The 111,392-nt window shown below is 73.9% G+C and carries 112 protein-coding genes, 1 pseudogene and 1 riboswitch (1 of these 114 running past the window's edge); of the genes and pseudogenes, 70 read left to right on the top strand and 43 right to left on the bottom strand.

All coding sequences use genetic code 11. The features are described from left to right. Together ACJTNH_RS07190 and ACJTNH_RS07185 are read left to right on the top strand one after the other, a co-directional pair. Positions 1 to 473, top strand: partial view of a hypothetical protein gene (locus ACJTNH_RS07190; RefSeq protein ID WP_458174053.1) — the 3' portion only. It extends 40 nt beyond the left edge of the window; the window shows 473 of its 513 coding nt (coding positions 41-513); its start codon lies beyond the left edge, outside the window; the stop codon is at positions 471 to 473. After that, the gene (locus ACJTNH_RS07185) at positions 470 to 1,045 is read left to right on the top strand and encodes a hypothetical protein (RefSeq protein ID WP_458174051.1); all 576 of its coding nucleotides are present in this window, start codon (positions 470 to 472) and stop codon (positions 1,043 to 1,045) included. Before ACJTNH_RS07190 ends, ACJTNH_RS07185 begins: the two co-directional genes overlap by 4 nt. Before the next feature lie 523 nt (positions 1,046 to 1,568). Here ACJTNH_RS07185 and ACJTNH_RS07180 read toward each other — a convergent pair. Both ACJTNH_RS07180 and ACJTNH_RS07175 read right to left on the bottom strand, forming a co-directional pair. Then, a protein-coding gene (locus ACJTNH_RS07180; RefSeq protein ID WP_458174184.1) for an IS3 family transposase occupies positions 1,569 to 2,749 on the bottom strand; the annotation gives its coding sequence in 2 pieces (ribosomal slippage) (positions 1,569 to 2,474 and positions 2,477 to 2,749; 1,179 coding nt in all). 667 nt (positions 2,750 to 3,416) lie between these two features. Beyond that, positions 3,417 to 4,586, bottom strand: a complete 1,170-nt coding sequence (locus ACJTNH_RS07175; protein ID WP_458174049.1) for a hypothetical protein — start codon at positions 4,584 to 4,586, stop codon at positions 3,417 to 3,419. Positions 4,587 to 5,041: 455 nt separating this feature from the next. Between ACJTNH_RS07175 and ACJTNH_RS07170 the strand changes: the two genes are divergently transcribed. Then, a complete protein-coding gene (locus ACJTNH_RS07170) occupies positions 5,042 to 8,881 on the top strand; it encodes a hypothetical protein (protein WP_458174047.1) in 3,840 nt (1,279 codons plus the stop codon). Between the two features lie 335 nt (positions 8,882 to 9,216). Here the strand turns inward: ACJTNH_RS07170 and ACJTNH_RS07165 are convergent, their stop codons facing one another. The 3 genes from ACJTNH_RS07165 to ACJTNH_RS07155 all read right to left on the bottom strand — a co-directional run bounded on the left by ACJTNH_RS07165 (position 9,217) and on the right by ACJTNH_RS07155 (position 12,241). Continuing rightward, positions 9,217 to 9,366, bottom strand: coding sequence for a Zn-dependent oxidoreductase (locus ACJTNH_RS07165; protein ID WP_458174045.1), 150 nt, complete (start codon positions 9,364 to 9,366; stop codon positions 9,217 to 9,219). A gap of 247 nt (positions 9,367 to 9,613) precedes the next feature. Further along, a complete protein-coding gene (locus ACJTNH_RS07160) occupies positions 9,614 to 9,853 on the bottom strand; it encodes a hypothetical protein (protein ID WP_458174043.1) in 240 nt (79 codons plus the stop codon). A 27-nt stretch (positions 9,854 to 9,880) separates the two neighbouring features. Then, complete coding sequence (locus ACJTNH_RS07155; protein WP_458174041.1) at positions 9,881 to 12,241, bottom strand: helix-turn-helix domain-containing protein; 2,361 nt, start codon at positions 12,239 to 12,241, stop codon at positions 9,881 to 9,883. A 69-nt stretch (positions 12,242 to 12,310) separates the two neighbouring features. Between ACJTNH_RS07155 and ACJTNH_RS07150 the strand changes: the two genes are divergently transcribed. The 6 genes from ACJTNH_RS07150 to ACJTNH_RS07125 all read left to right on the top strand — a co-directional run bounded on the left by ACJTNH_RS07150 (position 12,311) and on the right by ACJTNH_RS07125 (position 17,391). Beyond that, a complete protein-coding gene (locus tag ACJTNH_RS07150) occupies positions 12,311 to 13,276 on the top strand; it encodes an alpha/beta hydrolase (protein WP_458174039.1) in 966 nt (321 codons plus the stop codon). A gap of 1 nt (position 13,277) precedes the next feature. After that, the gene (locus tag ACJTNH_RS07145) at positions 13,278 to 13,967 is read left to right on the top strand and encodes a DUF4232 domain-containing protein (RefSeq protein WP_458174037.1); all 690 of its coding nucleotides are present in this window, start codon (positions 13,278 to 13,280) and stop codon (positions 13,965 to 13,967) included. Positions 13,968 to 14,067: 100 nt separating this feature from the next. Beyond that, positions 14,068 to 14,784, top strand: a complete 717-nt coding sequence (locus tag ACJTNH_RS07140; protein WP_458174035.1) for an alpha/beta fold hydrolase — start codon at positions 14,068 to 14,070, stop codon at positions 14,782 to 14,784. 98 nt (positions 14,785 to 14,882) lie between these two features. Continuing rightward, positions 14,883 to 15,200, top strand: coding sequence for a GNAT family N-acetyltransferase (locus tag ACJTNH_RS07135; RefSeq protein WP_458174033.1), 318 nt, complete (start codon positions 14,883 to 14,885; stop codon positions 15,198 to 15,200). 319 nt (positions 15,201 to 15,519) lie between these two features. Beyond that, a complete protein-coding gene (locus ACJTNH_RS07130; protein ID WP_458174031.1) occupies positions 15,520 to 16,374 on the top strand; it encodes a helix-turn-helix domain-containing protein in 855 nt (284 codons plus the stop codon). 66 nt (positions 16,375 to 16,440) lie between these two features. Further along, positions 16,441 to 17,391 (top strand): NADP-dependent oxidoreductase, encoded by a 951-nt coding sequence (locus ACJTNH_RS07125; protein ID WP_458174029.1) that lies wholly within the window; start codon positions 16,441 to 16,443, stop codon positions 17,389 to 17,391. Between the two features lie 79 nt (positions 17,392 to 17,470). Here the strand turns inward: ACJTNH_RS07125 and ACJTNH_RS07120 are convergent, their stop codons facing one another. Then, positions 17,471 to 18,334, bottom strand: a complete 864-nt coding sequence (locus ACJTNH_RS07120; protein WP_458174027.1) for a helix-turn-helix transcriptional regulator — start codon at positions 18,332 to 18,334, stop codon at positions 17,471 to 17,473. Between the two features lie 101 nt (positions 18,335 to 18,435). On the opposite strand from ACJTNH_RS07120, the gene ACJTNH_RS07115 reads away from it, so the two are divergent. Next, positions 18,436 to 19,200 (top strand): SDR family oxidoreductase, encoded by a 765-nt coding sequence (locus ACJTNH_RS07115; protein ID WP_458174025.1) that lies wholly within the window; start codon positions 18,436 to 18,438, stop codon positions 19,198 to 19,200. A 5-nt stretch (positions 19,201 to 19,205) separates the two neighbouring features. Here ACJTNH_RS07115 and ACJTNH_RS07110 read toward each other — a convergent pair whose 3' ends face one another. From ACJTNH_RS07110 to ACJTNH_RS07100, 3 genes are all read right to left on the bottom strand, one after another. Further along, entirely contained in the window at positions 19,206 to 19,604 is a 399-nt protein-coding gene (locus ACJTNH_RS07110) for an MmcQ/YjbR family DNA-binding protein (RefSeq protein WP_458174023.1), read from the bottom strand. An 83-nt stretch (positions 19,605 to 19,687) separates the two neighbouring features. After that, entirely contained in the window at positions 19,688 to 20,200 is a 513-nt protein-coding gene (gene msrA, locus ACJTNH_RS07105) for a peptide-methionine (S)-S-oxide reductase MsrA (protein ID WP_222195817.1), read from the bottom strand. A gap of 111 nt (positions 20,201 to 20,311) precedes the next feature. Further along, a complete protein-coding gene (locus ACJTNH_RS07100; RefSeq protein WP_458174021.1) occupies positions 20,312 to 20,491 on the bottom strand; it encodes a hypothetical protein in 180 nt (59 codons plus the stop codon). Positions 20,492 to 20,615: 124 nt separating this feature from the next. Here ACJTNH_RS07100 and ACJTNH_RS07095 point away from each other — a divergent pair, with 124 nt between their 5' ends. From ACJTNH_RS07095 to ACJTNH_RS07080, 4 genes and pseudogenes are all read left to right on the top strand, one after another. Next, complete coding sequence (locus ACJTNH_RS07095) at positions 20,616 to 21,254, top strand: HD domain-containing protein (RefSeq protein WP_458174019.1); 639 nt, start codon at positions 20,616 to 20,618, stop codon at positions 21,252 to 21,254. 248 nt (positions 21,255 to 21,502) lie between these two features. After that, a pseudogene (locus tag ACJTNH_RS07090) lies at positions 21,503 to 21,772 on the top strand (VanZ family protein); the annotation flags it as partial. Positions 21,773 to 22,022: 250 nt separating this feature from the next. After that, on the top strand, positions 22,023 to 23,171 hold the full coding sequence (locus ACJTNH_RS07085; protein WP_458174017.1) for a TRAFAC clade GTPase domain-containing protein: 1,149 nt from the start codon (positions 22,023 to 22,025) through the stop codon (positions 23,169 to 23,171). After that, positions 23,168 to 23,530, top strand: a complete 363-nt coding sequence (locus ACJTNH_RS07080; protein ID WP_458174015.1) for a hypothetical protein — start codon at positions 23,168 to 23,170, stop codon at positions 23,528 to 23,530. Before ACJTNH_RS07085 ends, ACJTNH_RS07080 begins: the two co-directional genes overlap by 4 nt. A 62-nt stretch (positions 23,531 to 23,592) precedes the next feature. Here the strand turns inward: ACJTNH_RS07080 and ACJTNH_RS07075 are convergent, their stop codons facing one another. After that, positions 23,593 to 24,219 carry a maleylpyruvate isomerase family mycothiol-dependent enzyme gene (locus ACJTNH_RS07075; RefSeq protein ID WP_458174013.1) on the bottom strand — a complete coding sequence of 209 codons (627 nt, stop codon included), beginning with the start codon at positions 24,217 to 24,219 and terminating at the stop codon, positions 23,593 to 23,595. A 122-nt stretch (positions 24,220 to 24,341) separates the two neighbouring features. Here ACJTNH_RS07075 and ACJTNH_RS07070 point away from each other — a divergent pair, with 122 nt between their 5' ends. The 9 genes from ACJTNH_RS07070 to ACJTNH_RS07030 all read left to right on the top strand — a co-directional run bounded on the left by ACJTNH_RS07070 (position 24,342) and on the right by ACJTNH_RS07030 (position 34,080). Further along, the gene (locus ACJTNH_RS07070; protein WP_458174011.1) at positions 24,342 to 25,040 is read left to right on the top strand and encodes a class I SAM-dependent methyltransferase; all 699 of its coding nucleotides are present in this window, start codon (positions 24,342 to 24,344) and stop codon (positions 25,038 to 25,040) included. Positions 25,041 to 25,163: 123 nt separating this feature from the next. Beyond that, the gene (locus ACJTNH_RS07065; protein WP_458174009.1) at positions 25,164 to 26,501 is read left to right on the top strand and encodes an aminotransferase class V-fold PLP-dependent enzyme; all 1,338 of its coding nucleotides are present in this window, start codon (positions 25,164 to 25,166) and stop codon (positions 26,499 to 26,501) included. Between the two features lie 50 nt (positions 26,502 to 26,551). Continuing rightward, complete coding sequence (locus ACJTNH_RS07060; RefSeq protein ID WP_458174007.1) at positions 26,552 to 26,821, top strand: hypothetical protein; 270 nt, start codon at positions 26,552 to 26,554, stop codon at positions 26,819 to 26,821. 217 nt (positions 26,822 to 27,038) lie between these two features. Further along, on the top strand, positions 27,039 to 27,557 hold the full coding sequence (locus tag ACJTNH_RS07055) for a VanZ family protein (RefSeq protein ID WP_458174005.1): 519 nt from the start codon (positions 27,039 to 27,041) through the stop codon (positions 27,555 to 27,557). Between the two features lie 316 nt (positions 27,558 to 27,873). Then, positions 27,874 to 28,866, top strand: a complete 993-nt coding sequence (locus tag ACJTNH_RS07050) for a hypothetical protein (RefSeq protein WP_458174003.1) — start codon at positions 27,874 to 27,876, stop codon at positions 28,864 to 28,866. 1 nt (position 28,867) lies between these two features. Further along, positions 28,868 to 30,451, top strand: coding sequence for a hypothetical protein (locus ACJTNH_RS07045; RefSeq protein WP_458174001.1), 1,584 nt, complete (start codon positions 28,868 to 28,870; stop codon positions 30,449 to 30,451). Next, positions 30,448 to 31,167 (top strand): ABC transporter ATP-binding protein, encoded by a 720-nt coding sequence (locus ACJTNH_RS07040; RefSeq protein ID WP_458173999.1) that lies wholly within the window; start codon positions 30,448 to 30,450, stop codon positions 31,165 to 31,167. Before ACJTNH_RS07045 ends, ACJTNH_RS07040 begins: the two co-directional genes overlap by 4 nt. Continuing rightward, positions 31,164 to 32,501 (top strand): ABC transporter permease, encoded by a 1,338-nt coding sequence (locus ACJTNH_RS07035; protein WP_458173997.1) that lies wholly within the window; start codon positions 31,164 to 31,166, stop codon positions 32,499 to 32,501. The genes ACJTNH_RS07040 and ACJTNH_RS07035 overlap by 4 nt, the downstream gene beginning before the upstream one ends. A gap of 175 nt (positions 32,502 to 32,676) precedes the next feature. After that, complete coding sequence (locus ACJTNH_RS07030; protein WP_458173995.1) at positions 32,677 to 34,080, top strand: threonine/serine ThrE exporter family protein; 1,404 nt, start codon at positions 32,677 to 32,679, stop codon at positions 34,078 to 34,080. 67 nt (positions 34,081 to 34,147) lie between these two features. Here ACJTNH_RS07030 and ACJTNH_RS07025 read toward each other — a convergent pair whose 3' ends face one another. Genes ACJTNH_RS07025 through ACJTNH_RS07015 form a run of 3 tightly spaced genes read right to left on the bottom strand, consistent with a single transcriptional unit; the run spans position 34,148 to position 37,427 of the window. Further along, positions 34,148 to 34,990, bottom strand: coding sequence for an SDR family NAD(P)-dependent oxidoreductase (locus tag ACJTNH_RS07025; RefSeq protein WP_458173993.1), 843 nt, complete (start codon positions 34,988 to 34,990; stop codon positions 34,148 to 34,150). Next, positions 34,987 to 35,922 (bottom strand): alpha/beta fold hydrolase, encoded by a 936-nt coding sequence (locus ACJTNH_RS07020; protein WP_458173991.1) that lies wholly within the window; start codon positions 35,920 to 35,922, stop codon positions 34,987 to 34,989. The genes ACJTNH_RS07025 and ACJTNH_RS07020 overlap by 4 nt, the downstream gene beginning before the upstream one ends. Further along, on the bottom strand, positions 35,919 to 37,427 hold the full coding sequence (locus tag ACJTNH_RS07015; RefSeq protein ID WP_458173989.1) for a flavin-containing monooxygenase: 1,509 nt from the start codon (positions 37,425 to 37,427) through the stop codon (positions 35,919 to 35,921). Before ACJTNH_RS07015 ends, ACJTNH_RS07020 begins: the two co-directional genes overlap by 4 nt. 82 nt (positions 37,428 to 37,509) lie before the next feature. Between ACJTNH_RS07015 and ACJTNH_RS07010 the strand changes: the two genes are divergently transcribed. From ACJTNH_RS07010 to ACJTNH_RS06990, 5 genes are all read left to right on the top strand, one after another. Then, entirely contained in the window at positions 37,510 to 38,754 is a 1,245-nt protein-coding gene (locus ACJTNH_RS07010; protein WP_458173987.1) for a PucR family transcriptional regulator, read from the top strand. 69 nt (positions 38,755 to 38,823) lie between these two features. Continuing rightward, on the top strand, positions 38,824 to 39,597 hold the full coding sequence (locus tag ACJTNH_RS07005) for an ABC transporter ATP-binding protein (protein WP_458173985.1): 774 nt from the start codon (positions 38,824 to 38,826) through the stop codon (positions 39,595 to 39,597). After that, positions 39,594 to 40,358 carry an ABC transporter permease gene (locus ACJTNH_RS07000; RefSeq protein ID WP_458173983.1) on the top strand — a complete coding sequence of 255 codons (765 nt, stop codon included), beginning with the start codon at positions 39,594 to 39,596 and terminating at the stop codon, positions 40,356 to 40,358. The genes ACJTNH_RS07005 and ACJTNH_RS07000 overlap by 4 nt, the downstream gene beginning before the upstream one ends. 29 nt (positions 40,359 to 40,387) lie before the next feature. Further along, positions 40,388 to 41,158: a MerR family transcriptional regulator gene (locus ACJTNH_RS06995; protein ID WP_458173981.1), complete on the top strand. Its 771-nt coding sequence runs from the start codon at positions 40,388 to 40,390 to the stop codon at positions 41,156 to 41,158. A gap of 118 nt (positions 41,159 to 41,276) precedes the next feature. Further along, on the top strand, positions 41,277 to 41,930 hold the full coding sequence (locus ACJTNH_RS06990; RefSeq protein WP_458173979.1) for a histidine phosphatase family protein: 654 nt from the start codon (positions 41,277 to 41,279) through the stop codon (positions 41,928 to 41,930). A 96-nt stretch (positions 41,931 to 42,026) separates the two neighbouring features. On the opposite strand, the gene ACJTNH_RS06985 is transcribed toward ACJTNH_RS06990, so the two are convergent. The 4 genes from ACJTNH_RS06985 to ACJTNH_RS06970 form a co-directional block, all read right to left on the bottom strand. Beyond that, entirely contained in the window at positions 42,027 to 42,455 is a 429-nt protein-coding gene (locus tag ACJTNH_RS06985; protein ID WP_458173978.1) for a MerR family transcriptional regulator, read from the bottom strand. Next, positions 42,455 to 43,930 carry a SulP family inorganic anion transporter gene (locus ACJTNH_RS06980; RefSeq protein ID WP_458173976.1) on the bottom strand — a complete coding sequence of 492 codons (1,476 nt, stop codon included), beginning with the start codon at positions 43,928 to 43,930 and terminating at the stop codon, positions 42,455 to 42,457. The genes ACJTNH_RS06985 and ACJTNH_RS06980 overlap by 1 nt, the downstream gene beginning before the upstream one ends. 191 nt (positions 43,931 to 44,121) lie before the next feature. After that, entirely contained in the window at positions 44,122 to 45,807 is a 1,686-nt protein-coding gene (locus ACJTNH_RS06975) for a ribonuclease J (RefSeq protein ID WP_458173974.1), read from the bottom strand. Between the two features lie 97 nt (positions 45,808 to 45,904). After that, positions 45,905 to 46,498 (bottom strand): hypothetical protein, encoded by a 594-nt coding sequence (locus ACJTNH_RS06970; RefSeq protein ID WP_458173972.1) that lies wholly within the window; start codon positions 46,496 to 46,498, stop codon positions 45,905 to 45,907. Positions 46,499 to 46,672: 174 nt separating this feature from the next. Between ACJTNH_RS06970 and ACJTNH_RS06965 the strand changes: the two genes are divergently transcribed. From ACJTNH_RS06965 to ACJTNH_RS06955, 3 genes are read left to right on the top strand one after another with little or no spacing between them, the layout of a single operon-like run. Further along, positions 46,673 to 47,806 (top strand): transglycosylase family protein, encoded by a 1,134-nt coding sequence (locus ACJTNH_RS06965; protein WP_458173970.1) that lies wholly within the window; start codon positions 46,673 to 46,675, stop codon positions 47,804 to 47,806. Further along, positions 47,779 to 48,282: a hypothetical protein gene (locus ACJTNH_RS06960; protein WP_458173968.1), complete on the top strand. Its 504-nt coding sequence runs from the start codon at positions 47,779 to 47,781 to the stop codon at positions 48,280 to 48,282. The genes ACJTNH_RS06965 and ACJTNH_RS06960 overlap by 28 nt, the downstream gene beginning before the upstream one ends. A gap of 23 nt (positions 48,283 to 48,305) precedes the next feature. Beyond that, complete coding sequence (locus ACJTNH_RS06955) at positions 48,306 to 49,523, top strand: 3-deoxy-7-phosphoheptulonate synthase (RefSeq protein ID WP_458173966.1); 1,218 nt, start codon at positions 48,306 to 48,308, stop codon at positions 49,521 to 49,523. A gap of 195 nt (positions 49,524 to 49,718) precedes the next feature. Here the strand turns inward: ACJTNH_RS06955 and ACJTNH_RS06950 are convergent, their stop codons facing one another. Then, on the bottom strand, positions 49,719 to 49,997 hold the full coding sequence (locus tag ACJTNH_RS06950) for a hypothetical protein (protein ID WP_458173964.1): 279 nt from the start codon (positions 49,995 to 49,997) through the stop codon (positions 49,719 to 49,721). Between the two features lie 258 nt (positions 49,998 to 50,255). Here ACJTNH_RS06950 and ACJTNH_RS06945 point away from each other — a divergent pair, with 258 nt between their 5' ends. From ACJTNH_RS06945 to ACJTNH_RS06935, 3 genes are all read left to right on the top strand, one after another. Then, positions 50,256 to 50,708, top strand: a complete 453-nt coding sequence (locus tag ACJTNH_RS06945; RefSeq protein ID WP_458173962.1) for a helix-turn-helix transcriptional regulator — start codon at positions 50,256 to 50,258, stop codon at positions 50,706 to 50,708. 5 nt (positions 50,709 to 50,713) lie between these two features. Continuing rightward, positions 50,714 to 51,124: a VOC family protein gene (locus tag ACJTNH_RS06940; RefSeq protein ID WP_458173960.1), complete on the top strand. Its 411-nt coding sequence runs from the start codon at positions 50,714 to 50,716 to the stop codon at positions 51,122 to 51,124. 101 nt (positions 51,125 to 51,225) lie between these two features. Beyond that, positions 51,226 to 53,637: an ATP-binding cassette domain-containing protein gene (locus tag ACJTNH_RS06935; RefSeq protein WP_458173958.1), complete on the top strand. Its 2,412-nt coding sequence runs from the start codon at positions 51,226 to 51,228 to the stop codon at positions 53,635 to 53,637. A gap of 154 nt (positions 53,638 to 53,791) precedes the next feature. Here ACJTNH_RS06935 and ACJTNH_RS06930 read toward each other — a convergent pair whose 3' ends face one another. Next, the gene (locus tag ACJTNH_RS06930) at positions 53,792 to 54,082 is read right to left on the bottom strand and encodes a hypothetical protein (RefSeq protein ID WP_458173956.1); all 291 of its coding nucleotides are present in this window, start codon (positions 54,080 to 54,082) and stop codon (positions 53,792 to 53,794) included. Positions 54,083 to 54,216: 134 nt separating this feature from the next. On the opposite strand from ACJTNH_RS06930, the gene fabG reads away from it, so the two are divergent. Genes fabG through ACJTNH_RS06915 form a run of 3 tightly spaced genes read left to right on the top strand, consistent with a single transcriptional unit; the run spans position 54,217 to position 56,880 of the window. Next, positions 54,217 to 54,921, top strand: coding sequence for a beta-ketoacyl-ACP reductase (gene fabG, locus ACJTNH_RS06925; protein WP_222195855.1), 705 nt, complete (start codon positions 54,217 to 54,219; stop codon positions 54,919 to 54,921). 1 nt (position 54,922) lies between these two features. After that, positions 54,923 to 55,690 (top strand): enoyl-ACP reductase FabI, encoded by a 768-nt coding sequence (gene fabI, locus ACJTNH_RS06920; RefSeq protein ID WP_458173954.1) that lies wholly within the window; start codon positions 54,923 to 54,925, stop codon positions 55,688 to 55,690. A gap of 5 nt (positions 55,691 to 55,695) precedes the next feature. Continuing rightward, entirely contained in the window at positions 55,696 to 56,880 is a 1,185-nt protein-coding gene (locus tag ACJTNH_RS06915) for a ferrochelatase (protein WP_458173952.1), read from the top strand. 50 nt (positions 56,881 to 56,930) lie between these two features. Here the strand turns inward: ACJTNH_RS06915 and ACJTNH_RS06910 are convergent, their stop codons facing one another. Next, entirely contained in the window at positions 56,931 to 57,671 is a 741-nt protein-coding gene (locus ACJTNH_RS06910; RefSeq protein ID WP_458173950.1) for a hypothetical protein, read from the bottom strand. A gap of 111 nt (positions 57,672 to 57,782) precedes the next feature. On the opposite strand from ACJTNH_RS06910, the gene ACJTNH_RS06905 reads away from it, so the two are divergent. Together ACJTNH_RS06905 and ACJTNH_RS06900 are read left to right on the top strand one after the other, a co-directional pair. Continuing rightward, positions 57,783 to 58,214 (top strand): NfeD family protein, encoded by a 432-nt coding sequence (locus ACJTNH_RS06905; RefSeq protein ID WP_458173949.1) that lies wholly within the window; start codon positions 57,783 to 57,785, stop codon positions 58,212 to 58,214. Between the two features lie 104 nt (positions 58,215 to 58,318). Next, positions 58,319 to 59,560, top strand: coding sequence for an SPFH domain-containing protein (locus ACJTNH_RS06900; protein ID WP_458173947.1), 1,242 nt, complete (start codon positions 58,319 to 58,321; stop codon positions 59,558 to 59,560). A 115-nt stretch (positions 59,561 to 59,675) separates the two neighbouring features. On the opposite strand, the gene ACJTNH_RS06895 is transcribed toward ACJTNH_RS06900, so the two are convergent. Next, on the bottom strand, positions 59,676 to 60,668 hold the full coding sequence (locus ACJTNH_RS06895; RefSeq protein ID WP_458173945.1) for a SigB/SigF/SigG family RNA polymerase sigma factor: 993 nt from the start codon (positions 60,666 to 60,668) through the stop codon (positions 59,676 to 59,678). Next, positions 60,665 to 61,162: an ATP-binding protein gene (locus tag ACJTNH_RS06890; RefSeq protein WP_458173943.1), complete on the bottom strand. Its 498-nt coding sequence runs from the start codon at positions 61,160 to 61,162 to the stop codon at positions 60,665 to 60,667. The genes ACJTNH_RS06895 and ACJTNH_RS06890 overlap by 4 nt, the downstream gene beginning before the upstream one ends. A gap of 289 nt (positions 61,163 to 61,451) precedes the next feature. Here ACJTNH_RS06890 and ACJTNH_RS06885 point away from each other — a divergent pair, with 289 nt between their 5' ends. Further along, a complete protein-coding gene (locus tag ACJTNH_RS06885) occupies positions 61,452 to 62,459 on the top strand; it encodes a DNA topoisomerase IB (protein WP_458173941.1) in 1,008 nt (335 codons plus the stop codon). 141 nt (positions 62,460 to 62,600) lie between these two features. Here ACJTNH_RS06885 and ACJTNH_RS06880 read toward each other — a convergent pair whose 3' ends face one another. Beyond that, positions 62,601 to 62,996 carry an STAS domain-containing protein gene (locus ACJTNH_RS06880; RefSeq protein WP_458173939.1) on the bottom strand — a complete coding sequence of 132 codons (396 nt, stop codon included), beginning with the start codon at positions 62,994 to 62,996 and terminating at the stop codon, positions 62,601 to 62,603. 236 nt (positions 62,997 to 63,232) lie between these two features. Beyond that, the gene (locus ACJTNH_RS06875; protein WP_458173937.1) at positions 63,233 to 63,754 is read right to left on the bottom strand and encodes a hypothetical protein; all 522 of its coding nucleotides are present in this window, start codon (positions 63,752 to 63,754) and stop codon (positions 63,233 to 63,235) included. Between the two features lie 178 nt (positions 63,755 to 63,932). Here ACJTNH_RS06875 and ACJTNH_RS06870 point away from each other — a divergent pair, with 178 nt between their 5' ends. From ACJTNH_RS06870 to ACJTNH_RS06825, 10 genes are all read left to right on the top strand, one after another. Beyond that, positions 63,933 to 64,520 (top strand): DUF1360 domain-containing protein, encoded by a 588-nt coding sequence (locus ACJTNH_RS06870; RefSeq protein ID WP_458173935.1) that lies wholly within the window; start codon positions 63,933 to 63,935, stop codon positions 64,518 to 64,520. A 196-nt stretch (positions 64,521 to 64,716) separates the two neighbouring features. Next, complete coding sequence (gene ku, locus ACJTNH_RS06865) at positions 64,717 to 65,706, top strand: non-homologous end joining protein Ku (protein ID WP_458173933.1); 990 nt, start codon at positions 64,717 to 64,719, stop codon at positions 65,704 to 65,706. A 6-nt stretch (positions 65,707 to 65,712) separates the two neighbouring features. Continuing rightward, the gene (gene ligD, locus ACJTNH_RS06860) at positions 65,713 to 67,197 is read left to right on the top strand and encodes a non-homologous end-joining DNA ligase (RefSeq protein WP_458173931.1); all 1,485 of its coding nucleotides are present in this window, start codon (positions 65,713 to 65,715) and stop codon (positions 67,195 to 67,197) included. A gap of 49 nt (positions 67,198 to 67,246) precedes the next feature. Further along, complete coding sequence (ligD, locus tag ACJTNH_RS06855) at positions 67,247 to 68,164, top strand: non-homologous end-joining DNA ligase (protein WP_458173930.1); 918 nt, start codon at positions 67,247 to 67,249, stop codon at positions 68,162 to 68,164. Positions 68,165 to 68,298: 134 nt separating this feature from the next. Further along, a complete protein-coding gene (locus ACJTNH_RS06850) occupies positions 68,299 to 68,934 on the top strand; it encodes a DUF6518 family protein (RefSeq protein WP_458173928.1) in 636 nt (211 codons plus the stop codon). A 42-nt stretch (positions 68,935 to 68,976) separates the two neighbouring features. Next, positions 68,977 to 69,852, top strand: a complete 876-nt coding sequence (gene purU, locus ACJTNH_RS06845) for a formyltetrahydrofolate deformylase (RefSeq protein ID WP_458173926.1) — start codon at positions 68,977 to 68,979, stop codon at positions 69,850 to 69,852. Between the two features lie 118 nt (positions 69,853 to 69,970). Then, positions 69,971 to 70,456, top strand: coding sequence for a Fur family transcriptional regulator (locus ACJTNH_RS06840; RefSeq protein ID WP_458173924.1), 486 nt, complete (start codon positions 69,971 to 69,973; stop codon positions 70,454 to 70,456). Further along, positions 70,453 to 72,117 (top strand): catalase, encoded by a 1,665-nt coding sequence (locus ACJTNH_RS06835; protein WP_458173922.1) that lies wholly within the window; start codon positions 70,453 to 70,455, stop codon positions 72,115 to 72,117. The genes ACJTNH_RS06840 and ACJTNH_RS06835 overlap by 4 nt, the downstream gene beginning before the upstream one ends. 182 nt (positions 72,118 to 72,299) lie before the next feature. Next, positions 72,300 to 72,689 carry a carboxymuconolactone decarboxylase family protein gene (locus ACJTNH_RS06830; protein WP_458173920.1) on the top strand — a complete coding sequence of 130 codons (390 nt, stop codon included), beginning with the start codon at positions 72,300 to 72,302 and terminating at the stop codon, positions 72,687 to 72,689. Further along, positions 72,596 to 72,910, top strand: coding sequence for a hypothetical protein (locus tag ACJTNH_RS06825; protein ID WP_458174188.1), 315 nt, complete (start codon positions 72,596 to 72,598; stop codon positions 72,908 to 72,910). Before ACJTNH_RS06830 ends, ACJTNH_RS06825 begins: the two co-directional genes overlap by 94 nt. Positions 72,911 to 72,929: 19 nt before the next feature. Here the strand turns inward: ACJTNH_RS06825 and ACJTNH_RS06820 are convergent, their stop codons facing one another. Together ACJTNH_RS06820 and ACJTNH_RS06815 are read right to left on the bottom strand one after the other, a co-directional pair. Then, a complete protein-coding gene (locus tag ACJTNH_RS06820) occupies positions 72,930 to 73,883 on the bottom strand; it encodes a proteasome assembly chaperone family protein (RefSeq protein WP_458173918.1) in 954 nt (317 codons plus the stop codon). Between the two features lie 91 nt (positions 73,884 to 73,974). Beyond that, positions 73,975 to 75,252 (bottom strand): AI-2E family transporter, encoded by a 1,278-nt coding sequence (locus ACJTNH_RS06815; protein ID WP_458173916.1) that lies wholly within the window; start codon positions 75,250 to 75,252, stop codon positions 73,975 to 73,977. Between the two features lie 116 nt (positions 75,253 to 75,368). Between ACJTNH_RS06815 and ACJTNH_RS06810 the strand changes: the two genes are divergently transcribed. Genes ACJTNH_RS06810 through ACJTNH_RS06800 form a run of 3 tightly spaced genes read left to right on the top strand, consistent with a single transcriptional unit; the run spans position 75,369 to position 77,015 of the window. Continuing rightward, a complete protein-coding gene (locus ACJTNH_RS06810) occupies positions 75,369 to 75,833 on the top strand; it encodes a PPOX class F420-dependent oxidoreductase (protein ID WP_458173914.1) in 465 nt (154 codons plus the stop codon). Positions 75,834 to 75,889: 56 nt separating this feature from the next. Continuing rightward, positions 75,890 to 76,474, top strand: a complete 585-nt coding sequence (locus ACJTNH_RS06805; protein ID WP_458173912.1) for a hypothetical protein — start codon at positions 75,890 to 75,892, stop codon at positions 76,472 to 76,474. Positions 76,475 to 76,493: 19 nt separating this feature from the next. Continuing rightward, positions 76,494 to 77,015, top strand: coding sequence for a hypothetical protein (locus ACJTNH_RS06800; RefSeq protein ID WP_458173910.1), 522 nt, complete (start codon positions 76,494 to 76,496; stop codon positions 77,013 to 77,015). A 69-nt stretch (positions 77,016 to 77,084) separates the two neighbouring features. On the opposite strand, the gene ACJTNH_RS06795 is transcribed toward ACJTNH_RS06800, so the two are convergent. Further along, on the bottom strand, positions 77,085 to 78,629 hold the full coding sequence (locus tag ACJTNH_RS06795) for a helix-turn-helix domain-containing protein (protein ID WP_458173908.1): 1,545 nt from the start codon (positions 78,627 to 78,629) through the stop codon (positions 77,085 to 77,087). Positions 78,630 to 78,704: 75 nt separating this feature from the next. Here ACJTNH_RS06795 and ACJTNH_RS06790 point away from each other — a divergent pair, with 75 nt between their 5' ends. The 4 genes from ACJTNH_RS06790 to ACJTNH_RS06775 all read left to right on the top strand — a co-directional run bounded on the left by ACJTNH_RS06790 (position 78,705) and on the right by ACJTNH_RS06775 (position 80,856). Continuing rightward, positions 78,705 to 78,920, top strand: a complete 216-nt coding sequence (locus ACJTNH_RS06790; RefSeq protein ID WP_458173906.1) for a hypothetical protein — start codon at positions 78,705 to 78,707, stop codon at positions 78,918 to 78,920. Positions 78,921 to 79,003: 83 nt separating this feature from the next. Further along, positions 79,004 to 79,585, top strand: a complete 582-nt coding sequence (locus tag ACJTNH_RS06785; RefSeq protein ID WP_458173904.1) for a hypothetical protein — start codon at positions 79,004 to 79,006, stop codon at positions 79,583 to 79,585. A 48-nt stretch (positions 79,586 to 79,633) separates the two neighbouring features. Further along, positions 79,634 to 80,386: a dienelactone hydrolase family protein gene (locus ACJTNH_RS06780; RefSeq protein WP_458173902.1), complete on the top strand. Its 753-nt coding sequence runs from the start codon at positions 79,634 to 79,636 to the stop codon at positions 80,384 to 80,386. 62 nt (positions 80,387 to 80,448) lie between these two features. Further along, positions 80,449 to 80,856 (top strand): ankyrin repeat domain-containing protein, encoded by a 408-nt coding sequence (locus ACJTNH_RS06775; protein WP_458173900.1) that lies wholly within the window; start codon positions 80,449 to 80,451, stop codon positions 80,854 to 80,856. Positions 80,857 to 80,899: 43 nt separating this feature from the next. Here the strand turns inward: ACJTNH_RS06775 and ACJTNH_RS06770 are convergent, their stop codons facing one another. After that, the gene (locus ACJTNH_RS06770) at positions 80,900 to 81,448 is read right to left on the bottom strand and encodes a MarR family winged helix-turn-helix transcriptional regulator (RefSeq protein WP_458173898.1); all 549 of its coding nucleotides are present in this window, start codon (positions 81,446 to 81,448) and stop codon (positions 80,900 to 80,902) included. Positions 81,449 to 81,538: 90 nt separating this feature from the next. On the opposite strand from ACJTNH_RS06770, the gene ACJTNH_RS06765 reads away from it, so the two are divergent. Continuing rightward, the gene (locus ACJTNH_RS06765; protein ID WP_458173896.1) at positions 81,539 to 84,658 is read left to right on the top strand and encodes an efflux RND transporter permease subunit; all 3,120 of its coding nucleotides are present in this window, start codon (positions 81,539 to 81,541) and stop codon (positions 84,656 to 84,658) included. A gap of 64 nt (positions 84,659 to 84,722) precedes the next feature. Here ACJTNH_RS06765 and ACJTNH_RS06760 read toward each other — a convergent pair whose 3' ends face one another. Further along, positions 84,723 to 86,156, bottom strand: coding sequence for an MFS transporter (locus ACJTNH_RS06760; protein WP_458173894.1), 1,434 nt, complete (start codon positions 86,154 to 86,156; stop codon positions 84,723 to 84,725). Positions 86,157 to 86,265: 109 nt separating this feature from the next. Between ACJTNH_RS06760 and ACJTNH_RS06755 the strand changes: the two genes are divergently transcribed. After that, on the top strand, positions 86,266 to 87,573 hold the full coding sequence (locus tag ACJTNH_RS06755; RefSeq protein ID WP_458173892.1) for an alpha-amylase family glycosyl hydrolase: 1,308 nt from the start codon (positions 86,266 to 86,268) through the stop codon (positions 87,571 to 87,573). 181 nt (positions 87,574 to 87,754) lie between these two features. After that, positions 87,755 to 89,104 (top strand): MFS transporter, encoded by a 1,350-nt coding sequence (locus ACJTNH_RS06750; protein WP_458173890.1) that lies wholly within the window; start codon positions 87,755 to 87,757, stop codon positions 89,102 to 89,104. A gap of 4 nt (positions 89,105 to 89,108) precedes the next feature. On the opposite strand, the gene ACJTNH_RS06745 is transcribed toward ACJTNH_RS06750, so the two are convergent. The 6 genes from ACJTNH_RS06745 to ACJTNH_RS06720 form a co-directional block, all read right to left on the bottom strand. Further along, the gene (locus tag ACJTNH_RS06745) at positions 89,109 to 90,440 is read right to left on the bottom strand and encodes a DUF2254 domain-containing protein (protein WP_458173888.1); all 1,332 of its coding nucleotides are present in this window, start codon (positions 90,438 to 90,440) and stop codon (positions 89,109 to 89,111) included. Further along, complete coding sequence (locus ACJTNH_RS06740; protein WP_458173886.1) at positions 90,437 to 91,114, bottom strand: hypothetical protein; 678 nt, start codon at positions 91,112 to 91,114, stop codon at positions 90,437 to 90,439. Before ACJTNH_RS06740 ends, ACJTNH_RS06745 begins: the two co-directional genes overlap by 4 nt. Before the next feature lie 131 nt (positions 91,115 to 91,245). Then, entirely contained in the window at positions 91,246 to 92,082 is an 837-nt protein-coding gene (locus ACJTNH_RS06735) for a 5-oxoprolinase subunit C family protein (RefSeq protein ID WP_458173884.1), read from the bottom strand. After that, positions 92,079 to 92,693 carry a 5-oxoprolinase subunit B family protein gene (locus tag ACJTNH_RS06730; protein WP_458173882.1) on the bottom strand — a complete coding sequence of 205 codons (615 nt, stop codon included), beginning with the start codon at positions 92,691 to 92,693 and terminating at the stop codon, positions 92,079 to 92,081. The genes ACJTNH_RS06735 and ACJTNH_RS06730 overlap by 4 nt, the downstream gene beginning before the upstream one ends. Next, entirely contained in the window at positions 92,693 to 93,454 is a 762-nt protein-coding gene (locus ACJTNH_RS06725) for a LamB/YcsF family protein (protein ID WP_458173880.1), read from the bottom strand. The genes ACJTNH_RS06730 and ACJTNH_RS06725 overlap by 1 nt, the downstream gene beginning before the upstream one ends. Positions 93,455 to 93,468: 14 nt before the next feature. Beyond that, positions 93,469 to 94,716, bottom strand: coding sequence for an NRAMP family divalent metal transporter (locus ACJTNH_RS06720; protein WP_458173868.1), 1,248 nt, complete (start codon positions 94,714 to 94,716; stop codon positions 93,469 to 93,471). A gap of 150 nt (positions 94,717 to 94,866) precedes the next feature. Here ACJTNH_RS06720 and ACJTNH_RS06715 point away from each other — a divergent pair, with 150 nt between their 5' ends. Next, positions 94,867 to 95,580: a GntR family transcriptional regulator gene (locus ACJTNH_RS06715; protein ID WP_458173866.1), complete on the top strand. Its 714-nt coding sequence runs from the start codon at positions 94,867 to 94,869 to the stop codon at positions 95,578 to 95,580. Positions 95,581 to 95,783: 203 nt separating this feature from the next. Next, the gene (locus ACJTNH_RS06710) at positions 95,784 to 96,398 is read left to right on the top strand and encodes a putative hydro-lyase (RefSeq protein ID WP_458173864.1); all 615 of its coding nucleotides are present in this window, start codon (positions 95,784 to 95,786) and stop codon (positions 96,396 to 96,398) included. A 5-nt stretch (positions 96,399 to 96,403) separates the two neighbouring features. On the opposite strand, the gene ACJTNH_RS06705 is transcribed toward ACJTNH_RS06710, so the two are convergent. Beyond that, positions 96,404 to 97,426, bottom strand: coding sequence for a hypothetical protein (locus ACJTNH_RS06705; protein WP_458173862.1), 1,023 nt, complete (start codon positions 97,424 to 97,426; stop codon positions 96,404 to 96,406). Next, positions 97,423 to 98,355, bottom strand: a complete 933-nt coding sequence (locus ACJTNH_RS06700) for a hypothetical protein (RefSeq protein ID WP_458173860.1) — start codon at positions 98,353 to 98,355, stop codon at positions 97,423 to 97,425. Before ACJTNH_RS06700 ends, ACJTNH_RS06705 begins: the two co-directional genes overlap by 4 nt. 83 nt (positions 98,356 to 98,438) lie before the next feature. Between ACJTNH_RS06700 and ACJTNH_RS06695 the strand changes: the two genes are divergently transcribed. Next, entirely contained in the window at positions 98,439 to 99,206 is a 768-nt protein-coding gene (locus ACJTNH_RS06695) for a putative protein N(5)-glutamine methyltransferase (protein WP_458173858.1), read from the top strand. Between the two features lie 51 nt (positions 99,207 to 99,257). On the opposite strand, the gene ACJTNH_RS06690 is transcribed toward ACJTNH_RS06695, so the two are convergent. Both ACJTNH_RS06690 and ACJTNH_RS06685 read right to left on the bottom strand, forming a co-directional pair. Beyond that, the gene (locus ACJTNH_RS06690) at positions 99,258 to 100,094 is read right to left on the bottom strand and encodes an HpcH/HpaI aldolase/citrate lyase family protein (protein ID WP_458173856.1); all 837 of its coding nucleotides are present in this window, start codon (positions 100,092 to 100,094) and stop codon (positions 99,258 to 99,260) included. Between the two features lie 114 nt (positions 100,095 to 100,208). Continuing rightward, positions 100,209 to 100,805, bottom strand: a complete 597-nt coding sequence (locus ACJTNH_RS06685; protein ID WP_458173854.1) for a hypothetical protein — start codon at positions 100,803 to 100,805, stop codon at positions 100,209 to 100,211. Positions 100,806 to 100,865: 60 nt separating this feature from the next. On the opposite strand from ACJTNH_RS06685, the gene ACJTNH_RS06680 reads away from it, so the two are divergent. The 3 genes from ACJTNH_RS06680 (at position 100,866) to ACJTNH_RS06670 (ending at position 104,583) form a co-directional block, all read left to right on the top strand. Continuing rightward, the gene (locus tag ACJTNH_RS06680) at positions 100,866 to 101,642 is read left to right on the top strand and encodes an SDR family oxidoreductase (protein ID WP_458173852.1); all 777 of its coding nucleotides are present in this window, start codon (positions 100,866 to 100,868) and stop codon (positions 101,640 to 101,642) included. 875 nt (positions 101,643 to 102,517) lie between these two features. Then, positions 102,518 to 104,050 (top strand): HNH endonuclease, encoded by a 1,533-nt coding sequence (locus tag ACJTNH_RS06675; protein WP_458173850.1) that lies wholly within the window; start codon positions 102,518 to 102,520, stop codon positions 104,048 to 104,050. A 239-nt stretch (positions 104,051 to 104,289) separates the two neighbouring features. After that, the gene (locus tag ACJTNH_RS06670; RefSeq protein ID WP_458173848.1) at positions 104,290 to 104,583 is read left to right on the top strand and encodes a hypothetical protein; all 294 of its coding nucleotides are present in this window, start codon (positions 104,290 to 104,292) and stop codon (positions 104,581 to 104,583) included. Between the two features lie 280 nt (positions 104,584 to 104,863). Here ACJTNH_RS06670 and ACJTNH_RS06665 read toward each other — a convergent pair whose 3' ends face one another. The 4 genes from ACJTNH_RS06665 to ACJTNH_RS06650 all read right to left on the bottom strand — a co-directional run bounded on the left by ACJTNH_RS06665 (position 104,864) and on the right by ACJTNH_RS06650 (position 108,164). Further along, complete coding sequence (locus ACJTNH_RS06665) at positions 104,864 to 106,600, bottom strand: pyruvate dehydrogenase (RefSeq protein WP_458173846.1); 1,737 nt, start codon at positions 106,598 to 106,600, stop codon at positions 104,864 to 104,866. Positions 106,601 to 106,671: 71 nt separating this feature from the next. Then, entirely contained in the window at positions 106,672 to 106,818 is a 147-nt protein-coding gene (locus ACJTNH_RS06660; protein ID WP_458173844.1) for a hypothetical protein, read from the bottom strand. 8 nt (positions 106,819 to 106,826) lie between these two features. Beyond that, positions 106,827 to 107,738, bottom strand: a complete 912-nt coding sequence (locus ACJTNH_RS06655; RefSeq protein ID WP_458173842.1) for a Dyp-type peroxidase — start codon at positions 107,736 to 107,738, stop codon at positions 106,827 to 106,829. A 33-nt stretch (positions 107,739 to 107,771) separates the two neighbouring features. Continuing rightward, positions 107,772 to 108,164 (bottom strand): cupin domain-containing protein, encoded by a 393-nt coding sequence (locus tag ACJTNH_RS06650; RefSeq protein WP_299951686.1) that lies wholly within the window; start codon positions 108,162 to 108,164, stop codon positions 107,772 to 107,774. Positions 108,165 to 108,350: 186 nt separating this feature from the next. On the opposite strand from ACJTNH_RS06650, the gene ACJTNH_RS06645 reads away from it, so the two are divergent. The 4 genes from ACJTNH_RS06645 to ACJTNH_RS06630 all read left to right on the top strand — a co-directional run bounded on the left by ACJTNH_RS06645 (position 108,351) and on the right by ACJTNH_RS06630 (position 111,353). Beyond that, on the top strand, positions 108,351 to 108,803 hold the full coding sequence (locus ACJTNH_RS06645; RefSeq protein WP_458173840.1) for a DUF5709 domain-containing protein: 453 nt from the start codon (positions 108,351 to 108,353) through the stop codon (positions 108,801 to 108,803). A gap of 112 nt (positions 108,804 to 108,915) precedes the next feature. Next, positions 108,916 to 109,458 (top strand): universal stress protein, encoded by a 543-nt coding sequence (locus ACJTNH_RS06640; protein WP_458173838.1) that lies wholly within the window; start codon positions 108,916 to 108,918, stop codon positions 109,456 to 109,458. A 4-nt stretch (positions 109,459 to 109,462) separates the two neighbouring features. Beyond that, positions 109,463 to 110,110 carry a class I SAM-dependent methyltransferase gene (locus ACJTNH_RS06635; protein ID WP_458173836.1) on the top strand — a complete coding sequence of 216 codons (648 nt, stop codon included), beginning with the start codon at positions 109,463 to 109,465 and terminating at the stop codon, positions 110,108 to 110,110. A 172-nt stretch (positions 110,111 to 110,282) separates the two neighbouring features. Further along, a riboswitch (cyclic di-AMP (ydaO/yuaA leader) is annotated at positions 110,283 to 110,431 on the top strand. 16 nt (positions 110,432 to 110,447) lie between these two features. Continuing rightward, positions 110,448 to 111,353, top strand: a complete 906-nt coding sequence (locus tag ACJTNH_RS06630) for an aggregation-promoting factor C-terminal-like domain-containing protein (protein WP_458173834.1) — start codon at positions 110,448 to 110,450, stop codon at positions 111,351 to 111,353. Positions 111,354 to 111,392 lie beyond the last annotated feature (39 nt).

The raw sequence follows: 111,392 nt of genomic DNA, 5'->3' as shown, positions 1-111,392 counted from the left end.
GGTCGGACATCGGCTGGTACGGCCTTCAGCCGTGGTGGCAGATGCTGATGGAGGCAGCTGCACGCCGGGAGCACGGTCGGGACCTACGCGTCCACCTTGAGGTCGACCTGCTCGTATACGGAGTGCCGATTGAGGTGCCCGGCCGGCTCGACCCCGTCCCGGTCAGCGTCTTCTTCTTCGCGCGTCCGCCGTACCCGTGCTGGGGACTGCCGCCGGAGGAGTACCCACGCGTCATCGCTGACCCCGACTCGACCTCGCCGCACCGGATGCCGGGCGACAACGCCCTCTGCCTGTACTACCCGCTCTCCCCGCCCGGCGAGCGGTGGCAGCCGAAGGACGGCCTGCTCGCACTCATCGACCTGACGCGCGACCACCTGTTTTTCGAGGACCACTGGTGGGCCACCGGCGGCAAGCGCGGCGGCCAGTGGTTGGGCGAAGAGCAGCCGCACGGCTTCCCCGGCGAAGCGGCATGAGCGCTCTGGCAGCCGCGGATTCCACGACCGAGCAGCAGGGCGGCTGGGACCGCCTGGTGGCCGCCCTCGACGGTGGCGACGTCGCCACGGTCCTCGCCGCAGCACTCGGCTTGCTCGGTGCCCTCACGGCCGCCATGGTCGCCGCGATCGTCGCGGTGAAGGCTTACAAGACCCAGCAGAAGGAGACCCGCCGACAGCAGCGGGCGACCTTCTACGCCGAGGCCGTGCGAGCGGTGGAGGACTACGCCGAGGCGCCCTACCGCATTCGCCGCCGGGACGGCTCCGCTGCCGCCCGGCGCGAGCTCACGCAGCACCTCAGCGACATCAAGTCCAGAATCAGCTTTTACACGGCGTTGTTGGCGATCCACAGCACCGACGTCGTTGCGGCCGCCTACGCCGCGTACGTGCAGGCTGCCCGTTCGGAGGCCGGACAGCAGATGACGGCGGCCTGGCGCGGCCGGCCGACAAAGCGGGACAAGGACGTGCCGGTGGGTTCAGCGCTGCCGAGGGAGCGTACGAACGCCGCCCGGCGGGCCCTGTTGGCGGTCATGAAGACCGACTTGGAGCGGTAGCCGGGGCCTCCCCGCGATTGCACTTCGCCGACAGGCGTCGATGCACCGCCGCGAAAGGATTCAGATGGCGAACTTCAATCTTGTCGGGAGCATGTTGGCCTCCACTATTCCACGCCCATGCGGACTCTGCGGTGATATCCGCAGGCTTTCTAGAGCACACGTACCGCCACAGATCGCAGGAAACGACACGAGGGTGGTGCGCGCGTCTGATGTAATCGTTGGAGGAGTCCGCCGCGGGGGCCGTTGGAGCGAAGGCGGCATGTGGGTTCGTGGCCTGTGTGAACGCTGCAATAATCTCGCTGGGATCGAATATGACCGAGCGTACGCGGACTTCGCGGGGCAGGTGGCTCGTCTCTCAAGCCCACTGGCTTTGCGGCTAGCGGTTATCCCTGGCTAGGCGCCTGGCGCACGTTTCGCGCCGGGTTTGGTTGCGCGATGCGTGCTATTCGGAATGTTCGCCGTCAATCCGCGCCTACGAGTATGGGACTGCTGCACGGATAGGTGACAGGTCAGGTCAGGCGGCCTAAGCGGCCATTGCGGGCTCGATCATCTCGCACTCGATGGGTGTGAGGTGGCCGAGGGCGGCTTGCCGCCGTCGGCGGTGGTAGGTCCGTTCGATCCAGGTGACGATGGCGATCCGCAGCTGCTGGCGGGTGGTCCAGCGCTGGCGGTCCAGGACGTTCTTCTGCAGCAGCGCAAAGAAGGACTCCATCGCCGCGTTGTCCCCGGCAGCACCCACCCGACCCATCGAGCCGACCAGCCCGTGGGTGCTGAGGGCGTGGACGAATTTGCGAGAACGGAACTGCGACCCCCTGTCCGAGTGCACGATGCAGCCGGCGACGTCGTGCCCGGCTGTCGCGCGCCTGGCGACCGCGGACTCCAGCGCTGCCACGGCCAGCCGCGACTGCATCCGGGCGTCCATGGCGTAGCCGACGATGCGGTTGGAGCGCACGTCCTTGATCGCGCAGAGGTAGAGCTTGCCCTCGGCGGTGGGGTGCTCGGTGATGTCGGTCAGCCACAGCCGGTTGGGCCGCTCGGCGGTGAAGACCCGCTGGACGCGGTCATCGTGCACCGGCGGCCCGGGCCTGCCGGCCTTGCCGCGGCGGGGCTTGCCGAACGCTGACCACCAGCTCATCGACGAGCACAGCGCCCAGGCGGTGCGCTCCGCCATCGGTTCCCCGGCGCTGGCGGCTTCGGTGGCCAGGTAGCGGTATCCGAACTCAGGGTCATCGCGGTGGGCGGCGTGCAGAGCGTTGGCCCGGTAGGCCGCCTCAAGCTCGGCGGTGGTGACCGGTGCGGCCAGCCACCGGTAATAGGGCTGGCGGGCGATCTTCAGGACCCGGCACGTCACCGCGACCGGTACCCGCACACGGGCGCCGGCAGCGGCCAGCTCTCGGACGAGCGGGTAGATCATTTTCCCGGAAGGTTCGCCTGCGACAGGTAGGCCGCCGCCCGGCGCAACACCTCGTTCTCCTGCTCCAGCAGCCGGATCCGCCGGCGGGCATCGCGCAGCTCGGTGTTCTCCGCCGCGGTCGTGCCGGGCTTGACGCCGTCCTCGACGTCGGCGGCCTTCAGCCAGTTCGTCAGACATGACTCGCTGATCCCGAAGTCCGCCGCGATCTGCTTCAGATGGGTGCCGGGCTCACGGCTGCGGGCGACGTTCACCACGTCGTCCCGGAACTCCTTGGGATAGGGCTTGGGCACGATCAACATCCTTCCAGCGGTGCCTGTCGGCACCACAGATCAGATGTCACCTGTCCGTGCAGCAGTCCCTATTGTTTCCCGAGCTGGCACACGATCTACTGCACGAAAGCGTCCGCGGTGCGGGCCCTGTGCGGTGGCCCGACCAGTTGGTGCTGCGAGTCGGCCGGACCCACCCCGGACTCCCGCGAGAAGGAGTGTTGTCTAGCAGAATCTGGTCAATGCGAGTGCTGAATGAGCGCGTGGTCCATTTCGCGTTCGGCGACATCGTGTTCCCGCCGTTGGTGTGGAGTCTGGTGCCCGCGCATGAGGATGGCGCGCGCGACGGACTAGGACCCCAGATCACCGGGCGCTTAGCTGATGCCAGCGCTTGGGTTCACTACGGCCCAGACCGGACGTCTGTTGACCTCCGATCTCTTACCCGGACGCTTCCATCGTTCGCGCATCCCATGCACACCAAGCAGGATGACTGGGTCGAGCTTCTGACTCGTGATGGGACGGACGCTGACGCCGTGGTGGTCTTCGGGCGTAGCGCCTAACGGTGTCGACGCGACTGACGCTGGCCATCGTGGCCGGACTAGGCACAGCGGCAGGGTCGGTTGTGTGTGGGGAGGGGGGCTGGGGACCTCGGCGTTGTCGTCCAGTGCGCGCGACGCCAGTAGACTCTGGCTTACTTGACACGTCCGCGCCGGCGCTCGTCCTTGAAGGCGCAGATTCGGAACGATGGAAATCGGACCGCTTGTGATTCGAGGCTTCGCGTGTCAGAGGGAAGGTTATCGGCGATCCCCGCGAAAGTTTCGGGAGCGAGCCGTTGCAGGTGTGAAAGGCCCTTGATGATGTCAGTCGCAATGGTGTTGTGAATGCTTGGATCGGAGTGGCCATCTAGAGTGGTCTGCAGGACGTTTATAGGCGCCCGTGCGCCGTCGTTCACAACCGCCTCTAGGTGGGCCCATAGTGGGTCGTAGCGTCGGTTGGCGCTGCCGAGTACGAGTAGGACACCGCCGGGAGTCAGAGACCGCGCGAGAGTATGAATCTCTGATGCGAACGCCTCGGTAATCTGCATGGTCGTGAGAAAGTTGCACATGACGATTAGATCGTAGGCGCCAGGAGGGTATGAACTGTCCCGCATGGCCCACTCCCGAGTTGTTTGGTCGCTGAGCCCCTCGTCGTAGAAGTCGGCCTCGGCGCGCCCCTGCCGCACGGCATGCTCAATGCCGTCTCTGTGTTCCTGATGGACAGAAAATCCATCCAGATCTTCGTAGGTCGTGCCGAAGGGTAGTGAGCGGAAGGTGTCAACTCGGGCAAGAAGGGCTTCGGGCAGGGCGTGAAGGTACGGACCCGACGCGGATCCGCGGTCCAGCGTGCTAGCGCGGTCCGGCGGTAAGGGGCGATATGGCTGATCCGTACTCTCGCACCATTGGGCGAGGTCAGAGTAATAGTCGCTGGTCGCGTAGATTGCTGGTGCTGGACCGGCGCCGACTTCTAGGACCGACATGCGGGTCTTACGGAGTGGCAAGTGTCCGTGAAGGAAGAGGGTGTCCAAGGCCCTCACGACGCGGGCGTAGCGATCCGGAAGATGCCACATTGCATATGCGACGGCTTGCTCAGGGCGATCGAACGGAAGCTCGTCGCAATGACCTAGGGTGGGAAGAAGTTCGCCGATGATTGCGGACGCGCTCTCGCTGTTATCCCCGAAACGAACACCGACGTCCTCGACTGCGGCGACTAGTTCGTCGAGCCGCTGCCGACGAGATGATTGAGCGCTCAGCGTCCAGTCGTGCCAGGCGATGGCTCGGTCGCGTTGCCAGGCGCCAGCCCGCAATGGCTTCTGGGTGACCACGCCTGCAGTCTTCCAGGCGCGAGCCGGTCAGCTTTGCTCACCCGCCCCTGCGGTCGAGCCTTCTAGTGTCGGCTGGGCGGCCAGGACGACTGCAGGCGCCTAATGCTGGTGTGCATCCGCAAAGTTGACCCCAGCGGAGCGTGTCTCGAACAGCTAGTCGCCGTCCCGGGGACGGGGTCGGCAGGTCGACGACGTCGAGGACCTCGGGGCCACCGAAGCGGGTGATCTGCACTGATCGTAGGACTGTCAGGCTAGGGGGAGGAGTCGGGTGCAGCGCCCATGTGTCGCCGAGCTGACGACTCGTCCACGTCTTCTGCGAGGGCGGCGAGCATCGCCGGGCTGATCGCTGGCGCTGAGCCTGATGAAGGCGACGAGGACTGCCCAGGGTTCCCGTTGACTCTAAGCGGCGTGGCAATGAGGGCGAATCTTGCAACCCAGAAACTACCGTCGGGCTTATGACGCACTGGCCACCCATCACCCGCGACGACTTGGGGCAGGCTGCGGGATCTGACGGCTTCGCCGGAGTACTGCCACAGCTGGTGCGTCGGCTGATCGCGGAGACCGCCGACGGCCTCACCGAGCTCGACATGCCAGGCGAGGGCGGTGTGGCAATGGGTGGCTTCGACGGGGTGGTCACGACCTCGGGGAGCACCGTGGAGCTCCCGGCTGGCACATCGGTATGGGAGCTGTCCGTTACCCAGGGCAGCGGCAAGAAGGTCACCATCGACTACCCGAAGCGATTGTCGGCCCCGCGCGACCTGCCAACTGCCGAGGTGACCTACGTGCAGCTGATTCTGGCGCCGTGGAAGAAGGCGGCCGCCTGGGCCTCGGAGCGAACTGCTGATGGTCGCTGGCGCGAGGTTCGCGCGCTGAACCTCGACGGGGTGCGCAGCTGGCTGGACCGGGCGCCAGCAACGGCTGTGTGGCTCGCTGAGCGGCTTGGGAAAGCTGTCCCCGGCGCCCGTCTCGCTGACGACTGGTTCGAGCGCACGTGGCTCCTCTCGACGCGAGTTTCACTAGATCGCGACGCCGTGCTTGCCGGCAGAGAGAGGGCTGCGACGGACCTGCTGGCTGTACTGGCCCGGGGGGCGTCCCCTGTGACCCTCGGCGGGGACATGGGTGCCGACGAGTTCAGGGCGGTCGTCGCTGCCACCATCGACAGCGCCGACGAGCCGACTCGGGCGTCGCTGAAGGCGAGGACGTTGTTCGTCGACGACGCGGCCGCCCTTGCAAGGCTGACCGCGCTGCCTCAGCCGCTCGTGCTCGTAGTGGTCGACGCCCGGCTCGCTGCTTCTGCACCGGCAAGTAATCCGCACCAGATCATCGCCTTGGCGCCGCCGGGAGGCGATGCCAACATCACGCTCGACCGTGTCGACGCGCAGGCCGTCGCCGGTCTGCTCAAGGCCGGTGGCGAGTCGCCCGAACGCGCCCATGAGCTGGGCGCGCTGGCGCGTCGCAGCTTGTCCGCCCTCCGCCGCCACCTCGCGGTTCACCCTTCCACCTTGCGACCGGTCTGGGCGGACGCCGCAGACGTCGTCGTGCGTCGTCTGGCCTTACTCGGGAGCTGGGACGGCTCCAATGAGGACGACCGCGCGCTGATCGAGCGTGTAACGGAACGTCGATGGATTGAGGTGCAGGACGCAGCGCTCGCTCTCGCTCGGAACACAGACATTCCGCTCCTGGGGCGCCTCGACGAGAGCTGGTACGTCGTCTCCCCGTCCGATGCGTCGCTGCTCCTGCAACCCGATGTAACCGGCGACGACCTCGCAGCGCTGGAAAAGGCGGCCATCGACGTCTTGACCGCGCCGGACCCGCTCTTCGGGCTGCGCGGCCCCGACGTATTGCGGGCGCAGATGGCTGGCCAGCGTCGTCCATTCTCCACAGCCGTCCAGCACGGAGTCGCTCGTTCCCTGGCGCTCCTCGGTTCCGCCGCGCCCTCTACTGCGTCCGGCACGACCGCAGGTGTGGACGTCGCTCGACGGACCGTTCGCAGAGTTTTGACAGCGGCCAACGCAGACCCCACCTACGCCGTTTGGACTGGCCTTTGTCACGTCCTTACCGAGCTCGCCGAGGCCGCACCCGAGGAGTTCCTCGATGCAATGCGTGCCGGGCTGCGCGGCGCAGACATGCTGCACGCAAGCATGTTCACCGACAGTCGCGACGAGGACCCGCTGAGCATTAGTGGGCCGTCGGCGCGGCACTCGGAGTTCCTGTGGGCTCTCGAAATCCTGGCTTGGTCGCCCACATACTTCGAAGAGGCGGTCGACATCCTCGCGACCCTTGCCGCCGTTGACCCAGGTGGGCGGTACTCGAACCGACCGGCCCGCAGCCTGGCGGACATCTTCAGCTGCTGGCATCCGATGACCGCCGCAGATGAGCAACAACGCGAGGCAACACTGCGCCAGCTGCTCCGGACCCACCCAAACGTCGCGCGGACGCTGTTAGCGACGTTGATCCCCGACGGTCGCGACGTCCAGTTCGGCCATGATGGACCTCGGTACCGTGACTGGAAACGTGAGCCGGTCCTCACCCATGCCGACGTCGACCGCAACGCTCGCACAGCGGGCGCGTTACTCCTGGAGAGCGTGGGCGAGGACCAGCAAGCGCTCCTTGCAGCCATCGCCAAGATCGACCACCTGGCACCCGAGCACCGCCGCGCGCTGTGCGACAGCCTCAGTCAACTCGGGCGGTCTCTTGTCGAGGACGCCGACCGCGCCGCCTTGTCGGAGGCCCTCCGGTCCGTTGCCGCCCACCATCGCGAGTACTCAGATGCAGATTGGGCGCTCCCGGCGGAGGAAATCGAGCCCATCGAGACTGCGGCGGCCGCACTCGCCCCGCGCGACGTCGTAAACCGCCACCTGTGGCTGTTCGCGAAGGACTGGGTCGACATCGGGGGCCCGTCGCGACGCGATGACCTCCAGGACTACGACCGTCGAGTTCGGGACATGCGCGCCGCGGCCATGGTGGAGATCGTCGCCGGCCGAGGCCTTGACGGCGTGAGCGCGCTGGCCGAGGCAACGCCGAGTGCCTACCTGGTCGGCGCTGGCCTCGCTCGTGCCGACGGCGTCGACGCCGATGGGGACATGCTCCGGTGGATCGACGACGAGCGGCCACGCTCGGAGGTTGGGTATGCGTACTTTGCGGAGCGTCTGCGCCTTAACGCACAGGCCGTCGAAGACCTTGTGGCTGCTGCCCCCAGCGCGGTCGCGAAGGCGGCGGTGTTGCGCGCGGCGGGCGACCCTGGCGCCGCCTGGGTGCGCCTTGCTGCGCTGGGCGAAGACGTTACGCGGCACTATTGGCAGCAGTTCGGCATCTATGGGCTGGGCGGCGACTTTCAACAGATCGCAGACGCCGTCCGGGGCCTGTTGAGCGTGGGCCGCGCCGCCGCAGCGTTGGGGCTGATCAGCCTCTACTCGGGGCGCGTCGACACCCTTGAGGTCGCCGAATTGGCGGCTGACGCCTGCGAGGCTCTGCTACGCCGGGATGACGCCGACCCTGAGCTACACGCGGTGTCCGTACACGGCTTCGAGACAGTCGTGTCGCTCCTCCATCGGCACAGGCACGAGCTCGACCGGCAACGACTGGTCAACATCGAGTGGCAACTGTTCCCCGCCCTTGGGTTCGAGGCGGACGCCCCCATGCTGTTCGAAGCTCTCGCCGACGAGCCAGCATTCTTTGTTGAGCTCGCGCAACTGGTTCTTCGACCCGACGCAGAAGCCGTTCCGAACGCGACAGCGGATAGCGACGCAGGCTCCGATGACGAAGAAGTCTTGCCACTCGAAGCCGCTCGCGCCACGCGGTTCGCGTTGAGGATGAGGGCATTCGAGGTCCTGCACGCCTGGCGACGCGTCCCCGGGGCAGGGGCCGAAGGGGTCATCGACGCCGAACGGCTGAACGCGTGGGTGGACGACGCGCGGCGGATGATGGCGGAGCGCGATCGTCGCATCGGCGGCGACCACGAGATCGGCAAGATCCTCGCGTACGCAGCACCTGACGCCGAGGGACTTGCCCCGCCGCGCGCCGTGCGAGATCTCCTGGAACGTGTCGCCAGTAACGAGCTCGACGACGGCTTCAGTCTGGGTACCTATGACCGTCGTGGGGTCACCAGCCGAGGGATGCTCGAGGGCGGCGACCAAGAGCGAAGCCTGGCTGCCACGTTCCGCGAGCAGGCGGCAATCGCGGGACCGTGGCCCCGGAGCCGGAGGTTGCTGCGCCGGCTCGCCGAGGACTACGAACGGGAGGCGACCAGCAATGACGAGACCGCGGAGCGCCGTCGCCGCGGACTCGACCGGTGATCGATCTTAAGGCGGCGACGCTCCGCGAACGCGGAGTGGGCACCTGACCAGGACAACGGTCGTGTTCAGGTCCGCTCGCTGTCGGCGGGAGTTCGTCGCCGGCTGGGCGCCTTACGGGCAGCGCGACGGGTGCGCTGGGAGGCCAACCTCCCCGGCTGGGACGGCGAGAAGGTTTCAGCACTGGTCGCGCTGCTCGAGCGGGTGAACCAGGTGGTTGCACGGCACGAGCAGGAGTTCGCCGCGCCCTGAGCGCGCCGGCCCGGTGTCGCAATCGGTCGAGGTCACGGACTCTGCTCAGCCAGTTGACCGGCGTACTGCTCAAGCTGATGTACGTGTCACGACAGCCAGTGGTGGGTGTCCGCAAAATTGACCCCGGCGGAGCTGATGTCGAAGAGCTGCTCGCCGTCCGCGGGGACCGGGTCGGGCAGGTCGACGACGTCGAGGACCTCGGGGCCGCCGAAACGGGTGATCTGCACTGATCGCATGGTGGGGAGGCTAGGGCAGCGACGCGCGACCTCGCGGCGGCGTTGGATCTGGACGAGATCCCCCGGCGGGAGAAGCGGCTCCAACTCACCGCTCACCGGCCGGGGCGACCGAGAGCCGATGGTGTGGATCGGGCCGGCTCCGGTTGGTGGGCGCCCGTCGACGGGCCAGAGAGCTCGGCTCGTCGCCCGGGTGCGAGAGCCGCTCCCGCTCGTGGCGGGTGCCGCGCGACGGTGGGTACCGGCTGGATCACCTCACCTCACCTCGCCGGCCCTCAGCTCGGCGGCCCCACCGGAACCACACCAGCGGCCCGATGCCGGTGATCGCGATGACCAGGGCCCACCGTCCCTTGGAGCCGTTGACCTGCGCGGCCGGGCGGGTGACCAGATCGGCGTAGGCGGTGGCGGCGAGCGAGAGCTGCACCGAGACGGCGACGAGCACTGCGGTCTGCTGACGGCTGCTCAGTTCCGCCCAGTGGCGAGCGTGCACGGCGACTCCTCGTGTCAGGTGGCGTGGTCAGCAGGTCCGCCAGTCCCTGGTGCCGTTGCGCTGGATCCGGCACCTCTCACCATCCGATGGAGCTGGCTGGTGGCTCAGTCCGGCGACGGCGTCCCTCATCCGCGCGGCACCGTCCAGGTCGCCGATCGCCTCGAAGTGCTGCTGGGCCCGCCCGAGGTGGTCGCGGGCGAGGTCGTGGTCTCCCTGCTCCAGGGCCACCTCGCCGAGGGCCTGGTGGGCCCGTGCCACCCCGAAGGGGACCTGCAGCTCCTCAGCGACCCTCAGCGCAGCGGTGTAGCCGGCCGCAGCGGCGGCCAGGTGGCCCGACGACCGGTTGATCGACGCACCGATGCGGCAGGCGAGCAGCCGCAGCACCAGCTGCACGTCGTGGGGCACCGCGTCGGTGGCCACGTCCAGGGCAGCGACCAGGCGGCCGATCTCGGCCGTGGCCTCCTCGAGCCTGCCGGTCTCCATCACCGCCGTCGCGGTGGCCAGTCGGGCCACCAGGAGGAGCTCCTCCTCCCCGGAGCCGTCGAGGAGCTGGAGGGCTCGGCGACCCAGGTCGACGGAGTCCTCACCGTGCACGGCGTCCGAGACCTGGATCAGCACCTCGGCCTCGAGTCCGGGGTCGCCACTGCCGGCGGCCAGCCGCATGGCCTCATCGACGAGGGTGCTGACCTCGGCGTGGAGACCATGCGCGTTCAGCGCGCTGGCGAGCTCGCCGCGGAAGACCGCGCGGAGGGCCACGTCGTCCAGCCGGTCCGCGGCCGCCACCGCCGCTCGCAGGAGCTCGGGCCACTCCGGCCACCACAGGTTCCCGCGGCTGGCGAACCAGCGCAGGCAGCGCGCGACGTCGGTGACCAGCCGGTCCTCACCGGCCTCGACCGCCGCCCGGAAGGCCTTCATCCAGTTGGCGAGCTCGACGGTGAGCCACCGTGCGGCCTCGTGGACGTCGGCGAAGTCCCGGTGAGGCGGTGCCGGGGCGACCTCCGGCTGCGGGTGCAACGTCTGTCCCGCTCGGCACGCGGAAGCCAGCAGCCACCGGTCGAGCCGCGCCGCGGTGTCGGCCCGGGCCGGGGCGTCCTCCTCGGCCTTCAGTCGGTGGGCCGCGAAGTCGGCCACCAGGTCGTGGAAGGCGACGCGTCCGCCCGGTCGGGAGGTGAGGAAGCTGAGCTCGACCAGCTCGTCGAGCGCGTCCTCCGCCTCGGGGACGGAGCTGTCGGTGAGCACGGCGGCGATGTCGGGTCCGGCGCCGCCCAGCCGGCACAGCGAGAGCCGCCGGAGCACCGCCCTGCCGTGCTCGTCGAGCTGCCGGTAGGACAGTGCGAGCGCCGCCTCGACCCGGAGGTCGCCGGCGACCAGCGTCGCCATCCGGCGGTCCTCGTCGGTCAGCCGCCGCACCATGTCCGCGAGGCTCCACGAGGGCCGGGTGAGCAGCCGGTTGGCGACGATGCGCAGGGCGAGCGGATGCCGGCCGCACAACCGTGCGACGTCCTCCAGCAGGCTCTCGGAGTCGGCCGGAGCGCCGGCCGTGACGAGCATCGACACCGCGTCGGGCAACGCCATCGGCTCGAGCGGTATGCGCGTGGCGTGTTCCAGCCCGGTCAGCACGCGGCGTGAGGTGATCAGCACGGTGCTCTCGCCCGGGCCGGTCAGGAGGGGACGTACCTGGGCCTCGGCACGCGCGTTGTCCAGGACGACGAGGACCGGGTGGTCGGCGAGCAGCCGGCGGTAGAGCAGGGACCGGTCGTCGAGTCCGACAGGGATCTCCCGCACCCCGAGACTGGCCAGGAGCCGGCCCAGCACGTGGTGGGGCTCGAGGGCGGCGTGGTCCGTCCCGTGCAGGTCGACGTGCCGCACCCCGCCTCGGTAGGCCCTCGCGAGCTCGTGGGCGGCATGGACCGTCACGGTCGACTTGCCCACCCCACCCGGACCGGAGACGACCACGAGACGCTGGCGCTTCGCCGGGTCCGCCAGCTCCGTCAACCGAGCCAGTTCGGCAGCGCGGCCGACGAAGTCGGGCACGTCCGCCGGCAGGTCGCAGGCGCCCGGCACGTCGGGGGTGGGGGGCAGGCGGGCGGCGCGCGCGGCGGCCAGGAGAGCATCGCGGTCGTCCCCGGCCAACCGCAGGCCGTCGGCCAGTGCGGTCACGGTGGCCTCGTGCGGTGCTCGGGCCCGGCCTCGTTCCAGGTCCCCGATCGTGCGCACGCTGACTCCCGAGGCGGCGGCCAGGGCCTCGATGGACCACCCGGCCGCTCGCCGGTGCCCGCGCAGCAGCGGACCGATGACGTTCCCGGCCGCCGGGCGGACGACAGGCAGCACCGGGATGGCCTGTGGTCCTGCCTGGTCCGGCCGCTGGTCCGGTGGTCGGCTGGACACGGGCGAACGGTAGCCCGCCGGACCTCCCCGGAGACACCACCCCCGCCCCCGACCAGCACAGGAGCTCCGATGACCGACGTCGTCCCCGTCCTCGAGACCGCCGCCCGGGAGTTCACCGAGGCGACCGCACGACCCCCGTTCCTGTTCCAGGTGCCGGTGGAGGAGGGGCGCGCGACGGTGGACTCCGTCCAGGACGGTGACGTTCCCGCCCCCGCCGTCGAGATCACCGACCTCACCATCCCCGGCGGCCCCACCGGGCAGGTGTCGATCCGGGTCTACCGGCCCGCCGGGAGCATCGGCGTGCTCCCCGTCCTCCTCTACACCCACGGCGCCGGCTGGGTGTTCGGCAACTCGCACACCCATGACCGGCTGGTCCGCGAGCTCACCGTGCAGGCCGACGTGGCCACCGTCTTCACCGAGTACAGCCTGGCGCCCGAGGCGCGGTACCCGGTCCAGATCGAGGAGGTCTACACGGCCCTGCAGTGGATCGGCGAGCACGGCGCCGAGCACGAGCTGGACCCCGGCCGGATCGCCGTGGCCGGTGACTCGGTCGGGGGCAACATGAGCGCTGCGGTCACGCTGATGGCCAAGCAGCGCGGTGGGCCCCGGCTGGCCGCGCAGCTGCTCTACTACCCGGTCACCGACGCCGCCTTCGACACCGGCTCCTACCACCAGTTCGCCGAGGGCTACTGGTTGCGCCGGGACGCCATGCAGTGGTTCTGGGACCAGTACACGACCGACCCGGCCCAGCGCGCGGAGATCACCGCGTCGCCCCTGCGAGCCTCCACCGAGCAGCTCCGCGGGCTCCCGCAGGCGATGGTCGTGGTCGCCGAGGCCGACGTGCTCCGCGACGAGGGCGAGGCCTACGCCGCGCACCTGCGCGCGGCCGGCGTGCCGGTGACCGCGGTCCGCTACGGCGGTGTGGTCCACGACTTCGTGATGGTCAACTCGATGCGCCACACGCACGGCGCCATCGCCGCCACGAAGCACGGTGCGGACTTCCTCCGCGCTGCCCTGCAGGACGGGGTGGCCTGAGATGGGCGAGCCCGTCGTCATGACGGGGCGCGCGCTGTCCTCCGCCACCCTCGCCCGAGCCGTGGGGGTCGCGGCCGCGGTCGTCGCGCTCGCCGGCTGCTCGTCCGGCGGCGCCGAGGACGCTCCCGGCGCAGCCGGTGCCAGCTCGCCGTCGTCCTCCGTCGGCGCCGCACCGAGCGCCTCCGATCCGGGGTCCGCGTCCTCCGCAGGTCAGGCCGGCTCCACCGGGACCCGTCCGGCCGGCTCGCCCAGCACCTCCGCGTCCGGCGGTGGCGTCGACCGCTGCCACACCAGTGAGCTCACCGGCCGGCTGGTGCCCGGAGACGCGGGCGCCGGGCAGCGGCACGCCACCCTGGTCCTCACCGACACCGGCGGCCGGACGTGCACCATCGAGGGCTTCGGCGGCCTGGGGCTCGTCGACGCCCAGGGCCGCGCGCTGCCGACCGAGCAGGTGCGGTCCGGGCCTGCCGGCGGCCCGGTCACGCTGGGCCCGGGCGGCACGGTCAGCGCCCAGCTGTCCTGGAGCGCGGTCCCCGGGGCCGGGGACGCCCAGAGCGGCGACTGCCAGCCCACCGCCGCGGCGCTGCAGGTCATCCCGCCGGGCGAGACCGACTCCCTGCGGGTCGACTGGACGGCCGGCCCGGTGTGCGAGGCCGGGACGATCCGGCAGACGGCCTACGTCGCCGGCTGACCCGTCGAGCCCGACGTCCTGACGACCATCCCGGGGCGGGTCCGCCACCGCCCCGGGCACCGCTCCACCTTCCCCCGCCCCACCCACCCGAGGAGCCTCCGTGTCCACCACTCCCACCGTCGTGCTCGTGCACGGCGCCTTCGCCGACGCCGCCAGCTTCGCCACCGTCGTCCCGCTGCTGCTGGACGCCGGTCTGCGCGTCGTCGTGCCCGCCGTCCCCAACCGCAGCCTGTCCGGCGACGCGGCCTACCTCGCCTCGATCGTCCGGCAGATCGACGGTCCGGTGCTCCTGGTCGGGCACTCCTACGGTGGCGCAGTGATCACCGTGGCCGGTGTCGAGGACAACGTCGTCGGCCTGGTCTACCTGGCCGGCTACGCGCTGGAGGAGGGCGAGAGCCTCGGCGAGCTGCAGGGCCGCTTCCCGGACTCCGACCTCGCGAAGGCGCTGGTCTACCGGCCCTTCCCGCAGCCGGGACAGGACGACGGCACCGACGTGTACGTCGACGTCGAGGCGTTCCCCGCCGTCTTCGCCGCCGGCGTCGACCCTGGCCTGGCCCGGGTGCTCGCGGTGTCGCAGCGGCCGCTCGCCGGGGCGGCGTTCGGCGAACCGGCGTCGGCGGCGGCGTGGCGGACCAAGCCGGCCTGGGGGCTGGTCGCCGCTGCCGACCACACCATCAACCCCGAGGTCGAGCGCTTCGGCTACTCCCGCGCCGGCATGACCGTGTCGGAGGTCGACTCGTCGCACCTGGTCATGCTCGCCCGGCCGGAGGTCGTCGCCGCACTGGTCCAGGACGCCGTGCGGGCCACCACCGCCTAGACCGACGTGGTCGGGGGCCGGGGCGCCGTGCAGGCCGGCGGCGCCCCGGCCACCGCCGCGCACCACGACCACCGTCTCGACCCGAGAGGACCTCCGCCGTGGACGTCCCGCAGGACAGCGTCCAGGTGACCGATGACCGGATGCGCTCGACGTTCGTCCTCCTCGTCGACGGCGAGGCGCGGGGCAGGGCCTTCTACCGGGCCGTCGGCCGGTTGGTGATCGTCACGTACACCGAGGTGCAGGCGAGCCATCGGGGCCGGGGGCTGGCCGGGCAGCTCGCCAGCAGCGTGCTCGAACAGGTGCGGACCAGCGGTCGGCGGGTCGTGCCGGTGTGCCCGTTCCTCGCCGGCCACATCCACCGGCATCCCGAGTACGCGGACCTGGTGACCGCCCGATCGGCACGGCCGAGGAGATGACCGCGCGACGCTGGTCTCCCCGGCTGATCTCCACGGCGAGCACCGTGGCGCGACCGGCGCGGTGGCCCGTCGGACCACCACTGGAACAGCTCGTCGCTCGGCACGCCCCAGCCGAGGTCGTCGCCGGTCGCGGCGGTGCAGCTGTCCAGGCTCACGTTCATGCCGGAGCTCAGTCGTTACATGGCGTCGTCTCCCGTGGGTCGGTGTCCGCCGTACAGACCGGCTCGGCGCGGAGAACTGATCGATCCGACCACACCGACGGGGGGTCGGGGCGCTGGTGGTCGGTGACGGGCACCGTCGGTCCAGGCAGACTCGCGCCGTGGAGCGTCAGGCCTTCGGCGCAGCAGTGCGTCACCTGCGGGAGAGCACGGACCCCGCGGCCCTCGGGCTGCCCGTGGGCGGGCGGCGGGTGACCGGCCTGCGACGGGAAGAGCTCGGCGAGCTCGCCGGGATGTCCGCGGACTACGTCCGCCGGCTGGAGCAGGGCCGGAGCCACCCCTCGGCCGGCGTGGTGAAGGCCCTCGCCCGGGCTCTGCGCGCCGGGCGGGCGGACTACGAGCGGCTCAGTGCGCTGGCCGGGTACGCGGCGGCGGACGGGCAGGTGCCGACCGACCTGGGGCCGGGCGCGAGGCGGCTGCTGGAGCGGTTCTCCGACACCCCGATGATCGTCACCGACGCGGCGATGAACGTCGTCGCGGTCAACAGCGGCTTCCTGGCCCTGGAGCACTGGGACCTCACCGGCGAGCGCTGGGACTGGAACGTGGCCTGGCGGATCTTCTGCAGCCCGTTCGGTGCCTTCCAGCAGTCCGACGCCGACGCCTCCGACCACGAGGCGATCCAGGTGGCCCAGCTGCGAGCCGCGTTGCTGCGGTACCCCGGCGATGCGTCCCTCGCCGAGATGGTCGACCAGATGCGCACCCGCAGCCGGCGCTTCGACACGCTGTGGCGGGCACCGCGACCGGTGGCGGCCTACGAGAGCAGCGCGACCTTCACCCAGTCCGACGGGGACTCCGTCACCCTCGTCGGCAACCTGATCGCCATCCCCGGTGACGACCTGGCGGCCGTGATGCTGACCGCGGCGCCGGGGTCGCGCGACGCGGCGCGGCTGGCGGAGCTGGTCGGCGCATCCGACGGCCGGGCGGTCGTGGAGGTGGGCCAAGCCGGCCCAGGCTGACCGCGCCGAGGGCTGCCACGGTGGGTGACGTCTCAACGAGTCACGATCACGAAGGCGGGTCCAGCCATGAAGGCAGTGCGTTTCCACGAGGTCGGCGGTCCCGAGGTGCTGCGCTACGAGGACGTCGACCAGCCCACCCCCGGCGCAGGTGAGGTGCGGGTCCGGGTGGCCGCCTCGGCGTTCAACGCCGCCGACGCCGGCATGCGGGGCGGTTTCCTGCCGATCCCGGTGCAGCTGCCGCACGTGCCCGGCTACGACGTCTCGGGCACGGTCGACGCGCTCGGGGACGGCGTCGGCGGCACGATCGGCGAGGGCGGTCTCCAGGTGGGGGACGCGGTGATCGGGTTCCTGCCGATGGAGCGGGACGGCGGAGCGGCCGAGTACGTGATCGCTCCGGCGGATGCGCTGGTCCCGGCCCCCACGAAGGTCCCGCTGCCCGACGCGGCCGGGTTGCCGTCGGTGGCGCTGACGGCCTGGCAGGCGCTGTTCGACCTCGGCGAGCTGACCGCCGGGCAGCGGGTGCTGGTCAACGGCGCCGGCGGCGTGGTCGGCAAGTACGCCGTCGCGCTGGCCAAGCGAGCCGGCGTGCACGTCGTGGCGACCGCCAGCCCACGCAGCGACGCCGCCGTCCGCGCGGCCGGAGCGGACGAGGTCATCGACCACACCACCACCGACGTGCTGAGCGCGGTCGAGGGGCAGGTCGACGTGCTGCTCAACCTCGCCCCGATCGACCCCGACCGGTTCGCCGCGCTGGTGGCCGTGGTGCGCGTCGGCGGCAAGGTGGTCAGCACCACCGCGTTCATGGCCACCCCCGGGGACGAGACCCGCGGCGTGAGCGCAGCGACGGTGTTCGTCCTGCCGAACCGCGAGCGCCTCACCGAGCTGGTGTCCCTGGTCGACAGCGGCGACCTGCAGGTCGAGGTCACCCGCCGCATCCCGCTGGCCGAGCTGCCCGCGCTGCACGCCGAGGCCGCCGCCGGTCGCATCGAGGGAAAGGTCGTCGTCGAGCCCGTCTGAACCCACCTGCCCGACCCGGCACGCGGCGTCGCCGGACGGCGTCCTGGGCGGGGGAGTGCGGCCGGTCGGGGCACCGGACTCAGGGCGACCCGGGCTGGTGCTCCGGCGCGAAGGCCTGCGTGCCGAGGACGGCGAGGAGCGCGAGCCGGCTCGCCGCCTCGGTGCCCGGCGGCGCGGTGAGCACCAGCAGCACCTGGGACTCGTCCTCGGTGAACAGCGCCTGGCAGTCCACCTCGATGGGACCGACCTCGGGGTGCACGAGCACCTTGTGGTCCTCGAACCGCCGGGCCACCTCGTGGGCCTCCCACAGCCGCGCGAACTCCGGGCTCGTGCGGGTGAGCACCCGGACCAGCTCACCGGCTCGGGAGGCGGCGCCCATCGACCCGTACGCGGCGCGCAGCGAGGCCACCTGGGCGCGGCTCTGCCGGTCGCGGCCGGCCTCCGGGTAGCGCACCCGTTCCTGCTCGGGGTGCACGAACCAGCGGTAGATGCCGCTGCGTTCCAGGCCGGTCAGGGAGCTGACGTCGCCGAACAGGGCGCGGGCCGGGTCGTTCTGCACCAGCGTCTCGCCCAGCGCCGACAGGATCAGGGCCGGGGTGTCGGTCAGCCGGTCGAGCACGCGCAGCAGCCCCGGGGCGATGTGGTCGCCGCCGCCGACCCGGTCGGGGGCGTCGTGCCCGGCGACCCGGTAGAGGTAGGCGCACTCGTCGGCGGTCAGCCGGAGCGCCCGGGCCAGCGAGGCGAGCATCTGCGTGCTCGGCTGCGGCCCGCGCCGCTGCTCCAGCCGCGTGTAGTAGTCGGTGGACATCGCGGCGAGCTGCGCGACCTCCTCCCGCCGCAGCCCGGCGGTGCGCCGGCGCTGTCCCGCGCTCAGCCCCACGTCGGCCGGCTGCAGGCCGCTGCGACGGCGGACGAGGAAGTCGGCCAGGTCGTCCCGGTTCACCGGCCCAGTGTCACCGCCCGGGGCCTGCCGCAGCCAGGGACCGGCGGTCCCCCGATCACCGCGCTCTGCCACCGGCCCCGCGTCCGGCGAACGCTGAGGGCATGGACATCGCAGGCAACACCGTCTTCATCCCCGGCGCGACGAGCGGCATCGGCCTGGCCCTGGCGCTGCGCCTGCACGAGGAGGGCAACACCGTCGTCGTCGGCGGGCGGCGCGCCGCGCTGCTGGCGCAGATCACCGCCGAGCACCCCGGTCTGCACGCCGTCCAGGTCGACACCACCGACCCGGTGAGCATCGAGCGCGCCGCCGCCCAGGTCATCGCCGAGCACCCGGAGCTCGACGTGCTGGTCACGATGGCCGGGATCATGCGCGTCGAGGACTGGACGACGCCCAGCGGCTTCCTGGCCTCGGCCGAGGACACGGTCACGACCAACCTGCTCGGCCCGATCCGGCTCATCGGCGCGTTCGTCGAGCACCTGCGCTCCCGGCCCGCCGCGACGATCATGACGGTCTCCTCCGGGCTGGCGTTCGCCCCGCTGCGGGCCACGCCCAGCTACAACGCCACGAAGGCCGCCATCCACATGCTGAGCGAGTCCCTGCGGCTCCAGCTGGCGGGCACCAGCGTCTCAGTGGTCGAGCTCGAGCCGCCGTCGGTGCGCACCGCGCTGCTGCCGGGGCAGGAGGAGAGCGAGTTCGCCATGCCGCTCGCCGACTTCGTCGACGAGGTCACCGAGCTCATCCGCACCCAGCCGGACGCGCGCGAGATCCAGGTGGAGAACGTGAAGTTCCTCCGGTACGGCGAGGCCCGCGGCGACTACGACCACGTCGTCGCGACCCTCAACCAGCTCGACCCGCACGGCGACTGACGTCGTCAGCGACGCCGGAAGGCGTCGGTCCGGGGCCGGACGGCGGAGGTCGCCGGACGACGTGCCCGGGGGAGCGCCGTGGCCACCAGGCGGTAGGAGTTCTCGACGAGGTCGCGGACCAGGTCCCCGTCGAGGTCGTCGCCGGCCCGGACGCTGAGCCAGTGCCGCTTGTTCATGTGGTACCCGGGCGACACGTGCCGGTCATCGGCCACCAGGTGCGCCCCCACCTCGGGCTCGCACTTCACGGTGACCAGCGCCCGGCCGGGCACCTGGGTGGTGAGCAGGAAGACCTTCCCGCCGACCTTGAACACGTCCCAGTCCGGGCCGAACGGGTGCTCCCAGGAGCTGGCGGCCAGCTGCAGGGCGGTCTGCTCCGCGAGGTCGAGCAGCGCCTCGTCGTCCACTGCACCTCCTGGTCGCGCAGGGCGGCCCCGGTCGGGCGTCCCGGCCTGGTGGTCCGGGACGCCCGATCGGTGACCTCAGGTCATCAGGCGGTCTGCGCCTCGCGGCGCGGCAGCACCCAGTCGGGCCGCACGTAGTGGCAGGTGTACCCGAAGGGGATCTTCTGCAGGTAGTCCTGGTGCTCCTCCTCGGCCTGCCAGAACGCCCCGGCCGGCTCCACCTCGGTGACGACCTTGCCCGGCCAGATGCCCGAGGCGTCGACGTCGGCGATGGTGTCGAGCGCGACGCGCTGCTGCTCGTCGCTGGTGTAGAAGATCGCCGAGCGGTAGCTGCGACCGATGTCGTTGCCCTGCCGGTCCTTCGTCGACGGGTCGTGGATCTGGAAGAAGAACTCCAGCAGCTCCCGGAACGAGATCACGTCGGGGTCGAAGACGATCTCGACCGCCTCGGCGTGGTCGCCGTGGTTGCGGTACGTGGCGTTCGGGGTGTCACCGCCCGAGTAGCCGACGCGGGTGGAGAGCACCCCGGGGCGCTTGCGCAGCAGGTCCTGCGCGCCCCAGAAGCAGCCGCCGGCGAGGATCGCGGTCTCAGTGGTCATGGGTGCCTGCCTCTCAGTCGAGTACGTCAGGGCAACACCGCGATCGGCGCCGGTGATTCCGCATCGGCCGGCGATGTCTCCCCCCGTTGGCCCGGGCAGCTGGTCCCGTGGTCACCACGGGATCAGCTGACCGGTGAGGACGGCGTGCGCCGTGCGGACCGCCACCAGGGCCCAGGCGCCGACGAGACCGACGAGGACGACGGCGGCGGCGGTGAACGACGTGTCGGAGGAGTGCGCCGCCAGGCCTGTCGTCCCGGTGACGATGGTCCGACCGGGCCGGTGGACGACCACCGGGTCAAGGAGGCAGGTGCGACCGCGCGGTCCGCGGTGGCGCGTCGCCCATGCAGCGGCGGCGGTCCCCCGCCCCGCGGCAGGATCGTCGACGACATCAGCCCAGCACAGGAGGACCACACCCGTGACCGAGACCATCGCCGGCGTCAGCATCCCCGACTCGCCCCTCGCGCAGGAGGCCACCCGGTTCATCCGGGAGACGTCGGGTGAGCTGCTGTTCCACCACTCCCGCCGGGTCTTCCTCTTCGGCAGCCTCAAGGGCCGGGCGAGGGGGCTCGAGCCCGACCCGGAGTTGCTGTACGTCGGCGCCATGTTCCACGACCTCGGCCTCGTCGCCGGGCACCGCAGCGCCGATCAGCGTTTCGAGGTCGACGGTGCCGACGCCGCCCGCGACTTCCTGCTCGCCCACGGGCGCAGCGCCGCCGACGCGCGCGCCGTGTGGCTGGCGATCGCGCTGCACACGACGCCCGGGGTGCCCGAGCACCTGGACCCGGAGATCGCTCTCGTCACCGCCGGCGTCGAGACCGACGTCCTCGGCCTCGAGCTGGACGTGATCACGCCCGAGCAGCGGGCCGAGGTGACGGCGGCCCACCCGCGGCCGGACTTCAAGCGACGGATCCTCGCCGCCTTCCGCGACGGGTTCGTGGACCGCCCCGACACCACGTTCGGCACGGTGAACGACGACGTCCTGGCGCACTTCGACCCGGCGTTCCGGCGCACCGACTTCACCCAGGTCATCCTCGGCTCGGACTGGCCGGAGTGACGTCGCTCGGCTCCGGGGGAGGCACCTCGAGGCCGGGGCCGTCGTGCTGACCGTCCTGGGGTCCTTCCTCGGGCAACTGGGTCGGGGGCCGTCCTCGCCCTCGTCGTGGTGGCCGTCCCGGTGCTCGTCGTCCACCACCGGCGGTTCGGGGTGGTCGACCGCGGACGGGTGACCGGTGTGTACCTCCTCGTCGTCTACGCCGTCTTCGTCATCGCGCTGCCCTCCTGCCGCTGCCGTCGCCCGACGACGTGGTCTGCGGCGGGCGCGACCTGCGCCCCTTCGCCTTCGTCGGTGCCGTACGCGACGACCTGGCCGACGGGTACCCGCTGCTGTCGAGCCCGGCGCTGTTCCAGGTGCTCTACAACGTCGCGATGTTCGTGCCCGGGGGCGTGCTGCTCCGGCGGTCGTTCCGCTGGCCGGTCCACCGCGTCCTCCTGGTGGCGGTGGTCGCCTCCGCCGCGATCGAGACGGTGCAGGGCACCGGGCTCCTGGACCTCTACGACTGCGCCTACCGCGTTCTCGACGTCGACGGCGTGCTGACCAACGTCGCCGGTGCCGTGCTCAGCGCGCTGCTGGCGCCGGCGGCCGTCCTCGTCCCGCGGCCGGGGCATGCGACACCGCACCCGGGTCGTGCCGGTCCGCTGCGGCGGGCGACGGCTGCCGCGGTCGACCTGCCGCTCACCGGCGTGCCACCTGAGCGCACATGTCCGAGCGGGAGGACCGACCTGGCCACCGTCGATCGACGCCGGCTGTCTCTACGCTCCGCTCATGGACGTGAGCAGAGCCCTGGAACAGCACATCGCGGTGTTCGGGGCAGCCGGCAGTGGCAAGACGGTCTTGGTCTCTTCGTTCTACGGAGCAACGCAAGAACCCCAGTACTTGAAGAACAGCCTCTTCCACGTCGTGGCCGACGACATCGGCCAGGGTGCGCGCCTCCACCGGAACTACCTGGGCATGAAGAACTCGGCGCGGTTGCCTGCGCCCACCCGCTTCGCCGGGACCTCGTACTCCTTCTCGATCAAGCTGCGAGACGGGGCCGACGCCAAGGCGACGAAGAGCAAGCCGTTCGACGCGCTGCGCCTCGTCTGGCACGACTACCCAGGGGAGTGGTTCGAGCAGGACGTGAGCGGGCCCGAGGAGGCACAGCGCCGGGTCGACACCTTCAGGTCCCTGCTGGGCTCCGACGTCGCGCTCCTCCTGGTGGACGCGCAGGAGCTGATCGACAACGTGGGCGAGGAGAAGCAGTACCTGCGGTCGTTGCTGGCCAACTTCCGCAACGGGCTGCTGTCGCTCAGGGACGATCTGCTGGAGGACGGCAAGCCCCTCGTCGAGTTCCCGCGCATCTGGGTGCTGGGGCTGTCGAAGTCCGACCTCCTGCCGGAGATGGACGTCTACGCCTTCCGTGACCTCCTCATCGAGCAGGCCGCCGACGACATCGACCAGTTGCGCGAGGTGCTCGCCGGGCTGGTGGAGGCGAAGGACGCGTTGTCCGTCGGCGAGGACTTCGTGCTGCTCTCGTCAGCGAAGTTCGGTGCGGACAGGATCGAGGTCAGCGAGCGCATCGGTGTCGACATGATCCTGCCCCTGGCCGCCATGCTGCCCTTCGAGCGCCACATCCGCTGGGCCAGGACCAAGGAGCTGCAGGGGAAGGTGGTCGAGGTCCTGCTGCGCGGCGCCGGGCCCCTGGCTGCTGCGCTGGTGGGGACCAAGAGCAAGTTCCTCGGCGTCGTGGGGCAGGTGCTGAACATCGTCGGACCCAGCCTCGCCGAAGCGGCCGGGCTGAGCGGCGACCAGCTGGAGGAGGCCAACGCGGAGGCACTGGCGAAGAAGGACCACCTGCGCGCCACGTTGACGCGCTTCGGGATGGACCTGGACAGGGGTGAAGCGGATCGGGTCCTGCTCAGGAGTCTGCGATGAGCCTCATCTGGGCCACACGTGGCCGGGTCTGGGGATTCCGGTTCCTCCGGAACGACGCGGCCGGGGACCCGCTGGCGTTCTACGACCCGGCCTTCTCGGGGCTCGAGGAGTCACCGGAGGTCTGCCGTCGGGTGGTTGCTGCCGGAGAGCTGCCAGAACTGGTGGGGATGCGGTTCCCGGACCCGGCCGGCCGGCGGGACCGGGCGGGCCGGGTGATCCCGCACGACTTCGTCGTCCTCGGTGCGCTGGCCGACGGGCTCGACTCGGTGGAGGCCGGTCGCCGGCGGATCTGGCCGCTCGTCGCCGATGAGTTCGAGCGGGTCTGGGAGATGCCCACGCCGCCCCCGGTCGGCGGGTGACGGCCGGACCGATACCGCGGCCGGCCTGCAGACGGCACCGGTACCGCGACTCCGGAGACGGGTCAGGCCAGTCGGTGTCGCAACGTGGGCAGTCCGTCACCGGTGAGGTGGTCGAGGGCGGGCGTGCGGCCGGTGATCGCCAGCAGCAGCGCGTCGGCGGGGCCGCACACGGCAGGGCCGCTGCCGTGTGCCCAGTCGATGTCGGTGGCCTCGAAGCGCGACCGGTCCAGCGTGCCCCTGCCGACGATGCCACCGACGGGGGCGGCGGTCAGGAAGATGAGCACCCTGCGCAGGCGCTCCTCGGGCACCGCGCGGTGCAGCCCCAGCGGCCAGCGGACGTCGAGGCCGTGCACCACGAGGTCGGTGAGCGGCGCCTCGGGGCCCATGCCCGGCGGGGTGAACCGCGAGTCGGCCTTGCGCCGCAGCACCTCGACGAGCTCGCCGACTGGTCGCCGGGCCTGGGCGCGGGTCAGCCGTGCGTTCGCCCGGTCGAAGCTGCCGCGGCTGGTCACCATGGCCAGCACGAACCCCGGCATGCCCACCTCCAGCGGCACGACGAGGTGCGCCACCACCTCGCGCACGCTCCACTCGCTGCACAGGCTCCGGGTCGCCAGTTGCTCGTCGGTCAGGTCCGACACCAGGTCTGCCAGCCTGCGGCGCTCGTCGGCGATCTCCGCGGAGGTCTCCACGAGCGGCACCCTGGCAGATCTGCGCGCGTGGTCGCCGTCTCCCATGGGCGCTTCGGGACCGTGTCCGCTGGACGGTCCCGGCTAGGTTGACCGCTCGACCAGTCACCGGAGGTAGAGCCCACGTGAAGGTCAACGACTACGACAGCTTCGGTGCGGCGTACTCGGCGGAGAACGACGTCAACCTGCTCAACGCCCACTACGAACGACCCGCGATGCTCGACCTCCTCGGTGACGTGCGCGGTCGCCGCGTCCTCGACGCGGGCTGCGGCTCCGGACCGCTCGCCGCGGAGCTGCGCGCCCGCGGCGCCGTCGTGACGGGTTTCGACTCGAGCGCGGTCATGGTCGACCTGGCCAGGGAGCGGCTCGGCGAGGACGCCGACGTCCAGGTCGCCGACCTGTCCGCGCCGCTGCCCTTCGCCGACGGCACCTTCGACGACGTGACCGCGTCCCTGGTCCTGCACTACCTGCGTGACTGGTCCGCGCCGCTGTCCGAGCTGCGGCGGGTGCTGCGGCCGGGTGGGCGGCTCGTGCTGTCGGTCAACCACCCGAGCCTCTACAAGATGCTGCACCCCGAGAGCGACTACTTCGCCCTCACCGAGTGGTCGGACGAGTACGACTTCGCGGGTCAGCACGCCGTGCTGACGTACTGGCACCGGCCGCTGCACGCCATGACCGACGCCTTCACCGGCGCCGGCTTCCAGCTCGCCCGCATCAGTGAGCCACCCTGGTCGCCGGACACCCCGGCCGAGCTGCTGCCCCCGCAGTTCGCGGGCCGCACGTCGTTCCTGAGCTTCGTCTTCTTCGAGCTGACCGCGACCTGAGCCGACCGCACGCCGAGGAGGGCGAGGGCAGGGGTGTCGTCGCCCGTCGTCGAGGGCCGGTGGTGAGAAGCTCCCGGGCGGCCACCAGCGACGGGGGCCGGTCACGACGGGAGATCGCAGGCGATGACGTCCTTGTTCGGCACGGGAGACCTCCTTCGGCGAGACGCCGTCATCGGCGCTGACCTGCACGTCCCCGTCGGCGGCGAACCGCGCCGCTACGTCGACCTCGACGCCGCGGCCACCACGTCGGCCTCGGCGGGCGTCGTCCGTGCCGTGCAGGAGTTCCTGCCCTGGTACTCCAGCGTCCACCGGGGCGCCGGCGCGAAGTCGCAGCACACCAGCGCCCGGTACGAGCAGGCCCGGGAGAGCCTCCTCCGCTTCGTCGGCGCCGATCCGGCGACGCACGTCGCCCTCTTCCCGAAGAACACCACCGAGGGTCTCAACCTGATCGCCTTCCGGCTGGGCCTGACCCGGGACGACGTCGTCGTCACCACCGCGGTCGAGCACCACGCGAACCTGCTGCCCTGGCGGCGGCACGCGCAGGTGCGGCTCGTCGACGTCGACCGGTCCGGCACCTACGACGTCGACGCCGTGGTCGCCGCCCTCGACCAGCGGCCCACGCCGCGGGTGCTCGCGCTGTCGGGGGCGTCCAACGTCACCGGCTGGATGCCCGACCTCGCCGCGATCGCCGCGGCTGCCCGTGCCCGGGGCGTGCTGGTGGTGGTCGACGGGGCGCAGCTGGTGCCGCACCGCCCGGTCGACGTGGCCGCGCTCGGCATCGACGTCCTCGTGTGGTCCGGGCACAAGATGTTCGCGCCCTTCGGCGCGGGCGGCGTGGTCGCCGACCGCCGGCTCCTCGCCGACGGCGAGCCGTTCCTCGTCGGGGGTGGGGCGGTGCGGGCGGTGTCGGACGACGACGTCGTCTGGGCCGACACCCCCGACCGGGACGACGCCGGCACGCCCAACGTCATCGGCGTCGTGGCCCTCGCCGCCGCGGCGGAGGAGCTGCTCGCCGCGGCGGAGCGGAACCGGCTCCACGAGGACCTGCTCGTCCAGGCCCTGGACGACGAGCTCGCCACCGTGCCCGGGCTGCGCCGACTGGGCCCGGTGTCCGGCGACCGGCTCCCCGTGGCCGCCTTCGTCATCGACGGGATGCCCCACCGCGAGGTCGCCGAGCGGCTGGCCCGGGAGCACGGCATCGGCGTGCGCAGCGGCTGCTTCTGCGCCCACCCCCACCTCAGCCGGCTGTTCGGTCTCTCCGAGGGCGAGGTGCAGCAGTTCCACGACGACGCCCGGGCCGACCGCACCGACCGGCTGCCCGGCGCGGTGCGGGTGAGCTGCAGCTCGGCCACCCCGCTGGCCGACGTCGCCACGCTGGGGGAGGCGCTGCGCACCCTCACCTCCCACGCCGGCCGGCGGCGTCCCGCGCACGCCGCTGTGACGGCTGGTCAGGGGCGCTGACCCGGAGGGGTGCAGCGGGCGACCATCGTCCGCGCAGCCTCCGCGATCGCGTGGTCGACCCCGTCCTGGTCGATCGACCAGGTGGCGTGGACCAGCCGGGGCCAGCAGGGCGCCTCGGCGATCACCAGTCGCCGACGATCGGCCGCCAGCTGCTGGCCCGCGGCCTGCTCGACGAGATGGACCTGCACGTCTTGCTCGGCAACGGGGTGCGGCTCTACGACGACCCGGGCGGCTCCCCGGTGCCGCTGCAGCTCCTCAACGGTGATCAGCTCGAGGAGGTCGACCTGCGCTACCGCCCGGTCGCCCGGAGCGCCGCCTGAGCCCGGCTCGGGGCACGTGGGGCCGGGTCGCCGCCACCTGAGGTGCCGGCGACCCGGTGCTCACCGGACGGACGCGTCCGCGTGGGACTCGGTGCGGGGATGTCGTGAGCGTGTGCGGAAACGCAGACGCCGCTGCGACACCGGGCCGGCTGCACTGGTGCCCGTCCGCGAGTTCCCGACGCCGCAGCGGCTCAGCCGAGCCGGGAGGAGTCCTCCCATGCCCATGCCCAGCACCGACCACCGGACGACCAGGGCGCAGCATGCCCAGCGACCGGCCCTGCTCGGGCCGGCCGCGTTCGCCGTGCTGCTGACGGTCGGCGTCGTGACGCTCGGGCCGGCCTGGCTCGTCGCCGACGCCCGGCGGGCGGTGACCGCCGCGGTCGAGGCGCTGGCTGCCCCGTGGCCGGGCGCGGTGCACCGCGCGCAGGTCGAGACCGTGGCGAACGTCCTGCTGTTCGTCCCGGTGGGCGCGCTGGCCGCGGCCGCCCTCCGACGGTGGGACCAGCTGCTGCCGATGACGCTCGGGGTCGGCGCGGCGGTGCTGGTCGAGCTGGCGCAGAGCACGGTGCCCGGCCGGGTGCCCGACCTGGTCGACGTGGCCGCCAACAGCGCCGGCACGGTCGTGGGGGTCGCGGTCACCACCGCGTGCCTCCGTCGGCGGGCGCGTCGGCGGCGTCTCGCCGTCGAGCGCGGTGGCGGGTGCCCCGCGCCGGTCACCGCCCCCACCGCCGGCTGATCCCGTGCCCTCCGACAGCGAACCGGCCAGCGTCGTCGCGGCCCGCCAGCTCGCCGCCGAGGCGCACGCGCGCCGCCTCGTGCCCGTTCGGCGCCGTCACTCCCGGCCGTCCCGCGCGGCGGCACGCCACGACGTCCGGGCACGCGACGACGGTGCGCCCGGCCCGACGCGGGCCGGCGGCGCCTGGCACCCGAGAGGAGGCCTGCCGGGTCATCCCGGGGTCGCATGACCCGCCGCGAGGAATCCGACTCGGGAATGGCGCGTATCACAGCCCGTGGCCGCTACGGTCTCCGCCAACAGCCCCCAGGGAGACCCCATGCGCACTCGCCGTACCTCGGCCGCTCTGTCCGCCGTCACCGCTCTGGCCCTGGTGCTGGCCGGGTGCGGGGGATCCGATGACCGTCCTGCGGCGGAGGAGCAGGACTCCCCGTTGTCGGAGTACTTCAACGCCGTCTACGGCGGTGACCTCTCGCCGGAGGAGCAGGAGCGGCAGTTCGCCGAGCAGCTGGCGGAGCGGGAGGAGCTCGTGGCCCAGTGCATGCAGGACGAGGGCTTCGAGTACACCCCCGACACCCAGTCGTCGTCGTACTCCGCCGGTGACGGGACCGAGTGGGAACCCGAGGACCGGGAGTGGGTCGGCCAGTACGGCTACGGCGCGGTGGAGTCCCCGATGAGCGACGAGGTGCCGTCGGAGGAGCAGGAGTACGTCGACCCCAACGGCGACTACGTGGCCACGCTGTCGGAGTCCGAGCAGACGGCCTTCTACGAGGCGCTGTACGGCCCGCAGCCCACGGAGGATGAGCTGAGCGAGGAGGCCTCCTACGAGTACGACTGGCAGACCGCCGGCTGCCAGGGGGCGGCGCAGCACGAGGTCGAGGGGCAGGACGTGTCCCAGTCGGAGGAGTTCAAGCCCCTCTTCGACGCGATCAACGCGCTGTACGAGGACATGGCGTCCTGGCCCGGCATGGCCGAGCTGGACGCCGAGTGGGCGACCTGCATGGACGCCGCCGGCCACGGCGGCTACGCGACGCAGGTCGACGCGCAGAACTCCGTCTACGAGGACCTGAACGAGATCTACGAGAGCATCGCGCCCACCGAGGACGGAGAGATGGGCGGAGAGCCCGACCAGGCCGCGCTCGACGCCCTCGGCGAGCGAGAGGTCGCGCTGGCCCTCGCGGACCTGGACTGCCGGGAGGAGACCGACTACCGCGACCGCGCCACCGACATCTCCCACGCCGCGGAGCAGCAGTTCGTCGACGACCACGAGAGCGAGCTGGAGGCCATGAAGGCCGCCGCCGAGCAGGACTGACGTGGTCGAGCGGGAGAGCACCAGTCAGTTCGACGTCCTGCAGGACGCCAGTGGGGACGACGGCCGGGACGACGCGGCTGCGGCCGGTGGACGCCGCCGGCCGCGCGTCGCCTGGCCGGCGTACCTGCAGCGCAACCGCCCCCTGTGGACCACTGCCGCGGTCGCGGTGGTGGCCCTGGTCGCCGGCCTGGTGGTGGGCCGGTTCGTGGTCGCGCCGGACCCGGCCGGCGCCCGGGCGCCGGAGCCCGGGCTGGTCACCGTGCCCGTCGCCTTCGGGGCGCTGAGCAACGACGTGACGATCCGGGGGGAGATCGGGTACGCCGACTCCGTCGAGGTCACCCTGGACACCTCGGCCATCTCCGGGCCCGCGGTGGTCACCGGGCAGGTGCCGGAGATCGGGTCGGAACTGGGACCGCTCGGGGTCGCCCTGGAGGTCGCCGGTCGGCCGGTGGTCGTGCTGCCCGGTGAGCTGCCGGCCTACCGCACCCTCCGCATCGGGGTGTCCGGGCCCGACGTCGTCCAGTTCAAGCAGGCCATGCGCGCGGTCGGCATCGACGCCGGTGACCCCGCGGACGACGTCTTCGACCAGGCCGCCGCCTCCGCCGTGACCAGGTTGTACGCCCAGGCCGGGTACCCGGCGCCGGCCCCCGAGGAGGGTGCCGCCGAGGGCGTGCGTGCGGCGCAGGACGCCGTCCGGGCAGCCGAGCAGGCGGTGTCCGCCGCCGAGGCGGAACTCGCCGGCGCCCGGGGTGGGCCCTCGGCGGTCGAGGTGCGGGAGGCCGACAACGCCGTCGCCAGCGCGCAGCGCGCGCTGGACGCCGCCCTGGCCACCACGCCGGACGACGTCGTGGTCGTCGGCGACCTGCGGGACGACCTCGCCCTGGCCCGGCTGCGGCGCCAGCAGCTCGACGTGGCCCCGGACACCGCCGCGCAGCGCGCCCAGCTGGGCGCCGCGCAGGAACAGCTGGCGCAGGCCCGCCGCGACGTCGGCGAGGCCCAGGAGGCCGTGCTGCCGGTGCTGCCCGCCGGGGAGGTGCTCTACCTGTCCCAGCTGCCCCGGCGGGTCGACGCCGTGGCGGCTGAGCGGGGATCGGTGCTCGACGGTGCGGCCATGACCGTCTCGGGCGCGACGCTGGCGCTGTCCGGGACGGTGGCGGCAGCGGACGCGAGACTGCTCAGCGCGGGGATGCCGGCCTCCTTCCAGCTGCCCGGCGGTGGGGAGCACCCCGCGACGATCACCGAGGTCACCCCCGGCGAGGGCGACGACGCCCGCTGGACGGTGGCGCTCGAACCCGCGCCGCTCACCCCGGAGGAGGTCACCGAGCTGCAGGGCACGAACGTGCGCGTGGGGATCCCGGTCGGTGCCACGGAGGGCGACGTCCTCTCGGTGCCGCTCGCGGCGCTGACCGCCGGACCGGGTGGGGAGTCCCGCGTCGAGGTGGTCGAGGGCGACCCGCGGGACGGTGACCGGGCCGAGACCCGCCTGGTGGTCGTCGAGACGGGGCTGGCCGCCGACGGCGCGGTCGAGGTGCGCCCCGTCGACGACGACCTGGCGGACGGCGACCTGGTCGTGGTCGGTCGATGACCGCACCGGCCACCGCACCGATCCCGGTCACCACCCCGGGTCCGGCTCCGGCCATCGAGCTCCGCGACGTCACCCGCTCCTTCCCCGGCCCGCCGGAGGTGCAGGCGCTCAAGGGCGTCAGCGTCTCCGTGGCCGAGGGCGAGTACGTGTCGATCATCGGGCCCAGCGGTTCGGGCAAGTCGACGATGCTGAACATCCTCGGCCTGCTCGACCGGCCCACGGTCGGTGAGTACCGCCTGGGCGGGGTGCTGACCGGGGCGCTGGGGGAGGACGAGCGGGCTGCCGTGCGCGCCCGGCAGCTCGGCTTCGTGTTCCAGGCCTTCCACCTGATGTCCCGGCGCAGCGTGCTGGAGAACGTGCTGCTGCCCATGCTCTACAACGGCACCCCGCGGGCCGAACGGGAGCCCCGGGCCCGGGAGGCCCTGCACCGGGTGGGACTGGACCACCGCATCGGCTTCCTGCCCGGGACCCTCTCCGGTGGTGAACGTCAGCGGGTCGCCGTGGCGCGCGCGGTGGCCTCCCGCCCGCGGGTGCTGCTGGCCGACGAGCCGACCGGCAACCTGGACCAGGCGACGTCGGCGGAGATCATGACGCTCTTCGAGGAGCTGCACGCCGACGGGCTGACCCTCGTGGTGATCACCCACGACGGGGCCGTCGCCCGGCGTGCCTCCCGGCGGATCCGGCTCGCCGACGGCCGCGTGAGCGAGGCGGGGTGACCGAGCAGGTCCCCGGTACCACCGGCACCGGGCGTCGGTCCTGGCTGCGGGTCCCGGCCCGGCTGCGCCGGGGGCCTCGGGCCAACGCGGTGCCGGGCGTCCCGCCGGTGCACCCGGCCGACCGGTTCCGCTTCGCCGACCTGCTCGGCGAGGCGACCGCCGACATCGGGTCCCGCCCCGGACGCCTGGTGACGACGATCGTCGGCACCGTCCTGGGCATCGCCGCGCTGATCGCCACCATCGGCCTGGCGCAGACCGCCGCCGGCCAGATCGCCCGGCAGTTCGACCGGGCCGCCGCCACCCAGCTCGTCGTCACCCCGACCACCGCCGACACCCGCGGCGGCACGACCGTCGCCGCGGGCACGCTGCCCTGGGACGCCGTCGCCCGCCTGGAGCGGCTGGCCGGGGTGGAGTCCGCGGCCCTGCTCGCGGAGGTCCCGCTGCCCGACGCGGTCATCGCGGCGGTGCCGGTGAACGACCCCTCGCAACCGCCCGCGGCGCCCCCACCGGTCTACGCGGCCTCGGCGGAGCTGCTGGACACCGTCGGCGGGCAGCTGTCCACCGGACGGTTCCTCGACGCCGGCCACGACACCCGCGCCGACCGGGTGGTCGTGCTCGGCTCCCGGGCGGCGGAACGGCTGGGCGTCCACCGGGTCGACACCCAGCCCTCGATCTTCATCGACGGCATCGCCTACGCCGTGCTGGGCATCGTCGACTCGACCGACGTCCGCGCCGAGCTGCTCAACGCGGTGCTCCTGCCCACCGGTACGGCGCGGGCGGACTTCGGGCTGCGGGCCCCCGGTGACGCGCAGGCCCGCATCGCGATCGGCGCCGGGCCGCAGCTGCGCACCCAGGCCGCGCTGGCCCTGGCCCCCGACGAACCGGACAGCCTCGAGGTCAACGCCCCCGACGGCCGCTCCGAGTTGGGGCGGGACGTGCAGGCCGACGTGAACGGCGTCTTCGTCATCCTCTCCGTCGTCGTCCTGCTGGCCGGCGGGGTCGGGATCACCAACGTCACGACGCTGTCGGTGATGGAGCGCGTCGGCGAGATCGGCCTCCGCCGCGCCATCGGTGCGACCCGGCGGCAGATCGCCGGCCAGTTCATCGCCGAGTCCGTGGTCATCGGCCTGCTGGGCGGCCTCATCGGCGCCACGCTCGGCGTCTTCGCGGTCATCGGGATCTCCGTCGTCCGGGACTGGACACCGGTCGTCGACCCCTGGATCGCGCTCGGCGGCGCCCTGCTGGGCGCCGTCCTCGGGCTGGTCGCCGGCGGGCTCCCCGCCCGGCGCGCGGCAGCGATCGAACCGGTGGACGCCCTCCGCGGAGGCACCTGAGGTCGGTCGCGGCCATGGCCGTCCCCCGGCTCGAGCAGTCGTTGCCCGAGTTCCTGTCCGGCGCCCGGTGACAGCCGCCGGCCGGGACCACGTGGACGCGACGTGTACCGAAGGCCACAGCGAGTCCACCGGCTGTCGGGCCCGGGCGCTGGACGCCGCTGCCTAGCCTGGCGGCGTGCACCCCTCGCCCCACGACCGCAGGCAGCGGCTGGCCGGCCTGCCGGACAAGGCGCGGAGGGCCGTGTCCGGCTCCGGACCGCCGACCGAGCCCTTCACGCTGCGCGCCCAGCCCAGCCGGGTCGACCCCGGCACCGCGCACGAGGCGCTGCGGCTGGCGCTCCGGATCGGTGAGTCGATGATGGCCGTCGGGGGCTCCGCCGCGGACGTGACCGCCACGGTGCTGCGGGTCTCCGCGGCGTTCGGGCTGGCCGACTGCCAGGCCGACGTCACGTTCACGTCGCTGACCGTCAGCTACGACCCGGACGACGCCGCGCCGCTGGTGCTGATGCGCATCGTGCGCCCGCGTGGCTCGGACTACACGCGGTTGCAGGGCATCACCGACCTGGCGAAGGCGATCAAGTCCGAGGGCCTGAGCGTCGAGGACGCCCACCGTCAGCTCGACGCCGTGCTCTCCGCGCCGCACCCCTACCGCCGGCAGATCCACGCGCTCGGCTGGTCGGGGATGGCCGGCTGCGTCGCCTTCCTGCTCGGTGGCGGCTGGCTGGTCGCGCTGGTCGCGTTCGTCACCACGGCGACCATCGAGCAGATGATCCGGGTGCTCGCCCGCCGCGGCCTCCCGACGTTCTTCCAGCAGGTGGCCGGCGCCGCGGTCGCCACCGGGTCGGCCGTCCTCCTGGTGGTCCTGGACGTGCAGGTCCGCGCCTCGCTCGTCGTCGCCGCGGGGATCGTCGTGCTGCTGGCGGGCCTGTCGCTGGTGAGCGCCGCGGAGGACGCGATCAGCGGCTTCCCGGTCACCGCGGCGGCCCGCGCCTTCGAGGTGCTGACGTTGACCACCGGCATCGTCGTCGGCATCGCCGCCGTGCTGGACCTGGCGCAGCGGGCGCAGGTGCCGTTGCGCGTGGTCGACCCGGCGACGTCCAGCGTCCCGTTCGCCGTGTCGCTGGCCGCGGCGGCCGGGATGGCCGGTTTCTGGGCACTGGCCTCGCACGCCCGCCCGCTGGCCATCGGCGTGGCCACCGTGGCCGGTGTGCTGTCGTGGACGACGGCGTCGCTGTCCGGCGCGTTCGGGGCCGGTGCCGCGGTGTCGAGCGCGGTGGCGGCCGTGGTCGTCGGGTTCTCCGGGGAGGCGCTGACCGACCGGCTGCGGGTCCCGCCGCTGCTGGTCGCGGTCTGCGGCATCGTCCCGCTGCTGCCCGGGCTGACGATCTACCGGGGGCTCTTCGCGATCGTCGTGGACACCGACGTGTTCAGCGGGCTGAACGCGCTGGTGGAGGCTGCGGCCATCGGGCTGGCGCTGGCCGCCGGCGTCGTGCTGGGCCGGCTCTTCGGCCGTCCGGTGGGTGGACGGCTGGACCGGTTCGACCGGCGGGTGCACCGTCGGGCCAGCCGCACCACCTGAGCAGCGGGCCGTACGCGGTCGCACCACCCCTCACCGGTGGACCGGCGGAGACGTCAGCCGGCGGGCGTCACGACGGGGAGGCCCGCCGCTGCAGGCGGGCGGCGATCCTCGGGTAGGTGGCCGGGAACAGCCGCACCAGCAGGTCGACGGCCTTCGCGTCGTTGCCCACCAGGACGCGCGGCTTCCCGGCCTCCACGCCGTCCACCACGATCCGGGCGGCCTGATCGGCCGGCATCCGCAGCAGCTTCTCGTTGTAGACGCGCATCCGGGCCTCGTCCGCCGGCGTGACCGCGCCCTGGGTGCGGGCGTGCTCGAGCGCCGCGGTGGCGATGTTGGTGCGCACCCCACCGGGGTGGACGACGGTCACCTGCACCGGGTGCCCGGCCAGCAGCATCTCCGCGCGCAGCGCCTCGGTGAACCCGCGGACGGCGAACTTGCTCGCGCTGTAGGCGTTGATCGACGCCTGGGCCATGATCCCGTTCAGGCTCGACACGTTGACCACGTGCCCGTCGCCGGAGGCGACCAGGTGCGGCAGGAACGCCTTCGTCCCGTGCAGCACACCGAACAGGTTGACGCCCAGGATCCGGTCGTAGTCGGCCCAGTCGCTGTCCAGCACCGGGGCGCCGCCGGCGACCCCGGCGTTGTTGTAGACCTGGTGGACGACGCCGAAGTGCCCGGCCACCACGTCGGCGTAGCCGGTCACCGCGGCGCGGTCGGTCACGTCGAGCCGGGCGCGGTGCACCTGCGCGCCGAGCGCCTCGGCGCGGGCGGCGGTCGCGGCCAGCCCGGACTCGTCCACGTCGGAGACGGCCAGCCGCGCGCCGCGCCGGGCCAGCTCCACGGCCAGTTGCCGGCCGATGCCCGAGCCTGCGCCGGTGACGACGGCGACCTTGCCCTGCACGCTGCTCATCGGGGGTCTCCTGCGGTCGGGAGCGGAGCACCGGTGCTCCGCGCGAGGTCGGTGGTCAGGTCGACGAGCTGGTCGACGACGCCGGGGGCCAGGTGGTGGCCCATGCCGGTGATCTCCACGTGCCGGGAGCCCGGGATCGCCGCCGCGGTGGCCCGCCCGCCGGTCGGGTGCACCATCCGGTCGGTCGAGCCGTGCACCACCAGGGTGGGTGTGGTGATCCGTCGCAGCTCCGCGGTGCGGTCGCCGGAGGCGTGGATGGCGCTGATCTGCCGGGGCACGCCGGACCGGGCGCGCGCACCACCGCCGCGGTCCCAGAGCCCGATGGCCCAGGCCCGCTCGAGGTCGTCGTCGGGCAGGAACTGCGGTGAGCCGATGTGCCCGAGCAGCGCCAGGTGCCGCTGCACCGACTCCTCGACGGTGCGCGCCGGGCGCCTGGCCATCCGCAGCAGCGTCGACCGGGCCGGTTGGCCGACCCGCCGGTCGCCGGTGGTGGAGAAGATCGAGGTGAGGCTGGCGACCCGGCCGGGGTGCCGGGCGGCGACGGTCTGGGCGATCATCCCGCCCATCGACATGCCGACCAGGTGCACCTGCGAGACCTCCAGGTGGTCGAGCAGACCAACGGTGTCGGCGGCCATGTCGGCCAGGTCGTAGGCGTCCGGGCGCGGCCGGGCGAGCAGCTGGCGCAGCCGCCCGGGCGGCGGGGTGACGATCGAGGTGGAGCGGCCGACGTCCCGGTTGTCGAACCGGATGACCCGGAAGCCGCGGTCGGTGAAGCCGTCCACCATCCGCTGCGGCCAGGAGGTCAGGTCGATGCCGAGGCCGGCGATCAACAGCAGCGGGACGCCGTCGTCCGGGCCGGCCGTGCGGTGGCAGAGCCGTGGGCCGGCGGGCAGGTCGACGAACAGGTCGTCGTCCGGGGCGGGGGCGGTCATGCCGGCACCGCCGCGGTGGCGCGGGAGAGGTGCAGCTCGGGGTCGGTGACGTCGTCGGTGCGCAGCATCGCGACGTCGGCCCGGTAGTCCGTGGAGGTCAGCCAGGGCATCCGGTCGCCCTGCCTCGGCAGCTGGTCGACGGCCCGGCGGACGTAGCCGGCTCCGAAGTCCAGCAGCGGCCGGGTCGGCATGGCGGGGTCGGCCACCTCGGGGCGGGCGCTGTCGTACCCGGCGCGGTCCAGATGGGTCAGCAGCCGGCAGAAGTGCTCGCACAGCAACCCGATCTTCAGCGTCCAGGAGCTGTTGGTGTAGCCGATCGCGTAGGCCAGGTTGGGCACGCCGGAGAGCATCATGCCCTTGTAGGCGACCGTCTCGGGCAGTCGCACCGGCGTGCCGTCGACGGTGAGCTCGATGCCGCCGAAGGCCTGCACGTTCAGCCCGGTGGCGGTGACGATGACGTCGGCGGGCAGCTCGCGGCCGGACTCCAGCAGCACGCCCCGCTCGGTGAAGGTGGCGATCCGGTCCGTCACCACGGCGGCCGAGCCGTCGGAGATGGCGCGGAACAGGTCGCCGTTCGGGACGGCGCACAACCGCTGGTCCCACGGGCCGTAGGGCGGGTTGAAGTGCTCGTCGACCGGATAACCCGGCGGCAGCTGCTTGGTGGTCACCCAGCGGATCAGCTTCCGCGCCCGGTCGGGGTGGCGCTGGCAGAACCGCCAGATCCACTGGCCCTTGGCGATGTTCTTGCGCCGGATGAGGGGATGGGCGCGCTCCTCGCCGAGCAGCCGGCGCAGCCGGTTGCCCAGCTTGTCCGCGGCGGGCACGGGCAGCACGTAGCTGGGTGTGCGCTGCAGCATCGTCACGTGCGCGGCGGTGGCCGCCAGCGCGGGCACCAGGGTCACCGCGGTGGCGCCGCTGCCGATCACGACGACCCGCTTGCCGGTGGTGTCCAGGTCCTCGGGCCAGTGCTGGGGGTGCACGATCGGCCCGGTGAACCGGTCGCGGCCCTCGAAGTGCGGGGTGAACCCCTCGTCGTAGCGGTAGTACCCGCCGGCGCAGAACAGCCAGCTGCAGGTGAGCGTCGTCCGTTCGCCGGTGTCGCCGCGCTCCACGTCCACCGTCCAGCGGGCCTGCTCGGACGACCACGAGGCGGAGACCACCCGGGAGTGGAAGCGCACCCGGGCGTCGATGCCGTGCTCGCTCGCGGTCTCGCGGAGGTAGGCGAGGATCCGGTCGGCGCCGGCGATCGACTCCTCGTCGCGCCAGGGCTTGAACTCGTAGCCGAAGGTGTACAGGTCGGAGTCCGACCGGATGCCGGGGTAGCGGAAGAGGTCCCACGTGCCGCCGGTCGCGCCGCGCGCCTCCAGGAGGGCGAAGCTCCGCTGCGGGTGGTCACGCTGCAGGTACACGGCGGCGCCGATGCCGGAGAGGCCGGCGCCGACGATCAGCACGTCGAGGTGCTCGGGGGCCGGGTGGGCGTCGGGGGCGTCGTCGAGGGGCGGCACCCCTCGACCATCCGTGACCCGGGCCACGGCCTGCCACCACCGTCTGCACCTCGCTCAGCTGCTGCTGGTGCACGATGCACCGGTGACCCGGGACTGGACGCCGCCGTCGCCCGCCGTGCGCGAGCTCTTCCGGCGCGGCGCGGAGATCGCCCTAGACCCGCGGGCGGACTGGGTGACCGAGCTGCACACCGCCGCGCTCAGCGGTGCGGGCATGCGGCCGGTCGCCGAGGACCCGGTGCTCGCCGAGGGCACCCGGCGGGCGAACCTGGCCAACCTGCTGCACTGGGCGACGGCCAACGTGCAGCGGCCGGGGGAGCGGGTGCCGGTGGCGCTGGGGCCCGAGGTGTTCGACGGGGCCCGCGACCTGGTCCGGCGCGGGCTCGACCACGTCGGTCTGGATGCCTACCGCACCGCCCAGGGCGTGGCCTGGCGCCGCTGGATGGACATCTGCTTCGACCTCACCGCCGACCCGGCGCAGCTGCGCGAGCTGCTGGACGTCTCGGCGCGGTCGATCACCACCTTCCTCGACGACACCGTGGCCGCGGTGGCCGCCCGGATGGCGACCGAGCGCGCCGAGCTCACCCGCGGCGCGCACGCCGAGCGCCGGGCGACGGTCTCCCTCCTGCTGGAGGGCGCGCCACTGGCCCGGGCCCGGGCCGAGGCGCAGCTGGGCTACGGGCTCACCGGACCGCACACCGCCGTCATCGTCTGGGGCACCGGTGGCGGTGGACCCGAACAGCTGGAGGCCGCAGCCGAGGCGGCGATGCGGGCCAGCGGCGCCACCCGGCGGCTGACCGTCGTGGCCGGCGCCGGGGCGCTGTGGGTCTGGCTGCCGGTCGGCCAGGCGCCCGAGGTGACCGCGCTGACCGCCGGCCTCGCCGACGCCCCCGACGTCCGGGTGGCGGTGGGCCGGCCGGGCACCGACGTCGCGGGCTTCCGGCGCAGCCACCTGGACGCGGCGACCACCCAGCAGATGCTGGCCCGGCTCACCTCACCGCAGCAGGTCGCCCGCCACCAGGACGTGCAGCTGGTCGCGCTGCTCACCAGCGACAGCACCCGGGTGGCGGAGTTCCTCACCGACACCCTCGGCGACCTGGCCGGTGCCGACGCCGACACCCGGGACACGGTGCTCGGCTACGTCCGCGAGCTGGGCAACGCCTCCCGGACGGCGCAGCGGCTCTACACCCACCGCAACACCGTGCTGCGCCGGCTGGCCCGGGCCGACGCCCTGCTCCCGCGGCCGCTGGCGGAGAACGCGGTGGCCGTCGCCGCCGCGCTGGAGGTGCTGCGCTGGCGCGGCCCGGGGCCCGAGCGGCCGCGTCGGTGACCGGGACGGGCCGGGTGCTCGCCGCCGGGGCTTGACCTTGACGCAGCGTCAGGGCTGGACGCTCCCGCCATGACCACTCCACCAGCCATCGAGATCGCCGGGCTGACCAGGTCCTTCGGCGATCGTGCAGTGCTCGCGGGCGTCGACCTGCGCGTCCCCGCGGGCACCGTGTCAGCCCTGCTGGGCTCCAACGGCGCCGGCAAGACCACCACCGTGCGGATCCTGTGCACCCTGCTCCGTGCCGACGGCGGCACGGCCACCGTCGACGGCCACGACGTCGCCACCCAGCCCGCGCAGGTGCGCGGCTCGATCAGCCTCACCGGGCAGTTCGCCGCCGTCGACGAGCTGCTCACCGGCCGGGAGAACCTGGTGCTCGTCGCCCAGCTGCGGCACCTGCCCGACCCGGGCCGGGTCGCCGACGACCTGCTCACCCGGTTCGACCTGACCGACGCCGCCGGGCGCCGGGTGTCGACCTGGTCGGGCGGGATGCGCCGCCGCCTGGACATCGCGATGAGCCTGATCGGCGACCCGCCGGTGCTCTTCCTCGACGAGCCGACGACGGGGCTGGACCCGCAGTCGCGGCTCGAGGTCTGGGCCACCGTCCGGGAGCTCGCCGGCCGGGGCACCACGGTGCTGCTCACCACCCAGTACCTCGACGAGGCCGAGCAGCTCGCCGACCGGATCGCGGTGCTGCACCAGGGCCGGATCATCGCCGAGGGCACCCTCGCCGAGCTCCGGCAGCTGCTGCCACCGGCCACGGTCGAGCACGTGGAGAAGCAGCCCACGCTCGAGGACGTCTTCCTCGCCATCGTCGGCGGCGGCCAGGAGGAGGCGGACCGATGAGCACCAGCCACGCCGTCCGCCACACCGCGACGCTGCTGAAGCGGTCGCTGCGGCACGTCCTGCGCAGCCCGGACACGATCGTCACCACGGCGGTCACGCCGATCGCCATGCTGCTGCTGTTCGTCCACGTCTTCGGCAGCGCGATCGAGGTGGGCGACGGGCGCTACGTCGACTACCTGCTGCCCGGGATCCTGCTCATCACCATCGCCTCCGGGATCGCCTACACCGCCTTCCGGCTGTTCAGCGACGTCGCCAGCGGGATCTTCGAGCGGTTCCAGTCGATGCCGATCGCCCGGTCGGCGCTGCTGTGGGGGCACGTGCTGACCTCGGTGGTGGCGAACCTGGTCTCGCTGCTGCTGGTCGTCCTCGTCGCCGTGGCGATGGGGTTCCGGACCGGCGCCGGGCCGCTCGCCTGGCTCGCCGTCCTCGGCATCCTGGTGCTGTTCACCCTGGCGCTGACCTGGCTGGCGGTCGTCCCCGGGCTGACCGCGAGCTCGCTCGACGGGGTGAGCGGGTTCTCCTACCCGCTGGTCTTCCTGCCGTTCATCAGCTCGGCGTTCGTGCCCACCGCCGGCATGCCGGGCCCGGTGCGCTGGTTCGCCGAGCACCAGCCGGTCACCCCGATCGTGGACACGCTGCGCGCGCTGTTCGTCGAGCAGCCCGTCGGCGACGACGGCTGGGTCGCGGTCGCCTGGTGCGTCGGCCTCCTGCTGGTGGCCTACGCGCTCGCGGTGCGCACCTACCGGCGGAAGATCGGCTGACCAGGACGACGAGGGAGGAGGACCCGGCCGTGCTGACCATCAGCCAGCTCGCGTCCTACGCCGGGGTGACCGTGCGCGCCGTCCGGCACTACCACGCGACGGGCCTGCTGCCCGAGCCCGGCCGGGACCACTCCGGCTACCGGCGCTACGACGCCGCGGCCGTCGTGGAGCTCATCCGGATCCGCACCCTGGCCGAGGCCGGGGTGCCGCTGGCCCGGGTGCGGGAGCTGCTGGCGGCTGACGAGGCGGACTTCGCGGCGGCGGTCGAGGAGGTCGACCGCCGCCTGCGGGCGGAGATCCGCGACCGCCAGCGGCACCGGGAGCGGATCGCCCAGCTGGCGGCGGGGGAGAGCCTGGTGCTGCCCCCGCTGGCGGTCGCCTACCTGGGTCGGATGCGCGAGCTCGGCTTCCCGGAGCGGCTGGTCGAGATCGAGCGGGACAGCTGGATCCTGATCGCGGCCCAGGCGCCGGAGCAGGTGGCGCCGATGATGGCGGTGAAGCACGCGCAGATCGAGCACCCGGCGCTGCGCCGGCTCTACCTCGACCTCGGGGAGCTCGCCGACTGCACGGCCGACGACCCGCGGCTGCCCGGGCTCGCCGACCGGGTGGAGGCCTTCCTCGCGGAGGCGGCCGTGGTGTCCGCCGGGGCGGAGGAGCAGCCGATCAGTCGCGAGCTGATCGCGCTGCTGGACGCGGCGTTCCTCGAGCACTTCCCCTGCGCGCCGCGGCTGCTCCGGCTGCTGGAGCAGCGCGGCTACACCGGCTGGACCGACATCCGGCGCACCCGCCCAGCCGGCTGACCCGTGCCCGGCCGGGCCGGCTGACGGGGCAGCTCGGTCGTTCCCATGCCGCCCGTGGTGGACTGGCACGGAGGCCCCGGGGCGGCAAGGGGTCCCGGCCCGAACGGTGAGGCGGAGCATGCGGCTGGTCCTGGTACGGCACGGGCAGACGGCGTCGAACCTGGTGCACGCCCTGGACACCGCGGCGCCGGGTGCCGCGCTGACCGACCTCGGCCGCCGACAGGCGGCCGAGCTGGTGGACGACCTGGCCGGCGAGCGGATCGACGTCCTGGCTGCCTCTCCGCTGCTGCGGGCGCAGCAGACCGCCGCGCCGCTGGCTGCCGCGCGGGAGCTGCCGGTGCGCACCCTGGACGGGCTCCGGGAGATCAGCGCCGGTGACCTGGAGATGCACACCGGCGCCGAGGCCGGCGCCCGGTACCTCGAGGTCGCGTTCTCCTGGGCCGACGGCGCCGCGCCGGACCGGCTGCCCGGTGGGCCGGCGGGTGAGACGGTGCTCGGGGCGTTCGACGCGGCGGTCGCCACCTTGGAGGCGGTCGCCGGCACCGCCGTCGCGGTCAGCCACGGCGCGATGATCCGCACCTGGCTGGCCGCGCGGGCAGCCGACGTGACGGTCGAGGACGTCCGCAGCCGCCCGCTGGCCAACACCGGTGTCGTGACGCTGGAGGGCAGCACGGCGGACGGCTGGCAGCTGCTGAGCTGGCGCGAGCGGTCCAGCACCGAGCAGCCGCTCACCGGCACGCACGACGCCGGCGGTGCGCCGCTGCCGGAGTGACCGCGGTCCCGGGCGCCGAGCCGCCGCCCTCGTGGTTCGCGGGCCTGGCGCTGCTGGCCTCGCCGGTCCGGGCGATCGGCCCGCCGGCCGGTCGCGTCAGGCGGTGCGGTGCGTCGTCAGCTGGGCGGCCAGCGTGTCGGCGAAGCCCTCGGCGACGGCGAGCTGGTCGCGCAGCGCGGTGACCCGGGCGATGGCGGCCTCGTGGAACATCTGCAGCCGGTCGACCAGCGCGGCCCGGTCGCCGTCGCCCCGGCCGAGGTCGTGCAGCAGGGTGAGCAGCTCCTGCATCTCCTCCAGCGAGAAGCCCAGCGGCTTCATCCGCTTGATGACCTCCAGCCGTTCGACGTCCTGGTCGCTGTAGAGCCGGAAGCCGCCGTCGCTGCGGGCGGTCGGCACGACCAGTCCGGTCTCCTCGTAGAAGCGGATGGTGCGCAGGCTCAGCCCGGTCCGCTCGGCGACCTGGCCGATCTGCACCAGCCCGTCGCGGGGCAGCTCCGGGGCCTCCGGGCCCTTCCCGGCGGGCATCAGTGGCTGCTCAGCTGACCGGCGTGCCGCTGGTAGCGGGCGGCCGAGTGGTCGCTGAGCCCGACGACGGTGGCGGACTTGCCGCGGGTCTCGTACTTGTGGGTGATCGCGTCCAGCGCGGCGACGGTGGAGGCGTCCCAGACCTGCGCGCCGGAGAGGTCGATGACCACCTGCCGCGGGTCGCCGGCGTAGTCGAACTGCGTGGTGAGGTCGTTGCTCGAGGCGAAGAACAGCGCGCCGCGCACCTGGTAGACCCGGCGCCCGTCGGCGTCGGTGGTGGCGGTGACCTGCACCAGGTGGGCCACGCGGCGGGCGAAGAGCACGCAGGCGACCAGCACGCCGACCCCGACGCCGATGGCCAGGTTGTGGGTGGCCAGCGTGACGGCCACCGTCGACAGCATCACCGCCGTCTCGCTGCGCGGCATGGTGTGCAGGGTGCGCAGGCTGTGCCAGTCGAAGGTGGCGATCGACACGAAGACCATCACGGCCACCAGGGCGGCCATCGGGATGATCGCCACGACGTCGCCGAGCACGACCACGAGCACGAGCAGGAACGCCCCCGCCAGGAAGGTCGACAGTCGGGTGCGGGCGCCGGACTTCACGTTGATCATCGTCTGGCCGATCATGGCGCAGCCGCCCATGCCGCCGAACAGGCCGGAGGCGATGTTCGCCGTGCCCTGCCCCCAGGACTCGCGGGTCTTGTTCGAGGGGGTGTCGGTGAGGTCGTCGACCAGCTTCGCGGTCATCAGCGACTCCATCAGCCCGACGAAGGCGACCCCGAGGGCGTAGGGCGTGATGATCGACAACGTCTCGAGGGTGAACGGGACGTCGGGGAGCAGGAAGAACGGCAGCGTATCGGGCAGCTCGCCCTGGTCGCCGACCGTCGGCACCGCGATGGCGGCGACGACCGTGATCACGGTCAGCACGATGATGCTGACCAGCGGCGCCGGCACCACGGTGGTCAGCCGGGGGAGCCCGAAGATGATGAACAGCCCTGCGGCGGCCATCGGGTAGACCAGCCACGGGACGTCGACCAGCTGCGGCAGCTGGGCGGTGAAGATCAGGATGGCCAGGGCGTTGACGAAGCCGACCATCACGCTGCGCGGGATGAACCGCATCAGCCGGGCGAAGCCGGCCAGGCCGAGCAGCACCTGGAACACCCCGCCGAGGACGACGGCGGCGAGCAGGTAGCTCAGCCCGTGGTCACGCACCAACGGGGCGATGACCAGGGCGATCGCGCCGGTGGCCGCGGTGATCATCGCCGGGCGGCCGCCGGTGAAGGCGATGACCACGGCCATCACGAAGGAGGAGAACAGCCCGACGCGCGGGTCGACGCCGGCGATGATCGAGAAGCTGATCGCCTCGGGGATCAGCGCCAGCGCGACGACGAGGCCGGCCAGCACCTCGGTGCGGGCGACCGACGGCGTGAGCCAGCTCGGCCGGCGGAGGGCGGGGGGTGCAGGCAGGGAGGACATGCCACCGTTCCGGGTCGTGCGCACGGACGCGCAGGGGGAGCCGGAACAGCGGTGGTCCGGGTCGGGACGGCACCACGGCCGTCCGAGTCCCCTCCATCCTGACCCTCACGTCAAGGAAGGGTTCCCTCGGGTGGCTGGCCGGACGACCGCCCTCGCCGGTCCGGGCAGGGCGGTCGTCCGGGGCGGCCGGCTCAGGCGTCGATGACGACCGGGATGACCACCGGCGCGCGGCGGTGGGCGCGGTTGGCCCAGCCGGCCACGGCGCGGCCGATCAGCTCCTCCAGCTGGGCGGCGTCGGTGACCCCGTCCGCCGCTGCCCGGGCGAGCTCCCGCTCGATCACCGGCACCGCGGCGTCGAAGGACTCCGCCTCGTGCACGAACCCGCGGGCCAGGAAGTCCGGTGCCTCCGCGAGCTGACCGGTGTCGGCGTCCACGATGGCGACGACGGTGATCACGCCCTCCTCGGCGAGGGTGCGGCGGTCCTTCAGCGAGGCCTCGGTCGCCCCGCCCACGGTGTTGCCGTCGACGTAGACGTTGCCGGCCGGCACCTTGCCGGTGACCGAGACGCGGCCGTCGACCAGGTCCACCACCACGCCGTCCTCGGCGATGACGACCCGCTTCGGGTCGACACCGGTACGGATGGCCAGGTCGGCGTTGGCCCGCAGGTGGCGGGACTCCCCGTGCACCGGCATGACGTTGCGCGGCTTGACGATGTTGTAGCAGTAGACGAGCTCGCCGGCGCTGGCGTGGCCGGAGACGTGCACCTTTGCGTTGCCCTTGTGCACCACGTTGGCGCCGATCCGGGTGAACTCGTTGATGATCCGGTAGATGGCGTTCTCGTTGCCCGGGATCAGCGAGCTGGCCAGCAGCACGGTGTCGCCCTCGGAGATCCGGATGACGTGGTCCCGGTTGGCCATCCGAGACAGCGCCGCCATCGGCTCGCCCTGCGACCCGGTGCAGATCAGGCAGACCTGGTCGGCGGGCAGCTTCTCCAGCACCTTCAGGTCGACGACCAGGCCCTTGGGCACCCGCAGGTAGCCCAGGTCGCGGGCGATCCCCATGTTGCGCACCATCGAGCGGCCGACGAAGGCGACCTTGCGGCCGTGCTCGTGTGCGGCGTCGAGCACCTGCTGGATGCGGTGCACGTGGCTGGCGAAGCTGGAGACGATGACCCGCTTGGGCGCGGTGCGGAACACGGTGTCGATCGCCGGGGTGAGCTCGCCCTCGGAGGTGGTGAACCCCGGGACGTCGGCGTTGGTGGAGTCGGTGAGGAAGAGGTCGACGCCCTCCTCGCCCAGCCGGGCGAACCCGCGCAGGTCGGTGATCCGCTGGTCCAGCGGGAACTGGTCCATCTTGAAGTCGCCGGTGTGCAGCACCAGCCCGGCCGCGGTGCGGATCGCCACCGCGAGCGCGTCGGGGATGGAGTGGTTGACCGCCAGGAACTCCAGGTCGAAGGGGCCCAGCCGCAGCTCGTCGCCCTCGGCCACCTGCTCGGTCACCGGGGTGATCTTGTGCTCCTTGAGCTTGGCCTCGATGAAGGCCAGCGTCAGCTTCGACCCGACGACCGGGATGTCGCGCCGCTCGCGGAGCAGGTACGGGACGCCGCCGATGTGGTCCTCGTGCCCGTGGGTGAGCACGACGGCGACCACGTCGTCCAGCCGGTCCCGGATGGAGGTGAAGTCGGGGAGGATGACGTCGATCCCGGGCTGGTGCTCCTCGGGGAACAGCACGCCGCAGTCGACGATCAGCAGCTTGCCGGCGTGCTCGAACACGGTCATGTTGCGGCCGATCTCACCCAGGCCGCCGAGGGCCACCACCCGGAGGCCGGCCGCGGGCAGGGCCGGGGGCGTCCGGGGATCTCGACGCGTTCTGCTCATGATCCTGACGCTACGTCAGCGGCCCCCGGCTGCGGCGCAGGGTAGCGGGGTGGTGCCTCCGCGGCGCGGGACCGGTGGCCGCACCGCCCGGGCCGGCTCAGTCGTCGGAGCTGCTGCGGTCGTCGGCCGCGCGCTGCCGCTCGATCCGGTCGAGGACCGTCTTGCGGCCCTTGCCCAGGTCGCGCTCGGCGTGCTCGGCCCGGTCCAGCTGCTCATCGCCGTGCATCCCGGCCACCCGCCGTCGCGCCTCGGGCGCGGGGACGTCGACCAGCTCGGCGGCCGCCCGTGCCTCCCGGGCCGCGGCGGTGTTCGGCACGTGCTGCTCCTCCCCGGACCTCTTCGCCTCGTCGGTGGCGCGCTGCTCCTCCGGGCTGAGCAGCTGCCACGCGGCGTCGGGCAGGTAGCGCCGTGTGCTGCTGTCCTCGTCCCGGGCCGACGCATCGCCGTCGGCGGCGTGCCAGTCCTGGTCGGTCCACTCCTGGAGGTGGCGCTGGGACTCCGTCCGCTCGCCCTCGTGCCGGTAGCCGCCGCCGTGCTGCTCGTACTCGCTGACCAGCAGCTGGCTCTTCCGCGCGCTCCACTGGCCCGGCCGCCCGCCGCGGTCGCCGGACTTGATCTCCTCCTTGAGCCGGGCGCGCAGCTCCGGGTCGGTGTAGTCGTCCGCGTAGTCCTCCGCCGTCTTGCCGCTCATGGCGACCGCGGTACCCCGCTGCCGGTGGTCCGACGCCCCGGCGTGCGGCTGCTGCCGGGGCGTTCGGGGTGGGGCCCGGTCCGGCCTGGCCCGGGCCGCGTCGGCGGCGCACACTGGGTCGGGGACGGTCCACGCGGCGGTCCGGACGTGCAGGCCCGACGAGGAGGACGCCGCGTGCAGGAGACGACCCCGACCAGTGGCGCGCGTGCCCGGCAGCGGCGCGGGCGGCTCGCCGGTGTGCTGCTGACCGGCGTCCTGGGCTGGGCGGTGCTCCCCGGCGTGGCCACCGCCGCACCGTCGGACGAGCAGCTCGCCGCCGCCCAGCGCGCTGCCGACCAGGCCGCCGAGCAGGTCGGCGCGGCCCTGGCCGAGCAGGGGGCCGCGCAGGCGGCGATCGGCACCGCGCAGGCCGACGCCGCGGCCGCCCGGGCCCGCTACGAGCAGGGGCTCGCCGAGCAGCGCACCGCGGAGCAGGCGGCGGCTGCCGCCACGGTCGTCGTCCGGCAGGCAGCGGAGGAGGCGGACGCCGCGCGCGCCGAGGTCGCCGCCTTCGCCCGGGACACCTACAAGGGGAGCACGACGTCCCCGGGGCTCGCGGCGCTGGTGACCGCGGACGACCCGGCGGAGGTGCTCGAGCGGGTGGCACTGCTCGGCGCGGTCGGCCGCAGCCGGGGCGAGGTCGTCGACGAGCTCACCGGCGCGCGGCAGCGCGCCGCCGAGGCCGCGGCCACCGCCCAGGCCGCGCTCGAAGAGACCGCCGCCCTCGCCGACCGGGCGGCGGCCGACCTCGCCGCCGCCGAGCAGCAGGAGGACGACGCCCGCCGGCGAGCCGCCGAGCTGCAGGCCGAGCAGGCGGCGACCCAGGCCCGGCTCGCCGCCGCCCGGACCACGCTGGTCACCCTGGAGGTCGAGGTCGAGGCCGAGGCCGAGGCCGAGGCGGAGGGCGCGGCCCAGGCCGCAGCGCCGCCGGTGCCCAGCACCCCGACGCCTGCCCCGCCGCCCGCTCCTCGCCCGGCACCGGCCCCAGCGCCCGCACCGGCGCCCGCCCCCGCCCCGCCGCCGGCTCCCGCCGGGCACGACTGGGACGCCGTCGCCCGCTGCGAGTCCGGCGGCAACTGGAGCATCAACACCGGCAACGGCTACTACGGCGGCCTGCAGTTCGGCCAGCAGACGTGGGTCGGGCACGGCGGCACCGCCTACGCACCGCGCGCCGACCTGGCCACCCGCGAGCAGCAGATCGCCGTCGCCGAGGAGGTGCTCCTCACCCAGGGCGCCGGCGCGTGGCCGACCTGCGGCAAGAACCTCTGACCCGCGCCCTCCCGCAGGCAGCCCCCTGCGCCGGGCACCCCGTCGAGTGCGGGCCGCCAGGCGCGCTTGATCGCGCGAAAGCGCGTGTGCTTGATCGCGCGAAAGCGCGTGTGCTTGATCGCGCGGAAGTGCGTGTGCTTGATCGCGCGGAAGTGCGTGTGCTCGATCGCGCGGAAGTGCGTGTGCTCGATCGCGCGAAAGCGCGTGTGCTCGATCGCGCGGAAGTGCGTGTGCTCGATCGCGCGGAAGTGCGTGTGCTCGATCGCGCGGAAGTGCGTGTGCTTGATCGCGCGGAAGTGCGTGTGCTTGATCGCGCGGAAGTGCGTGTGCTTGATCGCGCGGAAGTGCGTGTGCTTGATCGCGCGAAAGCGCGTGTGCTCGATCGCGCGGGAGGGTGCGTCCGGTGCCGGCCGCCAGGCCGGTGCAGGGTGTGCGCCGCAGCACGCCGAGCCGGCGGGGACCGGACCAGCCGGTGACCCACGACCACGGAGGAGACCCCATGCCGACCGACCGGCTGCTGGACGACGCGACCCGGGTGGCCGACGCCCTGCTCGAGGTGCAGACCCGGGTGAACGCGCAGGTCGACGCCACGCTGCGGGAGCTGCTGCCCGAGGTCGCCCGGGGGCTGGGCGTGGCCCCCGCGCCTGACGTCGACCTCGCCGACCTGGTGAACGCCCGGATCACCGGGCTGAGCGTCGTGGTCACCCCGGCTGCCGTGGCGACGGTGGTGCCGCTGTCGGCCGAGTCGGTGGCCACCACCCGGGAGGCGCGGCGCGCGATGACCGCGATCGTCTCGGGGGCCGACGACCGGCTGGCCGTGATCGCCGGCCCCTGCTCGGTGCACGACCCGGCCGCCGCGCTGGAGTACGCCGCCTTCCTCGGCCGGATGCGGGCGCGGCACGGCGCGGACCTGGAGATCCTGATGCGGACCTACACGGAGAAGCCCCGCACGGAGGTCGACTGGAAGGGCTTCGCCTACGACCCGTTCCTGGACGGTTCCAGCCGGATCAGCGTCGGCCTCGTCGCCACCCGGATGCTGATGGGCCGGATCACCGCCCTCGGCGTGCCGGTGGCGGCGGAGCCGCTGAACGCGCTCACCCCGCAGTACGTCGACGGGCTGGTCACCTACAACGGCGTCGGGGCGCGCAACGTCACCGACCAGACGGCCCGGGAGCGGGTGTCCGGCTTCTCCTCGGTGGTCGGCTTCAAGAACTCACCGGAGGGCAGCATCGACGTGGCCGTCCAGGCGGTGCTCACCGCGCGGGCGGGCCACCAGTTCCTCGGGGTGGACCGGCACGGCGTCAGCGCTCAGCTGTCGACGACCGGCAACGACACCGGCCACGTCATCCTGCGCGGTGGCAAGGACGGCCCCAACCACTCGGCGGCGCACATCGCGGCGACGAAGCAGGCGCTGGCCGCGCGCGGGCTGCCCGAGGTGGTCGTCGTCGACGCCTCGCACGGCAACAGCCGGAAGGACCACCGCCGCCAGGCCGACGTCGTGCACGACCTGGCCGGGCAGCTGGCGGCCGGCGAGCGTGCGATCCGCGGGGTGATGCTGGAGAGCAACCTGGTCGCGGGCCGGCAGGACCTGGACCGCCGCCACCCGGAGGCGCTCGAGTACGGCGTGAGCGTCACCGACGCCTGCGTGGACCTGCAGACGACCGAGCAGCTGCTGGCGGAGCTGGCCGAGGCGTCCCGGGCGCGGCGCGGCGCCTGACGCGCCGCGACCGCTGCGCCGCCTCGCCGGACCTGCGCCGCCTCGCCGGACCTGCGCCGCCTCGCCGGACCTGCGCCGCCTCGCCGGACCTGCGCCGCCTCGCCGGACCTGCGCCGCCTCGCCGGACCTGCGCCACCTCGCCGGACCTGCGCCGCCTCGCCGGGAGCTGGGACCCGGCGAGGCGGGGACCGGCCCTCAGCCGGTCGCGGCCAGCCGCGCCGCCGAGGTGACGTCGACGGTCAGCACGCTGGGCAGCCGGTGCAGCCGGGCGGCCACCAGGTCGGTCTCGCCGGGCGCGGCGAGCAGGTCGACGCTGACCGTCCACCGGTCGGCGCCGGCCTCCTCGGCCGCCAGCCGGGTGAAGACGTGCTGCCGTCCGGTGAGCAGGCTCAGGACGCGCTGCAGGCCGAGGGCGTCGGTGACGACGACGCGCACCTTGGCGGCGTCGCGGGGGGAGGTGTGCGGGGCGGGCATGGGTGCCTCCGGGCCGGACTGGCCCTGGTCAGCGGGGAGCGACCTCGACCGACGTGCGCACGGACCCGGCGGCGCGAGAGTCAGTCGCCGACGGGCCCGCAGGTAATCAGCTGCCCGGCCACAGGGCCACGGTAGCCCGCTGGTGACCGGCGCCACAACCACCCGCCGGTGCCGGCGTGGCCCCGTCAGGGGCTGTCACGCCCGTGGCAGGGCATCGGCCCTGGTCACCGCGGAGCCACCTGTGGGACGGTCACCCGCGTGACGAGCGCACCGGACGCGCGGCAGCAGCGGCTGGCCGACCTCGCGCGGCTGCGACGGGTCCGCGACCGCATCGACCGCGAGTACGCCCAGCCCCTCGACGTCGAGGCGCTCGCCCGGGGCGTGCACCTGTCGGCCGGGCACCTGAGCCGCCAGTTCCGGGATGCCTACGGCGAGCCGCCCCACGCCTACCTGATGACCCGGCGGATCGAGCGGGCGATGGCGCTGCTCCGCCGGGGCGACCTCAACGTGACCGAGGTCTGCTTCGCGGTCGGCTGCTCGTCGCTGGGCACGTTCAGCACCCGCTTCACCGAGCTGGTCGGGGTGCCGCCGAGCGTCTACCGGCGGGTGGCGGCCGGCCCGGGCGCGGGGCTGCCGTCCTGCGTCACGAAGCAGGTCACCAGACCGGTCAGGAATCGAGAAGCACGGACGGCTGCGCCGTCCCTAGCGTGACCGGCATGGACCTCACCATCCACTCCAGCTTCCTCCCGCACACCGACCCCGACGCCTCGCTGCTGTTCTGGCGCGACGTCCTCGGCTTCGAGGTGCGCCTCGACGTCGGGTACGAGGGGATGCGGTGGATCACCGTCGGCCCGACCGGCCAGCCCGACACCGCGATCGTGCTGCACCCGCCGGCGGCCGGCCCGGGCCTCACCGACGACGAGCGCCGCACCATCGAGGAGCTGCTGGCCAAGGGCAGCTTCTTCGGCGTCAACCTGGCCACCCCCGACCTGGACACCACCTTCACCGCGCTGGCGGCCGCCGGTGTCGAGGTGGTCCAGGAGCCGACCGACCAGCCCTACGGCCTGCGGGACTGCGCCGTCCGCGACCCCGCGGGCAACATGATCCGGATCCAGGAGAGCCGGTGAGCGCCCACGCCGGCCGATCTGCGCCAGGCTGACCGAGCGCCCGGCCGACCGCGCGCCAGGCCGACCGAGCGCCACCACCGCCCCGCCCGGAGAGGAGAGACGTGAGCACCGCACCGGAGCACGCTGCCGACCGCCACGACCGGATCCGCGTGGTGGGCGCGCGGCAGAACAACCTCAGGGACGTGAGCCTCGAGCTGCCCAAGCGCCGGCTGACGGTGTTCACCGGCGTCTCCGGATCGGGCAAGAGCTCGCTGGTGTTCGGCACCATCGCCGCCGAGTCCCAGCGGCTGATCAACGAGACCTACAGCTCGTTCGTCCAGGGCTTCATGCCCAGCCTGGCGCGCCCGGACGTCGACGTCCTCGACGGGCTGACCACCGCGATCATCGTCGACCAGGAGCGGATGGGCGCCAACCCGCGGTCCACCGTCGGCACCGCCACCGACGCCAACGCGATGCTGCGCATCCTGTTCAGCCGGCTCGGGCAGCCGCACATCGGCTCACCGCAGGCCTTCTCCTTCAACGTCGCCTCGGTCAGCGGTGCCGGAGCGGTCACCTTCGAACAGGGCGGCAGGACGGTCAAGGAGCGCCGCGAGTTCAGCATCACCGGCGGGATGTGCCCCCGCTGCGAGGGCATGGGCCGGGTCACCGACATCGACGTCAGCCAGCTCTACGACGACGCCAAGTCACTGAACGAGGGCCCGTTCACCATCCCCGGCTACAGCGCCGACGGCTGGTACGGCCGCATCTACAGCGGCTGCGGCTTCTTCGACCCGGACAAGCCGATCCGCGAGTTCACCGAGACCGAGCTGCACGACCTGCTGCACAAGGAGCCGACCAAGATCAAGGTCGACGGGATCAACCTGACCTACGAGGGCCTGATCCCCAAGATCCAGAAGTCGATGCTGTCGAAGGACCGGGAGGCGATGCAGCCGCACGTCCGGGCGTTCGTCGACCGGGCCGTCGTCTTCACCACCTGCCCGGAGTGCGACGGCACCCGGCTCAGCGCGGCGGCCCGGTCGTCGAAGATCGACGGGGTCGACATCGCCCAGGCCTGCGCCATGCAGATCAGCGACCTGGCCGACTGGGTGCGCAAGCTGGACGAGCCTGGGGGCACCTCCCGCGCGTACCGTGGCGCGAGCCACGCGCGGGGGGCGGTGGCCCCGCTGCTGGCCGGGCTGGGGGAGACCCTGGACTCCTTCGTGCAGATCGGCCTGGGCTACCTCTCCCTCGACCGGCCGGCCGGCACGCTGTCCGGCGGCGAGGCGCAGCGCACCAAGATGATCCGCCACCTCGGCTCCTCGCTCACCGACGTCACCTACGTCTTCGACGAGCCCACCATCGGCCTGCACCCGCACGACATCGCCCGGATGAACGACCTGCTCCTGCAGTTGCGCGACAAGGGCAACACCGTCCTGGTCGTGGAGCACAAGCCGGAGACGATCGCGATCGCCGACCACGTCGTCGACCTCGGCCCCGGAGCCGGGACCAACGGCGGCGAGATCTGCTTCCAGGGCTCCGTCGAGGGGCTGCGCGCCAGCGGCACCCTCACCGGCCGGCACCTGGACGACCGCGCGTCGCTCAAGCCCGCGGTGCGCACGCCGTCCGGCGTCCTGGAGGTCCGCGGTGCCAGCACGCACAACCTCCAGGACGTCGACGTCGACATCCCGCTCGGGGTGCTCGTGGTGCTCACCGGGGTGGCCGGGTCGGGCAAGAGCTCGCTGGTGCACGGCTCCGTCGCCGGCCGGGACGGCGTCGTGACGGTCGACCAGACCCCGATCCGCGGCTCGCGGCGCAGCAACCCGGCCACCTACACCGGGCTGCTCGACCCCATCCGCAAGGCCTTCGCCAAGGCCAACGGCGTGAAGCCCGCGCTGTTCAGCGCGAACTCCGAGGGCGCCTGCCCCACATGCAAGGGCGCCGGGGTGATCTACACCGACCTGGCGACCATGGCCGGCGTCGCCACCGTCTGCGAGGAGTGCGAGGGCCGGCGGTTCATGGCCTCGGTGCTGGAGCACCACCTCGGCGGCAGGGACATCAGCCAGGTGCTCGCCATGTCGGTGGCCGAGGCCGAGGAGTTCTTCGGCGCCGGGGGGGCGCGCACCCCGGCGGCGCACAGGATCCTCACCAACCTGGCCGACGTGGGGCTGGGCTACCTCACCCTGGGCCAGCCGCTCACCACGCTGTCCGGCGGGGAGCGGCAGCGGCTCAAGCTGGCCACCCAGATGGCGGACAAGGCCGGCGTCTACGTGCTCGACGAGCCGACCACCGGGCTGCACCTGGCCGACGTCGAGAACCTGCTCGCCCTGCTGGACCGGCTGGTCGACGGCGGCACGTCGGTGCTGGTCATCGAGCACCACCAGGCGGTGATGGCGCACGCGGACTGGATCGTCGACCTGGGCCCCGGCGCCGGCCACGACGGCGGGCGGGTGGTGTTCGAGGGCACCCCGGCCGACCTGGTGGCCGCCCGCGCCACGCTGACCGGCGAGCACCTGGCGGCCTACGTCGGCAGCTGAGGCCGGCTCCGCGCCGCCAGGCCGGGCGCACCAGCCGGTCGACCAGCACGCCGGGCACCGGCCCGGGCGGTCCGGTGCGGCCCCGACACCACGCGGGGCGACCACCCGGGCGGTCGGTGGGTGCGTGCGCTGGCCGGGGCCGGCCGACGCGGGCTCAGGCCTCGGCGAGCAGCCGGCCGAACGCCGCCGACCGTCGCAGCGCGACCTCCCGCCCGCCCAGCGCCGCGACGTCCAGGTGGTCACGGACCAGCTCCAGGGCCGCTCCGGACAGCGAGGTCACCGACCCGGCGTCGATCACGTCGACCCGCACCGGCTCCCGGCCGTAGCGGCGCTGGAACGCGAGCACCGCCTCGGCGTCCACCGCGCCCGCCAGGCACAGCGCCCGGCCGTCGGCGGTGTTCAGCAGCCGGACCAGGCCGCGCTGCGCGAGCGGGGGCGACGTCACCGGGTCAGTCTCCCGCCGCTCCCGTCGCACCGCCCGGTCGACGACCGGCACCGGCCCTCGCCCGGGTGTGACCTGAGCCCACCGACTAGGTTCACCTCGACGAAACGCACGGTCGGCTCGATGAGGTGGGCGCAGTGGGCAGGTCGGTGCTGGTGACCGGTGGCAACCGGGGGATCGGGCTGGCGATCGCCCGCTCGTTCGCCGAGGCGGGTGACTCCGTGGCGGTGACCCACCGCGGCAGTGGTGCTCCCGAGGGGCTGTTCGGCGTGCAGTGCGACGTCACCGACGCCGCCGCCGTCGACCGCGCGTTCACCGAGGTCGAGGAGCACCAGGGCCCGGTCGAGGTGCTGGTCAGCAACGCCGGCATCACCCGCGACGGGCTGCTGCTCCGGATGGGCGAGGACGCGTTCACCGACGTCATCGACGCGAACCTCACCGCGGCCTACCGGGTCGCCAAGCGCGCCGCGCCCAAGATGGTGCGCGCCCGGGCCGGGCGGATGGTGTTCATCTCCTCCGTCGTCGGGCTGCTCGGCTCGGCCGGTCAGGTCAACTACGCGGCGAGCAAGTCCGGCCTGGTCGGGCTGGCCCGCTCGATCGCCCGCGAGCTGGGCACCCGCAACATCACCGCGAACGTGGTGGCGCCGGGGTTCGTGTCGACCGACATGACCGCGGAGCTGCCGGAGAAGCGGCAGCAGGAGATCCTCGGGCAGGTGCCGCTGGGCCGGCTCGCCGAGGCAGACGAGATCGCCGGCGTCGTCCGCTTCCTGGCGAGCGACGCGGCTGGGTACATCACCGGGGCGGTCGTCCCGGTCGACGGCGGACTGGGGATGGGGCACTGACATGGGCATTCTGGACGGCAAGAAGATCCTCATCGCGGGTGTGCTGACCGAGGCCTCGATCGCCTTCTCGGCGGCGCGGATCGCGCAGGAGCAGGGCGCCACCGTCGTCCTGTCGAACTTCGGGCGCGCGTTCTCGCTGTGCCAGCGGATCGCCAAGCGGCTGCCGCAGGAGGCGCCGGTGGTCGAGCTCGACGTCACCGACACCGAGCACCTGTCGACGCTGGCCGACCGGCTGCGCGAGCACGTCGACGGCCTGGACGGCGTCGTGCACTCCATCGGCTTCGCCCCGCAGGAGGCGATGGGGGAGGGGTTCCCCGAGGTCGCGTGGGAGCACGCGGCGACGGCGTTCCAGGTCTCGTCCTGGTCGCTGGCCTCCCTCACCCAGGCCTGCCGCCCGCTGTTCGGCGACACCGCCTCGGTGGTCGGGCTGACCTTCGACGCCACCGTCGCCTGGCCGGTCTACGGCTGGATGGGCGCGGCCAAGGCGGCGCTCGAGTCGACCTCCCGCTATCTCGCTCGCGAGCTCGGCCCGGAGGGCGTCCGGGTGAACCTGGTCGCCGCCGGCCCGCTGCGCACGATGGCGATGAAGTCGATCCCGGGCAGCCAGCAGTTCGAGGAGGCCTGGGAGGGCCGTGCGCCGCTGGGCTGGTCGGTCACCGACACCGAGCCCGCGGGCAAGGCCGTCGCGGCCCTGCTGTCGGACTGGTTCCCGGCCACCACCGGCGAGATCGTGCACGTCGACGGCGGCTTCCACGCGGTGGGCGTGTGACCGGGATGCCCGCGTCCGACCTCTCCCGACCGCGCTACCCGCTGCCGGAGGGCGCCTCGATCACCCCGGCCGGCCAGCAGCCCGACCAGGAGCCCTCGCTCGCCGTCCGGAACAACGGCGGCGTCGCCCCGTCGCCCGCCCCCGCACCGGCCGGCCGGCGGGAGGCGCTGCTGGTGCTCGGCTTCGGTGGCCCCGAGGGCCACGACGACGTGATGCCGTTCCTGCTCAACGTCACCCGCGGCCGTGGCATCCCGCCGGAGCGGCTGGAGGCGGTCGCCGAGCACTACCACCACTTCGACGGCGTCAGCCCGATCAACGACCAGAACAAGGCGCTGGTCGCCGCACTGGAGGGCGAGCTCGCCGCCGCCGGCATCGACATGCCGGTGTACTGGGGCAACCGCAACTGGGCGCCCTACGTCGAGGACGTCTGGCGGCAGATGGCCACCGACGGCATCGAGCACGCCTACGTGCTGGCCACCTCCGCCTACGCCTCGTTCTCCGGCTGCCGGCAGTACCACGAGGACGTCGCCCGGGCCCGGGTCGCGCTCGAGCTCGACCCCACCGGCCCGGCCGGCCCCACCGCGGAGAAGCTGCCGCACTACTTCGACGCACCGGGCTTCGTGCAGGCCAACGCCGACGCGCTCGCCGCCGCGATCGCCTCGCTGCCCGACGAGCTGTGCGGCAGCGCCCGGCTGGTGGCGACCGCGCACAGCATCCCGAACGCGATGGCCGCCGTCGCCGGACCGCAGGGCGGGGCCTACGAGGCGGAGCTGCAGGCGGCCGCGCAGGCGGTCGTCGACGCCGCGGCCCCGGGGCGGCCGTTCGACCTGGTCTGGCAGAGCCGCAGCGGGCCGCCGTCGGTGCCGTGGCTGGAGCCCGACGTCAACGACCACCTCCGGGCCCTGGCCGAGTCGGGGGAGAAGGCCGTCGTCGTCTTCCCGGTCGGGTTCATCAGCGACCACCTCGAGGTCATCTGGGACCTGGACAACGAGGCGGAGGAGACCGCCGGCGAGCTCGGCCTGGCCTTCGCCCGTGCGGCGACGGCCGGCACGCACGAGGCGTTCGTCCGGTCGCTGCGGGAGCTGCTGGAGGAGCGGCGCGCCGGCGGCGAGCCGCGCCTGGGCACGAACTGCCCGGCCTCCTGCTGCTTCGTCCAGCGCCCCGCCCGCCCGGCCGCGTCCAGCGCTTGACCACCCGTTGCTCCCGGCGCCGCCGGGAGCAACGACCGGGCGGCCGACCGTCAGCCGCGCGGCACCCAGTTGTAGGCGGCCACCGTCGCCTCGCGGACGGCGGTGGCCAGCGGGCGCAGCGCCTCGTCCCGGGCCGCCGCCTGGGCGTGGGTGACCGCGGCGCCGGGGGCGTCGGCCATCGCCAGGTCGAGCACCTGACGCAGCCGCTGTGCCCGCCCGAGCACCGAGACGGCCAGCGGGTCGTGGTCCTCGGGCAGCCCGGGCGCCCGGACGCCCTTGGCCAGGCCGGCCAGCAGTGAGGGGACCTCGGGGTGCCAGCGGGCCAGGTCGAGGGAGGCCAGCGTGCGGGCGGCGTCGCCGACGGCGAGGTCCAGCGCCCCGGACGCCGCCCGCAGCGTCCCCTCGACCGCGGGGGCGGCCGGTGGGGCGCCGTCCAGCGACACCGCCGTCCAGGCCACCATCTCCGTGCCCAGCTCCTCGGGCACGAGGGCGACCCGGGCGCCGACCGCGACCTGGCCCGACTCCAGGGCCAGCGCGGTCAGCGCGGGCACGGCCGGCACGCCGCGGGTGTCACCGGGGGTGGGGAGGACCAGCCGCAGCCGTTCCTCCCCGAGGCCGCGCAGGGCGCTCAGCGCTCGGCCGAGCGGCACCGCCTCGTCGGTGCCCGGCATGCCGGCGACCCGGTGGGCGGTGGCCCCTGTCGTGGCGTCCAGCGCGTCGTCGTAGGAGCAGCGGCCGGTGAGCCAGGCGGTGGCCCAGACGGCGAACCGGCCGGCGGCGAGATCGTGCACGGTCGTCGAGGCTACGACGGCCCCGCCACCCACCCGCAGCCGAGGGGCATCGTCCGGACGCGGGTCCCGGTGGACCGCCCGCGGGGGCCGGTCCGTGCCAGACTGCGGAGCGTGCCTGCCTGGTTGCTCTGGTTGATCGCCTCCGGCCTGTTCGCCGCGGGCGAGGTCGCCAGCCTGGACCTGGTGCTGCTCATGTTCGCCGGCGGCGCCCTCGGCGGGATGAGCGTCGCCCTGCTCGGCGGGGCGGTGTGGCTGCAGCTGGTGACCTTCATCGTGGTCGCCGCGGGCCTGCTCGTGGTGGTCCGGCCGATCGCCAAGCGGCACCTGGTCGACCGCACGCCCGAGCAGATCGACGGGGTCGCCAGCTACGTCGGCCGCACGGCCGTGGTGAGCCAGCGGGTGGACGAGCACGCCGGCCGGGTGCGGATGGGCGATGACGAGTGGACCGCGCGCACCCAGCTCGACGGGGAGTCCTACGAGGTGGGCGACGAGGTCCGGATCGTGCAGATCGAGGGCCCGATCGCCTACGTCAGCCACACCTGAGGGTCGCGATCGGGTGACGCGCGGACCCGGAGGGGTGACCCACCGTTCCGGAAGAGGCAGGATCGGTGACACGCACCACCTCCTAGGAACGGAGCACCTCCCTCGTGGAACCCGCCCTGATCGCGCTGATCGTGATCGCCGTGCTCGTGGTCTTCGTGCTGGCCAAGAGCGTGACGATCGTCCCGCAGGCGCAGGCCAAGGTCGTCGAGCGACTCGGTCGCTACAGCCGCACGCTCTCCCCGGGCCTGGCCCTGCTGGTCCCGTTCGTCGACCGGGTGCGCGCGACGATCGACCTGCGTGAGCAGGTCATCTCCTTCCCGCCGCAGCCGGTCATCACCGCCGACAACCTGCAGGTGGGCATCGACACCGTCGTCTACTTCCAGGTCACCGACCCGCGGCTGGCCGTCTACGGCATCGCGAACTACATCACCGGCATGGAGCAGCTGACCACCACGACGCTGCGCAACGTGGTCGGTGGGCTCAACCTCGAGGGCGCGCTGACCGGCCGGGACGGCATCAACTCCCAGCTGCGCAGCGTGCTCGACGGCACCACCGGGCCGTGGGGCCTGCGGGTGGCCCGGGTGGAGATCAAGGCGATCGACCCGCCGCCGTCCATCCAGGACTCGATGGAGAAGCAGATGCGCGCCGACCGCGACAAGCGCGCGGTCATCCTCACCGCCGAGGGTCAGCGGCAGTCGGCGATCACCACCGCCGAGGGCCAGAAGGCGGCGGCGATCCTGTCGGCCGAGGGCAAGAAGCAGGCCGCCATCCTCGACGCCGAGGCCGAGCGGCAGAGCCGCATCCTGCGCGCCGAGGGTGAGCGGGCCGCGCTGTTCCTGCAGGCGCAGGGGCAGGCGAAGTCGATCGAGACGGTCTTCCAGGCCATCCACGACGGCAAGCCCGACCAGGGGCTGCTGGCCTACCAGTACCTGCAGACGCTGCCGAAGATCGCCCAGGGCGACGCCAACAAGATGTGGATCGTCCCGAGCGAGTTCAGCAAGGCGCTGGAGGGCCTGTCCAAGCTGGGCGGCGGCTCCGAGGACGGTGAGAGCCGCTCCTGGCTCGACGTCGGGGAGTCCTCCGGCGGCAGCGGTGGTGGCGACGGCGCGCGTCCGGGGCTGGACACCAGCACCTGGTTCGAGTCGCAGCTGCCCCGCGCGGCCGACCAGCCGGAGGCGAAGATCGAGCTGACCAGCATCGCCGACCAGCCGGCGGGCACCACCCCGCAGATCCCGACGCCGCCGCCGCTGTCGCAGGTCAAGCAGGACGTGCAGGAGAGCGGCCCGGCCGCCGACCCGCGCAACCGCCGCCCGGACGACGACCCGCCGCAGCTGCCGGCGTCCTGAGGCACGCAACGCCGATGGCCCAGAACTCGACGAGTTCTGGGCCATCGGCGTGTTCGGCCCCCTTGCCGGGCCCCGCCGCGAGCTCGCGAGTGGTGGGGGGCAAGGGGGTCCTTCGTCAGTCCTTGAGCAGGCCCTCGCGGAGCTTGGCCAGCGTCTGGGACAGCAACCGGGAGACGTGCATCTGGGAGATGCCGATGTCGGCCGCGATCTGCGACTGGGTCATGTTGCCGAAGAACCGCAGGATCAGGATGCGGCGCTCGCGGGCCGGGATGGTGGCCAGCAGCGGCTGCAGCGACTCGCGGTACTCCACGCCCTCCAGTGCGGCGTCCTCCTCGCCCAGCGTGGCCGCCAGGGTGGGGGAGTCCTCCTCACCGGAGAGCCGCTCGTCCAGCGAGCTGCTGCGGTAGGCGTTCGCCACCGCCAGCCCCTCGAGGACCTCCGCGCGCGGGATGCCCAGGTGCTCGGCCAGCTCCGACGGGGTCGGGGCGTGCCCGTTCTTCTGGGACAGCTCGCTCACCGCCGCGTTCAGCGACAGGTGCAGCTCCTGCAGCCGGCGCGGCACCCGCACCGACCAGCCCTGGTCGCGGAAGTGCCGCTTGATCTCACCGGTGATCGTCGGGACGGCGAAGGACAGGAACTCCACGCCGCGGGTCGGGTCGAACCGGTCGATCGCGGCGATCAGCCCCAGGGTGCCGACCTGCAGCAGGTCGTCGAAGGGCTCACCGCGGTTGCTGAACCGGCGGGCGAAGTGCCGCACCAGCGGCAGGTGCTCCTCGACGAGGACCTCCCGCAGCCGCTCCCGGCGCGGGTCGCCCTTGTCCAGCGTGGCGAGCTCGGCGAACAGCGGCGCGGTCCGCTCGGCGCGCTTGCGGTTGTCCGACATCGGCACCGGGTCGGCGGCCGCCTCCGTGCTCGCGGCGGGCTCCTCGGGGGCGGCCGGGGTCGTCCCGGTCTGGTCCGGGGTGGGCTCGTCGTTCATCGGGCTCGCCTCCGGTGCGGTGTCGCCGACCGGGGGTGTGTCGCCGGCGGCGCTGGGGCGCGCGGCCTCACCGGCGCCCAGGACGGTGTCGTGGGCGGCCGGCTGGTCAGTGGCAGCCGACCGGGTCACCGTGCGACCGACACGTCGCTGTCGGGCTGCCCGGTCAGGGCGTCGAGCGCGCTGTACCGGCGCAACTGCTTGACCAGCGAGATGCAGGCCACCGGGGTGGCCGAGCCGTCGCCGGCGAGCACGGTGGCCTGGGTGCTGGGGCCGGCCTCGACGGTGTCGACGAGCGTGTGCAGCACCGCCCAGCCGAAGCCGTCGCGGGGCACGTCGACCCCGGCGGCCGTGGGCACCCAGGCGTCGATCCGGAGGCCGTCCCGGCTGGCCTCGAAGACCACCGTCAGGGGCGAGTCGCCGAGCACCACGGAGGAGAGCGTCGCGCAGGCCTCGTCGACCGCGAGGCGGAGGTCCTCCACCGCGTCCAGGTCGAGGTCCATCCGCAGCGCCAGGTCAGCGGCCATCGCGCGCACCGCGGGGAGCTGGGTGGGCGAGGTCGGGACCCGCAGCTCCAGTCGCTCGGTGCGCCGCTCGCCGGTGGCGGCGGCCGTCGTGTCGCCCATGCGTCGTTCGCTCCTTCGTCGTCCGCGCGCCCCCGGACGGGAGCGCGGTGGTCCATCATCGCGCACCCGCCCGCCACTCCGTCAGGAGCGCGAGCGACGAGGCGGTCGCCGTGCGGTGGTGCCCGGGCCGAGCCCGGTTCCCCGACGTCCGACCGACCACCGGGGTGCCATGCCCAGCGCGGACGGCGGTCAAACCCCCGACCGGCGACGGGCCGGCCGCGGTGACCGTCCGGGGTGACCCGGACCGGTGCAGGGTTTGAGGCGACCCGGTCGTGCCCATCCCATGGGCGTGAGACTCCGCCGCAGTGACGTGCACGCCCCGGGCTGGACCCGGCGTCGCGCCGGGCGCGGCTTCGCCTACCACGACTGCGACGGCGTCCTGATCAAGGACGACCGGCTGGACCGCTTGCGGTCCCTGGCGATCCCGCCGGCCTGGAAGGACGTGTGGATCTGCCCGTGGCCCAACGGGCACATCCAGGCGGTCGGCACCGATGCCGCCGGTCGCCGGCAGTACCGCTACCACGACGAGTGGCGGGTGAAGCGGGACGCGGCCAAGCACGAGCGGGTGCTCGAGATCTCCCACCAGCTGCCCGACGTCCGTGACGAGGTCGTCGCCGCGCTGCGCACCCGAGGGCTCAACCGGGAGCGGGTGCTGGCCTGCGCCGTCCGGCTGCTGGACCTCGGGGCCTTCCGCGTCGGCAGCGAGCAGTACGCCGAGGACAACGGCACCTACGGGCTGGCCACGCTGCGCCGGGAGCACGTCTCGGTGCGCGGCGAGCGGGTGTTCTTCCACTACACCGCCAAGGGCGGCATCGACCGGGAGGTCGAGCTGCTCGACCGGCCCACCGCCACCGTCGTCCGGCAGCTGCTCCAGCGCCCCGCGTCGCAGGGCGGCGAGCTGCTGGGCTACGAGCTGGCCGACGGCACCTGGCACGACGTCACCAGCGACGAGATCAACGCCTACCTCAAGGAGGTCAGCGGCGCGGAGATCACCGCCAAGGACTTCCGCACCTGGACGGCGACGGTGATGATGGCCGCCACCCTCGCCGAGGCACCGCCGCCGACGAGCAAGACGGCGCGGCAGAAGCTGGTGCGCCAGGCCTACGTCAAGGTCTCCGAGCAGCTGGGCAACACCCCGACGGTGTGCAAGAACAGCTACGTCGACCCGCGGGTCGTCGACCGGTACGAACACGGTGAGACCGTCGTCGAGGCGCTGGCCGAGGCGGCGAAGGCCCCCGACGACCGGACGGCGCAGCGGACCATCGAGCAGGCGGTCTGCCAACTGCTCAGCGCCTGAAGAAGGACCCCGTCGCCCCCCACGCCTCGCGAGCTCGGCGCGGGCCCCTGCGACGGGGCCGCTGACGGTGGGGGCCGACGACGACGGCGCCCCACCTCGGGAGAGGTGGGGCGCCGTCGTCGTGGTGCGGCGGGCCTGGGCTCAGGCCTTCTCGGCGATCGTGAAGAGGTCGATCAGGCCGGTGACCTCCAGCGGGCGGGTCACGGCGCGGGTGTTGGCCACCAGCCGCAGCCCGACGTCGCGGGAGCGCGCCGACTTCTGGGTCTCGACCAGGACGGCGAGGCCGGCCGAGCCGAGGAACTGCACGCCGCACAGGTCGATGACCAGCGCGGACGGCTGCTGCTCGAGCTGGGTGTCCAGGGACGCCCGCAGCACGGGGGCGGTGAAGGTGTCGACCTCGCCGACGACCGTCACGGTGACCGTGCCGTCGTCGTCGGTGGACGTCGACAGCGTGATCACGTCGTCGAAGGGCGCTTCGTTGGCATCGGCCGGGGCCGACACGTCAGAGCCTCCGGCGGGTGAGTCGGATGAGGTCACGGACTGCAGCTCCTCTCAGCGGCGGTGCCCGTCGGGCACGCATTCGCCAGGACAACGTACCGCTGCACGTCGTCCTGGCCCAGGCGGCCCCGGGCACCGAGGTTCCGGACACGCCTCCCCGGGACGTCCGGGCAGGCGACGGCTGGCTGCTCAACCGTGGTGTCCAACCTAGTGCCGCCATGATCGCCGCACCAATCCGGCGCCGGGCGGGGCGACCCGCCCGGCGCCGGTGCTGCTCAGGTGCCCTCGACCACGTGCACCGCGCTCTCCTCGGGGCCCTCCCCGCCCACCGGGCCGTCGGCGAAGGCCTCGACGTCGTCGCCGGTGCGGTTGGTGCCGGAGTCGCTGAGCCGGTCGGTGTCCTCGTCCTGGTCGAGCTGCGCGAAGGCGCGGTCGGGGTCCTCGGCCGGGCGGACGTCGGGGGCGTCGTCCGGGACCTCGCGGTCCAGCCGGCCCGACAGGGACTCGCCCTCGGACTGCTCGAAGGCGGTGGTGCCGAAGTCGACCGCCTGGTGGTCGTCGCGCCCGCCGGGCTCCGGGGCGAACTCCGGGTCCTCGGCGCGGGCCATCGTGGGGCTGTCGTCCTGCGAGACCTCGGGCACGCCGTTGTCCTCGGGGAAGACGTCGCGGGCGGTCTGGCCCTCCGGTCCGACGTCCCCGCGCGGGCCGTCGGTGGTGCCGGTGAGGCCACGCTCGTCGTCGGGGAACTCGGCGTCGTTGAGTGCGGAGTCGCGGGCGGCGCGGTCCGGGTCGGTCATCGTGGTGCCTCCGTTCTGCGTGCGTCCGTGCGGGCACGCGCGTCCGTCCGGGTGGACGGGGGAGCCGGTCGGGTGACCGGCGTCTGGGCATCGCCCTACCCGCGCACCTGCCGGGCATGCGTGAGCCGGGTCGCCCCCGTCCGGGCATGCAGTGGGCCGGCCGGGGTACGGGTCGGGGATGGCGATCACAGACGACGTGCAGCGGATCGGTGCCCCGGTCCGCCGGTGGGCCCGCACCCAGAAGCAGGAGTACACCCAGGGCGAGGCCCGTCCGCTGGGCGCGGACCTGGGCGCGATGGGCGTGTACGCGGGTCTGGTGGGTGCTGCGGCCGCCGCCGTCCGGGCGTCCGGGCGGGAGCTGCCCTCCCGGATCCCGCTCGGGGACGCCGTCCTGCTGACCGTCGGCACGTTCCGGCTGGCCCGGCGGATCGCCAAGGACCCGGTCACCGCGCCGGTGCGGGCGCCGTTCGTGAGCTACCAGGGGACGTCCGGGGAGGCCGAGGTCGCCGAGGAGGTGCGTGAGCACGGCGGGGTCAAGCACGCGGTGGGGGAGCTGCTCACCTGCCCGTTCTGCATGGCGCAGTGGGTGGGCACCGGTTTCGTGCTCGGGTACGTCACGGCTCCGCGCGCCACCCGTCTGGCAGCGCTGACCATGACGATGGTGGCCGGTTCCGACGTCCTGCAGTTCGTCTACGACGCCATCCAGAACGGCGCCCTGAAGCCGGCCGAGGAGGACTCGGGCAGCGTCACCGGCCAGGACGTCTGACGGCGACCCGCTGGTGACGCTGCGTCGCTGACCAGCGGTCCAGCCGCCGGGCGTACCGCGGATGCACCGCTCACCCGTCGGGGTGGCCGACTACGCGGAGTGGCGGTCTCGAGCTGCCGGTGGCGCCCGGCAGCGCCTATCCTGCGATCTTGACGGGACGCGGTCGTCGCGTGCCCCGGGGCCCAGGAGGTACGGCGTGCGGTCGATCTGGCGTGGCGCGGTCTCCTTCGGCCTGGTCAGCATCGCGGTGAAGCTCTACTCGGCCACCGAGGACCACGACATCCGGTTCCACCAGGTGCACAAGGCCGACGGCGGCCGGGTCAAGTACCGCCGGGTCTGCTCGGTCGACGGCGAGGAGCTCGAGTACGGCGACATCGCCAAGGGCTACGAGCTGCCCGACGGCCAGCTGGTCGTGCTGACCGACGCGGACTTCGACGAGCTCCCCCTGGTGACCACCCGCGAGATCGAGGTGCTCCAGTTCGTCGACCAGGAGCAGATCGACCCGATCCACTTCGAGAAGACCTACTACCTGGAGCCCGACGGGGTGGCCACCCGCCCCTACGTGCTGCTGCGCACCGCGTTGGAGAACGCCGGCCAGGTCGCGATCACCAAGATCGCCATCCGACAGCGGGAGTCGCTGGCGGCGCTGCGGGTGCGCGAGGGCGTGCTGGTGCTGCACACCATGCGCTGGCCCGACGAGATCCGGCGCCCCTCCTTCGGCTTCCTCGACGAGGAGGTGCCGGTGCGGCCGCAGGAGCTGGCGATGGCCGAGTCGCTGATCTCCACGATGGCCGGCGACTTCGACCCGGCGCAGTTCACCGACGACTACCGCGAGGCGATGACGGCGCTGCTGGAGGCCAAGCAGTCCGGTGGTGACGTGCAGCCGGCGCCCGAGACCGCCGACGACGGCGGCGGCGCGGTGGTCGACCTGATGAGCGCCCTGCGGCGCAGCGTGGAGCGGGCCGGCGGCACCCCGGCGGCATCCGGGGACGCCGACGAGGGCACCCCGACGACGACCGCCCGCAAGCCGGCCAAGAAGGCCGCAGCAGCTGAGGGCAAGGCGCCGGCGAAGAAGGCGGCGGCGAAGAAGGCCGCCCCGAAGAAGGCGGCAGCGGACGACGCCCCGGCGGAGGACGCCCCGGCGAAGCCGGCCAAGCGCGCCCCCCGGGCCCGCAAGACCGCCTGACCTCGGGTGGCCGCACCCGATCCGCTCGCCACCTACCGGGCGAAGCGTGACCCGTCCCGGACCGCCGAACCGGTGCCCCCGCCCGGGCAGCCCCTGCCGGCGGGGGACGACGACACCTTCGTCGTGCACGAGCACCACACGCCGCGCGGCCGCACCGGCGAGCGGGTGCACTGGGACCTGCGGCTCGAACGGGGCGGGGTGCTGAAGAGCTGGGCGGTGCCCAAGGGCCCGCCCACCGAGCCGGGGGTGAACCGGCTGGCGGTGCCCACCGAGGACCACCCGCTGGAGTACGCCTCCTTCTCCGGCACGATCGCCGCCGGCGAGTACGGCGCCGGGGTGTCGACGATCTGGGACGCCGGCCGGTACGCCACCGAGACCTGGACCGAGGACCACGTCACCGTCGCCTTCGACGGGCAGCGGCTCTCCGGCCGCTTCGTGCTCTTCCGGCTGCCCGACGGCAGCTGGGCACTGCGCAAGCTGGACCCGGACCCGGTCACCGACGCTCCGGTCGCCGACGGGGTGCCCGAGGACCTGGTGCCGATGCTCGCCGCGATCGGCGAGCTGCCCCGGGACGACGACCTGCGCTGGGGCTACGAGTTCAAGTGGGACGGCGTCCGGGTGCTGGCGCACGTGCGCGGTGGCCGGGTGCGGCTGCGGGCGCGCAGCGGCAACGACGTGACCGCCACCTACCCCGAGCTGCACGCCCTGCCCGCTGCCCTCGCCGGCCACGACGCGGTGCTCGACGGGGAGGTGGTGGCGCTGGACGCCCGCGGCCGGCCGGACTTCGGCCTGCTGCAGGGGCGGATGCACCGCACCGGCCCGGAGGTCGCCCGGCGGGCCGCCGCCGCACCGGTCAGCTACCTGTTGTTCGACCTGCTCGCCCTGGACGGGCAGAGCCTGCTGGGCCTGCCCTACCGCGAGCGGCGGGCACGGCTGGACGCCCTCGGCCCCGCCTCGGACCGCTGGGTCACCACCCCCTGGTTCCCCGGCGATGCCCCGGGCGTGGGCGCCCAGGTGCAGGCCGCCAGCCGGGAGAACGGCCTGGAGGGCGTCGTGGCCAAGCGACTGGACTCGCCCTACCGCCCGGGCGGCCGGGGGCCGGACTGGCGCAAGGTGAAGAACCTGCGCACCCAGGCGGTGGTGGTGGGCGGCTGGCGGCCGGGGGAGGGGCGGCGGGCCGGCGGGATCGGCTCGCTGCTGCTCGGGGTGCACGACGAGCAGGGCGCCCTGGTGTTCGCCGGCCACGTGGGCACCGGCTTCACCGCGAGGGCGCTGGCCGACCTTGAGCCGCTGCTCAGCCCGCGGGCGAGCTCGCCGTTCGCCGGCGCGCTGCCCCGCGAGGTCACCCGGGACGCGCACTGGGTGGAGCCGTTGCTGGTCGGTGAGGTGCGCTACGGCGAGTGGACCCGCGAGGGCCGGCTGCGGCACCCGTCGTGGCGCGGCCTGCGCGACGACCTCCGGCCCGAGGACGTCGTGGTGGAGCCCGCGTGAGCGAGCCGATCAGTCGAGCGGCTCCGACTCGCCCCGGGGTGGAGGTCGCGTGAGGCAGCGGGTGCAGATCGAGGGCCGCCAGCTGGAGGTCAGCAACCTGGACAAGGTGCTCTTCCCGGAGGTCGCGTTCACCAAGGCCCAGGTCATCGACTACTACGTGCGCATCGCCCCGGTGCTGCTGCCGCACGTCGCCCGGCGCCCGGTCACCTTCACCCGCTGGCCCTCGGGCGTGGACGGCAAGGCCTTCTTCGAGAAGAACAGCGCCCGGCACGCCCCGGAGTGGGTCCGGTCGGTGACCGTGCCCTCACCCGGGTCCTCGCGCGGGCGGGAGACGCTGGACATGGTGCTGCTGTCCGCCGTCCCGGACCTGGCCTGGTCGGCGAACCTCGCCGCGCTGGAGGTGCACGTGCCGCAGTGGCAGGTGGACGACGACGGTGTCGCCCAGCTGCCCGACCTGCTGGTGCTCGACCTGGACCCGGGCCCGGGCACCGGCGTGGTCGAGTGCGCGCACGTGGCGCACCGGCTGCGCGAGCGGCTGGTGACCGACGGCCTCGACCCGGTGGTCAAGACGTCGGGCTCCAAGGGGCTGCAGGTGTACGCGCCGATCGAGTGCGCCGACAAAGACCACCCGAGCCGCTACGCCAAGGCACTCGCCCAGCAGCTGGCCCGCGAGACGCCCGAGGACGTCGTGTGGCGGATGGAGAAGGCGCTGCGGCCGGGCAAGGTGCTGGTCGACTGGAGCCAGAACAACACCGCGAAGACGACGGTCGCGCCCTACTCGCTGCGGGCCCGGCCACTGGCCACCGTCTCCACGCCGTTGCAGTGGGTGGAGGTCGACGAGCTGCGCGACGGCGGCGACCCGGAGGCGGTCCGCTTCCGCACCGACGACGTCCTGGCCCGGGTGGCCGAGCTCGGCGACCTGTTCGACGTCGCCGACCGCTCCCGCGCCGTCCTGCCCGACGCCTGACCCGGCTCGACGCCTGCCCCTGCCCCCGCGCGACGCAGGCCTGTGCCCGGGCGGGCAGGTCGTCCTGCGGGCGGACGGCGGATCAGACCGCGGGCCGATGTGTCCGGGCCCCTCGCCCCGGCACGATCGTCAGCGTGATCGACACCGCTGCCCCTCCCGCCCCGGCACCCGCCGCGCCCGTCCGCTGGTGGCTGCCGCTGGCCGTGCTGGTGCTCGGCGTCGGCGGCGGCGTGCTGACCGAGTGGGCGCAGGGCGTGCTGCCCGACCCGTGGGGGGCCTGGGCCAACTCGGTGGCCGCCTGGTGCCTGGTCGCCTTCCTCGTCGGGGCGATCAGCGGGGGAGTCCGCACCGCGATCGCCGCCGCGGTCGCGACCGAGCTGTTGCTGGTGGGCGGTTACTACGCCGCGCAGTCGGTGCAGCTGCTGCCGATCAACCGGGTGACGGTGGTCGAGTGGCTGCTGGCCGGGGTGGTGGCCGGTGTGGTCTTCGGAACGGCCGGGCAGTGGTGGCGGCGGGCCACGGGCTGGCGGTCGGCGGTGGCGGTGGCGGTGGCCGGTGGGGTGTTGGTCACGGAGGGCGTCCACCGGGCGGTCCGCTTCCCGTGGCAGGGCAGCTCCGGGGTGGTCATGGTCGTGGCCGGTGCGCTCCTCGCGCTGCTGCTGGCCCGGTCGTGGCGGCAGCGGGCGCTGGTGGCCGGGCTGCTGGTCGCCGTCGTCCCGCTCGGCTGGCTGGCGACCGAGCTGGTCGACGCGGCGCTGTCCGCGAACTGACACCCCGCGGGCGGCGCCGGGCCGCTCTGGGACGATCTGCGCATGTCAGCGCCTCGTGACCCCCGCACCGCCGACCTGGGGCGGCTGGTCGTCCGCTGCCCCGACCGGCCGGGGATCGTCGCGGTGCTCTCCGGGCTGATGGCCCGGGTGGGGGCCAACATCACCGAGTCCCAGCAGCACTCCTCGGACCCGTCGGGGGGCACGTTCACGCTGCGGCTGGAGTTCGTCCTCGACGACCTGGCCGGCCGCCGCGGCGAGCTGGAGGCGGCACTGGTCGCGCTGGCGGAGGAGTGGCAGCTCACCTGGCGGCTGACCGACGCCGCGCGCCGGCCGAGGCTGGCGGTGTTCGTCTCGCGCACCGACCACGTGCTGCAGGAGCTGCTGTACCGGGTGGGCTCGGGCGACCTGCGCGCCGAGATCGCCGCCGTCGTCTCCAACCACCCCGACCTCGAGCCGGTGGCCCGGGCGCACGGCGTGCCCTTCCACCACGTCCCGGTCACCCCGGACACGAAGGACGCCGCCGAGGCCCGCGCCCTGGAGCTGATCGGCGACGTCGACCTGGTGGTGCTGGCCCGCTACATGCAGATCGTGTCGCCGGACTTCTGCAGCCGCTTCCCGGAGCGGCTGATCAACATCCACCACAGCTTCCTGCCGGCGTTCGTGGGCGCGAACCCGTACCAGGCCGCGCACGACAGGGGGGTGAAGCTGATCGGGGCGACCGCGCACTACGTGACCGCGGAGCTGGACGCCGGCCCGATCATCGAGCAGGAGGTGGCCCGGGTCGACCACCGCGCCACGGTGGAGGACATGCGCCGGATCGGCCGCTACGTCGAGCGCCAGGTGCTGGCGCAGGCGGTGACCTGGCACGTGGAGGACCGGGTCGTGGTCGAGGGCGACCGCACCATCGTCTTCGCCTAGGCCCCCTCGCAGGGGCCCGGAGCGAGGGCCGGGGGGCGAGGGGGTCCTTCCCTCGTCGGGTGGTGTTCACCTGGTCTTGATTTGACTGGATCAAAACAACAGGGTTGAGTGGCCGGCGATGGAGACGACCTGGGAGACCGAGCTGCGGACGGCGGGGCTGCGGGTGACGCGGCCCCGGCTGTCGGTGCTCGGGGTGCTCGCCGAGCACCCGCACGTCGACGCCGACACCATCGCCACCGCTGCCCGCGCCGTCCACCCCTCGATCTCGCCGCAGGCGGTCTACGGGGTGCTGAAGGCCCTGGTCGGTGGCGGTCTCGCCCGCCGGATCGAGCCGGCCGGTGGGCCGGCGCTGTACGAGCTGCGGGTCGGTGACAACCACCACCACCTGGTCTGCCGGGGGTGCGGGGTGGTCGCCGACGTCGACTGCGTCGTGGGGCAGGCGCCCTGCCTGTCGCCCTCGGAGACGGCGGGCTTCGCCGTCGACGAGGCCGAGGTCGTCTTCTGGGGGCTCTGTGCGGACTGCCAGGTCGCGCGCAGGACGCACGGGTACGGAACGACGAGCAGCACCGAGAACAGTGCCATCGAAGAGGGAGTGGGAGCATGACCGACGTCGCATCGCAGGGCCCGGCAGCCAGTGAGGCTGACCGGCCGGTCCTGACCAACCGTCAGGGCCACCCGGTCTACGACAACCAGAACCAGCGCACGGTGGGCTCGCGTGGCCCGGCCACGCTGGAGAACTACCAGTTCCTCGAGAAGATCAGCCACTTCGACCGGGAGCGCATCCCGGAGCGTGTGGTGCACGCCCGCGGCGCCACCGCCTTCGGCGTCTTCGTGGCCGACGGCACCGTCGGCGACGAGCCGATCAGCAAGTACACCCGGGCGAAGCTGTTCCAGGAGAAGGGCAAGGAGACCCCGGTCGCCCTGCGGTTCTCCACCGTCGCCGGTGGCCGTGACTCCTCCGAGGCGGCGCGTGACCCGCGCGGCTTCGCGGTGAAGTTCTACACCGAGGACGGCAACTGGGACCTCGTCGGCAACAACCTGGGCGTCTTCTTCATCCGGGACGCGATCAAGTTCCCCGACTTCATCCACTCGCAGAAGCCCGACCCGGTCAACTTCGACCGCCAGGTGCCCAACCGGGTGTTCGACTTCTGGTCGCAGTCGCCCGAGGCGATGCACATGATCACGCTGGTGCTCGGCCCGCGCGGCCTGCCGACCAGCTACCGCTTCATGCAGGGCTTCGGCGTGAACACCTACAAGTGGGTCAACGCCGCCGGTGAGACCAAGCTGGTCAAGTACCACTGGCTGCCGAAGCAGGGCGTGAAGTCCTGGACCGCGGCCGACGCCGAGGTGGCGCAGGGCCGGGAGCTCGGCGTGCACACCAAGGACCTCTACGAGGCCATCGAGCGCGGCGACTTCCCGTCCTGGGACCTGCACGTCCAGCTGATGGACGACCACGAGCACCCGGAGCTGGACTTCGACCCGCTCGACGACACCAAGACCTGGCCGGAGAACGACTTCCCGCTGCGCAAGGTCGGCACCATGACGCTGAACCGCACGCCGCAGGACTTCTTCACCGAGAGCGAGCAGATCGCCTTCGGCACCGGTGTGCTGGTCGACGGGCTCGACTTCTCCGACGACAAGATGCTGGTCGGCCGCACGTTCTCCTACTCGGACACCCAGCGCTACCGGGTCGGCCCGAACTACCTGCAGCTGCCGGTGAACGCACCCAAGACCCGGGTCGCCACCAACCAGCGCGACGGGGCGATGGCCTACGGCGTCGACCGCGCCGAGGGCACCAACCCGCACGTCAACTACGAGCCGTCGATCACCGGCGGCCTGCGTGAGGCCCAGTACCCCACGCACGACGAGCAGGGACCGGAGATCACCGGCCGGCTCACCCGCAAGCGGATCGCCCGCACCGACGACTACACGCAGGCCGGCCAGCGCTACCTGCTGTCGGAGCAGTGGGAGAAGGACGACCTGGTGGCCAACCTGGTCGACGGCCTGTCCCAGTGCGACCGCCCGATCCAGGAGCGGATGGTCTGGCACCTGTTCATGGCCGAGGACGAGCTGGGCCAGCGCGTCGGCGAGGGCCTGGGCATCAGCGCGGACGACGTCCGGGGCCTGCCGCCGCTGCAGACCCAGACGCTGACCGAGGCCGAGCTGCAGCGTGCCGCCAACCTCGGGAAGAACGGCCCGCGCGACGTCACCGGCCTGGTGATGACGCACTGCGTGCCGAACGAGCACGAGGTCCTCACCCGCTGAGCTGAGTGAGCGGCTGAACTGCGGGCCGCGACCGGGTCACCGGTCGCGGCCCGCAGTGCTGTGCGGGTCAGGTCGACGCGGACACCGGGTGGGCGGTCGCGCTGGGCTCGGGACGCAGGTGCGCCCGGTGCGGTGCGGCTGGTCCTACGCTCCCGGCAGGCAGCGAGGACGGAGGCCGGCGGATGAGCTGGATCGGCACACCGCAGGGGGCGTCGGACACCGGCACGGTGGCGGGGGCTCGCCCCTCGGGGCAGGCGGCGGGGGGCCCGGTGCCCAACCACGCCCGGGTGTTCGCCCAGCGGCCGGCGGTCCTCGCGGCGTGGCAGCAGCTGAACGGGGCCGTCAAGGCGGGCATGGACGCGCGCTGGTACGAACTGGCCACCGTGGCGGCGGCGGTGCGGATGCGCTGCAGCTACTGCGCCCTGGCGCACGGAGAGGTGCTGGCCGAGCAGCCCTGGGGGCCGACGCGGTGGTGGCGATGGTCCGCGACCCGCGGTCGGCCGGGTTGTCCGCCGCCGAGCTGGCCGTCGTCGAGCTCGCCGACAAGGTGGCCGCTGGGGCCGCAGCGATGACCGAGGCGGACGTCGTCCGGGCCCGGGCCGCGGGGCTGAGCGACGGTGACGTGCTGGACGTGGTGCTGGCCGCGTCCGCCCGGCTGTTCTTCAGCAGCGTGCTGGACGCGGTGGGGGCGTTGCCGGACGCGTCCTTCGCCGCTCTGCCCGCCCCGTTGCGGGAGGCGCTGACCGTGGGCCGGCCGGTCGAGTCGGCCGGGCCCGCGGACGAGCCGCGCTGACCCACGGGCGCCCGGCTGCTCAGTCGGTGGGGCGGTCGCCGTCCTGCTCGGCCAGGAACTGCTCGATCTGCGCGCCGAGCTCCTCGCCGCTGGGCATCTGCCCGCCGAACCCCAGCAGGCCGGTGTCGTCGCGGGCGGCGGTGAAGGAGTCGAACTGCTCCTCCAGCCGGGCCACGACGGCGGTGTTCTCGCTGCTGCGGGCGATCTGCTCGTCGACCTCGGTGCGGTGGGCCTCGGCGGCCTCCCGCAGGGTCTCGGTCGGCACGTGCAGCCCGGTCAGCCGTTCCAGGTGCTCCAGCAGGGTCAGCGAGGCGGCCGGGTAGGTGGCCTGCGCCAGGTAGTGCGGCACGTGGGCGGCCACGCCGAGCGCGTCGACGCCGGCCTCGCCCAGCCGCAGCTCCAGCAGGGCGCCGACGCTGCCGGGGATGCGCATCTCGCCCCAGTAGACCGGGTAGGACTCGATCAGCTGGCGTCGTGTGGCGTGCGCGGTGACCGTCACCGGGCGGGTGTGCGGCACCGGCATGCCGATGGCGTGCAGCGCGACCACCGAGGTGACACCGAGCCGCTCGACCAGCTGCAGCACCGCGGCCACGAACCGCTCCCAGGCGTGGTCGGGCTCGACGCCGTGCAGCAGCAGGAACGGCGTCCCGGCGTCGTCCTCCAGCAGGTGCAGCGTGATCTCCGGGGAGCTGATCGACTCGTACCGGTCGCCGGAGAACACCATCCGCGGCCGGTGGCCGCGGTAGTCGACCAGCGCGTCGGCGTCGAACCGGGCGATCGGCCGGCCCGGCAGGGTGTCGAGCAGGTGCGCTCCGGTCAGGGCCCCGGCGTGCGCGGCGTCGAACTCCCCGGCCAGGTCGTGCACGAGCACGAGGCCACGGCGGTCCTCGGGGGAGTCGACCGCCGCCTCGCGCGCGAGCAGCTCGTCGGCTGCGGGGAGCAGCTCGACCAGGTCCTCCGGTCGCTGCGGCACGGGACGTCCTCCTGATGACGGGTCGGGCTGCACACGACGACCAGCTCTACCGGGGGCCGGTGCATTCCCATCGTCCCCCTCGCGGGGGAGGTCAGTCGGCGCGCTGCTCCCCGGCCGGCTCGCGCACCAGCTGGGTGCCGGCGCCGTCCGGGGCCAGTTGGCGGCGCGTCCCGTCGTCGTCCACCTCGGGGTGGTTGCCGTCCAGCACGTCACGGCCGTAGCGGTAGGCGACCGCGATCAGCGCGGCCACCGGCACGGCCAGGAAGGCGCCGATGATGCCGGCCAGGCTGGCGCCGGCGGTGACCGCGAGGATGACGACCGCGGCGTGCAGGTTGAGCCCGCGGCCCTGCAGGATCGGCTGCAGCACGTTGCCCTCGATCTGCTGCACCACGATGATCAGGCCGAGCACGATCAGCGCCGTGGTCAGGCCGTTGTCCACCAGGGCGATGAGCACGGCGAAGCCACCGGCGGTGAAGGCGCCGATGATCGGGATGAAGGCGCCGAAGAAGGTGAGCACCGCCAGCGGCAGCACCAGCGGGACACCGAGGACGAGCAGCCCGATGCCGATGAAGAAGGCGTCGACGAACCCGACGATGGCCTGCTGGCGGATGAACTCCGAGAGCGTCCGCCACGTCTTCTGGGACAGCGAGGCGACGTGCGGCGCGGCCTGCGGGCCGGTCTGCGCCGCCAGCCACGGCACCCACTTCGGGCCGTCCTTGAGGAAGAAGAACGTGAGCACCAGCGCCAGCACCAGGTTGAGCAGCAGGTTGCCGATCGTGGTCGCCGTGGTGACCGCGTAGCCGGCGATGTTCTGGGCGTTGTTCTGCACCGAGTCGATGACCGAGTCGACGGCGCTGCCGATCTGCTCGTCGTCGATGTTGAACGGCGGGCCCGCCAGGTACTCCTGCACCTGCTCCAGGCCCTGCGTGACGCCGTCGGCAACCTCCTCGACCTGGCCGACCACCTGCGGTGCGATCACCGCGATGATGCCGCCGAAGGCGCCGAGGAAGAGCAGCAGGACGACGAGCGCGGCCAGTGCCGGTGGCCAGGAGTGGTGCCGCAGGAAACGGGTGACCGGCCAGAGCACGGTGGTGAACAGCAGCCCCAGGACGACGGGCAGCAGCACCACCCACAGCACGCCGAGGACCCGCCCGATGATGATCAGGGCGATGACGATGAGGATCAGCTCGGCCGAGGCGATCGCCACCCGCCGGGACGCGCTCTGCAGGCGCCGGGCGCGCTCGGGGCCGGGCACCGGTGCGTGGGTGACGTCGGTGCTCGGGTCCGGGCCGCCGACCACGGCCGGGCTCGCGCCGGAGCTGTCGTCGGCGCGTTCGTCGGCGGTCTCGGCAGGGCGTTCGTCGGGCATGAGGAGATCCCAGCACACCCGGCGCCCGCGCACCGACCGGCGGCTGTGGGGGAGGGCGTCGGGTGTGTCACGGTTTACCGGAGGAGTTCGTCGTCCCCTCGTCGTAGGTTCAGGGCATGCCGAAGACCGCCACCGCTGACCGGGTCGACCGCGACCAGCTGATCGAGTTCCTCCGCCCCCGGCACAAGGCCCTGCTGCAGACCCGGCGGGGCGACGGCAGCCCGCAGCTGTCGCCGGTCACCTGCGGGGTGGACGAGCAGGGCCGGATCGTCGTCTCCACGTACCCGCAGCGGGCGAAGGCGGTCAACGCCCGGCGTGACCCGCGGGTGTCGCTGTGCGTGCTCTCCGACGACTTCGACGGGCCGTGGGTGCAGGTCGACGGCCAGGCCGAGGTGCTCGACCTCCCCGAGGCGCTGGACCCGCTGGTCGACTACTTCCGGTCGATCAGCGGGGAGCACCCCGACTGGGACGAGTACCGGGCCGCCATGCAGCGGCAGGGCAAGTCGCTGCTGCGGGTGACCATCGAGCGCTGGGGGCCGGTCGCCACCGGGGGCTTCCCGCCGGAGCTGGCCACCTCCTGACGACCCGCCAAGGCAGAGGCCTTGCTCTTTGGTGTGCAAGGTGCTGGACTTGCTGGGTGCCCTTCGTGTTGACCATCGACCAGCGAGCCAGTCGCCGGGGCCCTGACCGGGTGCTGGCTGCGCTGAGCCGGCTCGCCGGCCTGCCGGTGGTGCTCCCCTTCGAGCGCACCGCCGGCGACGAGTTCCAGGGCGTCGTCGACGACCCGGCCGTGGTGGTCGAGGTGGTGCGCCGGCTCGTCCGGGACGGTGGGTGGAGCGTCGGCGTGGGGGCCGGCCCGGTGCACACCCCGTTGCCACGGAGCACGCGGGCCGGGTCCGGGGCCGCCTTCGTGGCCGCCCGGGGAGCGGTCGAGGCCGCCAAGCGCCGTCCCGTGCGGGTGGCCGTGCGCGGCGTCGCGGCGGAGCCGGCGGCCGACGCGCAGGCGGTGCTCACCGCGCTGGCGGTGCTGGTGGATCGACGCAGCGACCAGGCGTGGGAGGCGATCGAGCTGGTGGAGGCGGGCCGCACCCAGGCCGAGGCGGCCGCCGAGCTGGGGGTCACCCGGCAGGCGGTGGGGCAGCGGCTGGCAGCCGGGCTCTGGGAGGTCGAGCGCGACCTGCGCCCGACCGCGGCCCGGCTGCTCGCCCGGGTGCTGGCATGAGCCCCGCCCTGGTCCCGGCATGAGCATCGCGGCGCTCGTCCTGCTGGCCGTCGTCCTGGTCGCCGGCGCGGCGCTCACCCCGCACAGCGACACCCGGCGTGGCGGTCCGGGCGCGGCGCTGCTGGTGGCCGGCCTCGGCGCAGCGGCGGTGCTGGCGCTGGCCACCGGCCGGGTGGGCGACTGGGTGGAGACCACCGGCGCGGTGCTCGCGGTCGGTGCGGCCGCCCTGGGCGGCGGCCCGATCGCCACTGCGGTGCTGCGGGCGGCCGACCCCGATCGTGGTCCGTCTCCGCGGGGCGCCGCCGACCCCGAGGTGCTGCGGGGCGGCACGTGGATCGGCGTGCTGGAGCGCACCGCGATCGCCGCGACCGTGCTGGCCGGGTTCCCCGAGGGGCTCGCCGTCCTGATCGCCGTCAAGGGCCTCGGCCGGTTCAACGAGCTCAAGGCGCCGGTGGCCTCGGAACGCTTCATCATCGGCACCCTCGCCAGCGGCCTCTGGGCCCTGGCCTGCGTCGGCGTCGCCGTGCTGCTCCGTGGTTAGCGGCCCCTCGGCCCCCTCGCAGGGCCCCGCCGCGAGCTTGCGAGCGGTGGGGGGCGAGGGGGTCCTCGTTCAGTCGGTGAAGACCTCGATCTGGGCGCCCATCTCCACCAGGCGCTCGTAGAGCTGCTCGTAGCCGCGGGCGATGATGTCGACGTTGCGCAGCACCGAGGAGCCCTTGGCCGCGAGCATGGCCAGCAGGATGCAGACCGCCGGGCGCAGCGCCGGCGGGCAGACGATCTCCGCGCCCGACCAGCGGGTGGGCCCGGACACCAGCACGCGGTGCGGGTCCAGCAACCGGACGTCGGCGCCCAGCCGGGTGAGGTCGGACAGGTGGATCGCCCGGTTGTCGTAGACCCAGTCGTGGATCACCGTCTCGCCGGTCGCGGTCGCCGCGATCACCGCGAAGAACGGCAGGTTGTCGATGTTCAGCCCCGGGAACGGCATCGGGTGCACCTTGTCGATCGGCGCCCGCAGCTGCGAGGGGTGGATGGTGATGTCGACCAGCCGGGTGCGGCCGTTGTCGGCCGGGTACTCCGGCGAGAGCTCGTAGCGCAGCCCCATCTCGGTGAGGGTGGCCAGCTCGATCTCCAGGAACTCGATCGGCGCGCGCCGCACGGTGAGCTCGGAGCTGGTGACGATGCCGGCGGTGAGCAGGCTCATCGCCTCGACCGGGTCCTCGCTGATCGTGTAGTCGACGTCGGCGTCGAGCACCGGTCGGCCGGTGACCACCAGCGTCGTCGTCCCGAAGCCGGTGATCCGGACGCCGAGCTTCTCCAGGTACAGGCACAGGTCCTGGACCATGTAGTTCGGGCTGGCGTTGCGGATCGTGGTGGTGCCGTCGTGCCGGGCGGCGGCCAGCAGGGCGTTCTCGGTGACGGTGTCGCCGCGTTCGGTCAGCACGATGGTGAGGTCCCGGCCGTCGACGCGGGTGACGGTGGCGTGGTACTCGCCGGCGTGCGCCTCGACGTCGAGGCCGAAGGGGCGCAGCGCGATCATGTGCGGCTGCACGGTGCGGGTGCCCAGGTTGCAGCCGCCGGCGTAGGGCAGCTCGAAGGTGTCGGCCCGGTGCAGCAGCGGGCCCAGGAACATGATGATGCTGCGCGTGCGCCGCGCGGCGTCGGCGTTGATCGCGGTGAGGTCCAGCTCGTCGGGGACCAGCAGGGTGAGGTCGCGGCCGGCGTCGTCCCAGGTGGCCGAGACGCCGATGGAGGTCAGCACGTCGAGGATCCGGTCGACCTCGACGATCCGGCTGACGTTGCGCAGCGTCGTCCGGCCGCGGTTGAGCAGTGCGGCGCACAGCAGCGCGACGGCGGCGTTCTTCGACGACTTGACCGTGACGCTGCCCGACAGCGGGGTGCCGCCGCTGACGCGCAGGTGGGTGGGGCCGGTGCGGCCGACGGTGATGAGCTCGCTCTCCAGGGCGGCGGACAGCCGGCCGAGCAGCTCCAGGGTGAGGTTCTGGTTGCCCTGCTCGATCCGGGCGACCGCGCTCTGGCTGGTGCCGAGCCGTTCGGCGAGCTGGGCCTGGGTGAGGCCGTGGTGGCGGCGGGCGTCGCGGACCAGGCCGCCGATCTGGCGGAGGGACTGGCCGGTGGCTTCCTCGGTGAGCGTCATCGCCGGGCAGGTTATCTCACAGATGAGATGCGGACGGAACTGGCGCGGAGGCGCGCCGTCCCGCCACCATGCGCCATGGGGATCTTCTGGGCGGCGATCGGGCTCCTGCTGCTCGGTCTGCTGGTCGCTGGCTGGGTGATGGACCGCGGCGTCCGCCGGCGCGGCTCCCGGGTGGTGCACCACTCGGACATCTGGCGAGAGGTGCGGGAGGGCAACCGCGACGCCCGGGTGGTCGACCCCCGGGTGCGGGACAGCTCCTGGACCAGCTGGAGCCGGCGCAACCGCAGCTGAGCACCGGACCGCCCGCGTGCCGGTGCGGAGGACAACCGACATGATGGACGGGCCGTTCCCGGCCCCGTCTGCGAGGAGAACCCGTGTCCGACACCCCGGCACCGACCGGAGCCGTCGCTCATCCCGAGCTGCTGGCCATCTACCTCAACGACCACCTGGCGTCCTCCACGGGCGGCATCGAGCTGGTCGGCCGGATGATCGGGGTGCACCGGGGCGGCCCGCACGAAGCGGGGCTGCGGCAGCTGCTCGACGAGCTGCGCGAGGAGAAGTCCGCGCTGAACGGGCAGATGCGCGCGCTGGGCATCCCGGTGCGGCAGTACAAGCAGGTCGGCGTGTGGCTGGCGGAGAAGGGCAGCCGGCTCAAGCTCAACGGCCACCTGCTCAGCCGGTCACCGCTGAGCGACCTGGTGGAGTTCGAGTTCCTGGCCTCGGCGGTCCGCGGCAAGCGCAGCGGCTTCGAGACCCTGCGGATCGCCGCGAGCGTCGACAGCCGGATCGACGCCGGGCTCCTCGACGGTCTGATCCAGCAGGCCAACCGGCAGCACGACTGGCTCACCGAGGTGCGCCGGGACGTCGCGGCCGGCGTCTTCGGCGGAGACCCCGAGGCACCGGACGCGGCGGCCGACAACGGCGCGGGGGACGGCGGGGGCGGCGACGACGGCTGAGGGCGCCCGGGGCTGCGGGTCCGGCGGCGCGGCGGTAGACACGTGGCCATGTGCCACGACCACGACAGCCGCCCGCCCGCCCCGCCGCGCTCCGGGACCGTCGCCGAGCGGGGCACCTTGACGCTCACCGCCGCCGACGGCAACCGGCTGTCCGCCGCCTACGCCGCACCGGCCACCGAGGCGCGGGCCGGTGTCGTGCTGCTGCCCGACATCCGCGGTCTGCACCCCTACTACGTGGCGCTGACCGAGCGGTTCGCCGAGGCCGGCCTGCCGGCCGTGGCGATCGACTGGTTCGGCCGGACGGCGGGGCTCGCCGAGACCGGCACCCGCGCGGAGGACTTCGACTGGCAGACGCACATCCCGCAGACCACGCCGGCCGGGGTGGACGCCGACACCACCGCGGCGATCGAGTACCTGCGCAGCCGCACGCGGCCCGACCTGCCGGTGGTCACCGTGGGCTTCTGCTTCGGCGGCAGCCACGCCTGGCGCCAGTCGGCCGGGCCGCTGGACCTCGCCGGCACCGTCGGCTTCTACGGCCGGCCGAGCCTGGTCGGCGACGCCGCCGCCGGCGCCCGCAAGCCGGTCGTGATGATCATCGCCGGTGCGGACAGCGCGACCCCGGTGGAGGAGCAGCTCCAGCTGGCCGCGACCATGCGGGCCGCCGGCGCCGAGGTGGACGACGTGGTCTACGAGGGTGCCCCGCACTCCTTCTTCGACCGCGCGTACGGCGAGTGGGCGCAGGCGTGCGATGACGCCTGGCGGCACGTGCTCGCCCTCACCGACCGAGTCGCCGCCGGCTGAGCCCCACCCGTCCGGGGCACTCCCGGGCGGCACCCGCCAGGGGTCGACCTACCCTCGACCTCGTGAGCGAGCAGCAGCAGGAGCCGGCCGAGCCCATCGAGCAGGGCGTCCTCGACCTGGCCGCGCGGGTGTTCGACCTGGCCCGCGGCGGGGCGACCGCCGAGCTGGTGGAGTACCTGGACGCCGGGGTGCCGGCCAACCTGACCAACCACAAGGGCGACACCCTGCTGATCCTGGCCGCGTACCACGGTCACCCGGAGACGGTGCGCGCCCTGCTGGAGCGCGGCGCCGACCACGGCCGGATCAACGACCGGGGGCAGACCCCGCTGGCCGCCGCCGTCTTCAAGCAGTCGGCCGAGACGGTGCAGGCGCTGGTCGCCGCCGGAGCCGACCCGGACGCCGGGCAGCCCAGCGCGCGGGCCACCGCGCAGTTCTTCGACCTGCCGGAGATGGCCGCGCTGCTGGGCTGAGCCCGGGCCCCGGGTGCTCGAGCCGGGTGCTCGAGCCGGGTGCTCAGCCCTGGCTGCGCAGCACCCGGAGCAGACCGGTCAGACCGCGGCGGAGCGCCTCGAGCTCGTCCGGGTGCAGCGACTGCACCACCGTGGCGTCGGTCTCCACGTCGGCCGCCATCAGCCGGCGCACCACCCGGACGCCGTCCCGGGTGGGGGAGAGCACCTTGCCGCGGCCGTCCCGGGCGTCCGGTGCCCGGTCGACCATGCCGGCGCGGACCAGCCGGTCGACCAGGCCGGTGGTGGTCGCCGGGCTCACCCCGAGCAGCTCGCTGAGCAGCAGGGGCGTCGCGGAGCCCTCGACGACCAGGAAGGTCAGGCAGCGCAGCTGCTGCAGGGTGAAAGGGGTGTCCAGCAGCGGCGCCAGCCGCCGCCGCATGCCGTGGTCGCCCACCTCGGCGCCCAGCCGCAGCACGGCCTGGACGTCGGCGGGCAGGCCGCGCCACTGCGCCGGCCACTCCTCCGGGAGGGCGCACCCGGCCCCCGCACCGTCGTCCGTCGTTCGCCCGAGCGTCGTGTGGCGGCCCACCTCGTCGTCGGCGTCCGTCGACATGCTGCCTCCTCCGGGGAACTCCTGACCCCAGCCGGTAGTTTGCTCCACGCAAACTATCCCCCCGATCGGCTCCCGGGCCGTGGAGGAAGCGTGTCCCGTCTCGCCGTCCTGTCCCTGCGCAACCGAGCGCTGGTCGCGCTGGCCACCATCGCCGTGCTGGTCTTCGGGCTGATCTCGGCCGGTTCGCTGAAGCAGGAGCTGATCCCGAGCCTGCAGATCCCCGCCGCCGCCGTGGTCGCCGCCCAGCCGGGCGCCTCGCCCGACGTGGTCGAGCGCCAGGTCGTACAGCCACTGGAACAGGCCATCGGCACCGTCGACGGGGTGGTCGCCACCACCTCCACGGCGAGCACCGGGCTCGCGACGGTCACCGTCGAGCTGGAGTACGGCTCGGACATCGACCGCGCCACCGCCGCGCTGCAGACCGCGGTGAGCCGGGTGCAGGCCCAGCTGCCGGCCGACGTCGAGCCGCAGGTGCTCGCCGGGTCGCTGGCCGACCTGCCCGTCGTCCAGCTGGCGATCGCGGCGCCGGGCGACCCCGCCGCGCTCTCCGACCGCATCGACGCAGCCGTCGTCCCGCTGTTCGAGCAGGTGGAAGGCGTGCGTGACGTGACGGTCACCGGGGCCAGCGAGCCCCGGGTGCAGATCACCCTGGACCCGGCCGCGCTCGCGGCGGCCGGCGTCTCCCCGGCGGCGGTCTCGACCGTGCTGGAGGACAACGGCGTGGTGCTCCCCGCCGGCACGGTGACCCAGGGCGAGCAGTCCCTCCCCGTGCAAGCGGGTGACCGGCTCACCTCGGTCGAGGAGCTCCGCGCCCTCCCGCTGACCGGCGCCGGCGGCGCGGTCGCGCTGGGCGAGGTCGCCACGGTGGAGCTGGGCGAGGCGCCGGCGACGTCCTACTCACGGGTCGACGGTCAGCCGGCGCTCTCGGTCGGGCTGACCCAGACCCCCGACGGCAACACCGTCGACATCTCCCATGCCGTCGACGAGCTGCTGCCGCAGGTGCGGGAGCTGCTGGGCGAGGGCAGCACGGTGGCCGTGGTGTTCGACCAGGCGCCGTTCATCGAGGAGTCGATCGAGGGACTGGCCACCGAGGGCGGGCTCGGCCTGCTGTTCGCGCTGATCGTGATCCTGGTGTTCCTGGCCTCGGTGCGCTCGACGCTGATCTCGGCGGTCTCTATCCCGGTGTCGCTGTGCGTCACCTTCATCGGGCTGCAGGTGGCCGGCTTCTCGCTCAACATCCTCACCCTGGGCGCGCTGACCGTCTCGATCGGCCGCGTGGTCGACGACTCCATCGTGGTCATCGAGAACATCAAGCGGCACCTGTCCTACGGCGAGGCGCGCACCAGGGCGATCCTCGGCGGGGTGCGCGAGGTGGCCGGGGCGATCACCTCCTCGACCATCGCCACCGCCGCGGTCTTCCTGCCGATCGCGCTGGTCGGCGGCCTGGTGGGCGAGCTCTTCCGGCCCTTCGCGCTCACCGTCGCGATCGCGCTGCTCGCCTCCCTGGTCGTCTCGCTGACCATCGTCCCGGTGATCGCCTCGGCGTTCCTGAAGGCCCCGGAGGCCGACCGCGAGGACACCGCGGAGGTGGCCCGCGAGCGGGAAGCGGCCGAGGCCGCCGAGCGTCGCACCTGGTTGCAGCGGCTGTACGTCCCGGCGCTGCGCGGCGTGCTGGCGCACCGCCGCTGGACCGTCGCCGGCGCGCTCGCCGTCTTCGTCGGCACCCTGGCGCTCACCCCGCTGCTGCAGACCAACTTCATCGGCGACGCAGGGGAGGACACGGTCACCGTCACCGCCGCCTACCCGGCCGGCACGAGCCTGGCCGCCCAGGACGAGCGGGCCCGGGTGCTGGAGAGCGCGCTGGGCGAGGTCGCCGGGGTGGCGACCGTGCAGACCACGGTCGGCTCGGCCGGCGGGTTCGCCGCGTTCAACGGCGGTGGCGGCACGCCCACGGCCACGTTCGCGCTGACCCTGACCGAGGACGGCGACCCCGAGGAGACCCGCGCGGAGATCCGGGACGTCGCCCAGGGCCTCGAGGACGTCGGTGAGGTGACCGTGGCCGCCGCCGGCTCCGGGTTCGGCAGCTCGACGGTCGACGTCCTGGTGCAGGCGGCCGACGCCGACGTGCTGGCCGAGGCGGCCGACCGGGTGCAGCAGGCGGTGTCCGAGGTCGACGGCGCGACCGACGTGACCAACGACCTGTCCGCCGGGCTGCCGGTCGTGCAGGTCGACGTCGACCCGGTCGCGGCGGCGGCCGCCGGGCTGACCGAGGCGCAGGTGACCCGGACGCTGGCCGGGCTCACCAACGCCGTCCCGCTCGGGGAGATCGACGTCGACGACGCGAGCACCCCGGTCTACCTGGACCCGGTGCAGGCGCCGGAGACCGTCGACCAGCTGCGCGCCGTGGTGCTGCCGACGGCCGCCGGCCCGGTGCCGCTGACCTCGCTCGCGACGGTGGAGGAGGTGCAGGCGCCGAGCTCGATCAGCCGGGTCGACGGCGAGCGCAGCGCCACCGTGTCGGCGACCCCGGCCGATGCCGACCTCGGCGCGCTGACCACGCAGCTGCAGGCGGCGATCGACGGGCTGGACCTGCCGGCCGGTGCCGAGGTCTCCATCGGCGGCGTCGCGGCCGACCAGGGTGAGGCCTTCGCCGACCTGGGCCTGGCCCTGGTGATCGCCATCGTGATCGTCTACCTGGTGATGGTGGCGACCTTCCGCAGCCTGGCCCAGCCGTTCATCCTGCTGGTCTCGGTGCCGTTCGCCGCGACCGGTGCGCTGCTGATGCTGCTGGTCACCGGCACCCCGCTGGGCGTGCCCGCGCTGATCGGCGTGCTGATGCTGATCGGCATCGTGGTCACCAACGCGATCGTGCTCATCGACCTGGTCAACCAGTACCGCGAGCAGGGCCTGCCGCTGGCCGAGGCGGTGAGCGAGGGCGCCCGCAAGCGGCTGCGGCCGATCGTGATGACCGCGGCGGCCACCGTGCTGGCGCTGACCCCGATGGCCTTCGGGCTGACCGGCGGCGGGGTGTTCATCTCCCAGCCGCTGGCCCTGGTGGTCATCGGAGGGCTGATCAGCTCCACGGTGCTCACCCTGCTGCTGGTGCCGGTGCTCTACACCGCGCTGGAGAGCCGCCGGGAGCGCCGCGCAGCCAAGCGCGGGGGCGCGCACCGGCGTCCGGCCGAGCCGGCCGAGCTCCAGCCGGCCTGAGGTCGAGTGCGCAGTCCCGGTCGTCCGGCGCGGCGTGTCCGCCCGTGTCGACGACCGGAACTGCTCACTCGCCGGTGGGCGCGGTGGGCGCGGTGGACGTCGGGGCTCGTGCCGCGGTGGGCCGGGTGGGCAGCAGCGCGGTGAGCAGGCCGAGGGCCAGGCAGGCGGCGGCGCCGATCAGGCCGATCGCGGTGTAACCGCTGCTGGGCGGGAACGTCGCGCCTGCCGGGGTCACCGCCTCCAGCACGGTCGCGCTCAGCGCGCTGCCGAGGGCGAAGCCGATGTAGCGCAGCACCTGGTTGAGGCTCATCGCGCTGCCGGTCTCGCCGGCCGGGACGGCGGCGACGATCAGCCCGGGCAGGGCGGCGAACACCGTGCCGACGCCGAAGCCGGCCACCGCCATGGCCGCGAACAGCTGCCACAGGTCCGCGCGGACGAAGGCGAACAGCAGCTCGCCGGCCCCCAGCACCGCCGCACCGACCGGCAGCACCAGCCGTGGCCCGCCGAACCGGTCGAGCCGGCGGGCCACCCGGCTGGCGGTGAAGCTGGCCAGCGAGAACGGCAGCAGCACCAGGCCGGCGACGACGATCGAGGTGCCGAACCCGTAGCCGGTCGACGCCGGCTCCTGCGCCAGCCGGGGCACCGAGGACAGCAGCAGGTAGTTCGCCAGCCCGACCAGCAGGGCGGCGCCGTGTGCGGTGGCGGCGTCGCGGCCCCGGGCCAGCCGGAGGTCGACCAGCGGCGCCGCGGCGCGCAGCTGCCAGACCGCCCAGGCCACCAGGCTCACCAGGGAGACGGCGGACAGGCCCAGCACACCGGGTGAGGTCCAGCCCCAGGTCTCGCCCTCCCCGAGGGCGAGCAGGCCGGTGGCCAGGGCGGTGCCGAGCAGCAGCGCGCCGAGCACGTCCAGCCGGCGGGGCGCCACCTCCGGGGACGGCGGGTAGACCACCGCGGCGGCGGCGAGGGCGAGCGCGCTGGCCGCGGCGCCGAACCAGAAGGCGGCGTGCACCCCGCCGACCTGGGCGATCGCGCCGGTGAGCGGGTAGCCCAGCCCGACCCCGGCCGCGACGGTGACCGACAACGCCGCCACGGTGGAACGGGACCGCTCGCCGGCCAGCGCGGTGCGGGCGGTGGCGATGGCCAGCGGGGTCAGCCCCAGGCCCAGCCCCTGCAGCGCCCGGCCGGCGACCAGCCAGCCCAGCCCCAGGGGCAGGGCGGCCAGCACGTTGCCGACCAGCACCACGACCAGCACCACGAGGACGACGGTGCGCCGGTGCCGCCCGTCGCCGAGCCGGCCGATCACCGGGGTGGCCACCGCCCCGACGAGCAGGGTCACCGTCAGCGACCACTGGGCGCTGCTGACCGGCACGTCGTTGGCCTCGGCGATCGCCGGGATCAGCGGGGCGCCCAGGCTGCTGATGACCGCGACCAGCATGGCCAGGAACAGCAGCACCGGCACGAGCGCCGGCCGGGCCGGGGGAGCGGGAGGCGTGGTCACGTCGTCCCACGGTAGTTGCAGGCTGCACCATCCACGGGGTGCGGCTCCCGCCCAGCGGCAGGTGGGTAGCGTCGCCGGCGTCGGGGGCTGTCGATGTCGAGGGAGCGGGATGCCGGACTGGGTGCAGGACGCGGTGTGGTGGCACGTCTACCCGCTGGGCTTCGTGGGCGCCGAACGCGAGGCGACCGACGTCGTCACGCACCGGCTGGACCGGCTGACCGGTTGGCTGGACTACGCGGTCGAGCTGGGCGCGAACGGCCTGGCCCTCGGCCCGGTGTTCGCCTCCAGCACGCACGGCTACGACACCGTCGACCACGGCCGGATCGACCCGCGGCTCGGTGACGACACCGACTTCGACGAGCTGGTGGCGGCCGCCCACGACCGGGGTCTGCGGGTGCTGCTGGACGGGGTGTTCAACCACGTCGGCCGCGAGCACCCGGCGTTCCAGGCGGTCGTCGACCGGGGGCCCGACGCGCCCTCGGCGGCGTGGTTCCGGCTGCGCTGGCCGGAGGGGTGGCAGCCCGGCGTCGTCCCGGAGTACGACACCTTCGAGGGCCACGGCCAGCTCGTCGCGCTCGACCACTCCGCCCCGGTGGTCGCCGACTGGGTCACCGAGGTGATGACCCACTGGCTCGACCGCGGCGCCGACGGCTGGCGGCTCGATGCCGCCTACGCCGTCCCGGCGTCGTTCTGGGCGACCGTGCTGCCCCGGGTGCGCGAGCAGCACCCGGACGCCTACCTCGTGGGCGAGGTCATCCACGGCGACTACGCGCAGGTGGTGCGGGAGTCGACGATGGACGCGGTCACCCAGTACGAGCTGTGGAAGGCGATCTGGAGCTCGCTCAACGACGGCAACCTGCACGAGCTCGCCCACGCCCTCGGCCGGCACGACGGGTTCCTGGACACGTTCGCGCCGCTGACCTTCGTCGGCAACCACGACGTCACCCGCATCGCCAGCCGGCTGGACGACGCCCGGCACCTGCCGCACGCGCTGGCGGTGCTGTTCACCGTCGGTGGCACCCCGTCGGTCTACGCCGGTGACGAGCAGGCCTTCACCGGGGTCAAGGAGGACCGCGCCGGCGGGGACGACGCCGTCCGGCCGTCGTTCCCCGACTCCCCGGACGAGCTCGCCCCCTTCGGTGAGCCGACGTACCGGCTGCACCAGGAGCTGATCGGGCTGCGCCGCCGGCACCGCTGGCTGCACACCGCCCGCACCACCCCGCTGCACCGGGACAACCGGCAGTTCAGCTACGCCGTGGCGGGCGAGGGCCAGCGCCTGGTGGTGGCGCTGAACCTGGCCGACACCGCGGCGACCGTGCCGGCGGCCGGGGTGGGCGAGCTGCTCGCGGGCGCGGCGACGGTGAGCCGGGACGCCGTCCGGCTCGAGCCGCACGGCTGGGCCGTCCTCACCGGCTGACCGCCGGGCCGGGCGGCGGCCGTGTTGGCGAACACGGCCGGACGGGACGCGGGGGACGGGACGTGGGGGACGGGGCGTGCGGCACGGGGCGATCGGCGTGCCGGGTGGGACGCGCCGTCGGTGAGGGAACTCACCGGCGGCGGCGGGAAGACCTGACGGACGGGGGGTGTCGTCCCTGTACGTGACCGAACCAGCGATCCGGACGCCGTCCCGCGCCTACGTGATCTGGCTGATCGGCCTCGTGGCCTACGCCGTCGCGATCTTCCACCGCGCCTCCCTCGGCGTCGCCGGGGTGGAGGCGCAGGAGCGGTTCTCCGCCGGGGCGTCGGCGATCTCGCTGTTCCTGGTGCTGCAGCTGGCGGTGTACGCCGGGCTGCAGGTGCCGGTCGGGGTGGCGCTGGACCGGTTCGGGTCGCGGAAGATGATCGTCGCCGGTGCGGCGACCATGGCGGCGGGCCAGCTGGTGCTCGCGCTGGCCGACGGCGTGCCCACCGCGATCGCGGCCCGCGTGCTGGTCGGCGCCGGCGACGCGATGACGTTCATCAGCGTGCTGCGGCTGGTGCCGCTGTGGTTCCCCGGCCGCACCGTGCCGGTGGTCACCCAGCTGACCGGCATCCTCGGCCAGGTCGGGCAGATCGTGGCCGCCTACCCGCTGGTCGCGCTGCTGCACTCGGCCGGCTGGACGCCGACGTTCCTCGGCGCGGCCGCGGTCGGGGTGCTGGTCGGCGTGCTCGTGCTCGTCGCGCTGCGCGACGCCCCGCCCGGCACGCCGGCGCCGTCGGTGGCCGGCCTGGACGCCGTCCGGGAGAACCTGGCCGCCGCCTGGCGGGAGCCGGGCACCCGGATCGGCCTGTACACCCACCTGGTCACCCAGTTCTCCGGCACCGTCTTCGCGCTGCTGTGGGGCTACCCGTTCCTGACCGTCGGCCAGGGCCTCCCGGCGGGGACGGCGGCGGGGCTGCTGACCCTGCTGGTGCTGGTCGGCATGGCGTTCGGCCCGCTGCTGGGCCAGCTGGTGGGCCGGTGGCCGCTGCGCCGGTCCAACCTGGTGTTCGGCATCCTCACCGTCACCGCCGCCATCTGGACCGTCGTCCTGCTCTGGCCCGGCCCGGCACCGCTGTGGCTGCTGGTCGTGCTGGTGCTGGTGCTGGGCACCAACGGCCCCGGCTCGATGATCGGCTTCGACTACGCGCGCACCGAGAACCCGGTCGAGCGGTCCGGCAGCGCCACCGGCGTGGTCAACGTCGGGGGCTTCTTCGCCTCGCTGTGCACCGTGCTGGCCATCGGCTTCGTGCTCGACGCGCTGACCCCGGGCAGCTCCACCGACTACTCGCTGGACGCGTTCCGGGCGGCCTTCGCGGTGCAGTACCTGTTCTGGGCGATCGGGCTGGTCGGGGTGGTCCGCCACCGGCGGCAGCTGCGGGCGCGGCTGGCCCGGGACGGCGTCGTCCTGGTGCCGCTGGTGACCGCGGCCCGTGCCCGGTTGCGGGGCGGATCGGCCTACCCGGCGGCCCCCCGCCAGGACGGCTGACCGCTCAAGTCGACCGGCTCTCCCCGGCGCGGTCGGCGTAGGCGGCCACCAGGTCGCCGTCCAGCGCGCAGCGCACCCGGCGGTGCAGGTCGTGGACCGCCGCTGCGTCGTCCTCGGCCGCCTGATCGGGCAGCTGCGCGACGGTGTTCTCGGCCGCCCGGGCGATGTCCGCGCGCTGTTGGTCGTCCCGGCAGGAGACGGCGACGTCGCGGAGCATCTGCAGGATCGAGGTGAGCACCGTCGGCTCGCTGCTGCCGTACCGGCGCAGCTGCCCGCAGGAGAGCTCCAGGTAGTACTGCAGGTCGCGGTCGGGGACGACGGCCCGGGCGGCACCGTCGCCGTCCCGGTGCACCGAGGGGCCGAGGCGACTGCCGACGATCCGGCTGAGCAGGTCGCCCATGTGCCCCAGGGCGGTGGCGGCGGTGACCGGGTCGTTGATGGCGGGGGAGACGGCCTTGACCGCGATGTCCTCCAGCTGGCGGAAGCCGAAGCCGGCGTCCTGGTCCAGCGTGCGCTCGTAGCCCAGGTCGATCGACCGGCGCACCTCGTCGGCGAACCCGCCGGGGACGTCGCGGCCGGGCCCGGCCCAGAGGGTGGCGATCGGGGTGCGCCGGACGACGTGGTCGCCGGGGCGGGTCTCGATCCGCACGACCCCGTCGTGCTGCCGGGCGGCGCGCACCAGCCGCTCGACGTCGACCGAGCGCACGTAGCCGCTGTCCGTCGCGTGCACCAGCTGCCCCGCGGACTGGTCCAGGCCGAGCTGGTCGGGGTCGTCGAGCGGCTCGTCGTGGTCGGGGTAGAAGGTCTCGATCGCGATCCGGGTCTCGTCGTGCACCTTGAGCATCAGCGTGTCCACCCGCAGCAGCCGGGTCATGTGCGCGATGAAGGTCAGGCCGGCGGCGAAGCCCGCGATGCCCAGCAGCAGCGCCAGCAGCGCGCTGACCGTCGGCACCGGGGAGCCGCTGTCCAGCTGGCGGATCGCCACGATCGGGAAGACGAAGGCCGCGGTCAGGGTGGAGAGCACGCTCTTGGAGACGCGGTCGCGGGTGACCTCGCGCAGCAGGCGGGGGGAGAACTGCTGCGAGGCCAGCTGCAGTGCCACCACGGTGAGGCTGAACGTCAGGGTGGTCACCGTGATCACCGAGGTGGTGACCACCTGGAAGAGCGTGGACGCGGCGTCCTGGTCGCCGGGCCACAGGTGGGTCAGCCAGCCGCTGGTGGGCCGGATGCGGGTCAGCAGCAGCGCGGCGACCGCGGCGAGCACCCCGGCCACCGTCGGCCCCAGCCACAGCGGCAGCCGGGAGCGCTCGGCGCTCTTCCCGGGCCGGCCGCTCACGGCGTGCGCCGGCCGAGCACGACCGCGTACTCGTAGCGGCGCCCGTCGCGCTCGACCGGCAGCACCAGGTGCTCGACGTCGACGGCGCCGGGCACGCCGGACAGCCGGTCGGCGAGCTCGGGTGCGGGGTCGCTGGACCAGATCGCCAGCACGCCCCCGGGGCGCAGCGCGGCGAGCGCGGTGGCCAGCCCGGCGTCGGAGTACAGCCCGGCGTTGGCCTGGTGCACCAGGAACGCCGGGCCGTTGTCGACGTCGAGCAGCACCGCGTCGTAGCGGCCGGGGGAGGCGGTGAGGTGGTCGGCCACGTCGGTGACGTGCAGGGCCAGCCGCCCGTCGCTGGTGGGCAGCGCGGGCAGCAGCCCGCGGCCGGCCCACTCGACCAGCGGCGCCTGCAGCTCGGCCACGTCGACCACGGCCACCCGGGGCTCGGCCAGCGCGGTGGCCGCGGTCCAGCCCAGGCCCAGCCCGCCGACCAGCACCTGCAGCCCGTCACCGGGGCAGCGGGCCAGGGTCTCGGTGGCCAGCGCCTCCTCGGTGGAGGTGTCGACGTCGTCCATCGCGAAGACGCCGTCCACGACGAGCTCGAGGTGGGCGGCGCCGTCGTCGGTGGTGCGCCGGCGCAGCGCCACCTCGCCGTGCGGGCCGCTCGCGCGGCCGAGCTCGGTGACGGTCATCGCGGACGACGCCGGTCGGGCGAGGGGGCGGGGCGGGCGGACAGCGGGGCCTCCGGGTGGTCGCGCAGCGGCGGGGCAGGGCCCGACTCTGCCACGACCGCGATCACCGCACCGGCCGGTGCTCGGGTGGCTCAGCGGCTGCGGAACCGGAGGGCCTGCCCGGGCCGGAGCTGGGCGCACCGGTCGACGTCGGCGTCGGTCACGTAGCCGATCACCGGGTAGCCGCCGGTCACCGGGTGGTCGGCGAGGAAGAGCACCGGCAGCCCGGACGGCGGCACCTGCAGCGCGCCGCGGACCATCCCCTCGCTGGGCAGCTCGCCCGAGCGCGACCGGTCCAGCGGGGCGCCGTCCAGCCGCAGGCCGACCCGGTTGCTCTCGCTGGTGACCGACCAGGGCTGCCCGGTGAGCCCGGCCCAGCCGGCGTCGCCGAACCAGTCGGCCCGCGGGCCGGGCAGCACGGTGACGGTGAGCTCGCCGGCGGCCGGCTCGGGCACCGGGGCGACGTCGACCCCCGGCGCGGGGTCGACCGGTGGGCCGACCGGCAGGACGTCGCCGGTGCCGACGACCGGTGGGCCGAGGCCGGCGAGCACGTCGGTGGCCCGGGAGCCCAGCACCGGCTCGACGGTGATGCCGCCACGCACGGCGAGGTAGGTGCGCAGCCCGCTGACCGGCGGGCCCAGCCGGAGCTCCTGCCCGCGGTGCAGCACGACCGGTGCGGCGTGCGGCGCGCCGGGGCAGCGCGCGCCGGTGGTGACCACCAGCAGGTCGGCCTCGGCGCGGACGGCCAGCCCGCCGAAGGTCACCTCCAGCACCGCGGCGTCCGCGGGGTTGCCGACCAGCCGGTTGGCCAGCGCGGCCGATGCCCGGTCGCAGACCCCGGAGCGGCCGATGCCCAGCGCGGCCTGGCCCGGCCGGCCGAGGTCCTGCACGGTGGTCAGCGGGCCGGTGGCCAGCACGGTCAGGCTCATCGGGGCACCGCCGTGAAACGCACCCGGGTGCCCGGGCGGAGCAGGGCGGCGGGCTCCCGGTCGAGGTCGAAGACCGCGACGTCGGTGCGGCCGATCAGCTGCCAGCCGCCCGGTGACTCCCGCGGGTAGACGCCGCTGAACTCCCCGGCCAGCGCCACCGAGCCGGGCGGCACCCTGGTGCGCGGGGTCGCCCGGCGCGGCACGTCCCAGGCCCCGGCGGGCTGGGTGCGGTAGCCGAAGCCGGGGGCGAACCCGCAGAAGGCCACCGTCCACTCCGCGCCGGTGTGCCGCTCGACCAGCCCGGCCGGGGTGAGGCCGAGCAGCTCGGCGGCCTCGGCCAGGTCCGCGCCGTCGTAGTGCACCGGCAGCTCCACGGAGTCGCCGGCGGCCTGCGCGTCCGGCCGCGGGGTGGTCGCCCGCACCGCGTCGGCGACCGCGGCCAGCGTCGTGGCGGCCGGGTCGGTCACCAGCAGCACGGTGCGGGCCGCCGGGACGACGTCGACCACGCCGGCCGGCGGGTCGGCGCTCAGCGCGGCGTAGAGCGCCAGCACGTCGTCCAGCCCGTCGAGCTCGACCAGCAGGGCGGCGCTCCCGCTGGGGAGCAGGCGCATCAGGCGGCGAAGGGGGCCAGTTCGACCCCCGCCGTGGTCAGCGCCGCGCGCACCTGCCGGGCGATCTCGACGGCGCCCTGGGTGTCGCCGTGCACGCAGATCGAGCCCGGCCGCAGGGTGAGCTCGCCGCCCTCGACGTCCCGGATGGGCTCGCCGGCGGCCATGGCGACGCACCGGGCGGCGATCTCGGCCGGGTCGTGCAGCACCGCCCCGGGCAGCCGCCGGGAGACCAAGGTGCCCTGCGGGGTGTAGGCGCGGTCGGCGAAGGCCTCGTGCACCACGGTCAGGCCGGCCTCGGCGGCCAGCCGCAGCCACGCCGAGCCCGGCAGCCCGAGCACCGGGAGGGTGCGGTCGTAGGCGACGACGGCGGCGACCACCGCGGCGGCCTGCTCCTCGTGGTGCACGATCGCGTTGTACAGCGCGCCGTGCGGCTTGACGTAGCGCACCCGGTCGCCGGCGATCCGGGCGAAGCCCTCCAGCGCGCCGATCTGGTAGACGACGTCGGCGGTCAGCGCCTCGGGCTCGACGTCGATGAACCGGCGGCCGAAGCCCGGCAGGTCGCGGTAGCCGACCTGGGCGCCGATGGCGACGCCGGACTCGACGGCCGTGGCGCACACCCGCCGCATGATCGAGGCGTCGGAGGCGTGGAAGCCACAGGCGACGTTGGCGCTGGTGACCACGCCCAGCAGGGCGTCGTCGTCGCCGAGCGTCCACTGGCCGAAGCCCTCACCGAGGTCGGAGTTCAGGTCGATCCGGGTCATGGGTCCAGCCTCCCTCACGCGAACAGGTCGATGACCGGGCGGATCGAGTTGACCGCCAGGTACAGCGTGAGCAGCCAGGCGACCCAGCCGATGACCAGCAGCCAGCGCGGGTAGCGGTAGCCGTCGAGCAGGTCGGTGCGGCGGCTGGCCACCCACAGCAGGACGGCGATGCCGATCGGCAGCAGCAGCCCGTTGAACGCCCCGGCGAACACCAGCAGCGTGGTGGGCGCGGTGCCGATCAGCACGTAGACCAGCGAGGTGAACGCGATGAACCCGACGACCAGCAGCGTGCGGGTTCGGTCCGACGTCCGGGTCCGGGAGGTCACGAACGACACCGAGGTGTAGGAGGCGCCGATGACGCTGGTGATCGCCGCGGCCCACAGCACGATGCCGAACACCCGCAGGCCCACCTCGCCGGCGGCCTGCTCGAAGGCCGACGCCGCCTGGTTGGCCGGGTCGAGCGCCGCGCCGCCGGTGACCACGCCGAGGATCGCCAGGAAGAGCACCACCCGCATGACCGCGGTGATCAGGATGCCGGTGACCGAGCCGCGGGTGATGTCCCGGACCCGGCCGGGGCCGGAGACCCCGGAGTCGAGCAGCCGGTGGGCGCCGGCGTAGACGATGTAGCCGCCGATCGTGCCGCCGACCAGCGTGGTGATCGCCAGGACGTCGATCTCCTCGGGCAGCACCACGTTGCGCAGCGCTTGGCCCACCGGCGGCCCGGAGGTGATCGCGACGTAGGTGGTGAGCACGATCATCACCAGCCCGAGGACGACGACGATCCGGTCGACCGCCACCCCGGCCCGCTTGCTCAGGAAGATGCCGATGGCGATCAGCGCCGACAGCGCCCCGCCGAGCTTCGGGTCGAGGCCGAGCATGGCGTCGGTGCCCAGGCCGGCGCCGCTGACGTTGCCGATGTTGAACACCAGCCCGCCGATCAGCAGGAAGGCGGCCATCACCCAGCCCAGGCCCGGGGCGACCAGGTTGCCCAGCTCCTGGGCGCGCCGGCCGCTGACGCCGATGACCCGCCAGACGTTCAGCTGCAGGGCGATGTCGATCAGGATCGAGATGACGATCGCGAAGGCGAACGCGGCACCCAGCTGCACGGTGAAGGTGGTCGTCTGGGTGATGAACCCGGGGCCGATGGCCGAGGTGGCCATCAGGAACATCGCGCCGAGCAGGGTGGAGCGGGTGCTGGAGGCCAGCCGTCCGCCGGGGGCGGTGGACGGCTCGGCGGGGCTGCGTTGCGGTTCGGCGGCCATGACTGCTCCCGGTTCGGGTGAGGGGGCCACCTGCGGTGGCGACGGGTGGAGCTGTTGGCGGTCGAACCTAGGGAGTTGTTGAACAATCCTTCAAGGGGATCGCACGACATTCAACTGCGCGGACACACCAGGAGACGGCAGGATGGCGGCATGCCCGCGCCCGCCGACACCGCCTGGTTGCGCACCGTGGCGCACGAGGTGCGCAGCTTCGACCGCTCCAGCACCGCCGAGCGGGTGGCCGAGCTGCTGCGCTCCCGGGTCATCGAGGGCGACCTGCCGCCGGGCACCCGGCTCTCGGAGGAGCAGCTGGTCGAGGTGCTGCACGTCAGCCGCAACACGCTCCGCGAGGCGTTCCGGCTGCTCACCCACGAGGGGCTGCTGGTGCACCGGCTGCACCGCGGGGTCTTCGTGCCCCAGCTCGACGAGGACGACCTGGTCGACCTGTACCGGCTACGGCGCACGATCGAGTGCGACGTCGTCCGCCGGCTCGAGGGGCTGGACCCGGTCCGGCTGCGGCCGCTGCACGACGACGTCGCCGCCGGTGAGGACGCCGCCCGGCGCGGTGACTGGGTCGCTGCCGGCACGGCCAACATGCGCTTCCACCAGCACCTCGTGGCCCTGGCCGGCAGCCGGCGGATCGACGAGACCACGGCCCGGCTGCTCGCCGAGCTCCGGCTCGCCTTCCACGCCGTCGCCGTCCCGCAGCGGCTGCACGAGCCCTACGTCAGCCGCAACCGGGCGCTGCTCGACCTGCTGACCGCCGGCGAGGTCGAGCAGGCGGCCAAGGAGCTCGAGGCCTACCTGCACGACTCGGAGGCGGAGCTGCGAGCCGCCCACCGCGACCTGGTCCGCACCGCCCCGTGACCACCCCCACCCGGAACCGGAGGACCCCGTGACCACCCTCGTCCCCGCCGCCGACCCCGCTGCCGCCCGGGCCGCGTTCCGGTCCGGGCTCGCCGTCCCCTCCTCGGGGTGGGCGCCCGGGCACACCCAGGCCAACCTCGTCGTGCTGCCCCGCGACTGGGCCTGGGACATGCTGCTGTTCGGGCAGCGCAACCCCCCAGCCGGTGCCGTTGCTCGACGTCACCGACGCCGGCTCCTGGGAGACCGCGCTCTCCCCCGGCGCCGACCTGCGCAGCGACCTGCCGCGCTACCGGGTCTGGCGGGACGGCGAGCTCGTCGGTGAACCCACCGACGTCACCGACCTGTGGACCGGGGACCTGGTCGCCTTCCTGATCGGCTGCAGCTTCAGCTTCGAGACCGCGCTGCTGGACGCCGGGGTGCCGGTGCGCAACATCGAGCAGGGCCGCAACGTGTCGATGTACCGCACCGACCGGCAGTGCCGGCCGGCCGGGCGGCTGTCCGGGCCGCTGGTCGTGTCGATGCGGCCGGTACCGGGGCACCTGGTGGCCACCGCGGTGCAGGTGACCGCCCGGATGCCGCAGGTGCACGGGGCCCCGGTGCACGTCGGGTCGCCGGCCGCGCTCGGCATCGCCGACCTCGCCCGCCCCGACTTCGGCGACCCCGTCGAGCTCGCCGACGGCGACGTGCCGGTGTTCTGGGCCTGCGGGGTGACCCCGCAGGCGGCGCTGATGGCCTCTCGCCCGCCGTTCGCGATCACCCACGCGCCGGGGCACATGTTCGTCACCGACGTCCCGGACGCGGTGTACCGGCAGCTCTGAGCCGATCAGCGCTCGGCGGCCCGGAAGCAGGCGGCGATGCGCTCCTCCTGGGCGGCCTGCTCCGCGCTGGACAGGTCGCCGGTGTCGGAGCCCCAGCTCAGCCCGAAGCCGTCGCCCTGGAACTCCACCGGGAGCCCCAGCGCCTCCAGGCACGGCGCGACCAGGGCCTCGTCGACCTCACCCGTCGGGTACACCGGCCACGACGCCGGCTGCCGGGCCATGATCGGGGAGACGGGCAGCTGCCCGCCGTCCGGCGTGGTCAGCCGCACCTCCCCGGCGGTCCAGGTGAGCGGGGCGGGCACCACGCCGACCGGCACCCCGTCGACCGTCCGCAGCGGGTCGTGGTCGCGCACCAGCTGCCCGTCCGGTGCCCGGTCCAGGCTCGGCGAGTACTCGGCCGTCAGGCCCGGCTCGGCGAGCACGACCAGTGGACCGGCGTCCTCCGGGGTGTCCAGCAGGGCCAGCCGATCACGCCCGCTGATCGGCAGGGAGCTCAGCAGCGGGGTCATCCTCGCCGGCTGGGCGCCGCGTGGGCCGGTGAACCACGCCCAGGCCCACTCGGCGCCGGACTGGGCGATGACCACCGCCCAGCGCTGGTCACCGGGCAGGTCGGCGGCGTAGACCACCCGCTGGGTCCCCGGCACGGGTGCTGGCGCACCCCAGGTGGGCACCTCGTCGTCCGAGCCCGACCAGCTGGCCTCCGCCATCGCCGCGAGGAACTCCTCGTCGCCGGCGAGGGAGCCGCGCGTCGGCACGTCGTACAGCGCCGGGGGCGGGGTGACGAACGGCGTCCAGCTGGCCGGGGCGGCGGCGCGGTCAGCGGGGGGCTCGGCCACGGCCGACCGGGCGAGCGACGCCCCGGTGCCCAGCAGGACGACGGCCAGCGCGCCGGCGACCCAGCGTGCGGCGCGGTGCCGCCGGCGGGAGTCGAGGGCGACCGCGCGGGCGGCGGTGTCGTCGGCCGGAGCGCACGAGGCGGCGAGCTGCTCGAGCCGGGCGGCCACTGCCCGGGCCACGTCGTCGGTCACGTCGGCCGCCGGTAGATGGCGTCGGGGTCGTTCTCCCGGTCGGCGTCGGAGGCGGGGACGACGGCGCCGACCTGTGGGCGGTGAACCCAGGCGGTGATGTGGTGGTGGTTGCCGGAGGGGTCGTGGTCGCCGGCGGCGGTGGTCGTGGTGGGCTGGGGCGCTGGGGTGCCCGGCCGGCGGTAGGCGGCGTAGGGGTCCTGGTCGCCGGCGGCGGTGGTCGTGGTGGGCTGGGGCGCTGGGGTGCCCGGTCGGCGGTAGGCGGCGTAGGGGTCCTCGTCACCGGCGAGGGTGGTCGTGGTGGGCTGGGGCGCTGGGGTGCCCGGCCGCCGGTAGGCGGCGTAGGGGTCCACGTCACCGGCGAGGGTGGCCGGCGTGGGCTGGGGCGCTGGGATGTCCGGCCGGCGGTGGGTGGCCTGCAGGTCGTCATGGTCGAGTGCCGGCGGCTGCTCAGGCCACGGTCGGTCGGCGGTCTCGTCCGGTGGGTCGTCGGGGAGCAGGGCGTTCAGCACGTCCAGGGCGGCGGCCAGCGTGGCACCGACCTCGGCGGCGGAGCAGCCCAGCAGCGCGGCGGTGGCGTCCTCGTCCAGGGCCTCGCGCAGCCGGAGCACGGTCACCGCGCGGGTGTGCGGGTCCAGCTCGGCCAGCGCCTGCAGCCACCGGTCGCCGTCCTCGTCCTGCAGGTCGGTGACGAGCCCGCGGGCCGGGAGCCCGGAACGGCCCAGGGCACCGGCGACCAGGGCGGCCCGCGCGTCGGCCACGGCGGCGGCCGGGGAGTCGAGGCGACGCCAGCACCGGTGCACCCCGGCGAGGGCGGCGACGAGCAGGTCGTCGGCGTCGACCGGGTCGGCGGCCAGCAGCAGCGCGGTACCGCGCAGGCGCTCCTCGTGCTCGGCCACGAAGGCCGGGAACGCCACACCGCGCTGCTCCACGCCCACCCCTCGGGTCCGCTGCCGTTGGCGGCACCGTATCGGTGCGATCGCGTTCCGTCTGCCAGGCGGCACACTCGACGCTCATGGACACCTCCGAACCCGCGGTGGTCGCCCGCCTGCGGGCGGCGGGTTGCGTCTTCGCCGAGGAGGAGGCGGCGCTGCTGGCCGAGGCGGCCGCGTCACCGGTCGAGCTCGACGACCTGGTCGCGCGGCGGGTGGCGGGGGAGCCGCTGGAACAGGTGGTCGGCTGGGCGGAGTTCTGCGGCCTGCGCTTCGTCGTCGAGCCCGGCGTGTTCGTGCCCCGGCAGCGCACCCGGCTGCTGGTGCGGGAGGCCGTGGCGCTGGCCGCGCCGGGCGCCGTCGTGCTCGACCTGTGCTGCGGGGTCGGCGCCGTCGGCGCAGCTGTCGCGGCGGCCGTCGGGGCGGTGGAGCTGCACGCCGCCGACGTCGACCCGGTCGCCGTCCGCTGCGCGCGCCGCAACGTGCCCGGTGCGGTCTGGTGCGGTGACCTCTTCGACCCGCTGCCCGGGTCGCTGCAGGGGCGGGTCGGCGTGCTGGTGGCGAACGCGCCCTACGTGCCCACCGAGGCGATCGCGTTGATGCCGCCCGAGGCGCGCGACCACGAGGCGCGGGCGGCGCTGGACGGCGGACCGGACGGGCTGGACGTGCAGCGCCGGGTGGTCGCCGGCGCGCCGGACTGGCTGGCACCGGGCGGTGCGCTGCTGATCGAGACCAGCCGGCAGCAGGCGGACCGGACGCGCGCGCTGTGCGCCGCGGCGGGCCTGGCTGCCCGGGTGGTCACCGACGACGACCTCGCGGCCACGGTGGTCGTCGCCGTCCGCGCGCCCTGAGACGCCGACGGCCCCCTCCCGGAGGGGAGGAGGGCCGTCCGCGGTGCTGGGTCAGGCGGGCTGGACGCCGAACGCCGTCGCCAGCTTCTCGATCTTGCGGGCGCGGCCGAGGCGGGGCAGGTCGCTGCCGTCGCGGATGACCTGGCCCCGGGCCTCGAAGTCGGCGAGGAAGTCCCGGGCCCAGGCGACGTCGGAGGGCGCCGGGCTGATGACCTCGTTGATCACCGGCAGCTGGTCCAGCTGCAGGCAGAGCTTGCCGGTGAGGCCCAGGGAGACGGTCAGCGCCGACTGCTCGCGCAGGATCGGGTGGCTGGCGCTCACCGTGGGGCCGTCGATCGGGCCCGGCAGGCCGCCGACCCGGCTGGCGATGACCAGGCGGGAGCGGGGGTAGGCCATCGCCAGGTCGTCGGCGCTGGTGCCGGTGTCGCGGCGGTAGTCACCGCTGCCGAAGGCCAGCCGGAACGCGCCGCGGGCCGAGGCGATCCGCACGGCCTCCTCGATGCCGAGTGCGGACTCGACCAGCGCGAGCACCGGGGTGGCACCGCCGAGCCGGTCGTAGGTCTCGGTGACGTGCTCGGCGGCCTCGGTCTTGGCGAGCATGACGCCGGCGAGGCCGGGCATGCCCTTGAGCGCGTCGACGTCGTCGGACCAGAACTCCGTCGAGCGGTCGTTGATCCGCACCCAGGCCCGCTTCTCGGGATCGCCCAGGTACTGGGCGACGTCCGCCCGGGCGCCGGGCTTGCGGGCCGGGTCGACGGCGTCCTCGATGTCGAGCACGACCTGGTCGGCGCGCGACTCGATCGCCTCGTCGAAGAGCTCCGTGCGGGCGCCGTTGACCAGCAGCCACGACCGCGCGATACCGGGATCTACGTTCCGTCCTCTGTGCACCGGGCCATTGTGGTGGCAGACACCATCCACGTCTCCTCGGGGGTCTCGGCCGGGGTGTCGGGATCGCCGGCCAGGACAACGGGTGCGCCCTCTCGATGCCCGGCGGCCGCAGGGTCAGGCCGCGCGCCTGCCGAGCAGGTCGAGCAGCCCCACCCTCCAGTCGACGTCGACCCGGCGCCCGGCCCAGTCGCGCGGACGCACGAGGTCGAACCGCACCAGCTCCGGCTCGCGACCGGGCGTGCGTGCGTCGGCCCACAGCAGGGCCAGGTGGTCGCGCCGGCGCAGGTCGGGAGCGCCGTCGATCGCCAGCTGCAGGCGCTGCTGGGCGACCGGCGCCTGCCGGTAGAAGTCACGCAGGCCCTGGGTGTCGGCGGCCGGCAGCTCGCCGTCGTCGGAGTGCCACACCCGCAGCACCTCGGTGGGGGTGCGCAGGATCAGCCCGCTCATCGGCAACCCGAGGTTCTCGTTGCCCGGGTCGACCAGCTCCAGCTGCGTGCCGAAGGGGTGGTCGTCGTGCTCGGCGTAGGGGCGCAGCCGCTCCATCGCCTCCCGGCGGACCAGCTGGTGGTCCAGGTGCCGGTCGGCCGCGGGCAGCCAGCCGTGCGCTGCGTGGATCTCCCGGCTCACGGTCAGGCCGCCGAGCAGCGCGTCGCGCACCTCGACCAGCAGCGGCTGCAGTCGCCGGAAGGCGGCCTCGGGGCTGTTGTCCACGTCGCGCAGTCTGCCGGGCGGGGGTGACAGTCCGGGCCCGCGGCGCGGCAGGATCACCGCGTGTCCACCCCACCGCCCACGCCGTCCACCCCGTCCCGCCGCGTCACGGTGGTGACCGGCGGCAGCCGCGGCATCGGTGCGGCCACCGCCGTCCACCTCGCCCGGCAGGGCCACGACCTGGTCGTCGGGTACCGGTCGGGCCGCGTCGAGGCCGAGGACGTGGTGGCCGCAGCGCACGACCTCGGCGTGCGGGCGGTCGCCGTGCGCGTCGACGTCGTCGAGCCCGAGGACGTCGACGCGCTCTTCGCGGCAGCCGCCGTCCTGGGGCCGGTGACCGGGCTGGTCGCCAACGCCGGGCTGACCGCGCACCTCGGCGACCTCGCCGACACCCCGGTCGACGTCGTCCGCCAGGTGCTGGACGTCAACCTGCTCGGGGTCGTGCTCTGCGTCCGGCGGGCGGCGCAGCTGATGTCCCGGCGCCGCGGCGGATCTGGCGGGTCGATCGTCACCGTCTCCTCCAGCGCCGCGACGCTCGGCTCGGCGCACGAGTACGTGCACTACGCGGCGGCCAAGGCCGGGGTCGACGCGCTGACCGTCGGGCTGGCCAAGGAGCTCGCCGACGACGGGGTGCGGGTCAACGCCGTCGCCCCGGGGCTGGTGCGCACCGGCATCCACGCCGGAGCCGGGGACGCCGGCCGGCTCGACCGGGTCACCGCGCGGGTGCCGATGGGGCGTCCGGGGGAGCCCGAGGAGATCGCCCCGGCCATCGCCTGGCTGCTCAGCGACGAGGCGGCCTACTGCACGGGCGCGGTGCTCCGGGTGGCCGGCGGGCTCTGACGCACCACCGCGGGCTCGGGGTCGCTCGACTCCGAGCGGTCGCCACCGGGTGGACGGCGGGGTGAACGCTCGGCCGGCGGTGTGCGGGCTCGTCCCGAGTCGCCTCGTGGCCATGTCGCCTCGTCGAGACGTCGGCTTGTCGGCTCGTCGGGACGTCGTCCTGTCGACACGTCGCCTTGTCGGCATGTCGTCTTGTCGTCTTGTCGGGACGGCGTCGTGCTGGTACCTCCCGGTGTGCGGACCCGGGACGTCGACCGGCCCGGCGCCCGGGGCACGTCTCCTCCGGACGGTCGCCCCGACTGGGTGCTCGGTCCGTCGCGACGCGCTCGAGCCGGGGCGTCGTCCTGTCAGGAGATCGTCCCGTTGGAGGTGTCGTCTCGTCGAGGTGCCGTACGGGCTGAGCCCTCATCGACGGGCGGTGGCCGCGGGCCTTGGGGGAGTGGTGGTCACCTCGGGCGCGGGACGTCCTCGGGCTGGACGTCCTGCTCGCCGGCGGCACCACTGGTCAGGTGAGGCACGCGGTGGCCACCCGGACGGGGGCTTCCTCGGGCCGGCCGTCCCGCTCGACGGCGGCACCGCTGGCGTTGCTCCGTCGGCGACGCTGCAGCACAACCGACGCTCGAGCGCACCCCTGGTCAGGACCGCCGAACTGCGCTCAGCGCCGTCATGGTGGCCTCCGGCGAGCTGCGGGAACTGTCGTACCCCGGCCGTAGGTTCGGGGTGTGTTCGAGGCCGGCGGGTTCGGGGTGGGGGTGACGGTGTCGCGTGCCCGCCGGTCGGCGCCCCAGCCGTTGCCGCCGTTGCCGGCGGGGGTGCGTCGGCGGCGCAGCCGGTTGTCGGAGGTGTTGGAGCCGGCGGGGTTCGACGATGCGGGGTTGGTTGGTGAGCTGGCGTCGATCGCGGATGTGCGGGCGCAGTTGGCGGCGTACGAGGCGGCGGTGGTGGCGGAGTTGGCCCGCCGTCGGCCGGTGGAGTCGGATCTGACCGAGGAGCAGCCCGGGCACGGGGTGGCCGGGTGGGTGCCGGATCGGGTGCCGGTGGGGGTGAGTGAGTTCCTCGCCGATGAGCTGGCGGTGATCGGCGGGGTGTCGCGGTCGGCGGCGACGGTGCTGGCGGAGCGGTCGCTGGTGCTGGTGCACGAGTTGCCGGCCACGTGGGCGGCGTTGGCCGATTCGTTGATCGACCCGCCGCGGGCCCACGCGATCGCCAGGGCGCTGGGTGGTCAGTCGGCCGACGCCGGTGGGGTGGTCGCCCCGGGTGTGGTGGGGGAGGTGGAGGCGCGGGCGCTGGGGTGGGCGCGGGCGGGGGAGACCCCGCGGCGTTTGCAGGAGCGGGTGGCGGCGGCGTTGATCGCGGTGGATGAGGCGGCGGCGGACCGGCGGCGGAAGAAGGCCGAGCGGCTGGCTGATGTGACCGTGCGCGGGCTCCCGGATGGGATGGCGGAGCTCTCGGCGACGTTGCCGGCTCCGGTGGCTGCGGCGTGCCGGGAGGCGGTGGACTGCTACGCCCGGATGGCCAAGGCCGATGGTGAGGCGCGGCCGGTCGGGCAGCTGCGGACGATGGTGCTGGCCGATCTGGTGCTGCGCCCGTGGGACAGCTCCCGGGAACCGGTCACCGCACACCTGACCGTGCTGGCCCCACTACCGGTGTTCGCCACCGGCCCGACCGCGCACAGCAGCCCGACCGCGCACGGCAACGCGACTGGGCCTGGCAGCCCGCGCGCGCACGGCAGCCCGACCGTGCACGGCAGCCCGAGCGGGCACGAGGGCCCGGGCGCGTACGGCGATGCGGACGCCGCGACAGTCGACGGGGCGCCGATCACCGCCGCCCAGCTGCGGGAACTGCTAGAGCAGCTGGACGCGCTGTGCCCGGGTGGGCTGCAGGCCCCGGCCGGTGGCACGTTGAGCATCTCGCTCACTGACCCGCACACCGGCGCACTACGCGCGACCGTCACCCGCCCGGAGCTGGAGCGGCTGGCCCGCCGCGGCTGTGTGCAGCATGCGCCGGGCACCGACTGTGGCTGCGCGGTGCTGGACCGGCCACCGCCGGTCGACCGGTACCAGCCCACCCCGGCGCAGCGCCGGTTCGTCCAGGCCCGGGACCGCACCTGTCGGCATCCCGGCTGCCGTCGACCGGCCGCCCGCACCGACCTGGACCACGTCCGCGCCCACCGCGACGGCGGCGCCACCGACTGCGCCAACCTCTGTTGCCTGTGCCGCCGGCACCACCGGCTCAAGACCCACGCTCCCGGCTGGCGGTACCGGATGACCCCCGAGGGCACCCTGCACGTCACCACGCCCTCCGGCGTCACCCGCACCACCCGACCACCCGGCCTCCGACTCCCCGCCGCCGCCCAGCTCATCGGCGCCGGCGCGCCACCCGACGCCGACGACCCGCCACCGTTCTGACCGGTTCGCCGTGGGCGGAGCCCGCGCTCAACTGGGCCATCTGCCACCGCGCGGATCGGCGGGGCGTGCCCGGCTCGTGCGCTGGCTGCCGCCACCGCGGGCCCTGGACCCGCCGTCGTCCTGACCAGCACACCGGTCCAACGTCGAGACCAGCGGTGCGGATGTGACTGGTGTGGTGAACGGCCGGTCCGCGCGTACGTCGAGTCGCAGCGGGGTCCGCCGCTGCCGATAAGAGCAGCGTGACCCGTCATCACCTGGCAGAGGGCTCGCCGCGGAGCCCGCAGTGGTTCGACCCGGCGCACCAGGCCGACATCCTCGCCGCGTTCGACAGTCAGCTGGCTGCCGGGCTGCACGACCGTGGTCCGCACAGCCCGCGACCGGAGCGGGTCCGCGAGCTCGGCCAGCTGGCCGCGGCGAGCGCGCTCCCGGCCCGGGCCGCGCTGCTCCGCTGGGGCGCGCTGCCCGGTTCGGTCCGCGCCCACCTGCTGACCAGCTGGTACGGCACCGTGATCGTCCGGAGCACGGCCGCCTGAGTCGCAAGCCGCCGGCCCACCCCGGCCGCGAGCCGGCGGCCCACCCCGGCCGTGAGCCGGCGGCCCACCCCGGCCGCCGCCCCAGCGTTCCGTCCGGTCATCGGCCGCACCGCCGGCGCCATGTCGCGCCGGCCCCGGGCCCGACCTGGCTGGGTACGGCCAGGTGCGTCGCGGTCGGTCGTCCGAGCGCGGTCCGTCGAACGGCCCGCCCACCGGACCGACCGGCGGTGCGCGCACCCGGCAGCCCGCGAACCGCAGGCGCGCCGACGCCCGGCGCGACCTACGGGCGGGGCACGTTGCGCAGGTTGGCGCGCGCCAGGTCGATCATCTTGCCGACGCCCCCGCCCAGCACCATCTTCGACGCCGAGGTCGCGAACCCACGGACCTGCTCACCGGTGATCGCCGGCGGGATGGACAGCGCGTTCGCGTCGGTCACGAACTCCATCAGCACCGGCCCCGGCCGGGAGAGCCCCTCGGCCAGGGTGTCGCGCACCGCGGCCGGGTCCTCCACCCGCATCGACGGGATGCCCACCGCCGCCGCGATCGCGGCGAAGTCCGTCGGCTCGTGGTCGGTCTCGAAGTCCGGGATGCCGTCGACCAGCATCTCCAGCTTCACCATGCCCAGCGAGGCGTTGTTGAACAGCACGATCTTCACCGGCAGCCGGTGCAGCCGCACCGTGATCAGCTCACCGAGCAGCATCGCCAGCCCGCCGTCGCCGCTCATCGACACCACCTGCCGTCCGCGGTCGGCGAACTGCGCGCCCACCGCGTGCGGCAGCGCGTTCGCCATCGACCCGTGCCGGAACGAACCGATCACCCGCCGCCGGCCGTTCGGCGTCAGGTAGCGCGCCGCCCACACGTTGCACATCCCCGTGTCGACGGTGAACACGGCGTCGTCCGCAGCCAGGTCGTCCAGCTGCGCGGCCACGTACTCGGGGTGGATCGGGCGCATCCTCTCCACCCGGTCCGTGTAGGCGTCCACCACCTTCTCCAGCGACTCGGCGTGCTCACCCAGCATCTGGTCCAGGAAACGGCGGTCGGTCTTGCGCTCCAGCAGCGGCAGCAGCGCCCGGATGGTCTCCCCGACGTCCCCGTGCACGGCCACCTCGATCGGGGTGCGCCGGCCCAGGTGGGCCGCGTCGGCGTCCACCTGCACCGTGCGCGCCTGCGGCAGGAAGTTCACGTAGGGGAAGTCGGTGCCCAGCAGCACCAGCAGGTCGGCCTCGTGCGTCGCCTTGTGCGCGGCCCCGTAGCCGAGCAGCCCGCTCATCCCGACGTCGTAGGGGTTGTCGTACTGGATGACCTCCTTGCCGCCCAGCGCGTGCCCCACCGGCGCCAGCACGTGCCCGGCCAGCTGCATCACCTCGTCGTGCGCGCCCGCGCACCCGGCACCGCAGAACAGCGTGACCGTGCCCGAGGCGTTGATCGCGTCCGCCAGCGCCTGCACCTGCTCGGCCGGCGGACGCACGGGGGAGGGGGCGGACACCATCGCGCTGGGCACGGTTGCGCCCCCGGACTCCTCCGCGGCCAGGTCACCGGGCAGGACGACGACCGAGACGCCGCGACTGCCGATCGCGGTCTGGATCGCGACCCGCAGGTTGTGCGGCATCTGCTTCGGGGTGACCACCTCGCACCAGTGCGAGCACTCCTGGAACATCCGCTCGGGGTGGGTCTCCTGGAAGAAGGCCATCCCGATCTCCTGGGACTGGATGTGCGAGGCGATCGCCAGCACCGGCGCGCCGCTGCGGTGCGCGTCGAACAGGCCCTGCACCAGGTGCGTGTTGCCCGGCCCGCACGAGCCCGCGCAGACGGCGAGCTTCCCGGTGACCTGCGCCTCGGCCGCGGCGGCGAACGCGCCACCCTCTTCGTTGGCGACGTGCACCCACTCGATCCCGTCGGTGTGCCGGACGGCGTCCACGATCGGGTTCAGGCTGTCGCCCACCACCCCGTAGATCCGTTCGACGCCGGCGTCCCGGAGCATCTCGACGAGCTGCCGGGCAACGGTGGGATGGGCCATGGGGACTCCTCAGCGCGTCGGTGGTCGTTCCCTGCACCCGTACCCGGCAGAGCCGTCCGACACCTGGGAGCTCAGTCCCAGGGCTCACCGCAGGCGGCGCAGCGCCCCTCCGCCGTCCGCTCGGTCAGCCGGCCGCAGGCGGGGCACACCTGGTCCAGCCAGCAGGCCGGGTCACCACCTTCGGGCTCGCGCGGCCCGCGGTCGGCCGGGTCGGTCACCGGAGGGCTCAGTCCTCGTCCGGCGGGGCGAAGCGGGCGAGCGCGTCGACCGACGGGCAGGTGTAGTAGGCCCCGCTCAGCGGCGTGAGGTAGCTGGTGAGCCCGTCCCGGATGCCGTCGGTCGCCCCGGCCATCCGGCGGAGCATCTCGTGCAGCCGCCAGCGGTCCTGGGCGAAGCCGACGAACGCCGTCCCGTGGTCGGTCACGCCGCCGTAGGCGACGTTGCGCCGGAAGACCTGCTTCTCCTCGCCGTCCACCTCGAGGGTGGTGCGGGCGACGTGCGCGCTGGGCAACATCACGTCCTCGGGCAGTTCCACGCTGTCGGGCTTGGTGCGGCCCATGTTCATCTCCTGGCCGTACGTGCCCAGCGACTCCCAGGTCGCGCTGTCGTGCCGCCACACCTGGTAGAGCACGACGCTCGCCCCGGCGCCGGGCTGCCCGTCGGGCACGGCGGCCACCCGGGCGGCGGTCAGCAGCGAGGGGTTCTCCGTGCCGTCGACGAAGCCGGTCAGGTCGCGGTCGTGCTGGTACAGCCAGCCGGTGATCTCGGTGCCCACGGTGGCGGTGCCGGCCAGCGCGGCCAGCACCGCGCGGGCGTTGTCGAACACCGCCGTCCGGTTGCCGCCGGCGACCCACACCCAGGCGTCGTGCTGGGTGGCCGGCATCCGGTAGCGCCCAGCGCCGACGACGTCCTCGGTGAAGCCGGCCGCGTCGGCCGGCGAGTCGTCGGGGGCGACCGAGGCCCACAGCTCCGGGCGGAAGCCGACGACGAGGTTGACCCCGCCGGTCGACGACAGCGGCCCGGTGAGCCCGGCCACCCCGCGGACGAGTTCCTCCGCGGTGCGGCCGGGCTCGAGGTCGAGCTCCAGGTAGCAGTGCTCGGGGGTGCCGAGGGCGTAGATGCCGGGCTGGGAGATCACGCCGACACCCTGCCCGACCCCGCAGCGCTGCCGTCAGTCGGAGGTCGGCGGCTCGTCCTTGCCGGCCTCCTCGAGGGCGTCGGCCTCCTCCTTCGTCTTGTGCACCGCCTTGTCGGCGTGCTCCGGCGGGCCGTAGACGGTGTAGAGCACCAGCGGGTTGACCCCGTCGTTGACGAAGTTGTGCTTCTTCCCGGCCGGGACGACGACCAGGTCACCCTGGGCGACCTTCTTCTCCTGGCCGCCGACCTTGGCCTTGGCGGTCCCGCTGACGAAGGTCAGGATCTGGTCGACCTCGTGCACCTCCTCGCCGATCTCCCCGCCCGGCGGGATCGTCATGATCACCAGCTGGGTGTGCTCGCCGGTCCACAGCACCCGACGGAAGTCGGCGCTCTGCTCGGCGACGGTGGCGATGGTGAAGTGCTCCATGGCTGCCGTTCCTCCTCGATCACTCGTTGAACTGCCGGCGCGTGCCGGCTCATGATCAGTCAAGGCCAGACCGGCCCGGGGCGCGATCCGAGACCCCTGGCCGCCGGGTGTCGGGGAGGGCACACTGCGTCGGCGGGCTCACCGCGGCGCCCGGGTCAGCACCGAGGACGACGGAGGAGCACCCAGATGCGCAACCAGCACGACGGCACCGACCAGGAGACCCTCGCGGCGGTCTCCGACACCCTCGACGTCGAGACCGACGACGACGCGGCCGGCTTCTCACCGGCCGACCGCCCCTGGGCCTCCGACGACTGGGGCACCACCGAGCGCGAGGAGGAGGCCGGCGAGAGCCTCTCCGGCCGGCTGGCCCGCGAGCTGCCCGACGGCGGCCGGGACGACGGTGACGGCCTGGGCGACGTCAGCGACACCGACGGCGAGCTGCTCGACGACGAGGTGGGCGACGACCGCGCCGGCCGGCTCGCCGACGGCGGGGGCTCGGACGACGGAGGCCCGGCCGACGGAGGGCTGGCCGACGGGGGGCTGGCCGACCGCGAGGACGAGCTGTACGCCGAGGACGAGGGGGTCGACGGCGGCGCGGCGTCGGCCGAGGAGGCCGCCGTCCATGTCGTCCGGGACTGACCCGGACAGGGGAACCGCCGGTCCGGTCGCGCCGTTCCGCAGGGCAGTAGGACAGGCTGTGCAGGACAGACGGCGTCCTGGCACGACCGGGACCGAGGAACAGGAGACGACGTTGACGGACCAGCCAGGCGGAGCGGTGCACTCGGGCGAGCTGGACGAGGCGGCGGCGGAGCTGACCGCGGCGGACGGCGACGTGTCCACCCGCGCGGTCGTCGAGGGCGGCGTGGTCGTCGGTCACGACGGTTCCGACTGCGCCCAGCAGGCGCTGCAGTGGGCCGCCGCGCTGGCCGAGCGTGCCTCCTGGCCGCTGCACGTCGTCCGGGCCTGGCGGATCGCCACCGCCCCCCAGCCGGCCAGCTGGGAGCCCGGCTACGTGCCGCCGATCCGCGAGTACGAGAAGGCGGTGCAGGCCGACCTCGAGGCCGACGTCCGCAGCGCCCTCGGCGCCGAGCGGGCCGCGACCGCCACCTGCCACGTGGTGCACGCCGCGCCGGTCCGCACCCTGATCGAGGCGGCCGAGGGCGCCGACGTCCTCGTCGTCGGGGCGCGCGGCCGCGGCGGCTTCGCCGGCCTGCTGCTCGGGTCGGTCAGCGACCAGGTCACCCACCACGCACCCTGCCCGGTGACCGTGGTGCGCAGCGACCGCAAGCACTGAGCCGGTGGCCGAGCAGCCGACCCGGATCAGCCCCGACTTCCTGCGGGCGCACACCCGGCTCGCCCGGCCGACGCTCGTGCCGGAGGTCCAGCTGCACGTCGCCGACGACGTGGTGGCGCTGTGGGAGGCGATGGAGACCGAGGGCGGGGGAGCGGGGCAGGACCCGCCGTTCTGGGCCGCGGCCTGGCCCGGCGGGCAGGCGCTGGCCCGGCACGTCATCGACCACCCCGAGCTGGTCGCCGGCCGGCGGGTGCTCGACCTGGGCGCCGGCAGCGGGCTGGTCGCGGTCGCCGCGCTGCAGGCCGGCGCCGCCGGGGTGCTGGCCAGCGACGTCGACCCGTACTCGCACGCCGCGGTCGCGCTCAACGCCGAGGTGAACGGGGTCGCCGGGATCGAGCTCGCCGGCGACGTGCTGGACGACGAGCCCGCGGTGGACGTCGTCCTGGCCGGCGACGTCTGCTACGACCGGGAGATGACCGCCCGGGTGCTGCCCTTCCTCGGCGCGGCCTGGCTCCGCGGGGCCACCGTGCTGCTCGGCGACCCGGGCCGGGCCTACGTGCCCAAGGAGGGCCTGCTGGCCCAGGCCGAGTACGACGTCCCGGACGCCGACGGTGGCCAGGTGCGCCGGACGACGGTGTGGCGGCTGCCCTGAGCGGTGCGGCACATCCGTCACACCAGCCCCAGGGGGCGTGCCACACCTCGCCGTCCTGGGCAACGCGTGTCAGGTCACGACGAAATCGGCCGCCGAGCATTGTCACGCCCCGGTAACGGCCTCTACGTTGGCCAGGTCCGGTCGGACGTCAGGTCCCCAGCCGGGGAGCCCGCACCGGATGCCGCCGAGTCGCTGCACGCAGCGAGCCGGGGACCCACCGCACCACTGGGGTGAATCCCGTCCGGGCACGTGCCCGGCCGGGTAGGGCGACTTCCCGCCCGAACCCGTCAGCTGACCCGGTAGGCGGCCGCGGAAGACCCACGGAGCCCCTCTCTCAATGTCCCGTCGCACCACCGCGCACACGTCGTCCCCGCAGGATCCGGCCACCGAGGTCATCGCACCGGCCGCCGAGCCCGCCACCGAGGTCATGGCCGTCCCGTCGGGCAGTGCGCCCCGCCGCCGGCTGTCCCCGGGTGGGCTGCGTCGTCCGACCCTGTACCTGGCGGTCGCCGCGGCCGGCGCGATCGCGGTGAACGTGTTCATCGCCGGTGAGCCGGACGCCCAGGCCGAGCCCGCCGCGCAGTCGGTGGTGATCGCCGACCGGCTCGGGCTGAGCTCGCAGCAGACCGAGACCGCCCTGACCGACGGTGCGCTCACCGAGCGGCTGGGCGACCTGGCCGCCAACCGCAGCCAGCGGGAGGCCGAGCAGGCCGCGGCCGTGCAGGCCCAGGCCGCCGCCGACCAGGCCGTGCTGGAGGCGAAGGCCGCCGAGGAGGCCCGGCTCGCCGCCGAGGCGAAGGCCGCCGAGGAGGCCCGGCTGGCCGCCGAGGCCAAGGCCGCCGAGGAGGCGCGCGCCGCCGAGCAGGCCGCTGCCGAGGCCGCCGCCGCGGCCGCGAAGCCCGCCGCGCCGAAGCCGGCTTCCCCCCGGCCCGCCGCCGCGGCGTCGTCCGGCAGTGGTTCCTTCCAGGACTACGCGCTGGGCAAGCTCGGCGGGGACGCCAGCGAGTTCTCCTGCCTGGAGGCCCTGTGGGGCAAGGAGAGCGGCTGGAACCCCAACGCGCAGAACCCCCGCAGCACCGCCTACGGCATCCCGCAGTTCCTCGACTCCACCTGGGCGGGCACCGGCATCGCCAAGACCTCCGACGGCTACCGGCAGATCGACGCCGGGCTGATCTACATCGAGAACCGCTACGGCTCGCCGTGCGGCGCGTGGTCGCACTCGAAGTCCACCGGCTGGTACTGACCGACCGCAGCAGCGGGGCCCGGGTCCGATCGGACCCGG

This window comes from Modestobacter lacusdianchii, from assembly GCF_054177765.1.
This window is presented reverse-complemented; position numbering and strand designations above follow the sequence as displayed.

Excerpts from the sequence above, each read along its gene's own strand:
- ACJTNH_RS06780 (WP_458173902.1), top strand. The coding sequence starts at position 79,634 with ATGTGCCACGACCACGACAGCCGCCCGCCCGCCCCGCCGCGCTCCGGG.
- ACJTNH_RS06970 (WP_458173972.1), bottom strand. The coding sequence starts at position 46,498 with ATGAGCGGCAAGACGGCGGAGGACTACGCGGACGACTACACCGACCCG.
- msrA (WP_222195817.1), bottom strand. The coding sequence starts at position 20,200 with ATGACCACTGAGACCGCGATCCTCGCCGGCGGCTGCTTCTGGGGCGCG.
- ACJTNH_RS06695 (WP_458173858.1), top strand. The coding sequence starts at position 98,439 with ATGGACACCTCCGAACCCGCGGTGGTCGCCCGCCTGCGGGCGGCGGGT.
- ACJTNH_RS06830 (WP_458173920.1), top strand. The coding sequence starts at position 72,300 with ATGAGCTGGATCGGCACACCGCAGGGGGCGTCGGACACCGGCACGGTG.
- ACJTNH_RS06875 (WP_458173937.1), bottom strand. The coding sequence starts at position 63,754 with ATGACCGACCCGGACCGCGCCGCCCGCGACTCCGCACTCAACGACGCC.
- ACJTNH_RS07050 (WP_458174003.1), top strand. The coding sequence starts at position 27,874 with ATGCGCACTCGCCGTACCTCGGCCGCTCTGTCCGCCGTCACCGCTCTG.
- ACJTNH_RS06940 (WP_458173960.1), top strand. The coding sequence starts at position 50,714 with ATGGACCTCACCATCCACTCCAGCTTCCTCCCGCACACCGACCCCGAC.
- ACJTNH_RS06840 (WP_458173924.1), top strand. The coding sequence starts at position 69,971 with ATGGAGACGACCTGGGAGACCGAGCTGCGGACGGCGGGGCTGCGGGTG.
- ACJTNH_RS07005 (WP_458173985.1), top strand. The coding sequence starts at position 38,824 with ATGACCACTCCACCAGCCATCGAGATCGCCGGGCTGACCAGGTCCTTC.
- ACJTNH_RS07080 (WP_458174015.1), top strand. The coding sequence starts at position 23,168 with ATGAGCCTCATCTGGGCCACACGTGGCCGGGTCTGGGGATTCCGGTTC.
- ACJTNH_RS07150 (WP_458174039.1), top strand. The coding sequence starts at position 12,311 with ATGACCGACGTCGTCCCCGTCCTCGAGACCGCCGCCCGGGAGTTCACC.
- ACJTNH_RS06650 (WP_299951686.1), bottom strand. The coding sequence starts at position 108,164 with ATGGAGCACTTCACCATCGCCACCGTCGCCGAGCAGAGCGCCGACTTC.
- purU (WP_458173926.1), top strand. The coding sequence starts at position 68,977 with ATGTCAGCGCCTCGTGACCCCCGCACCGCCGACCTGGGGCGGCTGGTC.
- ACJTNH_RS07065 (WP_458174009.1), top strand. The coding sequence starts at position 25,164 with ATGACGTCCTTGTTCGGCACGGGAGACCTCCTTCGGCGAGACGCCGTC.
- ACJTNH_RS07000 (WP_458173983.1), top strand. The coding sequence starts at position 39,594 with ATGAGCACCAGCCACGCCGTCCGCCACACCGCGACGCTGCTGAAGCGG.
- ACJTNH_RS07165 (WP_458174045.1), bottom strand. The coding sequence starts at position 9,366 with ATGCGATCAGTGCAGATCACCCGTTTCGGCGGCCCCGAGGTCCTCGAC.
- ACJTNH_RS06975 (WP_458173974.1), bottom strand. The coding sequence starts at position 45,807 with ATGAGCAGAACGCGTCGAGATCCCCGGACGCCCCCGGCCCTGCCCGCG.
- ACJTNH_RS06645 (WP_458173840.1), top strand. The coding sequence starts at position 108,351 with ATGCGCAACCAGCACGACGGCACCGACCAGGAGACCCTCGCGGCGGTC.
- ACJTNH_RS07145 (WP_458174037.1), top strand. The coding sequence starts at position 13,278 with ATGGGCGAGCCCGTCGTCATGACGGGGCGCGCGCTGTCCTCCGCCACC.
- ACJTNH_RS07085 (WP_458174017.1), top strand. The coding sequence starts at position 22,023 with ATGGACGTGAGCAGAGCCCTGGAACAGCACATCGCGGTGTTCGGGGCA.
- ACJTNH_RS06790 (WP_458173906.1), top strand. The coding sequence starts at position 78,705 with ATGGGGATCTTCTGGGCGGCGATCGGGCTCCTGCTGCTCGGTCTGCTG.
- ACJTNH_RS07170 (WP_458174047.1), top strand. The coding sequence starts at position 5,042 with ATGACGCACTGGCCACCCATCACCCGCGACGACTTGGGGCAGGCTGCG.
- ACJTNH_RS06665 (WP_458173846.1), bottom strand. The coding sequence starts at position 106,600 with ATGGCCCATCCCACCGTTGCCCGGCAGCTCGTCGAGATGCTCCGGGAC.
- ACJTNH_RS06770 (WP_458173898.1), bottom strand. The coding sequence starts at position 81,448 with ATGTCGACGGACGCCGACGACGAGGTGGGCCGCCACACGACGCTCGGG.
- ACJTNH_RS07125 (WP_458174029.1), top strand. The coding sequence starts at position 16,441 with ATGAAGGCAGTGCGTTTCCACGAGGTCGGCGGTCCCGAGGTGCTGCGC.
- ACJTNH_RS06890 (WP_458173943.1), bottom strand. The coding sequence starts at position 61,162 with ATGGGCGACACGACGGCCGCCGCCACCGGCGAGCGGCGCACCGAGCGA.
- ACJTNH_RS06725 (WP_458173880.1), bottom strand. The coding sequence starts at position 93,454 with ATGACCCGGATCGACCTGAACTCCGACCTCGGTGAGGGCTTCGGCCAG.
- ACJTNH_RS06795 (WP_458173908.1), bottom strand. The coding sequence starts at position 78,629 with ATGACGCTCACCGAGGAAGCCACCGGCCAGTCCCTCCGCCAGATCGGC.
- fabI (WP_458173954.1), top strand. The coding sequence starts at position 54,923 with ATGGGCATTCTGGACGGCAAGAAGATCCTCATCGCGGGTGTGCTGACC.
- ACJTNH_RS06915 (WP_458173952.1), top strand. The coding sequence starts at position 55,696 with ATGCCCGCGTCCGACCTCTCCCGACCGCGCTACCCGCTGCCGGAGGGC.
- ACJTNH_RS07040 (WP_458173999.1), top strand. The coding sequence starts at position 30,448 with ATGACCGCACCGGCCACCGCACCGATCCCGGTCACCACCCCGGGTCCG.
- ACJTNH_RS06630 (WP_458173834.1), top strand. The coding sequence starts at position 110,448 with ATGTCCCGTCGCACCACCGCGCACACGTCGTCCCCGCAGGATCCGGCC.
- ACJTNH_RS06990 (WP_458173979.1), top strand. The coding sequence starts at position 41,277 with ATGCGGCTGGTCCTGGTACGGCACGGGCAGACGGCGTCGAACCTGGTG.
- ACJTNH_RS06715 (WP_458173866.1), top strand. The coding sequence starts at position 94,867 with ATGCCCGCGCCCGCCGACACCGCCTGGTTGCGCACCGTGGCGCACGAG.
- ACJTNH_RS06825 (WP_458174188.1), top strand. The coding sequence starts at position 72,596 with ATGGTCCGCGACCCGCGGTCGGCCGGGTTGTCCGCCGCCGAGCTGGCC.
- ACJTNH_RS06870 (WP_458173935.1), top strand. The coding sequence starts at position 63,933 with ATGGCGATCACAGACGACGTGCAGCGGATCGGTGCCCCGGTCCGCCGG.
- ACJTNH_RS06835 (WP_458173922.1), top strand. The coding sequence starts at position 70,453 with ATGACCGACGTCGCATCGCAGGGCCCGGCAGCCAGTGAGGCTGACCGG.
- ACJTNH_RS06815 (WP_458173916.1), bottom strand. The coding sequence starts at position 75,252 with ATGCCCGACGAACGCCCTGCCGAGACCGCCGACGAACGCGCCGACGAC.
- ACJTNH_RS07025 (WP_458173993.1), bottom strand. The coding sequence starts at position 34,990 with ATGAGCAGCGTGCAGGGCAAGGTCGCCGTCGTCACCGGCGCAGGCTCG.
- ACJTNH_RS06955 (WP_458173966.1), top strand. The coding sequence starts at position 48,306 with ATGCCGACCGACCGGCTGCTGGACGACGCGACCCGGGTGGCCGACGCC.
- ACJTNH_RS07020 (WP_458173991.1), bottom strand. The coding sequence starts at position 35,922 with ATGACCGCCCCCGCCCCGGACGACGACCTGTTCGTCGACCTGCCCGCC.
- ACJTNH_RS06810 (WP_458173914.1), top strand. The coding sequence starts at position 75,369 with ATGCCGAAGACCGCCACCGCTGACCGGGTCGACCGCGACCAGCTGATC.
- ACJTNH_RS06800 (WP_458173910.1), top strand. The coding sequence starts at position 76,494 with ATGAGCATCGCGGCGCTCGTCCTGCTGGCCGTCGTCCTGGTCGCCGGC.
- ACJTNH_RS07055 (WP_458174005.1), top strand. The coding sequence starts at position 27,039 with ATGCCCATGCCCAGCACCGACCACCGGACGACCAGGGCGCAGCATGCC.
- ACJTNH_RS06950 (WP_458173964.1), bottom strand. The coding sequence starts at position 49,997 with ATGCCCGCCCCGCACACCTCCCCCCGCGACGCCGCCAAGGTGCGCGTC.
- ACJTNH_RS07115 (WP_458174025.1), top strand. The coding sequence starts at position 18,436 with ATGGACATCGCAGGCAACACCGTCTTCATCCCCGGCGCGACGAGCGGC.
- ACJTNH_RS06985 (WP_458173978.1), bottom strand. The coding sequence starts at position 42,455 with ATGCCCGCCGGGAAGGGCCCGGAGGCCCCGGAGCTGCCCCGCGACGGG.
- ACJTNH_RS06730 (WP_458173882.1), bottom strand. The coding sequence starts at position 92,693 with ATGCGCCTGCTCCCCAGCGGGAGCGCCGCCCTGCTGGTCGAGCTCGAC.
- ACJTNH_RS07185 (WP_458174051.1), top strand. The coding sequence starts at position 470 with ATGAGCGCTCTGGCAGCCGCGGATTCCACGACCGAGCAGCAGGGCGGC.
- ACJTNH_RS06740 (WP_458173886.1), bottom strand. The coding sequence starts at position 91,114 with ATGACCGTCACCGAGCTCGGCCGCGCGAGCGGCCCGCACGGCGAGGTG.
- ACJTNH_RS06735 (WP_458173884.1), bottom strand. The coding sequence starts at position 92,082 with ATGAGCCTGACCGTGCTGGCCACCGGCCCGCTGACCACCGTGCAGGAC.
- ACJTNH_RS06755 (WP_458173892.1), top strand. The coding sequence starts at position 86,266 with ATGCCGGACTGGGTGCAGGACGCGGTGTGGTGGCACGTCTACCCGCTG.
- ACJTNH_RS06980 (WP_458173976.1), bottom strand. The coding sequence starts at position 43,930 with ATGTCCTCCCTGCCTGCACCCCCCGCCCTCCGCCGGCCGAGCTGGCTC.
- ACJTNH_RS06720 (WP_458173868.1), bottom strand. The coding sequence starts at position 94,716 with ATGGCCGCCGAACCGCAACGCAGCCCCGCCGAGCCGTCCACCGCCCCC.